Here is a 112,610-nt window from a genome sequence, read left to right on the forward strand (position 1 = left end):
TCCTCGACCTTGTCGACCGCGTGCTCTACCTCGCCGGTGGGAAGTTCCGAATCGGCACTCCGGATCAGGTGCTGCGCAGCGAAGTGCTCAGCGAGCTGTACGGGTCGCCGGTGGACGTCATCCGCACGCGGGGTCGCATCGTGGTCGTCGGCACGGCGGATGCGCCAGGCGGGCATCCCGACGGACCTCACGCCCACCACGACGAGCACCACGACCCGTCGCACGACCTGGAAGCGGCAGCGCCATTTGCGCACAACAGCGCCACTCCGGTTGGCGCGGCAGTGCGCACATGGCGCAGTAGCTCGGACGGGCGGGATGAACGATGAGGCTGGATGCCGCCCCCGACTGGTGGGGACAGATCTTCGACTTCACGGACTACGGGCAGCTGCTCGTGCTGCTGCACAACTCGATCCTCGCCGGGGCGATGCTGGGCATCATCGGCGGACTGATCGGAGTCTTCGTCATGTCGAGGGACATGGCGTTCGCGGTGCACGGCATCAGCGAGTTGTCGTTCGCCGGAGCATCCGCAGGGCTGCTGCTGGGCGTCGGGGTGGTGGAGGGATCGATCGTCGGTTCACTCATCGCCGCGCTCCTGATCGGGCTGCTCGGCTCGAGGGCTCGAGAACGCAACTCGATCACGGCCGTTCTGATGCCGTTCGGACTCGGCCTGGGCATCCTCTGTCTGGCCCTCTACCCTGGACGCTCGGCCAACAAGTTCGGTCTGTTGACGGGACAGATCGTCGCGATCGACAACCCGCAGATCGGCGCGCTCCTGGTCATCTCGATCATCGTGCTGGTCGGTCTCGGCGTGGTGTGGCGCCCGCTGATGTTCGCCAGCACCGACGCGGATGTCGCGGCCGCTCGCGGTGTCCCGACCCGGTCGCTCTCGATCGTGTTCATGCTGCTGCTCGGGCTCGCGGTCGCGGTCTCCGTGCAGATCGTGGGCGCGCTGCTCGTGCTCTCGATCCTCGTGACACCGGCTGCCGCCGCGTTGAAGGTGTCGTCGTCGCCGCTCTGGGTGCCGCTGCTCAGCGTCGTGTTCGGCGTGGTCTCGATGGTGGGCGGCATCATGCTGGCGCTCGGCGGCAGCGTGCCGATCAGCCCGTACGTGACGACCATCTCGTTCCTCATCTATGTGGTGTGCAGGCTGATCGCCTGGGGTCGCAAGCGTCGAGGCATGAGCGGACGGATGCCCGTGGCATCGACCCGCGCACCGCTCACCGCGTCGAGGCGGCCGGTTGTGGTCGGCGCAGTCCCGGTGGCCGGCGCAGTCCCGGTGACGGACAGAGTCCCGGTGACCGAGGCAGTCCCGGTGACCGAGTCCGCGGGAGCGTCATGATCGACGCGCGATCGGGGGTTCAGCGATGAAACGGAACACCTGGCAGCGCGAGGCGGTGCGCGAGGCGTTGACCTCCAACGAGGGATTCGTCAGCGCCCAGAGCCTGCACACCGAGCTGCGCGAGCACGGATCCCCCATCGGCCTCGCCACTGTCTATCGCGCACTGTCGGATCTCGCCACCGAGGGCGAGGCGGACTCGCTCCAGTCGCCGGAGGGCGAGGCCCTCTACCGCGCGTGCTCGACCAGCGGACACCACCATCACCTGATCTGCCGCCGTTGCGGGCTGACCGTCGAGATCGCGGCGGACGACGTGGAGCAGTGGGCGCAGCGAGTGGCATCCGAGCACGGCTTCACGGATGCGCGCCACGTCGTCGACGTCTTCGGTCTCTGTGCGGACTGCGCGGCATCCGCTCCCGATCGCTGATTAGGCGCCCCGCTGCCGGAAGCTGCCCAACTTGATCCGTTCCGAAACCGGAGCGATCGCGCTCTCGCAGCGAAAACCGGAGGATCCCTCCGACCCTGGATGCCAGCTCTGGTAATCGGTACCGAATGATGCGCGGGTCGCCACGCGCACATCCGGAGCTCGCCGCCAACCCGATCAACGCCGCCAACCCGGTCAACGCCGCCAATCCGGTCAGCGGCGCCAACCCGGTCAGCGCCGCCAACCCAGACGGCGGCATGGGCATCGACCGCAATGAGCGCCTCCGCGCGTGTCATGCAGTTCACGGTTACCCGCGTAGATACTGATGTGCCGAACACGGTTTCCTCCCTGAAATCCGCGGGCAACTGATCAGTTGACACGGGTAACTTGAACCTGGCAGGCTGTCGAGCACGCGCTCGCACTCGGCAGCGCAGAAGGCTCGAAGGATTCACGATGACGTTCTCCCTGGGCATCGTCGGAGCAGGCCAGTTCGCCGGCCAGTTCGCGACGCTCTTCCACCACCACCCGGACGTATCGGAGGTGTACCTGACGGATCTCATCCCAGAGCGGGCGACCGAGCTGGTTGCTTCCGGCGGATTCGCGGGGACGTTTGCAGACTTCGACGAGATGTTGAAGTCCCCGGTGGACGCCGTCGCGATCTTCACCCAGCGCTGGACCCACGGTCCGCTCGTTGTCAAGGCGCTCCGCGCCGGCAAGCACGTGTACTCGGCGGTGCCGATGGCCATCTCCGCCGAGGAGATCGAAGAGATCGTCGCGACGGTGCGCGAGACCGGCCTCACCTACATGATGGGCGAGACGAGCTACTACAACCCGGCGACGGTGTTCGCCCGGCAGAAGCTGGCGGCAGGCGAGTTCGGCACCATCTTCTACGGTGAGGGCGACTACGTGCACGACATGGACCTCGGGTTCTATGACGCGTACAAGTACTCCGGCGGCGAGAACTGGAAGTCGACGGCAAGCTATCCTCCTCTCCTCTACCCGACGCACTCCGTCGGCGGTGTGCTCGGGGCTTGGCCGAGCCATGCGACGTCGGTGTCCGCGATCGGCGTGGTCGACGGGCGCGGAGACGGCGTCTTCGACCGTTCGGTGAGCCAGTTCGACAACGACCTCTCGAACGCGACCGCGCTGTTCGAGATCGCGGGTGGCGGATCCATGCGCATCAACGAGTTCCGCCGCGTCGGATTCCCGTCGCACAAGCGCGAGTCCCGGTTCCGCTGGTTCGGCACCGAGGGCAGCTTCGAACAGGTGACGACCGCGTCGTTCTGGCAGACGCGGGAGGAGGCGGTCGACGTTTCGGCACTCATCGACACCCACGCATCCGTCTCGCTCGACGATCCGTCGCTCGCGAACGTGTCGCCCGCCCTCCGCGACGCCTTCGTGTCCGGATACGCCGCCGTGCACGACACGACGCGCATTCCCGCGGAGCTGCTCGGTCTGCACAACGGGCACGAGGGCAGCCATCACTTCCTCGTGGATGACTTCGTTCGTGCGGTCGAGTCGCAGATCCTGCCGCCCGTGAATGCGTGGACGGCCGCTCGCTTCACGCTCCCCGGCGTGATCGCGCACCAATCAGCTCGGCGGGATGGCGAGCGTCTCACCATCCCCGATCTCGGGGACGCTCCGGGGCAGGCCGCCGTGGAGGCGGCATCCGCGACGGTCACGGCAGGCTGACGACGACGCCGACCGGCGAGAATACAGGGATGCCAGCCAGGTCGGGGTCCAGGGTCACGCGTGCTGACGTCGCACGATACAGCGGCGTCAGCACAGCCGTCGTGAGTTATGTGCTCAATGACAGCCCGAAGCGGGTGGCGCCCGGCACCAGGGACCGCGTGCTCGAAGCGGTGCGGATGCTGGGCTATCGTCCGAACGCGGCAGCCAGGGCGCTCTCCAAGGGGTCGGCCGACATGTTCGGCATGGTCGTGATCGACACCCGCAACCCGTTCTTCGCGCAGCTCTGCTACGAGCTCGACCTGGCCAGCGTTCGGCATGGCCGATCCCTGTTGACGATGAACTCGGATCGAACACACGTGGCGACCGCGGACCTCATTCACGACCTGGTTGCACGCCAGATCGGCGGCCTCATCATCGCGGAGACGCTCACGGCCTCAGAGCAGGCGATCGTGGCGGGACTCGCCGTCCCCGTGGTCCTCATCAATCAGTTCAGCGGTGACCAGCCGATCCCCGCCATCGGCGTCGATTTCCGCTCCGGCGCCAGGCAGGCCACGGAACACCTGATCGGCCACGGGCGTCGCTCCATCGCCTTCGTGGGCAGCGACCAGCCACTGGACCAGCGCGAGCGAGGGTGGTCGGATGCTCTGAGCGATGCCGGGCTGCCGCGTGGGCGCATCCTGCACGCCGAGTTCGGCTACCGGAGCGGCTACGAGGCCGGCCTCGCACTCGCCGAAGGCGGCGGCCGATCGGATGCGGTGTTCGCGGCATCCGATCAGATCGCGATGGGTCTGATGGCCGCGCTGCACGCGGCCGATGTCAGGATCCCGGAGGACATCGCCGTCGTGTCGTTCGACGGGATCACGGAGGCGGCGTACATGACCCCGCCGCTGACGACCGTGGCGCAGCCGATCGCAGACATGGCCGAGGACGCCATTCGCCGCCTCGAGTCCGGCGAACCCGAACCGGGTCTGACGACGTTCCCTGTGGAGTTGGTGATTCGCGAATCCTGCGGATGCCCGCCGGCGTCGTGAGCGTCGGGCCGTCGCGGGACTTCAGCGCCTGAGGACCCCTGAGTGCAACCTCGCTGCAGCGACCGTATTGCTGCACTCCGGCGCCATGCTCCTGACGTCCAACCCAGTGAGAGAACGGACGTGGCATCCGTCCAGATGGAATCGGATGCCACGTGAAGAGTCGGTCGAGGTCAGCAGCCCGCCGCGACGCGGGCCTTCTTGGCGGCGGCTGTTCCGACGGAGGTCCAGCCGCACAGGGCCTTCCACGTGGCCGGGCCGACGTAGCCGTCGGTCGCGAGCTTCGGATTGGTCATGTCGCCCTGGAACTGCTTGACCCGGCTCGTGGTCGCGTTCCCGTATGAGTTGTCGACAGCGATGGCCTTGATGCCGTAGTCGTTCGCCCAACTGTTGAGCATGGTCTGGATGTATCCGACGCACACGGAGTATCCGCCGGGACCATACACGTTGGCGGTGCACGTGGTTGAGGCGCTGGCCGACGTTGTGGGGATGATGGCCAGGCCGACGACGAGCGAGGCACCGAGGGCAACAGAGGCTATGCGTTTGCTGAGTTTCACGCCCAAGGAACCTAGCAACGACAGTTGACGGCGGTCAACCATTTCACCCGCATCCGATCACCACTGCCGAGGAGAGTGGACGTTCGCCTGCCTTCTCGATTTGGGTACCCGCGGCGTGTCGCGTAGACTTGACGTTCGTCTGCGCGGACTCCTCTGCGCAGTTCGCACACACAATCCCCTCTTCGCGAATGCGGTGAGTCGTTGTGTGCGCCGACAAGAGATCTTGGGAAGGGCATCCGCCCTTCGGTACTGATGGAGGAAATCATGGCAGCTGTCTGCCAGGTGACGGGAGCTGTGCCCGGTTTCGGACACAACATCTCGCACTCGCACCGACGCACGAAGCGTCGTTTCGACCCGAACATCCAGAAGAAGACGTACTACGTGCCGTCCCTGCGCCGTAACGTCACTCTGAACGTGAGCGCCAAGGGCATCAAGGTGATCGACGTCCGCGGCATCGAGTCCGTGGTCAAGGACATCCTGGCCCGTGGGGAGAAGATCTGATGGCCAAGGCACAAGACATCCGCCCGATCATCAAGCTCCGTTCGACGGCCGGCACCGGTTACACCTACGTGACCAAGAAGAACCGCCGCAACGACCCCGACCGTCTCGTGCTCAAGAAGTACGACCCCATTGTGCGCAAGCACGTCGAATTCCGCGAGGAGCGGTAGAAGCATGGCCAAGAAGAGCAAGATCGCGCGCAACAAGCAGCGCCAGGACGTCGTCGACCGTTACGCCGAGAAGCGTCTCGAGCTGAAGAAGGCCCTCATCAATCCGAACTCCTCCGACGAGGAGCGCGAAGCCGCTCGCGTCGGTCTGCAGAAGCTGCCGCGCAACGCGTCGCCGGTGCGCCTCCGCAGCCGCGACGCCGTCGACGGTCGTCCGCGTGGTGTGCTGACCAAGTTCGGCATCTCCCGTGTGCGCTTCCGCGACATGGCTCACCGCGGTGAGCTGCCGGGCATCACCAAGTCGTCTTGGTGACATCCAGGTAAAGAGGCGCAGTCGTCCTCGGCTTGCCGCCTGAGCGACATGTCGAGACGGCATCCGCCATCCAGCTCCGGTTCGTCCGGCGCAGTGCTTCGAAAGGGGCGTCGTCCTTCGGGACGGCGCCCCTTTTGCATGCCTTCGTCTTTGTGTGCGTGCTTGCCCATTGTCACCGCGGTCACCGCGACATCCGTCATCACATGGCAGCTCCGAGAACAGGACAAGTGATCGAAAACAGGCCAAATCGGCCTGTTTTCGTCGCGAGAGCGCGATCAGTCCTGTTTTCGTGACGGACCGCGCGTCTGAACCTCGGACGGACACCTCGGCCGGGGGCCTGAGGACCGGAGTGTCGGACTGCCACAGCCTGTTGCTGACCCGGTGGCTCGAACTGCTGCCGCATCTGTTGGCCGATCGTTGCTGTGGGCAGGACCGAGGACGAACCCTGTGCATAACTCCGCCGGTTCTGTGTATAACCCTGTGAATAGTCCGTCATGAGGGTCATCAAGCGGTCCAAATGACCTCTGAAACCCCGGAAATCCGCGGAATTCCGCGGAATCTTGGTACTTTGAGGTCGGTTCGCGGACCTGTTCGCCGAACCACTTCAAGCGGCTCATGGCCGTGAAGTTCACCACAAACGCTGCTCCGCAGCAGAACGTCCGAGGAGGACACTCAATGGCTGACAAGTCGCTGAACAAGACCGAGCTCGTCGCGGCAGTGGCTGCGTCGTCGGGGGAGAGCCAGGCTACGGTCTCGAAGGTGGTCGACGCCTTCTTCACGACGATCTCCGAGACCGTCGCAGGCGGTGGCAAGGTCACCATCCCGGGCTGGCTCGCCGCAGAGCGCACGTCGACGGCCGCGCGTACGGGCCGCAACCCGCAGACCGGTGCCGAGATCAAGATCCCGGCCGGCCACCGCGTCAAGCTGACCGCGGGCAGCAAGCTCAAGGCTTCCGTCAAGTAGCCATCAGCGCCTGAGAAGGGGATGCCGGTTCGCCGGCATCCCCTTTCTCATGCCTCCGCAATCGCAGGAGCTCTCCGGTCCCCTCCCCTCACCCCGGTCCCCTCCCCTCACCCCGGTCCCCTCCCCTCACCCCGGTCCCCTCCCCTCCCCTCACCTCGGTCCCTTCCTCCCGAGCCTCACCCGGCCCTTCCTGCCGGGCCGCCTTCACCTGCCGACCCGCTCCGTTCCCGCCGGCCCACCCCGTTCCTGCCGACCCACCCTCTTGTTGGCGCGAACATCGGGGTGGCTCGGCACGAAGCGGGTGGGTCGCGAAAAGTGTCGAGCGGCAACGGTGAGATCGGTACGCGAGCATCGGGGTGGCTCGGCATGAAGCGGGTGGGTCGCGACACGGCATCGTGCGACAACGGCGAGATCGGTACGAGGGCACCGCCGGGGTGACCGGCACCTGGAGGCGGCTCGCGTATGGGGCCGAAAGGCGTCCCGGTGTGACGACTCTCCGTCCACAAAGCTGCAGATTGCGGATGTCTGCGCACCGTCATCCGGACACGTCGGCCGCCCAGGTCCAACCGCCTACGCTTGACTGGTGAGCAGAGTTCAGCGCGTCGCGGGCCCCGTCGCCCTGGTCGTCTTCGCGCTGCTCGCCATCCTCGCGGCGCTCGCGTACGGGGGCGCAGCATCCGCTCCCGCGCTGCTGGATCCGGGTCCCGTCGTGAGGTGGGGACTGCCGGTCGCGAACCTCTTCGTCAATCTGAGCGCGGCGGGCATGATCGGCGCGCTCGTCATGGCGTGCTTCGCGCTCAGCCCCGAGAAGCCCGAGTACGACAGGGCGCTGGATGTTGCGGCCGGCTCAGCCGCGATCATGACGGTCGCGAGCGCGGTCACCGGCGTGCTGACGTACCTCGACGTCACCGGATCGGCTCTCTCCTTCGACCAGCAGTTCAGCGACGGGATCAGCCAGTTCGCAACGCAGATCGCAGTCGGACAGGTCTGGCTGGCGATCACGCTGATCGCCGCTGTCACGACAGTGCTCTGCTTCGCCGTGCGCAACCACACGGCCGTCGTGTTCGTCGCGATCGTGGCGCTGTGCTCCCTCATCCCGATGGCGCTGAGCGGGCACTCCGCAGGCACCGCCGGACACGACCAGGCGATCACGTCCCTCGGCCTGCACCTCGTCTTCGCGGCGATCTGGATCGGCGGGCTGCTCACGATCGTCCTCATCCGGAAGTCGCTGACCGGGGACCGTCTGATCACCGTGCTCGAACGCTTCTCGACCCTGGCGATCGTTTCGTTCGTCGTCGTCGCGTTCTCAGGCGTCATCAACGCGGACCTCCGCATCGGCACGCTGGAGAACCTTCTCACCTCCTACGGTGTGCTCGTGCTGGTGAAGGTGCTCGCGCTCGTCATCCTCGGGCTCTTCGGGCTGCTTCAGCGCCGCTACCTCATCGGTCGTCTCAAGCGCACCGGCAGCAAGGGACCTTTCTGGTGGCTCGTCGCAGCCGAGCTCGCTTTCATGGGCATCGCGTCCGGTGTCGCAGCGGCGCTCGCACGCACGGCGACTCCGGTCGCCGACGTTCCGGTCAGCCAGCCGACGCCTGCCGAGGTACTCACCGGCGAGCCCCTTCCCGCGCCCGTGAGCCTTGCGCACTACCTCTTCGGCATCAACGTCGATCCGCTGTGGCTCATCGGATGCTGCTTCGCGCTCTTCTTCTACGTGGCGGGCGTCGTGCGGCTGCGCCGTCGCGGCGACAGGTGGCCCATCGGACGCACGATCGCCTGGGTGGCCGGCATCATCCTGCTGCTGTGGGTCACGAACGGCGGCATCAACGTCTACGAGAAGTACCTGTTCTCAAGCCACATGCTCGCGCACATGCTCCTCACCATGGCCGTCCCCGTGCTGCTCGTACCCGGTGCTCCCGTCACGCTGGCGCTGCGGGCCATCGCGAAACGCACGGACGGATCCAGGGGGGGCCGCGAGTGGATCCTCCTGGTCGTGCACTCGAAGATCGCTGCGTTCCTCACCCACCCGATCACGGCCGCGGTGCTCTTCGCCGGATCCCTCTGGGTCTTCTACTACTCGTCCTTGTTCAGCTGGGCGACGACGGACCACATCGGCCACGAGTGGATGATCATCCACTTCCTCATCACCGGATACCTGTTCGCGCAGTCCCTGATCGGCATCGACCCGGTTCCGTACCGATTCCCGTATCCGCTGCGGCTCGTCCTCCTGCTCGGCACGATGGCGTTCCACGCGTTCTTCGGTCTGTCGATCATCACCGCGAACGGTCTCTTCCTCGCCGACTGGTACGGGGCGATGGGTCGCACTTGGGGCGTCACTCCCTTGGCGGACCAGCAACTCGCCGGCGGCATCGCGTGGAGCATCGGCGAGCTGCCGACGGTGGCGCTCGCGATCATCGTCGCCGTCCAGTGGAGCCGCAGCGACGCGAAAGAGAGCAAGCGTCGCGACAGGCAGGCGGATCGCACGGGCGACGCGGAGCTCGCGGCCTACAATGCGATGCTGCAACGCATGGCATCCGGCGACGTGAAGAGCGCTGGGGGTGCGGCATCCGCTCCGGAGTCTGAAGTGTCCGACGGCGTCACCGGTCCGGCGGGCACCGCCGCCACGGCCGCGTCCTCGGGCGCTGATGCCACCCGGGAGCCCCAGCGTTGAGCACGGCCGCGACCGCGGTCGCGTCAGCGAATGAGCACGAGGAGCCACGCGGTTGAGCAAGCTGAGGCTGACGGCCGAGCAGACCTCCGTCTACGACGCGATCGAGAACACCAGCGATCACGTGTTCGTCACCGGACGCGCCGGGACCGGCAAGTCCACGCTCCTCAACCACCTGAGCTGGAACACGAAGAAGCAGTTGGTGATCAGCGCGCCGACCGGCGTAGCGGCGCTCAACGTCGGTGGGCAGACGATCCATTCGCTGCTGCGGCTGCCGATCGGCGTCATTGCCGACCACGACCTCGACCAGCCACGCGAGCTGCTCAGCCTGCTGAACTCCATCGACACCCTGGTCATCGACGAGGTGTCCATGGTCAACGCAGACCTGATGGATGCCATCGATCGCGCACTCCGGCAGGCTCGCCAGCGCAAGCTCGAACCCTTCGGCGGCGTGCAGATCGTGCTCTTCGGCGATCCGTATCAGCTCGCGCCAGTGCCTGGGGACGCCGAGGAGCGGGCCTACTTCGCGGACACCTACAGGTCGATGTGGTTCTTCGACGCGAAGGTGTGGGACGAGGCATCGCTGCGCCGCTTCGAACTCACCGAGATCCACCGGCAGCATGAGCTCGACTTCAAGCACATGCTCAACGCCGTGCGGCACGGGCGGGTGACGAAGGAGATCGCCGACCGTCTCAACGGCGTGGGCGCACGTCCCAAGCCCGACGATGGCACCATCACCCTGGCGACCCGCAACGACACGGTCGCGCGCATCAATGCGTCCGCTCTGGCGCGGCTTCCCGGACGGGCGCTGACCGCGAAGGCCGAGGTGTCGGGCGACTTCGGGCAGCGCAACTTTCCGGCGGACGAGACGCTCGAGCTGAAGGTCGGCGCCCAGGTGATGTTCCTGCGCAACGACACTGGACAGGGCGGTGAGCCGCCTCGCTGGGTGAACGGCACGATCGGCACCGTCGTGCGTATCGACGCGAACGTGTTCGTCGAGGTCGACGGCGATGTGCACGAGGTCGAGCCGATGGTCTGGGAGCGGTACAAGTACACCTACAACCCGCTCACCAAGAAGCTGACCAAGGACGTCGCCGCGGAGTTCACCCAGTTCCCGCTGCGCTTGGCCTGGGCCGTGACCATCCACAAATCGCAGGGCAAGACGTACGACAGCGCGATCGTCGATCTCGGCGCCCGCGCGTTCAGCCCGGGGCAGACGTACGTCGCGCTCAGCCGTCTGACCTCCCTGGACGGCCTCTACCTCAGCAGGCCGCTGCGTCCGAGCGACGTCATGGTGGACCGCGACGTCGACCGCTTCATGCACGGCGAGAAGTAGGCCGAACGCTCAGACGGCGCGCGCTCGAACTGCCCAGTGCTTCCGAATACTCGAGTCCGGCTTCGGGACGGGCCGGGGTTCTTGCGCGGCGTCGCGGGTCTGAGTCGTTGCTGCCCGTGTCACGATCCGTCTGGTGTCCGGCCGCCGGTCGTCTGAGCCGTGCAGCGCGTCTGACCAGCGGTCGTCCGAGTCGCGGTGCGCACGGCCGGGCGGAAGTCGGCGCCCAGTGAGCCGAGCTCGGACGGGGTCCGAGAATCAACAGTCGTGGGCCGAACGGCTGGCGTACCCGTGCTGGGCGCGACAGTCGTCCCATGTGGTCTGACCACACAGTTCGCGAGGTCATCACAAGGGATGATTTCTGATTCGATGTTGCTGTCTCGTTACCGCCGCCTACACGAATTCGACAGGTGTCCGTTTAGTCTGAAAGTCAGGACCGGGGGGACCGCGTGGGGCGTTTGATGGCAGGACTTCGGGGGCGAAGACGTCGCTCCGCGCTGATCGCGGCGACCGTGGCCGTCGTGCTCGGGGCATCCGCGGCCCTTTCCGGATGCACCTCGTCGGCCAACACGCCCGTGCCGTCGCAGGCATCCGTGTCGTTGCCGTCCGACGAGGCCGGTGCGCTCAAGAAGGCGGTGACGGATGCCATGGGCCTGACGGCAGCGTCCGGCGCGATCGTCGGTGTCTGGGCGCCGTGGGCCGGCTCGTACACGGCCGGCATCGGGACCACCACGGCGAAGGGCAAGCAGGCGGTCACCGCGAACATGGCGTGGCGCGTGGGATCGGTGACGAAACCGATGACGTGCACGGTCTTGCTCTCGCTCGTGCAGGAGGGCAAGGTCGCGCTCGACGACCCGGTGTCGAAGTACCTTCCGCGGCTCGTCGGCATCGACGGTCTCACACTCGGCCAGCTCTGTCAGAACACGTCGGGCCTCGGCGACTACACGAGCGCGCTTGGCCCGCAGTTCGTCGACAACCCGCAGCGCCCGTACGTGCCGATGGAACTGGTCGCGAGCGGTCTCGGCGAGCCGCGCACAGGTACCCCAGGACAGGCATGGTCCTATTCGAACGCCGGCTTCATCCTGCTCGGGATGGCGCTGCAGGCGGCGACCGGTCAGGACTGGTCGACGCTCTACCGCAACGAGGTGTTCCAGCCGTTGGGTATGGCGTCGACGTCGCTCCCGACCGGGACGGGCATCCCGGGGTCCGCTCTGCACGGATACGCGACCTCGCTAGACGCGGTCAGCGGAAGTCCCACCTGCGGCACGATCGTCGACGACACGCAGGCGGCGCCGAGCGCGACGTGGACGGCGAGCGGCGTCGTCTCGACGCTCAGCGATCTGAAGACCTTCGCCCAGTCGTTCGCGACCTCGTCCCTGCTTCGCGGTGACGCCAAGAAGGCGGCCTGGAAGACCGTGCCGATGGGAACGACGGTCGCCGGATGGCAGACGTACGGCATGGGTGGACTTCAGCTCGGACCGATGCGCGGCCACGACGGGAGCGCGCCGGGCTTCATCACCTCGATGCTCAGCGATCCGGCCTCCGGGCTCACGATCGTGGTCATGCTGAACGATTCGACATCCGGTGCCGCGTTCGCCCAGGCGCTCGCGATGCAGCTCGCGGCGATCGCAACGACCTTCAAGCCCGCCGAAGGGCGCAAGGCGCCGACCATCACGTTGCCGTGGAACGCGGACGCCGCTGCCGCGTCCCTGAACCAGCTCGCGACCTGTCGTCCCGCCGGTGCTCCGGCGGCACCGGCGCCGACGCCGGAGCCCACGCCCGCGCCGGCCGTCTACCGCCCGCTGCCCTCGAACTGAGCGGACGCCCCAGCGGACGGATGCCGATCCGCTGGGCACTATCGTCGATCCCATGCCGATCGTCCCCGAAACCAAGAGCTGGACCTGGGTGCTCGAGCGCCCCTGCCCCGAGTGCGGATTCGACGCCAGTACCGTGCCGTTCCGCGACATCCCGCGGCTCACCAGGGAGAACGTTGCCGCCTGGATGCCCGTGCTCGAGCGTGACGATGTGCGCGTTCGTCCGAACGACGCGACGTGGTCGCCGCTGGAGTATGCAGCGCACGTGCGCGACGTGTTCGGCGTGATGAGCGGGAGGCTCCAGCTCCTCCTGCGCGAGGACGACCCCGAGTTCGAGAACTGGGATCAGGACGCCACCGCAGTCGCCGAGCGCTACGGCGAGCAGGATCCGGCCACCGTCGCAGTACAGCTGCGTGAAGCGGGCCTGGCGATCGCGGATGCCTGGGACGCGGTTCCGGATGCCGTGCTCGGTCGGTCGGGCCGCCGCAGCGACGGATCGGTCTTCACCGTGGAGTCGCTTGCGCGGTACTTCATCCACGACCCGGTGCACCACCTGTGGGATGTGCGCCGGAGCTGAAAGCGGAGACCACTTCCGGCCACCGCAACGACCCTCCGACGCCTGATCCCGTCTCCCGCCGGTCGGACTCATCGAATCCAGTGCCTCGACCAGCGGTTGCGCCGCGGCTCAGCCGCAGAGCGAGACGCCGGGCGAGGTGAGGATGACCGTGCGGTTCTGTTCCGCGAGGGCATCCGAGTAGGCGCCGGTGGCATCCGTCTCTGGCTTGAAGCCGCACCACTCGTGCCCGACACCCGCCGTCGCAAGCAGCGACGCCGGCACACCGAGTGATGTGAGCGCCTGCTTGACGGCATCCGCTCGTTGTCGGGAGAGCGCGAGGTCTGCGGTGTTGCTGGTCGCTTGGTCCTTGGATGCCGTGCCCGTGATCGTGACGACCTGGCCGTTCTGCTCGATCGACGGAACGAGCGCTTCGAGCACCTTGGAGGCGGCGGTCGGATCCGAGAAAGTGGCGGTGTCCTTGACGAACAGCAGGTCGCTGTCGCGCACGACGATGGGCTGCGTCCAGTCGGTCTTCGTGGCGGCGGCCGGGACGGGCACCGCTGTCACGGTCGGCAGGGAGTCTGCGGCGGATCCGGATGCGGGCTCCGGCAGCACGGACAGCGTGCCGCCCGCCGCCTTGATGATCGCCGCCCAGATGGACTCCAGGTTGCTGCGCGCCGTGATCGTCAGTGGCTGCTGCGAGCCGGCGACGTCGCCGAGGCCCGACCAGTAGACCGTCACCCCGTTCAGGTCCGTCGGCAACTCGCCCTTGGACTTCAGATCGGATGCCACCTGCTGCGGGTCAGCGGAGAGCAGCCCCTTCACGGCGAAGTTCAGCGGATCGACGGTCTGCAGCCCGTTGCCGACGACCAGCACGCCCATCGAGTTCGTGCCGAGATTGCGCGCGGCCTGATCGATGGCGTCGAGGAAGTCGACCTCGGGTTTGGACGCCTTGAGCGCGTCGATGTAGTCCGTCACTTGGGCGAGCTTGTTGCGCTGGTCGCTCTTGCACACGATGTCGTCGTTGGCCGTCGACCCCAGAAGCGTGGTCCCGCGCGCCTCCGGCGTGCCGGACGGGATCACGATCGTGACGCTCCCGTTGCTGGCCCCCGTCGCCTTCAGCTGATCCGCCGCGGATGCCGGCAGCTGCATCGCCGGCTCGTTCGCCGTGCTCCCGGCGACGACGCCCAGGTTCCGCTTGTCCGCCTGGCTGCACGGTCCCGAGGTGGGTGACGACGAGCACGCGGCGAGGGCGACGGTGACGAGGCACGCCGCCACAGCGGGAGCGACGAAGCGGATCGGGGATCTCACGTAGCAGGTTCCTTTCGGTGGTGGCGGGTCGTCACTCGGCGGACGCGGGGGATGGCGGATCCCGCCGCAGCTGCAGCTCGTGGATGATCTGGCTGGTGCCCTGCGGATCCCGCAGGCGCTCCGCGAGTGTCGTCGCGAGCTGCGCCCGCAGCTCCTCGAGCTGGGCGCGGAGCATCGCCTGGGCGAGGGTGTATCGCTGCAGGTCCGCGGCGTCTTGCACGGCCTGCTGGGCCACGGCATCCGCTGCCTTGACCTGCTCGGCGACGAGGCGATCGCGGTACTGCCGTGCACGCTGCACGCGGTGCCACCCCCGCTCGACGGCGGTGACCAGCGGACGGGTCGTGAGCCACGCGGCCACGAAGCTCAAGAATCCGGAGGTCACCAGCACGCCGAGCATGAGGAACGCCATGATCGTGTCGGGCGCCGTCCACGAGAAGCCTGAAGTCGTGGACGCCTGACCGGATCCGACCAGCCCGGAGAGCCCGCCGGAGTTCTGGGTGTCGATGCCGGCCTTGATCCTGGCGAGCGTGACGGTGATCAGGATGGCAGCCCAGAGGATGCCTAGTCCGATGACAACGGCGACCCAGCCGCGCGTCGTGATGCCGCTCTCGATGCGGCGGATCAGCACGGCCACCAGGTGCGGGATGGTGACGATCGCGGCCGAGATGCCTGCCGTGATGATGTACATCATGGCGCCGATGGATCCGTACTGGCTGTCGTTGCGCAAGAGCAGGGTCAGCGTCTGAGACAGCAGATAGTAGTCGACGGCGATCATGCCGACGAGGAGCACGTAGACGAGAACGTGCACGAACGGCGAGAGCCGTCCGAGCCGCGGACCACTCCGCGGCGGCTTCATGACGATGTCGCGAGCCATGGCATCCCCCTTGAGTCTTGAGCCAATGAGCGGCGCAGCCGCGCTAGGCGTAGCTGTGGAACTGCGGATCGCGGTCGGCGAGCTTGCGTTCGAGCATCGCGGCGTCCGCCTCGGCCTTGGCCACATCGGCGCTCGCCGTGCGCAGCGCACCGTTCACGAGCTCGATCCGCGCCTTCGCGATGGTCTGCAGCGCTTCGCAGGTCGACTCGTGGCGAGTGCGCTGCCTGGCGAGTTCGGCGAGTCCCGCCCGCTCGAACGCATCGAGCTCGTGCTCGAAGACATCGAGCGTCTCGACGTCGAGCGACTTGCGCATGCGCCAGAGCCGCCATCGCAGTCTGCGCGACAGAGCACTCACCTTCGGCAGACGGTATGCCACGGTTTCCAGGCCGAACGCGTCGTGGGTGTCGACCACGGCGACGACGGCTCCCATTCGGTCACGAGCCGACATGGTTCCTCCTTGCCCCGATCGGATGCCCCGACCGGCCCCCTTCGGCAGCCTGCGTCGGCTGCCCTGCTGTTTGCTGAAACCTGTCCATGCCCTCGCACCAGAGCTCGCTCCGGGAGCTCACGGTGCGTGCTGCTCCAGCGCCGCGAACAGGTCGGTGCCGTGCCACAGCTCGAGCGCCCGGTGACTGTCGTCGACCGTCAGCCACGCAGGACGGGTCAGCACGGGCGGACGATCCGCGATGTTCTCCGCCGCCGGATGTTTGCGCCGCAGCGTGCCCCAGTAGATCGCCACCTTCTCGTCCGAGTAGTCGAAGTATCGGCGGGCGCGCAGCCGCGCCACCGTGAACCGCGTGTGGATCAGCGCCTTGAGGTGGGCCGACCTGCGGTGGTCGCGCTGGATGCGGCGCTCGAGGCGGCGCAGATCCTCGTGAGCCGGCGACGTGGCATCCTGCAGCACCTCAGCGGGTTCGTGCTGCATGGCGGCCGCGCGTTCCGTGTACTCGTGCTGCTCGCGTCCGATCGTCTCCACGAGGGCCTCGTTCTCGGTCCACTGGGCACGCACATCGGTGAAGAACCGCTGTCCCTCGCGCTGAGCGTAGGTGGCGGCGTGCGCCTGCAGGGCCTGGACGGTGGGGGTGGGATCGCTGACCGGCTCGGCTTCGTAGGCGGCGCGGGGCACGCCGGCACGGGCATCCCTCACGGCAAGGCGTCTCAGGCGGCCGCGAGTGAACACCCCGACGCGCAGCGGCGCGCGCGGAGTTCGGGGCGGACGGAGTGCACGGGCATCCGACACGGGATCCTCCTCTTCGTCTCGGTCCGAGCCGCTCCGACGTCTGCCGTTGCGGCTCGCTGCTCGTTCGGAGACCTCGCTGAAGCCAGCCCCCGTCGGCGTCGAGAGGTACACCGTAAGCACCGCCGGTGACAGATCGCCGTGAAGCTCAGCGGACACTGAGCGGATCGATATCCGCCGTTACCTTGCACCGCGTCGACTCCCGATCGTCACCCGGATTGGGGCAGCAGCAAGCCCGAATGCCAGGTTTTCACCCGGAATGGACCCTGGTCACAGCCCGATAACGGGTGCAAGATGGGGGTCATGAGTCACGTGCGCAGAGGGCATGTTGCCGGGGGGCTCGCCTCAGCGCTGGGTTCATGTGGGAATGCCAGGGGCGCGGATGCCGCGGGGGCCGCAACCGCGCCCACTGGCTCTCCTTTTCCGCGGCAGGATCGTGGGTTTCGTCGTCAGGAGCGTGGCGCTGCGAACGACCGTCTGGTCGTCGGTGCCTCCTGGACCCCACCCGACAGTTGAAGGGGTCCGCCCGCCACTCCGATGCGGCGGGGCCTGGCCGGCACGCCGCCCATTCGGCCGAATACACGGTGTGCCGGCCCGAACTCTGTCAGCCCATAAGGTGACACCATGACCAACCGAACGCCGGCCGGCCGGTCCGCGGATGCCTCGGGTGCGGCATCCGGTCGACGTCGCCATCGTCCGCCCGCCGAGCTGATCGCGATCGTGGTGCTCACGTACGTGGCGGGGTTCATCGCGATCGTCGTGGGCATCCTGTTCATCCTGCTGCGGTACGCGGTCGACAACGGGCTGCTCGGGGGATCGTTCGCGGTGACGCTGACGGGGGCGATCGTGATCCTGTTCGGCCTGTTCGTGATCGCGCTTGCATCGGCACTCACGCGGGGCAAGCACTACGCGCGCGTGTTGGTCACCGTTGCGATGGCGGTCGAGTTCCTGCTTGCGGTGCTGTCGCTGATCATCGACGGCACGTCGTACTGGTTCGAGATCGTGCTGATGGTCGTCGCCGTGCTGACCACTGTTGTGCTCTGGGTCGGACGTACGGGCCGCTACTTCGCCCACATCAGCGAGCGGGATGCCGCATCCCGCAGCACCGGCCTGTAACCGGGCCTCGAGCTGGCGCTTCAGTAGTCCCCTGTGCCGCCATGCCTGCGCACGTAGCGGCGGTGGACGAATCGCACCACCTCGATCCCGACGATGGCGACGACGGACATCCCGATCACGAGGACGGTGTCCGTGAGCGACGGATCCACGAGCCCGAGGAACTGGCGGGCGAACGGCACCGCGTAGACGAGGATGAGCCCGATCATCATGGCGCCGACGATCACGATCTTCCAGCCGTCGATCGGACGCGACAGCACGACCAGCACCCAGAGGCCGACGATCGTGAGGATGAGCGTGGATCCCGTCCGCAACTCGTCCTGCTCGATGCCGGCGCCCGTCGCCGCCCACGAATACCACCAGAGCACGAGACCGACGATGACGCCGGCGGGGATCGCGAAGCTCAGCGAGCGGCGCAGGAATCCGGGGATGTAGCGTCGAACGTTCGGCATGAGCGCCAGGAAGAACGCCGGGATGCCGATCGTCAGCCCGTCGATCACCGACAGCTGGCGCGGCAGGAACGGGAACTGCATGATGCTGAGCCCGAACACGATGGCGAGCACCGTCGCGTACGAGGTCTTGGTGAGGAACAGCATCGAGACGCGCTCAATGTTCGCGATCACCTGGCGTCCCTCGGCGACGACGCCCGGGAGGTGCTCGAACTTGCCGTCGAGCAGCACGATGCGGGCGACGGCCTTCGTGGCGGCGGATCCGGATTCCATCGCGATGCCGATGTCCGCCTCCTTGATGGCGAGAGCGTCGTTGACGCCGTCCCCGGTCATGGCGACCGTGTGCCCCTTGGACTTGAGCGCCTGCACGATCGCCTTCTTCTGGTTCGGAGTCACGCGCCCGAACACGGTGTGCTCCTCCAGAGCGGCGGCGAGGGCGTGCTCGTCATCGGGCAGCTCGCGGGCGTCGAAGCCGGTGTCGGCATCCAGCCCGACCTCGCGGGCGATGGCTGCGACGGTCTGCGGGTTGTCGCCGGAGATGATCTTCACGGCCACGCCCTGCGACGCGAAGTAGCCGAGGGTCTCCATGGCGTCGGGACGCACACTCTCGCGGAACGTGAGCAGCGTGACCGGCACGACGTTGGACGGAAGTGTCTCGTCCTCGATCTCGGTCGCGGTCAGCGGCGACGGCGCGTAGCCCAGCACGAGAGTGCGTCGTCCGGATGCCGCCAGCTGCGCCGACTGCGCTCGCAGACCCGCGTGATCCGCATCTTTGAACACCATCTCGGGTCCGCCGAGAACCCAGGTGCCGCTGGCTTCCGACTCGAACGAGACGGCGCTCCACTTGCGCGCGGACGAGAACGGAATCCGACCGGCAGGTTCGAGCGCGACGTCGACTGCGTAGGCCGCGGTCAGGCACCTTGCCGTCGCGTTCGCGTCGGGCTCCGCGCCGTACCAGGCGAGCACGTCGTTCCAGCCTTCCGGCGCTGCCTCTGTCACCGGATGCGCGTCGTCGAACACGATCTCGCCCTCGGTGAGCGTGCCCGTCTTGTCGAGGCAGATCACGTCGACCCGGGCGAGCCCCTCCACCGCCGGCAGCTCCTGCACGAGCACCTGGCGGGCCGCGAGCTTCACGGCGCCGACCGCGAAGGCGATGCTCGTCATGAGCACGAGGCCGAGCGGGATCATCGCGATCACGGCGGCGATGGCGTTCACAGCGGCCTGCCGCCATTCGCCGCTCTGGATCGCCTGCTGCCAGCCGCCGAACACGAACATCTGCGCGTTGAGCACCAGTAGGGCGACCGGTCCGATGATCCACGCCTGGAACTTGAGGACCTTGTCCACGGATCGCCGAAGCTCGCTGGCGACGAGCGAGAACCGCTTCGCCTCACTGGCCAGCTTGTTCGCGAACGAGTCCGCGCCCACCCGGGTGACGCGTGCGACACCCTCACCGCCGACCACGATCGAACCGCTCAGCACCTCGTCTTCGGGCAGCTTGTCGACGGCATCCGATTCGCCGGTCAGCATCGACTCGTCAGCCTGCAGCCGCGACGACTCGAGCACCTCGCCGTCGGCGGCGATCTGATCGCCGGCGCGGAGCACGAGGATGTCGTCGAGCACGACCTCCGCGATCGTCACCTCGCGCAGTTCCCCGCCGCGCATCACACGGGCAGTCGGCGCGTGCAGCAGCGCCAGCTTGTCGAGCGCCGCCTTGGCGCGGAACTCCTGCACGGATCCGATGATCGTGTTGGCGATCGCGCTCAGGCCGAAGAGGGCGTCCTGCCATCGCCCAAGGATGAGCAGCACCGCGAAGCACGCGACGATGATGCCGTTGAACAGCGTGAAGACGTTCGCCCGGATGATGCTCCACGCGGACCGACTGGTGGCGTCCACGTACGCGTTCGTGCGCCCGTCGGCGACGCGCTGCGCGACCTCGGCCGTCGTGAGGCCCGTTGCCTCGCCGGCTGCGTCGATCATCTCTTCCCCCGATCGGCACGTGAACGGCGTCCCGGCCGCCCAGGATGTGAGCCTAATCGAGCACGGATCGCCACGACATCGGCAGGTGAGACGGGTCCGGGAAGCTCAACAGGAGTGGGATGTCCGGACGCTCCGCAGGATCTCGCCGCGACGCGTACGCGTGCAACTGCGCGCGACGATGGAACTGCGGACACGGGGAGTACGGTGGGCACATGTTGATCTTGTTGATCGTGCTCCTTGTGATTTGGGCGATTCTCGCTGTGGTGGGGTTCGCGATCAAAGGCCTCATCTGGTTGGCCATCATCGGGATCATCCTCTTCGTCGCCACCGTGATCATCGGGATCGTCCGTCGCGCAACGCGCAAGAAGTGATCTCGAGGCGTTGCTGCCACACCGGGCGAACCCAGGTTCGGCGCGTACGGTCGGAGGTCTACGAGAGAAGGTCATCATGACCGCCGGCGAGAGCCTGAAGAAGAGTGCCGAAGGCACCAAGAATGTGACGGATCGAGTCGTCGACTCCGTCGAGAAGAAGATCAACGACGTCACCGACACGGTGAGTCACGCAATGGGCTCGGCAGCGGATGGGATCCACCACGCAGCGAGTCAGGACCAGTCGCCGAAGAAGTAGTACGCGACGCGGGACGCGGCTGCCGCCAACATGGCGGGGCCGCGTTCGTCATTCAGTGGAGCCGATGACGGGAATCGAACCCGCGCTGTCTGCTTGGGAAGCAGAAGTTCTGCCATTGAACTACATCGGCATGCCGACGTCGCCGACGGCATCCCCAATCGTAGCGGACCGACGGTGTCGGCAACGCTCTCACCGCACCGCGACTCCCTCGATGTGCGGCTCGACCGTACCCAGGATCCCCGGGGTCTCGAACGCGCGCACCCGCACGGAGGCGAAGCCAGCGGCGCGGATCGCTGATTCCGTGTCGCGGGCGGGGTCGCATCCGTCGTCGATGATCCGGGAGAGCGGTGCGTAAGCACGCTGCAGGAAGCGGGTCCAGCTGCCGCGGGATCCGATGACGTGCTCGTAGAACACGAGCGTTCCGCCCGGGCGCAGCACGCGCAGCACCTCGGCGAGCGTCGCGCGCTGATCGCGGACGGAGCAGAGCACGGTCGAGGCGATCGCGGCATCCACTGATCCGTCGTCGAGCGGGATGGACTCGGCGCGGTCGGGGAGGTACCGGGAGCCGTGGCGCGCGGCGACTCGTGCGGAGAGCTCGGCACGCGCGTAGCGCGCAGGCTCGAGGGCGATCCACGTCACCGACGCGTCGAGCAGGTCTGCGGCGACTCCGGTGCCGGCGCCGACGTCGAGCACCGTGCCGCGCAGCGCGGGCAGGGTGCGGGACCGCCAGCGGTCGCGGGTGTCCACCGCCTCGTCCATCCCTTCACGCTAGGCCGACCCGCCCGCGAGTGTGGATGACGGATGTCACGACTCGGGTCGCGACCCCGCCCGCGTCTCCATTGCTGGCCGTCGCGCGACAACGCGGTCGTACACCCAGGTGGCGGGCGTCGCCAGGATGACGAGGAGCAGTGCGAAGAAGTTGACCGCCGGGATGAAGACACCGACGACGAATGCCAGCAGGAACGACACCGCGTTCGCGCTCACACTGAAGATGCTCCGCCCCGAAATCGGATTGTCCTCACGGGCGATCTCCGGGTGCCGTCTGATCGTGACTGCCAGAAGCAGCAGCGCGATGCTGCTCAGCAGCATCGTTCCGATGTACCACGCGACCGTGGTCGGGGTGGTCCGGAACTGCGACAGCATCTCCGTCGGCAGCGGCAGGAACACGATGGTCAGCGCCCAGAACAGGCTGAGCACGAGGAGCGAGCGGTCGTACGAGGCGACGTGCTCGAACATGGAGTGGTGGGCGGCCCAGAGCCGGGCGATGACGGCGAAGCTCAGAAGGAAGCCAACAGCTGGTCGAGGTTGCCGCCGATGAACTGGGCCGCACTGAGCTTGTGCGTCGCAGCCTCGGCAGCGGAGTCGACGAGCGGCAGGATCAGCAGGGTGATGGCGATCGCGGAAACGGCATCCGTAAAGAAGACCAGCCGGTCCAGGCCCCGCTCCGTGCGCATGCGACAAGAGTACGGGGGCGCGATGCGGCAATGGTCGAGTCCGCGCCACTGGTGGAGTCTGTACAAGCCAGCCGATCGGAGGGCCTCGCGGTGCCGGTTTCGACAGCCTCAACCGGCGACGGCGTCTCCTCCCGAAACCCTCAGCCGGCGACGGCGTCTCCTCCCGAAACCCTCAGCCGGTAGTCTGGCGACGTGCTGCTCTCCGATCGCGACATCACGGCCGAACTCGACGCCGGACGCATCGCGCTGGAGCCATACGAGCCCGCGATGATCCAGCCGTCGAGCATCGACGTGCGCCTCGACCGCTTCTTCCGCCTGTTCGACAACCACAAATACGCGTTCATCGATCCGTCGGAGGATCAGCCGGAACTGACGCACCTGGTGGAGGTGGACGGCGACCAGCCGTTCATCCTGCACCCTGGCGAGTTCGCGCTCGGCTCGACGTTCGAGCGGGTGACGCTGCCCGACGATATCGCGGCTCGGCTCGAGGGCAAGAGCTCGCTCGGGCGGCTCGGCCTGCTCACGCACTCGACCGCCGGCTTCATCGATCCCGGCTTCACAGGGCACGTCACACTCGAACTCAGCAACGTGGCGACGCTCCCGATCAAGCTGTGGCCCGGCATGAAGATCGGGCAGATGTGCTTCTTCCAGCTGTCGTCGCCGGCCGAGAAGCCGTATGGATCGGCCGCGTACAGCTCGCGCTATCAGGGCCAGCGGGGGCCGACGGCATCCCGTTCCTACCTCAACTTCCACCGCACGGATGTCAGCGGCACGACGGTCGGAGAGACCCCCGCTGAGCAGGTGGCCGCCTCGCGCGACGCGCACGAGGTCCCGGTCGGCCAGGCAGCGGCATCCGACACCGTGAACCGGGGGTGACGATCATGGGCGAACAGCCGGATCTCGCGGCAGCACCTGAACCCGCAGCGCCGGACTTCGCCGGTGCGCTGATCAGCAGCGCGGTGGCGCCGGAGCATCCGAACCGGATGACTCGCTTCGGACAGCTCGTGGGTTCGTGGCGGGTCGTCGGACGTCGTCTCGACGAGGACGGCGCCTGGGTCGATCGTGACTTCACCTGGTTGGTGTCGTGGGTCATGGGCGGGCGCGCCATCGAGGACATCGAGGTCATCCGCACCCAGGATGGCCCGCTGACGGTCGCGGTCGCGGTGCGCGTGTACGATCCGGCGGCGGGCATCGTGCGGGTGAGCTACTTCTCCCCCGCGAACAACCAGTACGCGAACCTGGTCGCCCAGGGATGGCGCGACGGGATCCGCCAGGACGGCACGCAGAACGACGAGCGGCCGATCCGCTGGAACTTCAGCGCCATCTCCGACGACCATTACGAGTTCGACGGATGGGTGAGCGACGACGAGGGTGCGACCTGGACGCTCGTCGAGCACCTCGAAGGCACACGCATAGCCTGACGGGCAGCCGATCGTTCCAACGACGAGCCCCACCCCCGACATGCCGCTTCAGGCTCATTGGGCGAGCTCATGGGTTGCTGAGCGCACTGAGCGAGCCCGGTTTCGGCTCCGGCGCGCGTGTCTGGTGGCGGAACGGCCGCGTCCACGGTAGAAACGGCAAGGCATGGCATCTGGGGGGATCGCTTCGCTGACGTGGACTGGAAGGATTCCCCTGTGAAGATCGTCAAGCGTGTCATCGTCATCGTGGTCATCGCCTTCGCCGTCTTCTATGTCGTCGCACGCCCACAGGACGCGGCCAACGCCGTGCAGGTCGCCATCGGCGCCGTGTTCGATGCCGGGCAGGCGGTGGTGAGCTTCTTCACCGCTCTCGCGAGTTGATGGCCGACGTCGATCCGCGCACCGCCAAGCACCTCATCTCGGATCAGGGCGAGGTGGTGATCGACGAGGTGCGCAAACATTGGGCGTCTCAGGTCGGACCGGCTCTGGAGCTGGTGGCCGCGGTCATCGTGCTCATCCTCGCGGCCGTCGCCACGATGATCTGGATCCTTCTGGTGATCGTCGGCATCGTCGGGATCGTGCACGCGTCGTGGCGGATGCTCGACCGCAAACGCGACCACTTCGTCATCACGAACATGCGGGTGTTCCGCATTCACGGCATCCTCTCCGAGCACATCGCGACGATGCCCCTCGCGCGCATCCTCGACATCTCCGTCGACAAGCCACTGATCGGGCGGATCCTGGGGTACGGGCACTTCGTGTTCGAGTCGGCGGCCCAGACACAGGGGTTGCGGCAGATCCGTTACGTCGGCAAGCCGGATCAGCGCGGTCTGACCATCCAGCGTGTGATCCAGCGAGCCGGTCTGCGCGGGCATACCGACTGGTGGGCCGACGAAGCGGGGGCGATGCAGGAGGAAAGCCCGGAGCACCACGCGCAGCGTGCGAACTCGAAACCGTCGCGTCGCACCACCGCGAACTGGGACGACACAGCGGTGTTGCCGCTCTACGATCCAGACGAGACAACGGTGGTTCCGCGGTACGACCCGGATGAGACGCCGACGGACCCGATCGACATCCAGCGCCCGTAGCGCGGGGACCGTCTCCTCGTGGCGTCCGGTGACGAGCGCGAAGACCGCGAAGATCGCGCTCCAGCCTGCATCCGACTCGGCGTCGGCCGGAGCACCTCGGCAGGTGACAGGATGCCGTCATGACAGTCGCGATCATCGGCCCCGGCATGATCGGCGCCGCGCACTCCGGCGCCTGGCGCGCCACCGGCACCGAGGTGTCGTACCTCGTCTCACGGCGAGCGGATGCAACGCTCGAGGCCGCACCGAATGCTCGTGCCGTGACCGATGTCGCCGTCGCGCTCGCCGACCCCGCAGTGGACATCGTGTCCATCTGCACGCCGACGCCCACGCACCGCGAGCTGGCCGTAGCCGCGCTTCGGGCGCGCAAGCACGTGCTGCTCGAGAAGCCGATGGCGATGTCCGTCGAGGATGCCGAGGCCATCGCGCGAGAGGCGGAGGCGAGCGACCGCGTGCTGATGGTGGCGCACGTCGTGCGGTTCTTCCCCGAATACGAGCGGATGCGACGGCGGGTGGACGGGGGCGAGGTGGGGCATCCGCTGCACGTTCGGGCGGAGCGGATGATCGCGCCGCCGCGGACGCCGTGGTGGTACGACGAGAACCAGTCGGGCGGGCTGGTCGTGGACGTCGGCATCCACGACCTCGACCAGGCGAACCTGCTGCTCGGCACGCCGGTCGCCGTGCGGGCGACGGCGTCGGATCCGCTCGGACCCGTCGAGACGACCGTGCGATACGCGGACGGCGGCCTCGCCCAGGTGCTCAGTCACGCCCGAATGCCGGAGAGCGTCCCGTTCGCGACCTCGTTGCAGGTGATCGGAGACGGCGGCCTCCTGGCGATCAGCAGTGCGGATCCGCTCCAGACCGAGGCCCTGGCCGATGCCGTCGAAGCCAACCCCTACGCGCGGCAGGCTGCCCACTTTCTGGAGTGCGTGGCATCCGCACGCCCGTCGACGGTGGCGCCCGTCGGCGACGCCGTGCTGGCGCTGCGCACGGCGCTCGCAGCGCGCGACTCGCTGCGCTCAGGCGGCGAGTGGGTGAGCATCGGCTCAGGGACTGATTCCGACGAGTTCAGCCAGCGGTAGAGCTGGCGCACAGCTGGCTGGACCGTTTCGCTGGTTGAGCTCGTCGCGAGGAGTTGCCGTGAAGCGCGGGAGTCAGTGACTGAGGTCGAGCTTGTCGCCCTGAGGCGCTCGCACGAAGAGCATGAGCACGAGGCCAGCCAGGATGACCAGCATGATGCCGGCGATGCCCCAGATCTGCCTGCCGCCGATCGCGATGAAAGCGGTGAAGAGCAGCGGCGAAAGGAACGTCGCGGCCCGGCCGGTGGTCGCGTAGAGGCCGAACACCTCGCCCTCGTGGCCGGCCGGGATGATGCGCGCGAGGAAGCTCCGCGACGCCGACTGCGCGGGTCCGACGAAGAGGCAGAGGAAGAGGCCGAAGATCCAGAAGATCCACTCCGGTGCGAGGCCGCTCGGCGAGCCGTTCGACTTGATCGGGCCTGCGGCCGGATCGAACATCCCGAGTGCGAGGCCGACGGCGGCGATGCCGGAGATCAGCAGGCCGATCAGCGACGTGATGATGACACGTCGTGGCCCCCACCGGTCGTCCAGCGGCCCGGTCGCGATCGTCGCGATGCCGGCGACCAGGTTCGCGGCGACGGCGAAGTAGATGACCAGGCTCGCCGAGAAGCCGAAGGAGCCGGATGCGACGACACCGCCGAACGTGAAGATGCCGACGAGGCCGTCACGGAACACGGCGCTCGCGATGAGGAACCACACCGTGTTGCGGCTGCGGGTCCACAGCCGAGCGACCGAGCGACCGAGCTCGACATACGCGCCGATGATGCTCGCACGCTTCACGCCGCCCACGACCGGCTGTCTGTTCTCGCCGAGGGCGAAGAACACCGGCAGCGAGAAGACGATGTACCAGAGGGTGGAGACGATCATCGAGAGCTGCACATACCCGAATCCGGCGAGCTGCAGTTCGGGGTTGATGAAGGCGAACAGCAGGATGAGCAGCTGGATGATGCCGCCCACATATCCCATGCCCCAGCCGAATCCGCTGATCCGACCGACGTTCTTCGGCGTGGAGACCTGGGTGAGCATGGCGTAGTAGTTGACGTTGGCGAGCTCGCTTGCGATCGTGCCGATGCTGAGGGCGAGGAATCCGAGCACGGCGAACTGCGGCTGAGGGAAGACGAAGGCCATCGCGAGCAGCGCGACGGCGGTGATGCCCGTCCACACCCCCAGCCAGCGCTTGCGGTGGCCGCCTGCGTCCGACTGCTGGCCGGTGATCGGCGCGGTGACGGCGACCAGCACGCCGGCGAGGCCGAGCCAGAGACCGAGCTGGCTCGAGAGGTCATCCGTGTCGCCGAAGGACGAGCTGGTCAGGTAACGGGTGAAGACGAAGGTCGTGGCCACCGCGTTGAAGGAGGACCCGGCCCAGTCGTACAGCGCCCAGGCGAGCACCTTGCGCCGCGGGACGGGCGCGACGAGCAGGGTCTCGCCGGCGGCGGCATCCGTTGTCGCGCGAGTGGTGGAGGACTGGGTGGCCCCGGCGGCGGCGTCATTGCCGGTGCCGGTCGGGTGGTCGGTCATGCCGGACACACTATGACATGCGCGTCGCACGCCGGTTAACCGAAGCGGACGCCGGCCGGATGGCTCGCTTGTCGCTCTGTCCCGGCAATGGGCGCGCTCTCACTACGATGGGCGGAACAGGCTGTGTGTCGCTGCGGAGACGTGTCGTGATGTTGGCGGCCACGACAGTCAGGTGGACCGGATGCCGTCAACACGCTCGACAACGGTGCGCGACCTCCGCAGGATCAATCGTTCGCGCACCCTGTGGGAGCTGTACCTGCACGGTCCGCTCACCTATCAGGGCATCGCGCGGGCTGCGCACGTGAGCCTTGCGACCGTCTCCAATGTGATGTGCGACCTTCTGCGCACCGGATGCGTCGCCGAGGTCGGATCCGAGGAGTCCAACGGCGGGCGCCCTCGCGGGCTGTTCCACATCGATCCGCGCTTCGGTCACGTGATCGGCGTCGATGTGAGCGAGACCACGGTGCGGGTCGAGCTTTTCGACCTCGGGATGCGCGTGCTCGCCTCGCACCGCTCCCGCACCCGCAACGTGCGGCTGGATCGTGACGAGGTCGTCGACCACGTGATCGCGGGCATCGACGCGGTCGTGGCGGAATCCGGGGTCGACGCGGACGACATCCTCGGGGTGGGTGTCGGGGTGCCGGGCCTCGTCGAGCGTGACGGTGAGGGTGAGGGTGCCGTCGTCTACGACCAGTCGATCGGTTGGGGCGCCCTGCCGATCGAGCGGATGCTTCGCGAGCGCACGGCCCTTCCGCTCGCCGTCGACAACGGCGCGAACACCCTCGGGCAGGCCGAACGCTGGTTCGGTGCGGCGGCGCAGAACGACAACGCGATCATCGTGCTGCTCGGTGCGGGAGTCGGCGCGAGCATCGTGGCCACGCCGGGCACAGACGCCCGCCCGTTCGCCGGCGAGCTCGGCCACACCACCGTCGTGGCAGGTGGACGCGAATGCGTCTGCGGCGCCAGCGGATGCCTCGAGGCGTACGCGGGAGCGGATGCCATCGTCGCGCGCTACGACTACCTCACGGGACGTGAGCGCGCGGCGAATCCGTGGGAGGTCGAGGAACGTATGGTCGGGATCCTGGGCGGGGCGGCATCCGACACGGAGTTGGGCGCGGCATCCGATCCTGCGGCCGCTGAGGTCGTCGGCGAGCTGGTCGAGTACCTCGGCGTTGGCCTCGGAAACCTCGTCAATCTGTTCACGCCGGAGAAGATCGTGATCGGCGGATGGCTGGGACATGCGCTGCCCGAGGGGGTGCTGCCGCGCATCCGGGAGGCCATCGGTCGCAACGCGCTGACGCGTCCGTTCCAGCGGCTCGAGGTGGTGCGTGCCGCCCTCGGACGGGATGCCGTCGCGCTCGGCGCCGCGACGCTTCCGGTCGCGGAGTTCCTGCGCAGCGGCGGCGTCGCGCGGCGGGCGTCGATCGCGGCCTCCGCCTGACGCGCGCCGCTACCCCGCTCCGAGAACAGCAACTGTCGACGAGAACAGCAGGATTCCTGCTGTTCTCGCGCTGAGAGCGCGATCGTTGCTGTTCTCGGAGCGGGGCGATGGGTCAGTTGTCGTTCTCGGCGAGCCAGGCCAGCGACTGGGCGATGCCCTCGACGACGTCACCGCTGTAGGCATCGAACTCGACGACGCGCAGCGCGTTGGGTGCCGCCTGCAGGATGGCCTTCACGTCGACGTCGCCCTGCCCGGCGGGCGTCTGGTTCTCGAACGCGCGCTTCAGCGCCTCCGGAACGATCAGTGCGCTCTCGCTGCTCGGCAGCACGTTGCGGATGTCGTCGTCGATCTTGCCGTCCTTGATGTGCAGGGCGCGCACCCGGTCGCCGAGCGAACGCAGCACGGCAGGAGCGTCGGCGCCGCCGACCGTGGCCCAGAAGGTGTCGACCTCGAGCACCGTGTCGGGGCCGAGAAGCTCGACGAACAGGTCGTAGACCGGACGGCCGTCCACCTTGTTCGTGAACTCCCACTGGTGGTTGTGGTAGCCGAACTCGAGACCGTTGCCCTTGGCCTGCTCGGTGAGCTCGTTCACGCGGTCCGCGATGCGGTGCACGTCGTCCGCTGTCTGCCAGCGGTCCGTCGGGATGAACGGGTCGATGACAGTGGTCATGCCCAGTTCGGCGGCGGCGGCGAAGATCGAGGCCGCGTCATCCGAGTCGATCACGGGCGCGTGGCCGGAGGGCGCCTTGATGCCGTTGGCCGCGAACGCGCGCTTGTAGTCCGCGGTGCGCAGGTGGAAGGCGTACGGCTCGACGTTGCGGAAGCCGATCTCGGCCACGCGCGCGACGGCGGCGTCGAGGTCGGCGTCGATGGCGTCGCGCACCGAGTAGAGCTGAACGGAGGGGGTGGACGCTGTCTCAGCAGCCATGGGGATGCTCCTTCATCGTGATTCCCGTCCTCGGGCGAGGCGGGAGGGGTCGTCGATCGAATCGTTGCAATGACCAGCATGACGCACTTCGGCGGGTCACCGCTCCCCCGGACGACAACAATGATCGCGCTCTCACGGTCGAGATCAGTCACGGCCTCACAAACACGGCGGATCACCCCGAGAAGCGCGCCCCTGTTGCCGACGCCGGAACGTGATTAGTCTGAATAATTCCGAGCGCCGAGGGGTGATTCAGCGTGAGACGACGACGCGGTCGAGGCATCCGTGGGCTCCTGACCGCCACGGCCGGTGCCGCCGCGCTGGTCGCCGGGCTCGGGATGACGCTCGCGGTCGGTGTGCCTGCGGCGCAGGCGTCGACGGCGTCGACCTACACGACGATCGGCACGGGACGGTATCCGATCGACGTCGCCGTCTCGGCCGACGGCGCCACCGCCTACGTCGTCAACCGCGGCGACGGCGGGATCCCGTCGATGCAGGTCATCGACGTGGCGAGCGGTGCCGTGCTCGACGAGTTCGACTATCCGGCGAACACGCAGCCGGGAACCATCGAGCTCAGCCCGAACGGCTCGCAGGTGTGGGTCGGCTTCTACGGCGACGATCCCACTGCGAATCCTCCGGCGCCCATGGGCATCCTCGTCTACCAGACGGGCGATCTGACGGCAGCGCCGACTCAGCTCCGGCTGGGCGGAGGCATCATCGACATCGAGTCCAACGGCGCATACATGTACGCCGCAGGGCTGTTCAATCCGGTGTACAAGATCGACGACGCGACGCTGGCCGTCGTCGCCACGGCCAACACCGGAACGCAGATCCGCGGCATCGCAGTCGACCCGGCAGGCACAACTGTCTACACGTCGGCGCACGACGGAACGGGCGGCGTCATCCCGATCGACGCCGCCACGATGACGGTCGGGACCCGGGTGGTCACCGCACCCGACACGTGGAGCGTCGGCTACAACGCACCGCAGGATCGCGTCTATGCGGGAAATGACGGAAGTCCGGCATCCATCTCCGCGTTCACACCGGGCAGCACGGCGGTCGATACCGGGCCGCTGCCGTGCGGCCCTCGACTGATGGATGTCACTCCCGGAGGGCAGCGACTCTACGTCTCCTGCCTGGCCGGGGGCGTTTTCACCTACGACTACACGACCGGCGCGCAGGCACAGATGCAGTACGGCGGCAACGTCGAGTCGGTCGTGGCATACGGAGGCCCGGACTCGGTGAACGGCGACGCCACCCGGGTCTTCGTCACCAGCGGCGCGGATGACAGGCTGCTCGTCTTCGACAAGCCCACCGTCGCCGGCTTCACGGGCGTCGCCGACCAGAGCGTGCGGACCGGGAACACCGCGACGTTCACCGTCGAGCCGAACAACTTCTGGCAGACCCTGCAATGGCAGTCCAGCACCGACGGCGGAGCCACCTGGACGGATGTCGCGGGTGCCACCGCCACGACGCTCACCGTCGACGCCACCACCGCCGACAACGGCACGAAGTACCGCCTGGTCGCTTCCAGCGGATTCTTCGACGACGTGGTCAGCGATCCGATGACGTTGACGGTCACCGAGCCGCCGTCGCCCACGCCCACCCCCACTCCCTGCCCGACGGATGCCGACGCGTCTCCGACCTGCTTGGCACCCACCGGATCCGACACCGTCGCTCCGATCGCCGTCGCGGCGCTCGCCCTGGCAGCCGGCGCCCTGCTCATCGCTGCCGCATTCGGACGACGTCTCCTGCGCCGTCGCTGAACCGACTTCCGTGACGCCGGCGGGGGCTGAGGCCCCCGTTCGGGGCTGACGAGCTCCAGTCCGGCCGCGCCTAGACTTCGGCACATGATCGGCTGGGGGCGAGCCGTCGGAATCGTCGTCATGGCCGGCATCGCCGTGACGGCGATCCTGACCGCTCCCGCCGCGGGCAGACAGCTCGTCGACGACGGGCTGCAGAAGCTGTGGAGCATGCCACCGAAACAGGCGCAGGAGTATCTGCGCAGGCATCCGGAGACGGCAGTAGATCTCGCCAACTCGGACAGCACGTACGTCGACGAGCTGTGGAACGACGCGACGCCCCAGGAGCGCAAGGACGCCGTACGCAATGCGCCGCAGCTGATCGGCAACCTCGAGGGCGTCGACTACGTCGACCGGGACGCAGCGAACCGGCTCTACCTCGGCCGTGCCCTCGCCGCGACGAAGAAGCGCGTCGCCGCTCGCCCGAAGGACGCCACCGCGCAATTCCGCTTGCGTGCACTCAAGGCGGTGAAAGCCTCGCTCGCAGGCAAGCGCGCGCCCGAGCGATACCTTGTCGAGCTGACACCCGCACCACGGCCGCTCGCCGCGGTGGCCGTGGGGAATCCGGACCAGGCGATGCAGGTCACGTTCGACGTGCCCGGCATGGGAACGTATGCCGACGACATGCAGCTGTGGGCGCAGGCGGCACAGAACGTCTACGACGAGCAGGGCAAGGCGGGAGCACCGGCGCATCGATCCGTCGTCGCGTGGATCGGCTACGTCACCCCGCCGCCCGGCATCGACGCGGCGCTCGGCGGCTACGCGGCACGCGGTGCGCCGAGGCTCGTGACAGCACTCAGAGGATTCCGTGCGAGCCGCGACGGCGGAGTCGGCATCGACCTCAGCGTCATCGCGCACTCCTACGGGACGACGACGGCGGCGAACGCGCTGGCCTCCGCACGCGGGCTCGGCATCTACGCCTTTGTCATGCTCGGGTCCGCGGGAATCGAGGCGGACATCCGGGATGCCCGCGCCCTGCACACGGGACACGTCTACGCCGGGGAGGCGGTCGGCGACACCCAGGCGCAGTGGGGACGCCTCACTCGGCAGGATCCGCGCTCGCCGTCGTTCGGTGCCACGATCCTGCACGTCGAAGGCTCGGGCGGGCGCCTGCCGGTGACCGCCCACGAGCCGATCAAGCACTCGAACTGGAACAACGACCCGACATCCGCCGCCTACGCCGAGGTCACGGACATGACCGCGCTGGCGAAGAAGTTCAGCGAACACGTGACCACCTTCGGCTACCTGGATGCCGGCACCGAGTCGCTCGCGAACGCCGCGACCGCGACGACGCGGTATCCGACGCGGGGGCTGTACTGAGGCGGAAGGCGTGGACGGCGCAAGCGCCGGCGTGCGAACGGTGCGGATTCCGCCCGCCCCGCCGCTTCCGCTGGCCCTTCGTGTCGCCTCCCGGGCATCGCGGCGGCACGAAGGGACAGCGGAGCCGTGCTGGATGACGGGTGAACGGACAACGCCTGCACGGACAACGGGGTGTGCCGGCCTCTGGTTCGGCTGCGACCGCCACGCCGAATCCGGCTGCCAGCGGAATATCGGACGCCGTCTCAAAGTTGATATGAGTACGCTCAAGTTTTGTCGGACCGAGCTTGACAGACATCCGGCACTGACATAAGTTGAGCCTGCGAGACTCAACTATCTTTCGTGCCGCGACGCCCGAAAGAAAGGTCTCGTTCCATGGCTTCGGCCGCGGGTGCAGAAGGCACCGGGCCAGACGGGTGCGCCGATGTGCGCCCGAAGAAAGGGAAACAACACATGTCACGTGCAGTAGGTATCGACCTCGGAACGACCAACTCCGTGGTCGCCGTGCTCGAGGGCGGCGAGCCCGTCGTCATCGCCAACGCGGAGGGATTCCGCACCACCCCGTCGGTGGTCGCGTTCACCAAGGACGGCGAGGTGCTCGTCGGCGAGACCGCGAAGCGTCAGGCCGTCACCAACGTCGACCGCACGATCTCGTCGGTGAAGCGCCACATGGGCACCGACTGGACGCAGGAGATCGACGGCAAGAAGTACACCGCGCAGGAGATCTCCGCGCGCATCCTGCAGAAGCTCAAGCGGGACGCCGAGCAGTATCTGGGCGACACCGTGACGGATGCCGTCATCACCGTCCCCGCCTACTTCAACGACGCAGAGCGCCAGGCCACCAAGGAGGCCGGCGAGATCGCGGGCCTCAACGTACTCCGCATCATCAACGAGCCGACCGCGGCCGCGCTCGCGTACGGTCTGGACAAGGGCAAGGAAGACGAGCTCATCCTGGTCTTCGACCTCGGTGGCGGAACGTTCGACGTCTCGCTGCTCGAGGTGGGCAAGGACGACGACTTCTCCACCATCCAGGTGCGTGCGACCGCCGGTGACAACCGGCTCGGCGGCGACGACTGGGACCAGCGGGTCGTCGAGTGGCTGATCAAGAAGTTCAAGGAGACCACCGGTGTGGACGTCTCCGGCGACAAGATCGCGCTGCAGCGTCTGAAGGAAGCAGCCGAGCAGGCGAAGAAGGAGCTCTCGTCGAGCATGTCGACGAGCATCCAGCTCCCCTACCTGTCGCTGACCGAGAACGGCCCCGCGAACCTCGACGAGACGCTCACGCGCGCTCAGTTCGAGCAGATGACGAGCGACCTGCTCGACCGCACCAAGAAGCCGTTCCAGGACGTCATCAAGGAGGCCGGCATCAAGGTGGGCGACATCGCCCACGTCGTGCTGGTCGGCGGTTCGACCCGTATGCCTGCCGTCTCCGAGCTCGTGAAGCAGGAGACCGGCGGCAAGGACCCCAACAAGGGCGTCAACCCCGATGAGGTCGTGGCAGTCGGTGCCGCCCTGCAGGCCGGTGTGCTGAAGGGCGAGCGCAAGGACGTTCTGCTCATCGACGTCACCCCGCTGAGCCTCGGCATCGAGACCAAGGGCGGCATCATGACCAAGCTCATCGAGCGCAACACGGCCATCCCGACCAAGCGCAGCGAGACCTTCACCACCGCGGATGACAACCAGCCGTCCGTGGCGATCCAGGTGTTCCAGGGCGAGCGCGAGTTCACCCGCGACAACAAGCCGCTCGGCACGTTCGAGCTCACCGGCATCGCGCCGGCGCCGCGAGGGATCCCGCAGGTCGAGGTCACCTTCGACATCGACGCGAACGGCATCGTGCACGTGTCCGCCAAGGACAAGGGCACCGGCAAGGAGCAGTCGATGACCATCACCGGCGGCTCGTCGCTGCCCAAGGACGACATCGAGCGCATGGTCCGCGAGGCCGAGGAGCACGCCGCAGAGGACAAGAAGCGTCGTGAGTCCGCCGAGGTGCGCAACAGCGCCGAGCAGATGGTCTACTCCATCGAGAAGCTCATCAAGGACAACGAGGACAAGCTGCCGTCCGACGTGAAGGATGACGTGCAGGGCGACGTCGACGCGCTCAAGTCCGCACTCGCCGGTGACGACGACGAGGCCGTGAAGTCCGCATACGACAAGCTGAGTGCGAGCCAGCAGAAGCTGGGCGAGGCGATCTACGCGTCGGCGCAGGCAGACGCATCCGCTCCGCAGGGCGAACAGCCCGCCGGGGAGTCGGAGTCGTCGTCTGATGACGACGTCGTTGACGCCGAGGTCGTGGACGACGAGGACGAGAAGAAGTAGTCATGGCGAAGAACGACGAATCGAACGAACACGAGGAGCCGGTGGTCCGCGACAAGCGGCGCATCGACCCCGAAACGGGAAAGGTTCGTCAGCCGGACGGGTCGGAGCAGAGCGACGCGGCGGAGTCGAAGGGCTCCGCCGCCGACCCCTCGACGGGCTCGGGGCAGCGCCTCGATCACGAGCAGGTGGTCGACACCGGCGAGGGCTATGAGGGACCGGATGTCGAGACCTCCCTTTCCGACGCCGACCTCGCTTTCCTCTCCGGCCAGTCGAGCGCCGACGAGCTCGCTGCCGAGCGGCTCGCCGACCTCCAGCGGGTGACCGCGGAGTACGCGAACTACCGCAAGCGCACCGAGGCGAACCGCGAGGTCGAGCGGGAGCGTGCCGTGGCCGACACGGCGAAGGCGATCCTGCCCGTTCTCGACGACCTCGACCGTGCCGAGAAGCACGGCGACCTCGACGGGGACAGCCCGTTCGCGACGATCGCCGGCAAGCTGCGCGGTGCGGCCGAGAAGCTCGGGCTCGCACCCTTCGGTGCGGCCGGTGAGGTCTTCGACCACAACGTGCACGAGGCGATCTTCCAGCAGCCGTCGCCCGACGTGACCGAGCCCACGATCATCGACGTGGTGGAGGTGGGCTACACGCTCGGCTCCACGCTCGTGCGCGCGGCCAAGGTGGTCGTCGCGGTTCCCGCGTAGCGCGCTTGGAGCTTGGAGCAAGGGCCATTTCTGGCCCTTGCCGCGACGCCAGCGCCGACCGTCGTCTCGACGGTCGGTCACCAGATGGCTTCGGCGCTGGTGTCGCGCCCCAGTAGTGCGAGGGCACACGACTCTCGGATAAGTCAACATAGGCAACAGAAGCAGAAAGGGGGTGCCGGGTGGCCAGTCAGGACTGGTTCGACAAGGACTTCTACAAGGTCCTCGGCGTCTCCAAGGACGTCTCGCAATCCGAACTGAAGAAGACGTATCGCAAGCTCGCGCGCCAGTATCATCCGGATTCCAATCCCGGGGACGCGAAGGCCGAGGCGAAGTTCAAGGAGATCAGCGAGGCGTATTCGGTGCTCTCCGATGAGGAGGAGCGCAAGGAGTACGACCAGATCCGGGCCATGGGATCCGGCGCCCGCTTCACCGCCCCCGGTGGCGCTCAGGGGTCAGGCGGCTTCGAGGATGTCTTCGGCGGCATGTTCGGACAGGGCGGCCGTGGCCAGTCGTACACGTTCCAGCAGGGCGACGGTCAGTACGACGACCTGCTCGGCGGCCTCTTCGGCAATGGTCGTTTCGGCCAGTCGACCGGTGGTTACCGCGGCTACGGCGGGCCGACGCAGGGGCAGGATGTCACGGCATCCACGACGATCGACTTCCAGACCGCCGTCAGCGGCGAGACCGTTCACCTCACTGTGGACGGCGAGACGGTGAAGGTGCGGATCCCGGCCGGCGTCTCGGACAAGCAGCGCATCCGCGTGCCACGCAAGGGACGACCGTCGCCGGATGGCGGCGAGCGCGGCGACCTCTACCTGACCGTGTCGGTGCGCAAGCATCCGGTGTTCGAAAGGGACGGCCTCAACCTGCGCGTGACGGTGCCTGTGACGTTCGCCGAGGCGACGCTGGGCGCCACCATCGAGGTGCCGATGCTGAGCGGCGACACCGTGCGGCTCAAGGTTGCGCCCGGAACGCCGAGCGGACGCGTGCTGCGCGTCAAGGGACGCGGCGTTTCGACCAAGAGCGGCACCGGCGACCTGCTGGCCGTTGTGCAGGTCGTCGTCCCATCGCACCTGACGAAGGCGGGCGAGGAAGCGCTGCACGCCTTCGAGGAGACGCTGCCCGAAGAGAATCCGCGCGAGGAGCTGCTCTCGAAGGCGAGGGCGGCAGCGCGCTGACCGGCGCGCCGACCGCGCCGCGGCGGCGCGATCACGTACGCAGGCAGTATGCGGACGGCCGCGGAACGGCACGGACCGTGTGGTAGGAGCGGTACCGAACAGAGAGCGAGGTGAACGGCGATGGTCGAATTGGATGAGACGACCCCCGTCTTCGCGATCACGGCGGCTGCCGAGCTGGCCGGCATGCATCCGCAGACGCTGCGTCAGTACGACCGCCTCGGACTGGTGAGCCCGAAGCGCACGGCGGGACGCTCGCGCCGGTACTCGATGCGCGACGTCATTCAGCTGCGCGAGGTCTCGCGGCTGGGCTCCGAAGGGGTGAGTCTGGAGGGTATCCGCCGCATCCTGGAGCTCGAGAACCACGTGAGCCGACTCAGCGATCGGGTGCGGGAGCTCGAGAGCGCGCTCGCCGACGAGATGCTCAACCGGCCTGGCCGCCGCGTGTTCGCGGCGGGATCCGAGGGCGAGGTGGTCTCGCTGCGTGCTGGCACTCGCGTGCGGCGCAGCAACCAGGTCGTCGTGTGGCGGCCTCTGGAGAAGTGAGCACTGCACGTTCCAGCGAGCGGAGAAGGTGCGCGAACGAGAGCGAGCCGCCGACTCGACGAGATCGACGACGACGTGCAGGTGGCCACGATGCAGGAGCGGGTCGCGACGGGGCGGGCCGCATCACTCGCGCGATGTGACCCGCCCACAGTGAGCGCGATGCGGCCCGCGATCGATCAGCGTCTGAGAACGATCTGCTTCGCGTGTCCGTGACCGTCGAGCGCGAACCGCAGTGCGAGCGGGCGGGTGCCGGTCACGGTGACCCCGTCATCCGCCTGCTGCACCCGGAAGGGTCCGGAGTCGGGGAGCACGAGCGTCGCGGTCGACTGCGTGCGGCTCGGATCCGCGAGCGCCACCGTGACGACATCGCCGTCTCTGTGCACCGCCACCGAGCACGGACCGCTCACCTGCATCCCGTGCACCGGATTCGCGGGGGCGGTGAAGAAGTTGCCGAGCGTGACGCCGGTTCTGGTGTCGAGGACCGCCTGGCTCGCCGCCGTGTTCGCCAGCACCCGCACCCGCTTCTGCGCCTGCGACGAGAACGTCGTGCTGTGGGAAGCGGTCGGGAGCAGGAGGAACGCGTATCCGCCCGACGTCGGGTCGGTGCCGTGCGGGTGGGTCACCGTCACATAGTCGCGCTGACGAACGTCGGTGGATCCCGCCGTGTCCGCTCCCGAGTTGATCGCGTTCCACGTGCCCTCACGATGCACCACCTGCACCTGAGGTGTGCCGGAGACGCCTTCGGCGGCGAGCAGCACGATTCCGCCGTACCCCTCGATGTGGAGGCTGCGGGTGAAGGCGAGTGGCGCATCCCCTGCCTTCGGCCTCTTCATGGCGTGGTCGACCCGCAGCACGGGCGCAGAACCCGCCGCATAGGAGCGGTTCTCGACGGTGGTGAAGACGTCGTGGCCCCCGGAACCCGCGATCGCCGCGCCCAGGCATACAACGCCGTCGTCGAGGAAGAACCACGACTTCTTGCCTGCGAGGGTCTTGTCGAAGTTGAGGTGATCCATGCCCTGCACGCCCCACCGGTTCTCGAGGGCGAGCCCTCCCGCGAACTTTTGGAACGCGCGCGGGATTCCGGTGCCTGCTCCCCCTGCGCCTGACCCGCGGGTCTCGTCGTTCACCGTGGTGCCCGGAAGTCGATAGGGGTCGACCGTCGGCCAGAAGTCCGCGCTGAACTGCGCGGGATCCGACCGCGGCGTGTAGACGAAGAGCATGCCGTCGCCCTGATACCAGCCGAGATTGTTCTCGTCGTTGCCCCACTCGTAACGGCCGATCCGCGTGGACGAGATGCTCGCGACCGCCGACCACGACGGCCTGTGGTGCACGAGACGATCCTGGTCGCCGAACGACTGCGTGGTGACCGGTGCCGGCGCCGCCTGCACGGAGTCATCGGCCAGCACACCGGCGACGAGCAGCGCCTGGGCGATGGTCAGCGTCGGCACGCCGACCAGGTTCACGTCGGTGCACTGTTTCAACCAGCCTTTGGCGAGCGAGAGGAACCGGCCCTGGTACGCCGCCGGTGCGCCGGTCGCGAGCAGGAGCGTGCACGCGATGAGCGTCGCGCCGTCGACGTAGTCCGGCTCGTTCTCCCGCGAAACGGCTCGGCCGCGGACCGTGTCCATCACGCGGCCGCCCACCACGAAGGGCTGGAACGTCTTCTGGATCGAGTCCAGGAAGACGGTCTGGTTCGGGTCGGTGATCGCCCACTCGCTCCCGCCGAGCAGCGCCAGGATCGAGGCGACTCCGGAGAGGGTGACCGTGCCATACGTCCCGGCGTACGGCAGGTAGGTGTGCTGCACGAAGGATCCGTCGCGGTAGAAGCCGTCGCCGGACGTCACATAGGTGAAGAGGCTGTTGCGTGCCCCGCCCACGACGTCGCTCAGGGCGTCCCGTGCGGTGGTGATCTCGTCGGTGCGGTTGTCCAGGATGCCGCGCAGCGCCGTGTTCAGCGCCTTGTCGCTGCGGTTGGCGCCGGTCTCGGCGAGACTCGTGCCCCTGCCGCGATAGTTGGGGTCCGGCGCGAAATAGCGTGCGGCGGCCAGAAGGCTGGTGCGCACGGATGCCGGGACCTGGTCGTACAGCAGCACGAGGACGTCGGCGGCGTCCCTCGGCACGCCGATCTCCCAGAACCACCAGTTGCCCGCGGCGGTCTTGCCCGCTACGTACGAGTTCGTGCTCAGCCAGGTGAGCGACGTGACCAGATCCGCGGCGAGCTGCTGGTCGCCGAACTGTGTCGTGCCTTTCGTCGCCCAGGCCTTGGCGAGGCTGAGCACGCGATCGAAAGTCACGCCCATGTTGCCCGTCGCCGTCGCTGCGGCGATGCCGAGGAGCGGCAGATCGGCCCACACCCCCGGCGAGCCGGCGTCCAGGGTCATGCCCTTCCAGGAGGTGTCGGCGTCTGACGAGATGCGTGCGAGCGTGTCGGACAGTGCCGCGACGTCGCCTGCCGTGCCCGAGCCGACGAGCATGGTGGCCCGCCTGGCGATCAGGTCGGCGAGCGTCGGAGCCGCGGTGTCCGCCGACGCTCGCAGAGCTCCGGTGGTCGTGCCGAAGAGCGTGGTGGCCAGTGCGCCCGCGCCTGCGAGCATGAGCAGGCTGCGCCGCGAGACCGTGAGCCCTCCCGTGTTCGCATCGGATCCGGCTGTTTCGCTGTCGTGCATGGTTCTCTCTTTCTCTCGTCCTCGAGATCGGATGTCGAGGTCTGGCTACGACAAGGAGAGTTCGGGTCTCTGATCGCCTCAGCGTTCGGCGCCTGTGACTGTGCGACGGGCCGGTCATGCCTCCTTCGGCGGCGCCACGGACTCGCGCACCACGACGTGCGTGCCCACGATGACCTCATTGGCGGACTGGCGGTCGAACGCGTCCTCGCGGTGGAGCGCGATGCGAACGGACTCGCGTCCCATCTCCTCGAGCGGCACGTGCACGGTGGTCAGCTTGGGCCGCAGCTCGAAAGACTGCGGGATGTCGTCGTAGCCCACGAGTGAGATGTCGTCGGGAACGCGGACGCCGGCATCCGTGAGCGCTTCGAGGGCGCCGGCTGCGACGAGGTCGTTCGCTGCGAACACCGCGGTGTACGAGAGATCGGTCTGCAGCAGCTCGCGCATGCGGGTGTATCCGAAGTGGCGTCCGAAAGCGCCCTCGTGCACGAGATCGTCGGTCGGCTCGATGCCGCGGGCGAGCAGCGCTCGACGGTATCCCTGCAGCCGTGCGCTGGTCGTGGAGAGCCCGGGCGGCCCGCCCAGATACAGGATGCGGCGGTGCCCCTGCGCGATGAGGTGCTCGGTGAGCGCGAAGGCGCCGCCCTCGTTGTCGTAGCCGACCATCTTCGTCGGCACTGAGTCCCCGAGTGAAGGGCGTCCGCACAGCACGAGAACGGATCCGACGTCGGCGAGGGCACGTGCCCGATCCGCCATCTTGCGTCGCAGACCTTCGTCGTCGTAGGCGCCGCCGACCACGATCACCGCGTCCGCGCGTTGCTCGCGCATGCGGTCGATCAGCTCGAGTTCCTCGTCGCGGCTGCTCCTGCCACCGCCGCCGCGCGCGGCCGCGACGAGGCAGAGCCTGTCGCTGAGGGTCGCCTCCTGCTCCACTCCGCGCACGATGTAGGAGAAGAACGGGTCGACGACGTCGTTGACGATGATGCCCACCGTGCGCGTGGCCGCGGCCGCCAAGGCCCTGGCGTGCGCGTTCGCCGTGTACCGCAACTCGGCGACGGCCTCGAGCACCTTGTCGCGCGTGTGCTTGGCGACGGGATAGTTGCCGTTCAACACCCGCGACACGGTCGCGGTAGAGACTCCCGCGTGGGCGGCGACATCGTCGATGGTGGGCATGCGCGTGGTGCCTGCTTTGCCGCGTGGTGCCTCAGAGTTCATCGTTGCGCCTCTCCCAAGGTCGTGTGCACCTGCATTCTTTCGCGGTCGCGTCATCGGTCCGGGCTTCCGTCTCAGGCGATCCGGGCGAGATCGCCGTGGCGGATCTCGTGCTTCAGCGGTGCACCGAAGACGAGTCGCTCGATCTCGTCGACGGCGAGGTCGCCGAGCCGCAGAACCTCGTTGCCGAGCGCACCGGCGATGTGGGGGGTGAGGGTCACGTTGGGCAGGTCGTAGAGGGGTGAGCCCTCGGGGAGCGGCTCGGGGTCCGTGACATCGAGATAGGCGTCGAGCCGACCGGAGACGAGCTCGGCGGTGAGTGCCGTCGTGTCGATGAGCGGTCCGCGCGCCGTGTTGATCACCACTGCGCCGTCGCGGAGCAGAGCGAGTTCGTGCGCCCCGATGATCCGCCTCGTCTCCGGCGTCAGCGGCGCATGCAGGCTGAGCACGTCGGATCGCCGGCACAGGTCGTGCAGATCAGTGAGCTCGATGCCCAGAAGTGCGGCATCCGCTTCCGGAAGATAAGGGTCGCTGACCAGCACGCGCACGTCGAGCCCGCTGAGGAGACGGATCACCTCGCGGCCGACCCGGGAGGCACCGATCAACCCGATCGTGACGCCGCTCGCCCCGATCGGAGGCAGCCCGGCGACGTCACGTGGTGCATGAGTGGATCGCAGGCGAGCCGAGAACCGTCCGACTCGTTTCAGGCCGAACACGATCGAGGCGAACGTGAACTCGGCGACGGGGATGGCGTTCGCCGCTGCGCAGCTGGAGACGCGGATCCCGCTCCGGAAGACGTCCTCGGACAGGAAGGTCTTCACGGTTCCGGCCGCATGCACTATCGCACGGAGATTCGGCGCCGCCGCGACCACCGCGGCGTCCACGCGGGGTGCGTTCCAGCCGGTCACCATGAGTCGCGCCGAGGCCAAGGCGGCTCGGGCCTCCGCTGATCGGAATTCCGTGATGGGACGAGGCCCGACGATCTCGACCGCACGCTCGAGTCGCGCCAGAGCGCGCGGCGAGAACACCTCGGCGAGCGATGGTCCACTCATCGCCAAGATCGCTGGCATTCGGGCACCTTCGTCCATGCTTCGACGTGTCCTCTCGATGTGTCGTAGTAATCGCTTACTGTAGCCGAACCTGCGGGTTGGGACGCAAGCACCGGTCCAACATGCCTCTGTTTCCGTAGGATTGCAGAACAATTTCACCGGGGCAGTGTGCGTTGACATCGCGACGGGGCTGCTGTTACGGTCGTCCGAAAGAAACCGCTTACTACTCGTCAGCGGTCAAGCGAATCAATGATGCTTCCCTTGCGGAGCTGCAGACCTAGGGACCACATGAGCAGCTACAGCCAGACGCTGGCGGACGACTCGACGTCGTCGGAGGCGGTCGGAACGTCCGGCATGGGCAGCGCCACCCGCGGTGGCAGGGATGCCTCGCGCGGCGCCGGCGGACTGCATGCGACGCGCACGGCGAAGCGCGTCTCGGGCACCACGGCGACCAGGACGGTGCGCAAGAAGACCCTCTGGCAGCGGATCAAGCGCGACAAGGTGATGCTGCTGCTGATCGCGCCCGGCTTCCTCTACTTCGTGCTGTTCCACTACCTGCCTCTGCCCGGCAACATCATCGCGTTCGAGGACTATCAGCCCTACCTCGGCTTCATCAACAGCGCGTGGGCCGGCCTGGAGAACTTCGTCACGATCTTCGGCGATCCGACGTTCTGGCAGTCGCTGCGCAACACGCTGGTGATCACCTCGCTGCAACTCGTGCTGTTCTTCCCGGTGCCGATCGCGCTCGCCTTGCTGCTCAACAGCATCCTGTCGAGCAAGGTGCGCAAGTTCGTGCAGAGCGTCGTCTACCTGCCGCACTTCCTCGGCTGGGTGATCATCGTCTCGATCTTCAGCCAGGTGCTCGGCGCGTCGGGCGTGGTGCCGAATCTCATGCACATGCTCGGGCTGCCGCAGTGGAACGCCATGACGACGCCGGCGTTCTTCCCGTTCCTCGTCACCATCCAGGAGATCTGGAAGGACGCGGGTTGGGGAACGATCATCTTCCTCGCGGCGCTGATGAACATCGATCAGGAACTGTATGAGGCGGCAGCCGTCGACGGCGCCGGTCCGTGGACGCGACTCTGGAAGATCACGCTGCCGGGGATCATGCCCGTCATCATCCTGCTGTTCATCCTCAACCTGGGCAGCATCCTCTCCGTCGGCTTCGAGCAGATCGTGCTGCAGCGCAACAACGTCGGCCCCGGCGCAGGCGAGGTTCTCGACACGTGGGTCTACTACCACGGCATCCAGGACGGCCAATGGGGTCCGGCCGCCGCGGTCGGGCTCGTGAAGGGCGTCGTCGGCCTGGCGCTCGTGCTCGGCGCGAACAAGGTGGCACACCTGTTCGGTCAGGAAGGGGTCTACTCCAGTGGCAAGTGAAACAGTTCTCGTTCAGCCGAAGCCGGCTCAGCGTCGGCGGCGCAAGAGCACAGCGGATGCACGCCCGGCCTGGATGGAGAAGCCTTCCGTCCTCGGCCGCGTCGGCAAGGTGATCGCCGTCGTGGTGATCAGCATCCTGACGATCTATCCGTTCCTCACCGTCATCTCGACGAGCCTGTCGGACAGCACCGACATCGCGAACGCGAACGGACTCGTGCTCTTCCCGCTGCATCCGACCTTCGCCGCATACCAGACGATCTTCGCGGGCGGGGTGGTCACGGCGGCACTCGTGCGCAGCATCCTCATCACCGTGATCGGCACGATCTTCTCCCTGGCGGCCACGGTCGGCATGGCGTACGGACTCTCGCGGCGCGACCTCGCGTTCGGCAAGTTCATTCTGCTCATCGCGCTGTTCACAATGCTCTTCAGCCCCGGCATCATTCCGAGCTTCCTCATGGTGAAGCAGCTGGGCCTGCTTGGCAGCTACGCGGCGCTCATCCTCCCGGTGCTGGTCTCCGCGTTCAACCTCGTCGTGGTGCGGTCGTTCTTCATGGGGCTGCCCCAGGAACTGTTCGAGGCGGCGCGAATCGACGGCGCCGGTGACTTCCGCATCCTCACCACGATCGTGCTGCCGCTGTCGAAGGGCGTGCTCGCCGTCGTCGGACTGTTCTACGCGGTCGCGTACTGGAACGCGTTCTTCAACGCGATGCTCTACCTCGACAGCGACAAGTGGCCGCTGGCCATGATCCTCAGGCAGTACGTGCTGCTCGGATCCCCTCTCGACACGGCGACCGTCGGCGAGATCTCGGCGCCGTCCCAAGCCATCGAGATGGCCGTCGTCGTGATCAGTCTCGTGCCGATCCTGCTCGTCTACCCGTTCCTGCAGAAGTACTTCACCAAGGGCGTCCTCACCGGCGCCGTCAAGGGCTGACCGTCCGTCTGTCCCCCTTCAATCACCCACCAACAACCCACGAAAGGAGCCGTCGATGTCCACCCAGACGACCCGGCGCACCTTCCTCTCCTACACGGCACTCGGTGCGCTGGCTGTCGTGACCGGCGGCTCGCTCGCCGGCTGCGGTTCGCAGACCTCGCTCAAGGCGTCCAGCGTCTCGACCTCCGTGCTGCCGGACTACCTCCCCGTCAAGGGCATCGCTCCCGATCTGGCGGCCACCGCCCAGGGCGTTCCCGCTGCGTTCTTCAACTACCCCAAGAACCCGTTCCGTTCGGTGGCGAGCCCGTTCATGAAGGGCAAGACCGTCACCGGCATCACCAACATCTTCGGTCCGCCGCCCACCGACCGATCCAGCAACCCGGCCTGGCAGGCGATCGAGAAGCGGCTCGGCGGCACGGTCGACATCACGTCGGTGTCGAGTAGCGACTACGACACGAAGCTCAACACCGTCATCGCAGGCGGCAATCTGCCCGACCTCATCCTCAACGACGGCGCAGCCATCCCGAACATCATCGGGTTCCTCGAGTCGTCGTGCGAAGACCTCACGCCGTTCCTCGCCGGCGACAAGGTGAAGGCGTATCCGAACCTGGCGAACATCCCCCAGTCGTTCTGGGAGCCGACGGTGCAGAACGGAAAGCTGTACGGAGTGCCCATTCCGCGCAGCATGACCGGCGGATCCGGTTTCATCAATCAGACGTACTTCAGCAAGGCCGGCGTTCCCGACACCAGCAAGATCGCCAGCGCGGATGACTACCTCTCGCTCGCGAAGCAGCTCACCGGCGCCAACCAGTGGGCGTTCGGGAGCACGAACTTCGGCCTCGTGCCGTTCATGCACATCTTCCACGTGCCATACAACTGGACGGAGAAGAACGGCAAGCTCGTCAAGAACTACGAGACCGCTGAGTGGCTGGACGCGATCTCGTACGTGCAGAAGCTCTACGCGGCCGGCGTGATCGCCCCCGGAAGCGAGGGCTGGACCAAGTCGCAGATGTCGAACGCGTTCATCTCGGGCAAGGTCGCCCAGATCTACGACGGGCTGCCCGCCTACGGCAAGCCGGGCGGCTACCAGCAGACCCTTCCGGCGGCGAACCCGGACAACCAGGCGGCGCCGTTCATCCCGTTCGGCGCCAACGGCGGCAAGGCCATGGTCTGGCTCGACAACATCGACTTCGCCTGGACCATGGTGAAGAAGGGCAGCTCCGACCACATCAAGCTCGTGCTCCAGGTGGCGAACTTCCTGGCAGCCCCGTTCGGCAGCCAGGAGTATCTGCTGATGAACTACGGCGTCGAGGGCGCCGACTACACGCTGGACGGCAACGGCAACCCGATCGCGACGGATCAGGCGGCCCTGGACACCGCCGTGCCGTGGAAGTACCTGGCCGCCGGCCCGAACGCGCTGTACTCGCCGCAGTTCCCCGACGCGATCAAGACGCTGCACAGCGCCTACTCGAAGCTGATCCCGATCGGCGTCGCCGACCCGACCGCGAACCTGTTCAGCCCGACGAACGCGCAGAAGGGCCTCACGCTGTCGCAGGCGATGACGGACGCCACCAACAACTACATCGCCGGCCGCAGCTCGCTCGCCCAGCTCAAGAGCGCCATCTCGGACTGGAAGTCGGGCGGTGGGGACCAGATCCGTTCCGAGTACCAGAAGGCCATGAAGGGCTCGAAGGGCGGCTCGACGGCCACGCCGTCGTCCTGAGCCCTCGTCCCATCGGCCGGTCCATCGAGATTCCAGGAGTGAAAGTGATACGTGGCCTGCGTCTGCCGGAGGACGACCACGAAGGCTCGCCGCGCACAGGCTGGCGGCGCGAGCATTGGACCGCGGTGGCCGACCACTGGCTGGGGCAGGTGCGGAGCTTCTCCAGCCAGGAGGGCGCGATGACTCGGCTTCCCGGCCGGGTGACGGAGGACGGTGTTCGGCGCGAATGCATGGAGACGGTGGGCAGGTCGTTCCTGCTCGCCGCTCCGCGCATCGCCGGAGCCTCGGATGCCGCGACAGAGTCACACCTGGAGTGGTACTCAAGGGCGCTGCTCGCCGGCACTCGTCCCGGTGGAGTCGAGGAGTGGCCGACCGGTGTCACGTGTCGCACACCGTTGCCAGGGGTGACGAACTCCATCGTGGAGGCGGCGAACATCGCGTTCGGTCTGCACGTCACCCGCGAGAAGCTCTGGGACCGTCTCGGACGGAACGATCAGCGTCAGCTCGCCACCTGGCTGCTGCACCACGCGAGGGCCGAGGTGTGGCAGAACAACTGGCAGCTGTTCCCCGCCATGGCCGAGGGGTTCCTCCGCTCTGTGGGCGAGGACGTCAGCGGCACCATCGGACGCCGGAACGTGGCGAGGGTGGAGTCGTGGTACCTCGGCGACGGCTGGTACACGGACGGGCCAGAGCACTCGATCGACTACTACAACGCATGGGCCATCCATCCTTATCTGTGGGCGTGGTACCGCATGACGGACGCAGTGGACACCCTGGAGGGGCAACGCCACCTGGAGCGCCTCGCATCCTTCGTGGGGTCGTACTCGCGCATGTTCGCGCCGGACGGATCCGTGTTGCACTTCGGTCGGTCGCTCACGTACCGCACGGCCGTGCTCGCCTCGCTGTGGTGCGCGGAGATCTCGGGAGTCAATCCGCTCTCGCCGGGAGCGACGCGCCGCCTGGCATCCGGAGTGCTCTCCCGGTTCACCGAGAAGGGCGTCGGTGTCGACGGTCCGCTCAGTCTCGGCTGGTACGAACCGTTCGAACCGATGTGCCAGGACTACAGCGGCTTCGGATCCCCATATCTGGCCGGCATCGGATTCCTCGGCCTCGCGCTGCCCGCCGACGCACCCGTCTGGGTCGAGCCGGAGGAGGACCAGCCGACCGATGGCAGCCCCTTCCACGCGGACATGCCCGACACGGGCTTCATCCTCGCGGCGCCGGGCGACGGCATCGTGCGGCTCGTCAATCACGGAACGGACCACGTCGGCATTCCTGTGGGCCGTGACGTGGACTCCGACGATCCGCACTACGCGAAGTTCGCATACTCGTCGCACACCGCACCGGGCACCGGCCAGGCGTGGAACGACAACGTCGACTCCCATTTCGCCCTGCTCGATGATGACGGCAACGCCAGTCGGCGCAGCGCCATTCGGGGATCCCGCGTCGAGGGCACCGTCGCGGGATCCGTCCACCTGCCGCAGCTGTACCGCAAGCTGTTCGACGGATGCTCCGTGACGACCGTGTCGTTCGTCGACGGGATCAACGAGGTGCGCGCCCACCTCGTGGAGTCGCCCGTGGTGCGCAGGGTGCGCGAGGGCGGATTCGCGGTGGCGGACGCTCAACCGGTCGTCGGCGACGCCTCGGAGTCGACCGCATGGGTGCGCGGCGCCGAATCCGTGACAGCAGCCGTCGTCGGGCTGCACGGCTGGGATGAGGCAGCGATCTTCCGCCACCAGGGCAGCAACGCCATGGGAACGCACTCCGCGACGCCCGCACTGTTCGGCGACGCCGTGCAGGGCCAGAGCGTCTTCGTGACGCTCCACGTGCTCACCACGACCGAGAGTGCGCGGCTGGACGAGTGGGCATCCGCGGTCGACGTCGAAGTGGCCGGAACCACCGTGCGCGTCCACTGGGCGAGCGGATCCGACTCCGAATGCGATCTCGCGACCTTCGTGCCGTGGGACCACCACACCGGCCCGAAGTCCGCCAACCTCTGAGGTGAACATCCGCATGGAACTGCAGTACGGCGCTCAGACCCGTCAGCGCCGCGACGATCCGACCATCAAAGCCTTCCGGCGCGACCGTTTCGGCCAGTTCATCCACTGGGGGCTCTACGCGTTGCCCGCCGGCACGTGGAACGGCACGACACACGATTTCGCGGCGGAATTCCTGCCCAGGTCCGCTCACATCGACGACGCCGACTGGCAGGCGCTCGCCGCCGAGTTCACCGTCGAGGGCTTCGACGCACGGGCATGGGCGCGCACGGCGAAGGCCATGGGCGCGCGGTACGTGACCGTCACGACGAAGCATCACGACGGGTTCTGCCTGTGGCCGAGCGCGTTCAGCGACACGACAGTGGCCGTCACCCCGCACGGCCGCGATCTGCTCGGCGAGATCGTCGAGGCGTATGAAGCCGAAGGTCTGGCGGTCCATCTCTATTACTCGGTTCTCGACTGGCACCATCCCGACTGGCGTTACCGCATCGAGGGCCCCGACGACGAGATCGCGTTCGCCCGGTTCCTCGAGTTCGCGCAGAACCAGTTGCGCGAACTCGCCACCAGGTATCCGACGGTCCGCGGCTTCTGGTTCGACGGCACGTGGGACGAATCCGTGAAGGCGAACGGCTGGTGGACGCTCGAGGTGGAGCGGATGCTGAAGCAGCTCATCCCCGGCGTCCTGGTGAACAGCAGGCTGCGGGCCGACGAGCACGGCGCCCGCCACTACGACTCCAACGGCGAGATGATGGGCGACTTCTTCAGCGGATTCGAGCGCCGGCTCCCGGATGCGTGGGACCGTTCCGTCGCCGAGCATGACTGGGAGGCGTGCATGACCATCCCCCAGGGATCATGGGGCTACCACGCAGGCGCGGCCGCCGCAGCGTCACGGAAGAAGCCCGCCGAACTCATCGAGCAGCTCGCGCACATCGTCAGCCTGGACGGCAATCTTCTGTTGAACTTCGGCCCCAAGGGTGACGGCTCTCTCCCCGGCTTCGAGCTCGAGACGGCCGCGGCCATCGGAGAGTGGATGGACGTCAACGGATCCGCCATCCACGGCTGCGGCATGGCGGAAGGCTGGGACTATCCCGGCTGGGGTCACTACACGCGCAACGCCGAGACCGACGTCACGTACGCGATCGTCACCCGGATCCCCGTCACCGGCGTGATCAAACCCGTTCTCCCGGTCGGCACCAGGCTGCGGTCGGTCACCGCGCTCGCGACGGGCGCACCGGTCGAGACCCAGCTGCTCGATGAGCGCACCGTCTCCTTCGACGTGCCGCGCGACGCATCCGCTCCGCTCGTCTACGCCATCGAGGTGGAGCGTGACACGGCGGCGCAGCCGACAGCCGAAGTCAATCCCGACGTCGCCGCCGCGCCCACTCCGACGACCGGTGCGCCGGCAGCGGCCCCGGTCGGCTGAGGCCTCCTCTTCCGCGGAGGTATCCGCCCGAAGTCCCGAGCACCATCCATGCACAGCTCGACGAAAGGAAGGCACCATGCACCACAAATCCGGCCCGCGACGACGCGCGTCGGCACGCATCCGCGTGCTCGCTCCATTGGCAGTCGTCACCACCGCGGCGCTCGCCGCGATTCCCGCATCGGGGTTCGCGGACACCGCGACCACCCCGCCCACGTACACCGCCGCGCAGACCGGCAAGCTCAACGGCGGGCTCCTCTCCGACATCGCCGGTTCGGCGTTCGTCGACAAGGACGGCCAGTTCCACTGGTCGAACGGTTACACCGGCTATGCCGATGACCAGACGCAGGGTTGGGCGAACACGTTCACGAACACCGACCTGGGCGCCGTGACCTCCGGCATGGGAACGACGACTCAGAAGACGGTGGCGGATGCCTTCTACACGACACCAGGAAGCATCTGTTACCAGCTCGACAAGGACGCGACCCACCCGATCCCCTCGCCGCAGCAGGATGACCACTGCGATGTCATCGGCGTGTGGGTGGATCCGGCCGGCACCTGGCACGCGCTGCTGAACGACGAGTACCAGTTCGATCCGTGGCAGACCAAGGGCGCTGACGCGACCATCGCGCAGAAGATCTCCACCGGTCACCACAACAACCGGATCCTGCTCGCGACATCGAAAGACAAGGGCGCGTCCTGGCGGTACGCCGGGCCCGCGCTCACCTCGGGCTGGGATGACGACCAGGTCATCGACAGCGCGGCGTCGCCTGGCACGTCCTATCCGTTCGGCGACTCCGGATGCCGGCTCTTCGTCGACTACTCGTCCGGGTATTTCTACATCACGTACAACGTCAAGATCTATCAGAAGCCGGCCTCGTCGACCCTGGCCAGCTGGACGGAGATGGCGCGCGCTCCGATCAGCGGCGGCATGGCATCCGGCACCTGGCAGAAGTGGCACGACGGCTCCTGGTCGCAGCCCGGCATCGGCGGCATCGACGGCAACGTCAATTCGATCGGCGGTATCGACGTCACGTACGACCCGGCGACGGACGCGATCGCGTGGGCGGGATCCGGCGCCAACTCCTCGGCGTCCTATCAGGCGGCCAAGGTGCAGAGCGACCACCTCATCGCCTTCTCCGATGACGCGGGCAACTCGTACACCGCGAACACGCTGGCGCACACGATCGTGAACAACGCGACGGGAGCATCCGCTCCGGATCGCACCGTCGCCTACACCGATCCCGTGACGGGTCAGAACGTGACCGTCAAGGCGATCGACGACGTGTACGTGAACGGCGTCAAGACGGTGACGGGTGGCATCTACGTCACACAAGCAGATCCGGATTCCGGCGTCTCGCAGACCGTCGACCTCATCACAGGCAGCGCGTACTACAAGGATCCGAACTCCGGGCACCTCTACCTGCCGTCCGCGAACAACGAATCGGCGATCAGCTACAACGCCTACTCGGGTCAGTACCGCATCGTCGGATACGACGGCAATGTGTACGAGACCGCCGACCTCGGCGATCCGAACTCCTGGAAGGTCGTCGGACTCATGCCTGCCGGATCCGACGGCGGCTACCTGACATCGCTCGACGACGGCAGCCTCACCAACCAGAACGTCACGGGCCGCTCCTTCCTCACGGTCTCGGACCTCTCGGGCACGGTCGTCGACATCGACCAGGTCGAGGCGCCGAACCAGAAGGTGGTCAGCAGGGAGTACGTTCCGACCGACACGCATGGCCATGCCGTCACGGCGAAGGGCTCGTACATCCTTCGTGTCGGCGGCAAGGCGGTGAACGCCAACGGCGGACCCTCGCTGGTGGGAGGAAACGGGGCAGCGAAGAGCTCGTCGTCGTGGCGGCTCGTGCCCGTGGCCGATCCGAACTCGACGGGCCAGAACAGCGGATTCTTCCGCCTCGTGAACCCGGCGACCGGCCAGGACCTGCAGATCGCAGGTGACGGGGTCGCGTCCCAGCGGGCCGCGGGCGCCGTCGCCACGCTCGGTGAGCAGCAGCCGAACGGCACGGCGATGTCGTCGACCAGCCTCGGATCCAGCGGAGGAAGCGACCAGTGGTACCTGCAGCGCGTCGCAACGCACGGCACCTCGTTGACCCACTCCACGACCTATCGGCTCGTGAACCGCAACAGCGGTCTCGCGCTGCAGTTCGTCCACGGGCGGATGCGGCTCGCGCAGCAGACCCCGGGTGACGCCGGCCAGTACGTCACGCTGGCCGCCCGGTAGCGGCCAACTTCCCTCCGTGAGCGGGGCAGGTGCGAGGCATCCCTTCGACCTGCCCCGTTCAGGCGGGAAGCTTCCTGATGAGCACGAACAAGGGGAACCCCATTGAGTGAGAACAGAAACGACCTGAGGATCGGCGTCGTGGGCTACGGCCTGCGAGGAAGCCTGGCCCGTGAGGCGCATCGGCCAGGGGCGGGATCCACCGTGACCGTCGTCTGCGACACGGGCGAGCGTGGCAGAGCTGACGCCGCTGCCGCGTTCCCGGATGCCGTCGTGACGAACTCGCTCGACGTGCTGCTGGCATCCGAAGTAGACGCGGTGCTCGTGCTGACACCCGACCATCTGCATGCGACGGCGGCGATCCCGGTGCTCGAGGCCGGCATCCCCGTGCTGTGCGAGAAGCCGCTCGCCACGTCGATCGAGGACTGCGACGCCATCCTCGAGACGGCTCGGCGAACAGGGAGCAGGCTCTACGTCGGGCACAACATGCGACACCTGCCCGTCATCACCCTCATGCGCCGGCTCATTCAGGAGGGGCGCATCGGCGAGGTCAAGGCGGTGTGGTGCAGGCACTTCGTCGGCAACGGCGGCGACTTCTACTTCAAGGACTGGCACGCTGACCGGTCGAAGTCGGTCGGACTCCTCCTGCAGAAGGGGGCGCATGACATCGACGTCATCCACTGGCTCGCCGGTGCGTACACCGAGCGGGTGCAGGCGGTTGGCTCGCTCAGCGTGTACGGAGACATCACCGACCGACGCGAGCACGTCGGCGAGCGGATGTGGGACTGGTACAGCCTGGACAACTGGCCGCCCACCGCGCAGACCGGGCTCAACCCGATCGTCGACGTCGAGGACATCTCGCAGCTCAATCTGGTGCTCGGCGGCGGCGTGCTCGCCTCGTACCAGCAGTGCCACTTCACCCCCGACTACTGGCGCAACTACACCGTCATCGGCACGGAGGGACGCCTGGAGAACATGGGTGACGGATCCGGTGACGAGGTCCGACTGTGGAACACGCGCCGCAACGGCTCCGGACCCGCCGACGAGACGTTCATCGTCCCTCAGGCGGAGGGCGGGCACGGCGGCGCGGACAGCCTGCTGATCGACGAGTTCGTGGCGTTCGTCCGGGATGGCGGACGCACGGCCACCTCGCCCGTTGCGGCCCGAAATGCTGTAGCCACGGGCATCCTGGCCACGCAGTCTCTGCGCGGATCCGGATGCCTGCTCGACGTCCCGCGGCTCGAGCCGGACCTCGCCGACTACTTCGAGTCGGGGCAGCCCGCGGCAGCGATCCGCTGAGCGGCGGGCCGGTTCGCGTCCCGATCTGCGGACCTCGAGCCGAGTCGCGGGAACGGGTTCGGTGGTCATCGGATCCGTCGCCCTCGTCACACGCGCCGTCGATCGGACTGCCATGGTGCCGACCACGCGTCGGGAGTGCAGAATCACTGCTGACGGGTCGTGGCCGAACATGCCGCGCACGTCACGACGACGACCGAAACGACACGATCGGAAAGTCAACGACATGAAGGCATTGTTCAAACCCGGACGCGGCCGAGGGCTGGAGCTCGTCGACCGTCCGGATCCGGTGGCCGGCCCCGACGAGGTGACCATCCGGGTGCTGCGCACGGGCATCTGCGGCACCGACCTGCACATCCTGCGCTGGGATGACTGGGCGGCCTCCTCCGTGACAGCGCCGCTCATCCCCGGCCACGAGTTCTTCGGCGAGGTGATCGAGGTCGGACCGCTCGTGCACGACGTGCAGGTGGGCGATCTCGTCTCAGGCGAGGGTCACATCGTGTGCGGCATGTGCCGCAACTGCCGCGCGGGGCGTCGGCAGATGTGCATCCGCACGCAGGGACTCGGTGTGCAGCGTGACGGCGCGTTCGCTGAATACCTCACGCTGCCCGGCACCAATGTCTGGGTCCATCACTCCTCCATCGATCCGGATGTCGGCGCGATCTTCGATCCGCTCGGCAACGCCGTTCACACGGCGCTGGCGTTCCCGGTGGTGGGAGAGGACGTGCTGGTGACCGGATGCGGGCCGATCGGTCTCATGGCCATCGCGGTCGCCAGGCACGTCGGCGCGCGGTTCATCGTCGGCACGGATGTGAGCCTGCCGCGCCTCGACCTGGCGCGGAGCATGGGTGCCGACTACACCGTGGACGTCTCGAGCGATCCGATCGCCGACGCGCAGACGGCGCTCGGGATGCGAGAGGGATTCGACGTCGGATTCGAGATGAGCGGAGCACCCACCGCGCTCCCGCAGATGATCGAGAACATGAACCACGGCGGCCGCATCGCCATGCTGGGCCTGGCCTCGGGACCTTTCTCGATCGACTGGGGCAAGGTCGTGACGCACATGCTCACGCTCAAGGGCATCTATGGCCGCGAGATGTTCGAGACGTGGAACGCGATGGGCGCCATGCTCCAGACGAGCGCTGTGCTGCGGGATGCCATCGCCTCCGTCATCTCCGAGCGTCTCCCCGCCCGGGAGTGGGAGCGTGGTTTCGAGGCCGCCGCGGCCGGCGGAACGGGCAAGGTCATCCTGGATTGGACACAGCTGTGACGTACGGGACTTATCGGCAGCACGCATCGGGCGAACTGGCCGAGATCGACGCGGCGAGGCTCACGAAGCGGGAGCGCGGCATCCGCGGTCCGCAGCAGACGACCATCGTCGCCGACGGCACAGAGGTGCTCAACTTCTGCGCGAACAACTACCTCGGCCTCGCCGACGACCCGCGACTCGTCGCCGCCGCGAAGGGCGCGCTCGACGAGTGGGGCTACGGGATGGCCAGCGTGCGGTTCATCTGCGGAACGCAGGAGCAGCACCTCGAACTCGAGCGGCGGGTCTCGCGGTTCCTCGGCACCGAGGCCACGATCCTCTTCTCCTCGTGCTTCGACGCCAACGGCGGAGTGTTCGAGACCCTCTTCGGAGCCGAGGATGCCATCATCTCCGACGAGCTGAACCACGCGTCGATCATCGACGGCATCCGTCTCTCCAAGGCCCGACGCTTGCGCTACACGAATCGCGACATGGCCGATCTCGAGGCCCGCCTCATCGAGGCGGCCGACGCCCGGTTCCGGGTGATCGTCACCGACGGCGTGTTCTCGATGGACGGCTACATCGCCCCTCTGCGCGAGATCTGCGACCTCGCCGACCGGTACGGCGCGCTCGTGTTCGTCGACGACTCGCACGCCGTCGGATTCGTCGGCGAGCACGGCCGCGGCACGCCCGAGCTGTGCGGCGTCGAGGGCCGCGTCGACATCCACACGGGGACATTCGGCAAGGCCCTGGGCGGGGCGTCCGGCGGCTACGTGTCGTCGCACCGCGAGATCGTCGACCTTCTGCGGCAGCGGGCGCGTCCGTACCTCTTCTCCAACACGCTGGCGCCGTCCATCGTCGCCGGAACGCTGACGGCGCTCGATCTGCTCGAAGGCTCCGGCGAGCTGCGCGAACGGTTGCGCGACAACGCGTCGTTGTTCCGCCGGCTGATGTCGGAGGCGGGATTCGAGCTGCTGCCTGGCGAGCATCCGATCGTTCCCGTCATGTTCGGCGACGCGGCGCTGACGGCGCGCATGGCGGACGAGATGCAGCGACGCGGCATCTACGTGACGGCGTTCAGCTTTCCGGTCGTGCCGCGCGGGAGGGCGCGCATCCGAGTGCAGCTGTCCGCAGCTCACACGACCGAGCAGATCGAGCGCTGCGTGCGTGCGTTCGCGGAGTCGCGGGACGCGGTCGCCACTTAGGACCCCGGCACCGCTCAGACTTCCCGCCTACCCTTGACGCATGCCCGAGAATCTCACCGAAGCCTCCGTAGACCGAGTCACCATGTACGGTGCAGCCTGGTGCGGCGACTGCCGCCGCTCCAAGGCGCTGCTCGACCGGGTCGGCGCCGACTACGAGTACATCGACCTCGAGGCGGATCCGACCCAGGCGGATCGGGCGCACGCGATCAGCGGTCGCACGCAGATTCCCGTGGTCGTCTTTCCGGATGGCACGCACTTCGTGGAACCCACCGATCCGGAGCTCCAGGCGAAGCTCGACGCACTGACCGCGTAGAGCAGCTCTCGCTCGCGCCGCGCCCGCCGCAACCCTTGACCCGGATCGCCGGGGCGTACAGAGTTGCGGCATGTGGGCGCGTGGATACCTCGAGCCAGACCGACCGGCACCACCGTCGATCGACGAGTGGGCCGCGCTGATGCCCGTGCCGGTGCTGGGTTTCGTGTCGCAGCCGCACCTGGATGAGCTCGGCGGCAGCAACGCGTCGGGCACGTCGAACGGCGTCGTCTACGAGCGCACCGTGCGTGTGTCGTACACGCTGTGGCGCATCCCGGAGGATCGCGACGATCCGCGCAACCTCGCCGAGTTGCCCGACGACCTCCAGCGCGCCCTCGACACGCCACCGTCCGTCGAGCTGCCCGACTGGGTGATGGAGGCGCGGCGGCGTGCGCACTATCCGTCGCTCTGGGATGCCGTCAGCACCGCCTGGTACTCCCCCGACCGTCCGGATGCGCGGCCCACGCTCGAACACGAGCTGGTGCGGCACGTGAACTACATCCTGATCAACCGGCATCCGGAGCCGACGGATGTGGATGCTGACGGGATCCCGCGGCCAGAGGCATGGGACCGCGTCGCCGACTCGCACGTCGAGCACGGGGTCGAGGTGGAGGTGAACGGGCGCGCGGTGGACGGCATCCGCATCGATACGGATCCGTACGTCTACGGCGTCGGTGCGGACCTCGGCGACCGGATGCTCACCGCCGTCGTCGACCGCGACGACCTGCAGTACCTGCGCCTCGCGTTCGCCGACCGCTGAGGACCGACCACGGCGTCGCCGTCCGGCGGGCGTTCAGGCGCGGGTGAATGCGGCGACGTTGCGGGCGGCCCAGTCGGCGAAGGATGTGGCGGGCCGGCCGAGCAGATCGCTCACGTCGGCGCTCGGTCGGCGTTCGCTCTCGGACGGGTGTCCGAGGATGCCGAGGGTCGCCTCGGCCACCGTCTGCGGCATCATCTGGCTCATGGCGTGCAGGGCGGCGGCGGGATCGAGCTCGACGAAGTCGATGGCGTGGCCGACCACATCCGCAATCGCGCGCGCCTGCTCACGCGGGGAGACGGCTGCCGGCCCCGTAAGCTCGTACACCCTCCCCGCGTGCCGGTGCGGATCCGAGAGCACGACCGCCGCCGACTCGACGATGTCCTGCGGATCGATCACCGGCAGGGCGATGTCGCCGAACGGGGCGAACACGGCGTCGCGTTCGCGTACGGACTCGGCCCAGCCGAATGCGTTCGACGCGAAACCCGACGGCCGCAGAATGGTCCACTCGTGGGCGAAGGTTCGCGCGGCCGATTCGTGCGCGGCCGTCATGGCGTAGTCGAGGGGCCGCGTTCCTGCACCCTGGGAAGAGAGCAGCACGATGCTGCGTACGTCGGTATCGGCGAGACTCCGCACCAATTCGACCGGGTGAGCGCTGACGGAGAGGAGGAAGAGCGCGTCGGCACCCTGCACTGCAGCGGCGACGTGTGACGGGTCGTCGAGGTCCACGCTCCGGGGTCGGTAGCCGACGGCGGGTGCCGAGTCGCGCCCCGCGCCACGAGCGAGGCCGACCACATCGTGACCAGCGGCGGAGAGTTCGGCGGCAAGTGCGGAGCCGACCTGGCCGGCGACACCGGTGACAGCGATGGTGTTCATGGAGTGCGTCCTTTCGATCTGGTGATCGTGAAGCTAGCATCCTGAGTACACTAGGTACCTAGAAGATAGTGACTATCTCTGTGACCAGATGACGGAGTTCTGTGGAAGGAGGGGCCGTGACACGTGCAGCGCAGTATCCCGAGCCGGCACCGTGCCCGATCGCACCGGTCGTGGACATCGTGTTCAGCAAGTGGACGACACCGATCCTCTGGACGCTCAACGAGTTCGGCGTGCAACGGTTCGTCGAACTGGAGCGTCTGCTCGGCGGGATCACGTCGAAGGTTCTCGCGCAGCGGCTGAGGCAGCTGGAACGCGACGGGCTCGTCGTGCGCACCCTTCACCCGGAGGTGCCGCCACGCGTCGAGTACGAGATCACCGCGCTGGGTCGCAGCCTCGCACCGGTGTTCTCCGCACTCACCGTCTGGTCGGAGCAGAACCTCCGCAACGTCGCCGACGCCCGAGACGCCTACGACTCGGCCGGCAAGCCGCGACCGTGATCGAGTGGGAGCGACTGCGCAGGTGGCCCGACCGTGAGGCCGACAACCTGTATGCGTCGGATGCCGCGGACCGGCTCATCCTCGCCACTGCGGCCCCCGGGCTGGCCGGTCTTGATCAGCGCACCGTGGTCGTCATCGGAGACGCGTACGGCGCGCTGACCCTCGCCGCGGCTGACGCCATCGCGAGCGCGGATGCATCGACTGAGGCGCACCCGGCGGGCGGCGCCGACACAGCCGGCACCATCCGTGTGCACCAGGATCCGATCGTCGGTGAGCGTGCTCTCGCCGCCAACGCCGAGCGTCTCGGGCTCACGGGCGCCTACCGCTCCTGCGCCCTCGACCCGGATCTCGCCCGCGGAGCGCGCCTCGTGCTGCTGCGGCTGCCGAAGAGCCTGGACGCGCTCGACGAGATCGCGGCGCTGCTCGCCTGCCACGCGGATCCGGAGGTGGTGATCGTCGCCGGCGGCATGCAGAAGCACATGACGCCCGCGATGAACGAGGTCCTCCTGCGGCACTTCGAGCGCGTGGACATCGGCCACGGACATCAGAAGGCGCGCACGCTCACCGTGCGTGGCCCGCGGCCCGCGTCACGCGTCGATGCCTGGCCGGCGCGAGCCTTTCACGGCGACATCCGTCCCGGACTGCAGGTGTGCGCGCACGGTGGAGCGTTCGCAGGCACGCGCATCGACATCGGCACGCGTTTCCTGCTCCGCCACCTCGACACCGCTGTGCCGACGGCGCGGACCGCGGTGGACCTCGCCTGCGGCACAGGCGTGCTCGCCTGCACGCTCGCACTGCGCCGACCCGAGGCGAGTGTGATCGCGAGCGATCAGTCCGCGGCGGCGGCGGCATCCGCTCGCGCGACGGCTGTCGCCAACGAGGTGGCCGATCGCGTCGAGGTGCGGCGCGAGGATGCCGGCGAGGGCATCGCGGACGGATGGGCCGATCTCGTGCTGCTCAACCCGCCGTTCCACAACGGTGCGGCGATCGATCTGCGGATCGGACGGATGCTCGTGGCAGCCGCCGCGCGCATCCTCGCCCCTGGCGGCGAACTCTGGACCGTGTACAACTCGCACCTCGACTACCGGCCGTCACTGCGCCAGCTCGTCGGACCGACCCGTCAGGTCGACCGCAACGCGAAGTTCACGATCACGGCGTCGGTCAAGCGCTGATCAGCCGTGTCGCGTCGTCGCCCGCACGTGCGTCGCCACGTCGGCTTGAGATCCACACGCCGAAAATCGGAACTCCACTCGGACACGCCGGCCCTCAAGCCAGGCACGCCGCGTGCGATCGCCGAACTCCGAGGTGCCGCACGTGACGTGCTGCACCCCTGGTGAGTACTGCACCCCAGATGAGTGTGCGAAAGACGCGCTTCCATGCCGATTGAAGCGCGTCTTCCGCACACTCGAAAGGGTTGGGGCCACGTGACGCGGTCGACGTGCCGTCGCACGTCGCGGGTGCCCCGTCTGGGGTCGGGACACGGCCGGGGTGCGCGCGTAGTGTCGCAATCGTGATCCGGGGGTATTCGGCGGAGCAGATCCGTGCGGCGGAGGCGCCGCATCTCGCAGCGGGCGAACCGCTGATGGCGCGCGCGGCGGCGGGGCTGGCCGATGCCATCCGCGAGGAGATCGCCGAGCTGGAGGATCCGGTGCAGACGGCACGCGTCGTGCTGCTCGTGGGGTCGGGCAACAACGGCGGCGACGCTTTGTATGCCGGCGCGGAGCTCGCGGCATCCGGATGCTCGGTGCACGTCATCGAGCTCGGCTCGCGCATCCACGAGGCCGGCTTGGCCGCAGCGCTCGCCGCCGGCGCCGCCGTTGTCGATCCCGGTGCGGATGCCGTCGCCTCCATCGTCGACGCGGTGACGGAGGCGGACGTGATCGTCGACGGAATCCTGGGGACGGGAGCGTATCGGAGTCCGGCGCTGCGGGGCGCGGCGCGTGATGCCGTTGCGGCGATCCGGCCGTTGGCGGCGTCCCCGCGCAGACGAGTCGTGGCCGTCGATCTGCCGAGCGGTATCGATCCCGACACGGGCGAGGTGTCCGACGAGACCGTGCTTCCCGCTGACGTGACAGTGACGTTCGGCGCCTACAAGGCAGGCCTGTTGCGCGAGCCGGCGGCCACGTATGCAGGGCGGGTCGTGCTCGTCGACATCGGACTGACGCCCGACCTGGACGGGCTCGAACCGCTCGTCGTCGTCGACTGACACGTCGAACGCTCCGGGAAGCGATCAGGTCCGTTCCGAGGCGAGAGCCGAATCACGTCGGCTCGGACGGTCGCGGTTCAGGCCCGGTCGTGGAGGGTGACGTGGTAGCCGTCCAGATCGGCGAAGGTGAACGTGCGTCCGAACGGGCCGTCGATCGGAGCCGCGACCACGGTGTGCCCGTCGGCGGCGAGGGCGTCGTGGATGGACTGCACATCGGTGGCGTGGAGCCAGAGCGCGACGCCGATGCCCGGCTGGGCGACGGATGCGAGGTCGGTGCCGGGCAGGATGTCTCGCAGTGCGAACGCGATCGGCTTCGTGTCGAAGACGACGGCGTGCGGCGGGCCGGCCGGTGATCGAACGAGGCCGAGATACGTCTCGTAGAACGCCTGGGACGCATCAAGGTCGCGCACCTGGAGGGAAATGAAGTCGGGGCCGGTGGCGGGCATGAGGACATCCTTTCTTGCACATATGTCAGTTTTCTGACATAGGCCAGTGTATGTCAGAATACTGACATGAGTCAAGGTGGAACGGGAATCGACCTGGAGACCTCATTGGGCTACCTGCTCAAGGAGGCGTCCAGCGCGCTGCGAGCGGCCATGGAGGCGGCACTGCGGCCGCTCGGGCTGACCGTGACGCAGTACTCCTGTCTCGAACTCCTCGCCCAGCGACCGGGCCTGTCGAATTCGGAGCTGGCGAGAGGGACCTTCGTCACGCGCCAGTCGATGAATGTCCTGCTGCAGGCGTTCGAACGGGACGGCTATGTGACCAGGCCATCGGAGGCTCCCGTCGGCAAGGCTCTTCCTGCTCGGCTCACGCCACGCGGTCGACGCAGCCTCGAGAAGGCGACAGTCGCGGTCCGATCAGTTGAGCTGCGCATGCTGGACGGCCTGACCCAGGACGATCAGTCCGACGCCTTCCGTCTTCTGCAGAGCATGGTCCGCTCTCTGCGCGCCGAGGAGGCATAGGCCGTTTTCCGGCCGGGAGCGCAGCATTCCTGGCCCGCAGCTCAGCCGTCCTCATGCTTTGGCGCGAGCTGGCTTCGCAGGGTCTGGGTGTCGAGATAGTGCCGGTCCTCGACGACTTCGCCGTCGTCGTCAAACACAAGAACCTTCGCGTACCGGATTTCGAAGCGGCGGCCGGGCGCCTGCGGTATCACGGTGCGTCCGAACAGCAGCAGATCGGCCGAGGATGTGCCGTTGCCCACGAGCTCGTATGCGACGGCCGAGTCCGACGTGTACAGTCCCGTGACCTGCTCGCGATAATCCGGGAACGCAGCGAACCATGCCCGGCTCCAGATCACCGTCTGCTCGAGATCGAGTCGGATCCCGGGTGACAGCTGAAACCGGTATGCATCGGCACACGTGAGACGCCAGTCATCCCAGCGCTGCTGTGTCCAGGCCTTCTGCACACGCTCCTGGAGCGCGATCACGTCCATGAGTTCCTCCCTCACCTTTTCTCGCCGCTTCGGATCAGACGGCAATCTGCATGAACGGCGCCGCGGCATCCGGATCGTGGCTGGGCACGATCACGACGGACGCGTCGAGTCCCGACACGGTGCGGATGACCTCGAGCGCTGCACGCCGATCGCTGTCGAAGACTCGTGCGAGGCCCTTTCCCCTCACTCGCGGAAGTTGCACCGTGTGCCAGATCGCGTCGCCGACGAGCAATGCCCAGCGCGGGCCGGTCCCCGTGTCGCCCAGATGCAGGAGGAAGCCGACGCTCCCCGGCGTGTGGCCCGACATGTCGACGGCGGTGATGGACCCGTCGCCGAACAGATCCTGACTCCGTGCGAATCCCAGCACCGGCGGTCCGTCGAGCTCGTAGAAGTCCACGCTGCGATCGACAAGGCCTCGACGCGCGACACCCGCCGGAGCCCGCACGCCGTCCATGGCCCAGCACCACTCACGTTCGAGAACGCGGATGGGCACCTCCGGGGCGTCGACGAGACCGGAAACGTGATCCCAGTGCAGGTGCGTGGGCAGAGCGAAATCGATGTCCCCAAAGCTCAGACCGCGCTCCAGAAGCGACGAGCGCACGCTGGCCACAGACGGCGGCGGAGTCACCAGCCCGCGCATCGGTGCCGGAAGCTGCGGCAGCACCCGCTCTCGGATGCCGTCGCAGATCGCCGGATCCACCAGGATGTTCGCCTCGGGATGCTGCACCAAGAAGCTCGTCATCGAGTTGGCGACTCTGGATGGCGTCCGCACGCCGTCCGCGACCATCGGCGTCGGCAGCTCGCGCCGCGCCTGGCGAAAGGCAGTGAGCGTGACGCTTCGGGATGCCGCGGGCAGCTCGATGCCGGACCTCGCGATCCGCGCATCACGGCGGTGGGGCCGTACTGGCCCGCTCATCGCATCCGCGATCGCCGCAGAGACCGCCAACAGGTTCGGAAGGAACGGGCCCCGGGCGGAGAGGTCGGGCAGATCGAGAATCTGCGAACCCGAGCGAGCTGATGTCATACCTGGCACGCTATTTCTTCAGGTCGACCTGAAGTCAAGGGCGGATTGCGGATCGGACGAAGGAGCACGATGACCACGTATCGGATCGGAGAGGTCGCCGCGCAGGTCGGTGTCGAGACGCACGTGCTACGGCACTGGGAAGACGTCGGCGTGCTCGTTCCCAGACGCACCGGTACCGGGCAGCGCGTGTACGACCACGAATCGATCACCCGTGCCCGGATCATCCGGCGATGCCAGCGCGCGGGGCTTTCGCTCGCCCAGATCCGCGCTCTCGCGCCGGCGGAATCCGCCGATCGCGCTGCGCTGATCAACGAACAGCGTTGCGTGGTTCAGGAGACGATCTCGAGGCTGCTGATGGCCGACGCGTACCTCGACCACCTGACGCAGTGCAGGCATCCGCTCGCCGACGAATGCCCGGAGTGCTCGGCATTCGCGCGCAGCACGTGAGCCGGGCTCGACCGCCCCGCTCGGATCAGGCCGTGCCCGTTGCGCCCGTGATGACGACTCGGAGGCAGTCACCGAAGAGATCGTCCGGCGTTCGGCCGTCGCGGAAGTAGTCCGTGATGCCCGCGATCAGCGTGGGATGGGTGGCGGTGAATGCATCCAGATCCCAGCCCTTCAGCGCGGCCTCGTCGGGCTTCGGCGCCTGCTCTTCGAGCACATAGCCAACGGTGAAGCGCTCGACGGTGAGGGTGATGATCCGTGCCAGGTGGAGAGGAACTCCCTTGGCGACGAGAGCGCTCATGGCGATCTCCGAGATGGCGTTCATCTGCGTGGAGAGCTGTGCGGCGGAGATCACGCGCGCGCCGTCCGGATGAGCCAGGAGCGCTCGCCGAAGTCCCTGGGCGACATCCGCCAGCCACTCCTGCCAAGCGTCATCGGGACCCGGCGGCGTCACGTCTTCGACGAGGTCGGTGAGGATCGCGTCCGCGATGGCCGTGATCAGCGCCGGCTTGTTCGGCACGTGCCAGTAGAGCGTCGGCGACTGCACGCCGAGGCGTCCGGCGAGCTTGCGCGTCGTCACGCCATCGAGCCCGTCGGCGTCGAGGAGCGCGACGGCTTCGGAGACGACCTGCTTTCGGTCCAGTGTCATTCGCTGCGCCCCTCGCTCGGATTCGCCCTTGCCGTACACTCTATCAGTGATAGAGTCCCTATCAGTGGTAGAGAGCCGAGGTTCGGCTGCCACACGACGACAGATTCTTACGACGAATATCGAGAGAGAGGCAGACGTCATGTCCAAGGAACAGGCGGTGCTGGACGCACTGCACGACGCGACCCATCGCGTCCCGGGAGTCCCTCAGCACCAAGACCGTCCCGCGGGGCATCAGGGCGCGCACCGGCACGGGCGGCCCCCGCAGAGCCGCCCTTCTCGTGATGATCGGGGCCGGAGCGAGCGGGTCGCCCGTCCAACCGGCGGATCGCACCAGGGTTCGGCTCCGGCGCACGCTCGTCCTCCGCGCGTGCTTGTTGCGTGGCAGAACCGGATCGCCGACCTCTTCTCGCGGAAGACGGACTGAGATGGCCCTGGCCGCAGCGATCGCCGTGCGCGACCTGACGAAGGCCTACACGGAGACGACCGGACTCTTCGAGGTCAGCCTGGACGTGCGAGCGGGTTCTGTCATGGCGCTGCTCGGTCCGAACGGTGCAGGCAAGACGACCATGGTGCGCATCCTGTCCACGCTGCTGCGTCCGGATTCCGGCTCCGTGAGCATCGGAGGAGTGGATGCGCTGGACCGGCCGGAGGCGGTGCAGGCGATGATCGGGGTGGCGAGTCAGTCGGCGGCCGTCGACGAGAAGCTGACCGGACGCGCGAATCTGGCGATGTTCGCGCGTCTGCACCGGTTGTCCTTGGCGGCAGCGCGGCAGCGCTCCGCCGAGCTCCTCGAGCTGTTCGACCTCGCCGAGGCCGCCAGCAAACCGGTGAAGAGCTACTCGGGCGGCATGCGACGCAAGCTCGATCTCGCGGTCAGCCTGATCGGGCATCCGTCCATCCTGTTCCTCGACGAACCGACGACCGGACTCGATCCGGCGAGCCGTCTGGCGCTCTGGGAGGTCATCGGCACCCTGGTGCGTGAGGGCACGACTGTGCTGTTGACCACGCAGTACCTCGATGAGGCGGATGCCCTGGCCCACGACGTGACGTTCATCGACAGCGGACGCGTGATCGCCAGAGGCACGCCGGCCGAGCTGAAGTCGCGGATAGGGGGCCGGCAGGTCGATCTGAGGCCGTCCTCGCTCGAGGGCGTCGCATCGTTGGTCGAGCAGCTTTCCGGGCTCGAGGTCACGGTCGGGGATGGGGCGCTGCACGTCTCCATCGGGGACACCGTCGGTGATCTCCGTCGGATCCTGGAGTTGGTCGACGCCTCGCGCATCCCGATCCAGGACTTCGGTGTGCGCATGCCGACCCTCGATGACGTCTATTTCCACGTCACAGGACACGGACGCCCCTCGGCAGCGGATCCGAGCGACGCCCAGGCCGTCGTGACCGAGCCGGCGACGAAGGAGGAAGCGGCATGACTCGTGCAGTGAGCAGCTCGCGACCGTCGCGGTGGTGGGTGTTCAGCGACTACTACGAGATGGTGAAGCGCTGCCTGCGCCACATCGCCGGCGATCCGGATCAGCTCGTGACCGTGACGTTGCAGCCCGTGCTGACGCTTGCCCTGATGTACTTCTTTCTCGGTGGCGCCATTCAGGCGGGAACCAGCCAGAACTATCTCGACTTTCTGATCCCCGGTGTCTTCATCGTGATGGCCGGCTTCGCCGCGATCACGACCGCCACCGGTGTCGCCTCCGACATGCTGCAGGGCGTGGTCGACAGGTTCCGAACGCTTCCCATGGCGAAATCCGCGGTGGTTGCCGGACACGTCATCTCCGACCTGCCGCGCAGTCTCATCGGGCTGACCGTGACAATCGTCGTCGGCCTGTTCATGGGCTTCAGAAGTCCGGCAGGGGTCGGCGCGTGGGTAGCGGTGATCGGCATCGTCCTCCTTGTGACCTTCACGCTCTCCTGGGTCGCGGCCGTGATCGGACTGCTCGGCAGGAGCATCGAGGTGGTGCAGCAGGTGTCCGCCGTGATCATCATCCCGGTCTTCCTCAGCAACGCGCTCGTTCCCACCGACACGATGCCGGCGTGGCTGCGCGTGGTCGCGGCGAACCAGCCGCTCAGCCAGGCCGTCGATTGCATCCGGGCATTGCTTGCCGGGCAACCGCTCGGCAATCACCTCTGGCTGGCCCTCGTCGAGCTCGTCGGCATCACCGTCGTCGCGTTCGTGGTCGCCGCGTTGCTGTTCAGGCGGCGCACCCGGCGCTGAGCGGTGAGCATGATCGATTCGAAGCGGGTCCTTGTGATTTGATCTGTGTACGGATAATCTGTACACAGATCAAATCACATCACCGACGAGAGGCACGATCATGTGGAGCACCGAATACACGGCGGAGACAGAGCTCGCACAGGCACGCGTGTGGGCCGCACTGCGAGCGCTGCACGAAGGTCGGTTCACGTACGAGGGCGGCGACGAGTACGTGCTGCACGGTCCGTTCGCCGTCGGCACCCGGCTGTCGGTCACCCCGGACGGACAGGACACCTTCGACTCGACCATCGTGGAGCTGGTAGAGGGATCGTCGTACGCCGACGAGACGATCTACGGCGACCTCACCCTGCGGTTCCGGCATCTCCTCGAGCCCGTCGGCGCCGGGACGCGAGTCACGCACCGTCTCGAGATCGACGGCGAGCCGGCGGATGAGGTGGGTCCGGAACTCGGGCCGCAGATCGCCGGCGACTTCCCCGAGCTGATGCAGCAACTGTTCGCGGCGGCGTCGTCGGACGACGCATGGGATCCGGAGGATGCGGATGCCTGAGGCCGCGGCATCCGACAGCGCCCGGGTGCCCACGTCCGGCACGCGATTCGCGGGCGGACCGGCCGAGAGTCCGGGGTTCCTCCTTTGGAGGGTGACGGGCGCGTGGCAGCGGGCGATGGCATCCGCTCTGGCGCCGCTCGGCCTCACGCACGTGCAGTTCGTGCTGCTCGCCTGTGCCTGGTGGCTCGGCCGGGACGGTGTCGCTCCGAACCAGGCACAGGTGGCGGCGCAGGCCGGGGCCGACGTGAAGATGGCGTCGGAGGTCTTCGGGCGGCTGGAGGCGAAGGGTCTGGTGACTCGGCGGGTCGATCCGCACGACAGCAGAGCCAAGGCCGTCGAGGTCACGGCAGAGGGACGTGAACTGGCCGGCCGTGCGGTGTCGGTCGTCGAAGACGCGGACGCACGGTTCTTCGCGAGCGTCGACAGCGCCGCTGCCGTCACGCTGCTGCAGAGGCTCGCAGCCGGCGTCGGGGGCGCGTGAGAGCATGAGCGGGTGTCCGGCCGCTCGCTCTCCCCTGGTGCATCGGCGGGCGACGAGGCCGACGACTGGCGGGATCTGCTCCTCCCGCTGACCCTTCGGAACGGTGGGGGTCGCGTCGCGGAGACGCTTCGCCTGGCGCTTCTCGTCGAGGTACGCGAGCGCACGCGACGGGGTGGCACGAGCCGCTGGGAGCACACCGGTGACACGACGAAGGCGGCGACCGCGTCATCCGCCGGGCCGCTCGTGGTCGCTGTACGGCCGGGCGTACCCGGCAAGCGCGGCGGATGGGTGAACGCGCCCTTCGCGTGGGGCGGCCTGCAGTACCGCACGCACGAGCTCGGACTGGATCCGGATCAAGTGCGCTGGTTCGTCGAATTCGACGTGCTCTCCCGCGCCGAGCCGGGACGGTATTCGAGCAGTGACGGCTCACGGCTGGTGCTCGACGAGTACGCCAGCCCCCTGCTCTGGCGCATGCTCGCGGATGCCGGTGCCCGCGGCATCCGCATCGCCCCCGCGAGCAAGAGCGGTCGTGTCGACCTCGGCAGCCGTGCCGAGCTCGACATCGTGGCGACGGACACCGACGACGGTGGGATGATGCTGCGCCCGCGGGTGCGCATCGACGGAATCGAGACTCCGCCGGCCGTGACGGTGCGGGCGATCGGCGACCACGGGCTGGCGATCGTCGACTGGACGACCGCGGCGCCACTCGTGACGCTCGCGCCGGTCGACCGACCCGTGACGTCACGCGAAGTCGGGATGTTGAGCGAGGATCCGATCGTCGTTCCGCCCGAAGACCTCGCTGAGTTCACGCGCGAGGTGTATCCCGTGCTGGCGCGGTCGTTCCCGGTGGAACGAGCGCGAACGGTTCGACTCCCCGCGCTGGAGCCGCCGGTGTTCGTGCTGACCGTCATGTTCCTGTCTCGGCAGCGCGTCTCGCTGACGTTCTCGTGGGAGTACCGCACGGGAGAGCGCGTCGACGTCGTGGCGATGGCGCCGGCGCGCACGGATCCGGTGCAGCGCGACGCGGACGCCGAGGCGGCGATCGTCCGTCGTGTGCGGCAGGCGATCGCGGAGGCGACGGATGCGTCCGGCACGGCTCCGAACGGCGATGACTCGCTCCAGGATGCAGCGCCGGCGGCCGGGAGATCCCAGCAGAGTTCAGCAGCGAGTCTCGCGGACCGCACACTGACGGGCATCGCAGCAGCCGAGTGGGTGTCGACCGTGCTGCCGGCGCTCGAGGAGCATGCCGGGGACGGCATCCGCATCGAGATCGTCGGCGATCGAGTCGACTATCGCGAGCTCACCGAGACGCCCGAGCTCACGGTGACGACGGTGCCGACCGATCAGCGCGACTGGTTCGACCTGGGCGTGATGGTCACGGTGGCGGGCCGCACGATCCCGTTCCAGCCGCTCTTCACCGCGCTGGCCAGCGGGCGCAAGAAGCTGCTGCTCGTCGACCATTCCTATCTGTCGCTGAGTCAGCCGGTGTTCGACCGGCTGAAGGAACTGCTGGCGGAGGCGGAGGCGCTCGCCGAGTGGGAGACGGGTCCGCGGATCAGCCGCTACCAGGCAACGCTCTGGGCGGACTTCGAGGACCTCGCCGACGAGGCGCTGCCCGCCGTCGAGTGGCGCGAGACCGTGGCGGGGCTGCTTGCGATGACCTCGACGTCGGAGTCGCGTGCTGTAGACACGACCGCACTCGTGGAGCACGAACCTTTGCCCGAGGGGCTCACCGCCGAGCTGCGTCCGTACCAGCGCGACGGCTACGACTGGCTCGTCTTCCTCTGGCGACACGGGCTCGGCGGCGTGCTCGCCGACGACATGGGGCTGGGCAAGACGGTGCAGACGCTGGCGCTCATCGCCCGAGCGCACGAGCTGGGGCGAGGCGAGCATCCCGTCCTCGTCGTCGCCCCCGCGTCGGTCGTGGCCAACTGGGAGAGCGAAGCCGCGAGGTTCACGCCCGGGCTGCGGGTGGTATCCGTCACGGCAACGCGCCGCAAGGAGCGCACGAGCCTCGCGGATGCCATCGCCGGCGCCGACATCGTGCTCACGACCTACACGGTGTTCCGGCTCGACCACGAGCAGTTCCAGGCATCGACGTGGTCGGGACTCGTGCTCGACGAGGCGCAGTTCGTGAAGAACCACGCGTCGCAGACGCACCGCTACGCCCGCGAGCTGGATGCCGCGTTCCGCCTTGCCGTCACCGGCACGCCGCTGGAGAACAACCTGCTCGAGCTGTGGGCGATGTTCTCCATCGTGGCGCCGGGGCTGTTCCCGTCCAGACGGCGTTTCATCGAGGAGTACGTCAAGCCGATCGCGGATGCCGCCAGCCCCGCACACGGAACGGATGCCACCCACGGCGCCGCGCGTCTCGCCCGCCTGCGCCGGCGCATCCGTCCCCTCATGCTGCGGCGCACGAAGGACGTGGTGGCGCCTGACCTGCCGGACAAGCAGGAGCAGGTGCTCAGCATCCCGCTGGATCCCGCCCACCGGCGCATTTACGACACCTGGCTGCAGCGGGAGCGCACCAAGCTGCTCGGCCTGCTGGCCGACATGGATCGCCAGCGATTCATCGTGTACCGGTCGATCACCCTGCTGCGAATGCTCGCCGTCGACGCTTCGCTCATCGATCCCGAGTATGCGGATGTCCCGTCGGCCAAGCTCGACGCCCTGGTCGACCAGCTCGGAGACGTGGTCGCCGAGGGGCACCGTGCGCTGGCATTCAGCCAGTTCACGTCGTACCTGCGCAAGGTCGCGGCTCGACTGGATCGCGAGGGGATCCCGTACGTCTACCTCGACGGATCCACGCGGCGGCGACCCGAGGTCATCCGGCGGTTCCGCGAAGGCGACGCGCCGGTGTTCCTGATCAGCCTCAAGGCCGGCGGATTCGGGCTCACCCTCACGGAGGCGGACTACGTGTTCCTGCTCGACCCGTGGTGGAACCCCGCGGCCGAGGCCCAAGCGGTGGACCGCACGCACCGCATCGGACAGACGAAGCAGGTCATGGTGTACCGGATGGTGGCATCCGACACCATCGAAGAGAAGGTGATGAAGCTCGGCCGCGCCAAGGCCGAGCTCTTCGACGCCGTCCTGAACGACGGCGACGAGTTCTCGTCGGCCCTGTCGGCGGACGACATCCGAGCACTGCTGGAGTGACTCCTCCCGCTGGTCGGGCGGGTCGCCCAGCACCACCGGTATCGGCGGGCATCGCGATTCAGTTAGAACGTTGACAGTTAGAGTTCTAACAGTTAGAGTATTGACTATGGAACGACGAGACGCCGAGAACACGAGCGGTCTGCAGCTGCTGCGCTGGATCGGCTGGGCTCAGCGCAAGGCGGCCGAGGACTGGATCCGCGAGCGTGACATCACGTTCGAGCAGGGATTCGTGCTCGGCTACCTCGAGCAGGACCCGGGCGCCATTCAGCGCGACATCGCCAGGATGACCCGCACGACACCTGCCAGCGTGTCCAGCATGCTGCAGGGGCTCGAACGTCGAGGTCTCATCGAGCGTCGAACGGAGGAGGGGAATGAACGCAGCAAACGCGTGTACGCCACCCCCGCCGGCCTCGAGCTCATCGCCGGATTCGACCAAGCCATGGTCGAGGCCGACGAGTCGATCCTCGCCCCGCTGTCCAAGGCCGAGCGCGAGCAGCTCGAGAAGATCCTGAAGAAGATCACGGCGGCACTGCCGCAGCCCGAGCGCCCGTAGGCGCACGCCGGACAGCCTCCACACACCACACAGACCACAACGCTTCGTCGCGTCGGCCTCCCCGGCGCCATCTCGCCATGCAGGCACGCAGGCGCCCGTCACCCGGCGCCATCGCGTCATGCCCTGAACCGATTCGTCATGCCCTGAAGGGAGCAATCATGAGCACCGCAACCGTTGAAATCCCAGCCAAGTCGGATGCCGTCGGCTCGAACCGCTGGTATCTCTCTGCCGCGCCGATCGTGCGCGCACTCATCCATCTCTGTGTGCCGATGGCCGCAGGAATGGTCGTCGGCGCCGTCTACAACGTCATCAACGCCGGCTTCATCGGCTCGCTGCACGACTCCGTGCTGCTGGCCGCCATCACCTTCGGCACCCCGCTGCTGGGGCTCGTCATGGCCGTCGGCGGCGTGTTCGGCGTCGGTGGCGGTGCCCTGATCTCGAGGCTGCTCGGGGCATCCGAGAACGACAGCTCCAAGGCGGGCGAGATCAAGCACGTCTCGTCCTTCGCGGTCTGGGGCTCGGTCATCGTCGGCGTCATCCTGGGCATCCTCGGCCTGATCTTCCTGAACCCGCTGGTGTCCCTGCTCGGAGCGGATGCCGCCGCCGCGTCCGCCACGAGCGCCTACGTCGCGGTCTTCCTCTGCTTCGTTCCGGTGCTCGCCGTCGCGTTCTGTCTCGAACAGCTCGTGCGCGCAGAGGGTGCTGCCAGGCAGTCGATGATCGGACTGATCGCCTCCACGATCGCCAACCTCGTCTTCGATGTTCTCTTCATCCTGGTGCTGCCATGGGGCGTCGCCGGTGCCGCGCTCGCGCTCGGGCTGTCGAACCTCGTCGCCGTCGTCTACTACGCCGCATGGCTCACGAAGCACAGCGAGCACGTCAGCCTGGCGCCGCGGTGGTTCACGCTGCGGGGGTCCGTGCTCGGTCCCGTCTTCAGCGTCGGCGTTGGCGAGCTGCTGCAGTCCGCGTTCCTCATCGTCACGAGCCTCGTGCTGAACAACCTCGCCGTGCAGTACGGCGACGGCCCGCTCGCGGCCATGGGCGTCGCGGTACGGATCGCGCAGGTGCCCGAGTTCCTCATCATGGGCATCACGATCGGCGTACTGCCGCTGCTCGCCTACTCGTTCGGCAAGGGCGACGCGAAGCGACTCTGGTCGTCAGTGCGTGCGGCAGCCGTTGCGGTCGGTGGCATCGGGGCGTTCTTCTTCGTCGTCGTCTTCCTGTTCCGCGACCAGCTGTTCTCGCTCTTCTCGTCGGATCACTCGCTGCTCGCCGTCGGCGTCACGATCATGACCGCGCAGCTCGTGGCGATGATCGGCAACGGATTCACCGGCCTCATCACCTCGCTCATGCAGGGCACCGGGCGCGGCACGGCGGCGATCGTGCTGTCGATGACCCAGGGTGTGCTGTTCATCCCGATCGTCATCCTGGGGAACCTCTGGTTCGGCCTGACCGGCATCATCTGGGCGCTCACAGTGACCGAGATCATCGTGCTGCTCGTCGCACTCCTGCTCTGGGCGCTGAACTCGCGCGGCATCGCCAAGGGCCTCGCCGAGGGCAGCCCGGAGCGTGCGGAGGAGGCGCTGGCCATGGCCGAGGGGTGAGGCCCCTTCAACCGCCGAGCCACCCCCTTGTCGCCAAGCCACCCTGCAATTCAAGGGTGGCTCGGCGACAAGGGGGTTGTTGGCGAACAAGGGGTGGTTCGTCGCGGGGCTGTCGATTTCGCGCGGGGATCCGCGTCGGTAGAAATGAGCCCAGGTCCGGGCTCATCACCACTGCAAGAGACAAGGATGATCCCATGGCCGAATACCTGATGCTCGTGCATCCCGATCCCGCGTTCGTCGCTCCTGCGCCCGGCACGGAGGTCAGCTCTCCGTACCGGTCGTTCATGGAGACGTACGCGGACCACCTCCTCGGCGGCGCCGCGCTGACCGGGCCGGAGACTGCGACATCCGTTCGAACCGATGCCGACGGCAACATCACAGTGACCGATGGCGTCTTCGTGGAGAGCAAGGAGGTCCTCGGCGGCTACTGGGTGCTGCAAGCCGCCGACCTCGACGAGGCGATCTCGATCGCCAAGCAGGTTCCGGTGCGGAACGGCGGCATCGAGCTGCGTCCCATCGCGATCCGGAGCTGACATGGCCCCGAGCGGCTCAGCCACGGCGACCGCCGTCGCCGCGGCCGTGGCCGACGCGCACCGCCGGGAGTGGGCGTTCGTGCTCGCCGCGACGGTGCGCGTCACCGGGGATCTCGATGACGCAGAGGAAGCCGCGCAGGATGCCTACGCGCGCGCCCTCGAGACGTGGCCAGTCCGCGGCATCCCGGTGAGTCCCGGCGCCTGGCTCACCACGGCGGCCCGGCATCGCGCGCTCGACCTGCTGCGCCGGGCGGATGTCTCACGGAGGGCCCTGCCGAAGCTGGTGGATCCGGAGGCGCGCGCCGCGGCATCCGGATCCCCGCTCCTCTCCGAAGACGACGACGAGTCCGTCGTGTCGGACGACCGCCTGCGCCTCGTCTTCACGTGCTGTCACCCCGCGCTCGCGTTGGAGGCGCGCGTCGCACTCACGTTGCGCATGGTCTGCGGGCTGAGCACGGCGGAGGTCGCGAGGGCCTTTCTCGTGTCCGAGCCGACGATGGCGGCCCGCATCACTCGGGCGAAGCGCAAGGTCGCGCAGGCGCGCATCCCGTATGTCGTGCCGGCCGCGGCGGATCTCGCCGAACGCGTCGGCGGTGTGCTCGACGTCGTGCACCTCGTCTACACGACCGGCCACACAGCCCCAGCCGGTGCCTCGCTCTCCCGACGTGAGCTCACCGAACGCGGCCGCGAGCTCGCCGAGCTGCTCCGGATGCTGCTCCCTCGCGATCCCGACGTCGCCGGCCTCCTCTCACTCATCTACCTCTCCGAGGCGCGACGGGCGGCCAGAACGAATGCCGCAGGCGACGAGATCCTGCTCGAGCAGCAGGACCGTTCCCGGTGGGATCGGCGGTTCATCGAGCTCGGACTCGAGCAGCTCGCGGTCGCCGTCGAGGGCGTGCCGCCGTCGAAGTACACGCTGCTCGCTGCGATCGGAGCGGTGCACGACAGCAGCCCGGACTGGGCGTCGACGGACTGGCGCCGCATCGCCGGCCTCTACGACACGCTGCGCGCGGTGTGGCCGTCACCGGTCGTCGAGCTGAACCGGGCGATAGCCATCGGCTTCGCGGACGGGCCGGCCGCCGGGCTCGCGCTGCTGGACGAACTCGCTGCGGAGCCGCAGCTCGTGAGGTATCCGTACCTGCAAGCCGCGCGGGCCGACTTCCTGCAGCGACTCGGGCGCACGGATGCCGCCGAGCTCGCCTACGACGAGGCGATCGCGCTCTGCGACAACGATCCGGAGCGCGAGCGGCTGCGCCGCAAGAGGGCTTCCGCGCGGATGCTGTGAACCGTCTGATGGGCCGTGGCCATGCCGCGTCCCGTGCCTGAGTGTTCTCGCAGAGAGGGGCGACCAGGTGACATCCAGATAACGGGTGGATAACATGGGGACACTGTGCCGGGGACCTCCCGGCTGACCCGACAGCCCCCCGAAGCCCCCTCGTGACAGACCCCTTACTCAGCTCTGGCCCCGTAGCAGGGGTCGGTGCGCCCGATTTCACGGGCTCCGAGCCGGTCTTCGCCAGCCGCAAGGAGCGGCGGGCGTACGAGGATGCGTTGGCACAGGCATCCGAAACCTCGCCGGATGCGAATCCCCCGGCCACGTCCGGAATCGCTCCTGGTTCTGCCACGGCGCCCGCGACATCCCCCGCAGCCTGGGCATCCGCGCCGGCGTACGGCACGGAGTATCCGACCGCCGCGCCCGCGGCAGGTCCGTTCGGGCACTCGCCTGCTTCGCCGTCCGCTCCGTACGCGTCGAGTAGTCCGGCTGCGGTTTCGGCTCCTGCGCCCACTCCGTATACGCCGGCCCGGGCATCCGCTCCCTCTTCGCCCGCCTCAGCACCCGCGCCGTACACCCCGGCTGATGCATCGCCTCCGTATATCCCCGCTGCTGCGCCGCAGGCACGGACGGTTGCGACTCCCCACGCTCCGGCGCAGACTGCGGATCCGTTCACGCAGCTCCTCGGGCTCGCCGCCGAACCCGCGCGCGAGACACAGCAGCGTGGCGCCGTCGACGTCCGCGGCACGGATGTCCGCCTCGACGATCCCCGTCGTTCACCCGACGCGGGTCGTGCGCATCGGGTCGACGAGGTACCGGTCACAACGCACACCGGGCGCGTGCGGCTACGTCCGGAAGAGCTTGCTCGGTCGACGGATTCCGCTCCCGTTCCGCTCGCGCTGCCCGGCGCTCCGAGCGCTCAGCCCGTGCAGCAGCGCCGGACCGGCGCCCGTCCGGGTTCCTTCGATGCCGATTCCTTCGCCTCCGATTCCTTCGCCTCCGATTCCGTCGCCTCCGACCCCTTCGTCTCGGACGACGTCGGTGGCGGGATCTTCGGCAGCGCGCTGTTCGGCGAGGAGGAGCTCGGTGGCGCCGCCGCGTCGGTAGGCGTCACGGGCAAGGTGCAGAAGGCACAGAAGGCCGAGAAGCGGGCGGCCGCGAAGGCGGCGAAGCTCGCGGCGGCCGAGGCGAGGCGCGCGAACACGAAGCGATCCGGTGCGACGTCGTCGACGAAGCCGGGCGTGGACGACGCTGGCAGTTACGCCGAGGTTGCCGGTGCCGCGTCGGCAGCGGGTCAGGCGGGGCGCGGTGCAGCGCGTGGTGCGGCATCCGCTGCGACCCAGGTCAGGCCGAAGAAGGCCAGGACCGTCAGGGTGCACGGTGCGAGGCTTCGCACGGTGACGTCGCGCTCGACGTCGGGCAAGCGCCGGTCGCCGCTGACGAAATTCTTCGCCAAGGCCGGCATCATGCTCGCAGCGGCCGGCATGGTGGCGACCACCGCCGTGCCCGCGTACGCACAGTTCGATACGCCGACGTGGATCGATCCGAGCACCGGCCGCACCCAGACTCTCGCCGTCGGCGCCATCCAGGACGGCGCGCTCGCCAAGGACGACTTTGGCGCACACACCCTGCCCGCCACGCTCGATTCGACGACGGGAACCGTCGTCGCTCCCGAGGTGCAGGCGCTCGCCCAGCAGCTCATGACGGCGGTCACGCAGGGCAGGCTCACCGGAAGCACCCCTGACCACATCTTCGAGATCCGCTACCTCGCGGCCGGTGAAGCCGTGCAGGGCTGCGGCATCGACTACCGCGTGCTGCAGACCATCGCCGTGGCGCTCAACACGTTCAACACCGTCGGCGTCAGCGACATCAACCGGCACTGCACGGGGCAGATCGAGGGCGCGGGCACGGCATCCGCTCACTACACGGACGGCGGCGGGCACGCCGTCGACTTCTTCAGGCTGAACGGGCACGCGCTCACCGGCGGAGACTCGGACTCCATCAAGCTCCTCGAGACGCTCGACCGGGTCGTGCCGTCCGACTCCACGGTCGGCCAGGTGGGCTGTCGTTCGAGTCTCTCGCTGAGCCATTTCCAGCAGATCGACGACACCTGCAACCACCTGCACATCGACTTCCTCGACGCCAGCGGGACATCCCTGCTCGGTTAGCCGATCACGGCGCGACGGATGCAGCGATCTTCGTCTCGTTCGGCGTCTCGCCCAGCACCGAGCGGTAGCGGCGCGAGAAGTGGGCGTAGTCCGCGTAGCGGAGGTCGGCGGCCAGGGTGCTGAGATCCGTCTCCGGATGCGCGTACAACGTGGTCGCGGCTTCCTGCAGCCTTCGGCACTCGATCAGCCACTTCGGGCCGAGGCCCAGATAGTCGCGCATCAGCCGCTCGAGCGTGCGCGGTGTGACCCCGAGCCGGGATGCCAGGTCGGATGCCCGCTGCACCGATGCGTCCTCCTCGGCGAGCCGGCAGGCCTCGTTGACGAGGCGGTCGCGGTCGTCGACACGTCGCGCGTGCGGTGACAGCCAGCCGTCCAAGACGCGGGAAAGCTGCTTGCGATGATCGGGCCCGAGCTCGTCCGGTGATCGACCTGCGCGCCGCAGCACGTCGCCGACCTCGGCGACCGGGGCGTCGGTCAACCGCAGGCCGTCGAGAGGAACGTCGCGCAGGTCGATCGGTGAAGGGTTGCCGGTCTGGGACGGGATGCCGGTCTGGGACGGGTTGCCGGTCTGGGACGGGTTGCCGGTAGGCGAGGGCTCGACGGTCGTGGAGGGCTCGGCAGCCGGGGAGCGTTTGTCCGTCGCGGCCGTCAGCAGCAGGCGTCCCGCGCACGGCCGCAACAGGATTCCGACTCCCCATCCCGTCCCCGACAGTCGTCGCACGTCCACTCGGCCGGTCGGCGGATACAGCCGAGCCTCGGCACCGCTGGCCGACGTTTCGTTCACCTCGAACACCGCGTTGAACGCCGGATACGTCAGCACCCGTTGTGCGAGTTCCGTTCCCTCCGGCACATCCCAGCGCACGACCCAGACGTGGCGCACCAGATCCCGCAGCTCCGCGCCGAGCACGAAACGGTCGAAGACCGCGTGGGGATCGCCGGGGTTGAGGTGTCCGCGGGAGTGCGGTGCGGCATCCGTCATGTGCTCCTGCTCTGCGTGTTCGGTTCGGTTCGGTTGAGTGCTCGGTGGGGCCGGCGTCGATTCGACTCTTAGCAGTCGACAGTCAGCACGGTTCGACGGACAGCACGCTCGACTGCGAGCGCGGTCCAACCGGGTACTCGATCGGTCTGTCGCAAAAGTACAAGAGGCCGCCGACGCGCCGCCCTAGCGTGGAATGCATGACCACGACCCCATCGATCGCCCCGGCCGACGGACAGCACACCACGAACGGAATGCCGCACGGCTCCACCTCGATCACGCCTCACATCGTTGTGCGGAACGCCGCAGCCGCGCTCGACTTCTACCGCGACGTCTTCGGTGCGCGCGTCCTGGATGTGACGAGATTCCCCGGCGGAGACGGCGTCGCCCACGCGATCCTCGATTTCGGGACCGGGATGCTCACGCTCAGCGACCCGATGGAGTCGTACGGGCTCGTCGCTCCCGAGGGCGCAGAGCGTCGCGACTACTCGCTCGCGTTGTACGTTCCGAACTGCGACGAGGTGACGGATGCCGCTGTCACCGCAGGCGCGACCGTGCGCGAGCCCATTGCCACCTTCGTGACGGGCGATCGGTACTCGTCGCTGTTGGATCCGTTCGGCGTGCGCTGGTCGGTGATGACCAGGGTGGAGGACCTCTCATACGAGGAGAGCGCCGACCGTGTCGCGCAGTGGGCGGCGTCGCAGAGTGCCGAGGTCTCGCAGGGTGCAACGTCGCAGTCCGCCGATGCCGCGGCCGACTGAGTCCCCGGCGCATCCGTCCCGACCGGCGAAGCACCGAGGCTGCTTCGCTTGTGCCTCGTCCCGGCTCCGTCGGCGCAGAACGTGGGTGGGCGTTCGCTCAGAGACGAACGTTCGGCATTGTCATCCGAATGTGAACGATATATCGTTGACGTGTCTTAGATAGTCAACGATAGGAGTACGTCATGAGAGACGACTACATTTCGGGCGACGAGCATCGTCGCCATCACGCGCATGGCGGCCACCCCGGCCGCGACAACGCGCAGTGGGGCTGCGGCCCGCGGCGCTTCCACCACGACGACGACCATGGTGCGCAGCACCACGGCGCCGGCAGCGAGGGCCACGGCGAAGAGCCGCGCGGCCCGCACGGACACGGCCCGCACGAGCACGGTGAGGGTGGCCCCGGCTTCGAGGGTTACGGTCCTCGCGGCTTCGGCGGCTACGGTCGCCGCGGCTTCGGCCCGAGCTTCGATCCTCGTGGATTCGACCCGGCGGCACTCGCCGCTTTCGGGATGCGCGGGCGCAAGCGGGCGTCGCGTGGCGACATCCGTGCCGCCATCCTCAGCCTGCTGGCCGACGGTCCGAAGAACGGCTACGCGCTCATCAAGGCCATCGCCGAGAAGACGGACGGCCTGTGGAAGCCGAGCCCCGGCTCGGTGTATCCGACGCTGCAGCAGCTGGTCGACGAGGAACTCGTCGAGGCGACCGGAGACGGCCGCCGCACCGACTACGAGCTGACGGATGCCGGCAAGGCCTACATCGCGGAGCACCAGTCGGAGCTCGACGCCGCATGGCAGGCGACCCCCGGCCGCAGCGCTCAGGATGCCGCCCTGCACGAATCCATCGGCAAGCTGATGGGCGTCGTGCACCAGTTCCGGTTCGCCGCGACGGATGAGCAGCGCAAGCAGGCCGCCGAGAAGATCGACGAGCTGCGCAAGGCGCTGTACCTGATCCTCGCGGAGTAGACCCAAGGGGCGGCGCGTATCCGCGCCGCCCCTCCCGTCCTCCCGAGGGTGCCTGTTTCTCCTCCCGAACGTGCTCGTTCCTCCTTCCGAACGTGCCGGTCTCTCCTCCCGAAGGTGCCCGTTCCTCCTCCCGAAGGTGCCCCTTTCTCCTCTCGAGGGTGCCCCTTTCTCCTCCCGAGGGTGCCCCTTTCGGTCGCCGGTCGCATGCTCGATGCCGTCAGCCGTCAGCCGTCAGCCGTCAGCCGTCAGCCGTCAGCCGTCAGCCGTCAGCCGTCAGCCGACGTCGCCGTCCACGTAATACCAGCGTCCACGCTCGTGTGTGAAGCGGCTGCGCTCGTGCAGCACGCCGCCGTCGCGCGGTCGGCCGGGCGCCGGGAGCGTGCGCCAGAACGCACGGAACTCGACTTCGCCCCAGTCATCCGCCTCTGTGCCCGCCACTGTGTCGAGGATGTCCAGCCGTCGCCACTCGACATCGGGGTCCAGCACAAGCTCGCGCGGCCTCGTCGACGGATGCCACGTCGCGCGCAGATACGCCGCGTCACCCACCGCGAACGCCGAGTATCGCGACCGCATGAGGCGTTCCGCCGTGCCGGCCGTCGCGACGCCGCGGTGCAGCGGGGCGCAGCATGCGTCGTAGGCGGATCCGCTCCCGCACGGGCACGGATCCGAGTTGTTCATGTTCCTACTGTGACAGCTCCGGGTATCGAGGTGCCGAGCCGCGGAGCCGCTCGTCCGGTGGACTGTATGCAGTTCGCGGAGGAACGGGCACCTTCGGAACGAGGAACGGGCACCCTCAAGTGAAGAATGGGGCACCTTCGGGGGGAGGAACGGGCACGTTCGGGAGGAGAGACGGGCACGTTCGGGAGGGGAAACGGGCACGTTCGGGAGGAGAGACGGGCACGTTCGGGAGGGGAAACGGGCACGTTCGGGAGGGGAAACAGGCACTTTCGGGAGGAAGGGACCGCACGCTCGACGGGTCAGGAGGTGAGCATCCGCTCGTTCAGCTCGTGCACCTGCTGCGTGAAGACCGTCGCGCCGCCCTGCGCAGGATGCCGCAGCGCCGGCGCCTCGACGCCCGCACTCGCCATGGCGCCCTGAGCCTTGCGGCCCACCGCCGCGATGACCTCGATGCCGAATGCCCTGGCGAGGGCCAGCGCGACGGGCGCGCCGGCGCGTACTTCTGCGGGGCGCGGCGCCCGATTGGTGAGACGGTCGCCCGCCACGAACGGGTGGTTCGGGTAGACCCCCCAGAGCAGGGGCAGCGGTCCGCGCCACGACGCCAACGCCCGCCACACGATGCCGGACGAGGACTCCCAGGCGGCATCCGGATGCTCAGGCACCTCGAATCCGTCCCCCTCCGGCCGGCCGGTGATGAGTCCGGGGCGAGCCGTCAGCTGGCGCACGCTGGTGAATGGCACGCCGCTGACCGTCATCCCGCGGTATCCGGGTGCTTCGGCGAGCAGCAGCACAATCGGACGGATCTCCGCCATCAGCCCGAGGTAGTGCAGCAGGTTGCGGCGCCGCAGCGCGCCCCGCGGCGTCGCCGGGTCGTACAGGAACTCGGCATCGCCGGGCACGTCGACGGCCAGGGCGTCGAGCGCCTCGAGGAACGGCGCGAAGTCCGCGCGCGGAGTTGCGGGCACCATGCTCTCGCTCACCGCCTCGTCAGCGCGAGTTCTTCAGCGCGAGCCATCGAGCACTCGGCATCACCGGTGCAGCAGTTCCCGCCAGTCCGCGGGAACACGTCCCTGGGGACCGGGAGCCGGCTGCGATTCGGGCCGGCTCGACGGCGGGGCGAGCTCCGGACCGGATGCCATCGCCTCGGTCACGTAATCCCAGTACCAGTCCTCGCCCGGCTCGAAGCTCTGCATGAAGCGGTGCCCGGTCTCCCGGAAGTGCGCGGTCGCGTGCTGCGCAGGCGAGGAGTCACAGCATCCGATGTGGCCGCACTCCGCACAACGTCGGAGGTGGAACCACCAACCGCCTTCGGCTTCGCAGTCAGCGCATCCGGTGCCGCTCGGCGGCACTGCCGGCTCGATGCCCGGGATCTCGGCCACGGATTCAGTCCTTCTCGCGCAGCCAGTGGGACCTGCGGAACGTGCGACCCCACCACGCGGTGAGGCCCTCGCCTTCGTACTGCTCGGGGTCGGCATCCAGCACGGCGTCGCCGTCAGGCGCGGGCAACCCGGCGACGTCGGATTCGTCGATCGACGTGGCGACGCCGTCGGTCGTGATCGCTGTCACCTGGTTCGCGTCCACGAACCGCAGGCCGTGGTGCGTGCGCACGGCCAGGCCGTCGAAGAGGTCGAGCGAGGGATCCTGCAGCACGTGCTCCACGGTCCCCACGTGCTCGCCGCCGGCGGTCGTGACGACGGCGCCCTTCTGCAGCGCGGTGTAGGCGATGGGTTCGGACACGGTGCCTCCTCGATCGGGTCGCAGCTGCCGATGCGGGCGCACGAGCGGGTGCTGTCGAGCGCGGCCGCGGGCACCCGTGACCACACACTACGCCGCAACACCGTGTAACACGGATTCACACGGTTACCGCCGGATGCGGCGATCGCGCCCCTCCCGCGCACCATGGTCGGGTGACAGCAACACCCATTCCGACACTCCACCCGACTCACGATCGGGACGCAGGTCGACCCGCGGCAGGCGGGCGTGACACGGGCACGCACGACGTCCCCCAGCGTGGCACCGCCCTCGACACGGACGTGGCGTCCGACCCCGACGAGCCGTTCGGGTTCACGACCGCCCAGGTGCACGCGGGGGCCGAACCGGATTCCGCGTTCGGCTCGCGTATCCCGCCGATCTACCTCTCTGCCGGGTTCGTCTTCGACGATTTCGACCAGGCGCGCGATCGCTTCGCCGGTGAGGTGGACGGGTACACGTACTCGCGGTCCGGCAACCCGACGACCGCGGCGGTGGAGCGACGGCTCGCGGTGCTCGAGGGCGGCTTCGCCGCACCGGATGCCGAGGCCATCGTCGTCGGCAGCGGCCAGGCGGCTCTCACCGTGGCGTTCCTCGGCGTTCTGCAGGCAGGCGACCACATCGTGTCGGCGAACAGCATCTACGAGGGCACCCGTGGCCTGCTGCGGGAGAACCTTGCCAGGCTCGGCATCGCCAGCGACTTCGTCGGTGAGGCGAGCGGCCGATCGAGTGGAGTGGGGCCGAGCGGCGCCGCGGCGAACGATCCGGATGCGTGGCGACGCGCCATCCGTCCGGAGACAAGGGCTCTGTTCATCGAGCCGATCCCCAACCCGAAGAACGACCTCGTCGATGTGGAGGCGATCGCTCGAGTCGCGCGCGAGGCCGGCATCCCGCTCATCGTCGACAACACGCTCGCCACCCCCTACCTGCTGCGTCCCTTCGAGTTCGGCGCCGACATCGTCGTGCACTCGGCGAGCAAGTTCCTCGCCGGCCACGGCGCCGCGCTCGGCGGTGTCGTCGTGGACTCCGCGCGCTTCGACTGGGGTGCCCGACCGGATGCCTTCCCTCACCTGAACACCCCGCAGCGCGCTCTCGGCGGTCGGTCGTACGTCGAGGCCCATGGCGGTTCGGCCTACGTCGCGTACACGCGCCAGGTGGTGGCATCGCGGCTCGGACCCACGCTGTCGCCGTTCAACGCCTTCCTGCTGCAACAGGGACTGGAGACGTTGTCGTTACGCGTTGCGCAGCACTCCCGCAACGCGCTCGCCGTTGCCGCCTGGCTGGAAGGGCAGCCCGAGGTGGAGTCCGTCGACTACTCGGGGCTGGCATCCAGTCCGTACCACGGCCTGGCGCAGAAGTATCTGCCGGACGGGCAGGGCAGCGTGTTCGCGTTCACGTTGCGTGGCGGGGAACCGGCGGCCCGTGCGTTCCATGACGCGCTGCGACTGTTCAGCCGGATGACGCACCTGGGCGACGTGCGGTCGCTGGTGCTGCATCCGGCGACCACGACACACACGTTGCGCACGGCAGAGGAGCGTCTCGCTGCGGGAATCGGGCCTGGCACGCTGCGACTGTCGATCGGGATCGAGGATGCCGACGACCTCATCCGTGATCTGGCGAGGGGGCTCGCCGCGGTGCGCGCGCTTCGGTCCGAGGCGCTCGCCGGATGACCGTACCGCCCGCCTGTCGCGCTCTGCGCAGCATCCAAGCCCGTCGTCGCACAACGTCGCCGCCGCGCTCACGTGTGGCGCCGCGGTCTCGTGTTCATAACTCAGGAGCACTCGGCGGGCACGGAACCATGAGCCGCGCAGTCCTGCGGAATTCCGGGCCCAGGCAGCGAGTCGCACCCTGTTGCTCCTGAGTTATGAACCGGCCGGGCTCGGCAAGCACAGAAACACAGACGCAGAAACACCGACGAGGAACACCCCATGACACACAGGCAGCACTTCGGATGGTTCTTCTCGAGCGGCTTCCGGCCGCAAGGCTGGGGTCGCCCAGACTGGCGTTGGGGCTACGACTGGACGAAACCGGATCTCTACCAGCACTCGGTGCGCGAGCTCGAGCAGGCGGGCCTCGACCTGGTGATCATGGAGGATGCGATCTCGATCGGCTCGCCGGAGACGCTCGATCTGCGGGTGCGCTCCGCGTACGGCGGTCCCAAGCACGACCCGCTGCTGCTCGCGCCGTATCTGTTCCAGGCGACGCAGCACATCGGCATCGTCCCGACGATCAATGCAGGCGCGACCCCGCCGTACCTCGCCGCTCGGCAGGCGGCGACCCTGCAGCACCTGAGCGACGGGCGCTTCGGCATCAACGTCGTCACCGATGTGGGCAGCGCCAGGCATTTCGGGCTGGAGAAGCTCGAGCACGACGCCGCATACGACCGCGCCCAGGAATGGCTCGATGTGGTGCGCGAGCTCTGGCACAGCTGGGACGAGGGCGCGTATATCGCCGACGCCGACACGGGGCGCTTCGCCGACGGATCCCGCATCCGCGCCACCCAGCACGACGGCGAGTACTTCCGCGTGGCCGGTCCGCTCAACGCCATCCCCTTCTCGGGTTCGGCGTCCGGAGCCGACTATCCGGATGCGTTCGGCACCAGGAACGGGGACCCGGCGATCGTCTCTCCCGGCGGCTCCGGCCGCGGGCTGGGGTTCGCGGGCGCGAACTCCGACGTGCAGCTCGCGCTCGCCCCGCTGAACGTCGACGCCGTGCGGGCGTACCGAGCGAAGGTGGTCGAGGCGGCCGAGGCTGCGGGACGACGGGCATCCGACGTCAAGACGCTGTTCGTGTTCAAGCCAGAAGTCGTCCCGAGCGAAGACGAGGCGAAGCGCGTGGTGGATGCCTCGCGTCATCCCTCGGACGACGAGTTGCGCGCCGAGCTCCTCGGCCAGTCCAGCGACGCGGAGACCGACCTCACCGGACTCGACCTGGATGCCCCGCTCGATCCCTCGATCTTCGGACCGCACGTCTCGCGCGGCACCATCAAGGGACTGCTCGGATCCGCGCCGAGCTTCGACGCGCAGCCGCTGCGCGACCTGCTCGTCGCCAAGGCGCGCAAGGGACTCGTCGCCGACCGGTCCGGGTTCGTGGGTACGGCGGGTCAGCTGGCGGACGTCATCGAGGAGTTCGGCGAGGATGCCGGCAACGACGGCTTCATCTTCTCCGGTGACCTGCATCCGGTGACCGTCCACCGCATGCTCGACGACCTCGTGCCCGAGCTGCGGCGGCGAGGCATTCTGCGCACGTCGTACGCGCCGGGCGGTCTGCGTGCGAACCTCAGCGACTTCTGAGGCCGGTCGGGCGCTCGAACTGCAGAAATGGCTCCAATGTGGTGACCTTGGAACCATTTCTGCAGTTCAGACGTCGGTGCGGGTGGCGGCAAGGGCCACGAGCGCCTCGCGGTTCGTGTCGTAGAACTTCTCGTCGTCGACGATGCCGATCTCACGCATCCGCTTGACGAGAGGAAGCCGGGCGCGGCTGTATCCGAGCGTGATGTCGTGGTCCGTCAGCCATGTCTTCAGGGCGTCCATGGTCTCGGCCGCTGTGACGTCCACATCGGTCACGGACTCCAGGTCGATGACCACGTCGTGCACAGGTGGGGTGGAGGATGCGCGCACCGCGCGCTTGACGGCATCCGCGAAGACCGTGCTGTTGGCGAAGAACAGCGGTGCGGCGAGCCGGATCACGATGACACCCGGCGCGGTCTCGTGCCCGCTCGGAGCGCTGTCGAGGAGCGAGTGGTCGGGGTTGTCATCCGCTTCCAGAACGTCGATCGCCGGCCGCGACGCCCTGCTCGCCAGGTTGACCAGCGCCAGCACGAACGACACGGCGATGCCCGCGATCGCGCCGACGAAGAGCGTCACGAGAAAGCAGACGGCGCCGATGATGAACTCGAACCTGTCCTGCTTCCACATGGTGACGAAGTCGCGGATGCCGAGCAGCGGCAGCACCGCGACGCCCACGATCGCGCCGATCGCCGGGGACGGGATGTCTGCCAGCAGCGCCGTGCCGAAGATCACCAGCAGCAGCGTGCCAACGGCGGCGACGAGGCTGGGGAGCTGGGTGCGGGATCCCGACGAATCCATGGCGGCAGTGCGGGAGGTGGAGGAGCCGACGGTGAAGCCACCCGTTGCACCCGCGGCGACGTTCGCCAGACCGAAGGCGAACAGATCCTGGTTCGGATTCGTGGAGTAGCCCCGCTTCTCGCCGTAGCTGCGGGCGACGAGCAGGCCCTCCGCCATCGTGACGAACAGCAGAGCGATCGCGGACGGGAAGAGGTTGAGCCATTGCGTCCAGGAGAGAATCGGCCAGGTGAAGTGCGGCGGTCCGGCATCGACCTTGCCGAGCACGGAGACTCCCGCGTGCTCCAGGCCCGTGGTCACGACGACGATGGTGGCCAGCACCAGCACGATCAGCGCCCACGGCACGACCTTCGCGATGCGCGCGCCGACCATGAGGACCACGACGGCGACGACCGAGATGAGCACGGACCACCAGTTGAGGGATCCGATATTGCCGAACAGGTCGCCGACCTTCTCGACGAATTCGCCCCCTGAGTTGATTTTCACGCCGAGCATCTTGGCGATCTGGCTGACCAGGATGTCCAGCGCAAGACCGCCGACGAATCCCACCAGGATCGGCTTCGACAGGAAGTTCGCGAGGAAGCCGAGCCGGAAGACGGCCGTGATGAGGAACAGCGCGCCGCAGATGATCGCCTGCGCGAGCGCCATCGTGAGGTAGTCGGCGCTGCCTGCGGCCGCCAGTCCGCCGATCGACGAGGCCACGAGTGCGGCTGCCGCGGCATCCGGAGACGCGACCAGCTGTCGCGAGGAGACGACCAGCGCGTAGATGGCCGCCGGCACGATGAGGGCGTAGAGGCCCGCGGTGGCGGGGAGGCCGGCGATCTGGGCGTAGCCGATGTTGAGGGGCACGGCGATGGCGAGGAGCGTGACGCCGGCGAGCAGTTCCCGCAGCAGGTTGTGCCCGGTGAGACCCATGAGCGGTCGCATGATCTTCACGTTGAGCCTCCTGATGCTCGACGCTATTCCGGCGCATCACCGGCGCATCACGCCGATCGGGTACTTCGCCCGGAGTGGGCGACGCACGCGCGGTCCCGCCCCCCCTCTTCCCCCGAAGGTGCGCGTCTCTCCGCGCGAGGGTGCGCGTTTCTCCGCGCGAGGGTGCGCGTTTCTCCACGTGAGGGTGCGCGTTTCTCCACGTGAGGGTGCGCGTTTCTCCACGTGAGAGTGCGCGTCTCTCCGCGCGAGAGTGCCCTCGCGAGACCGAGGATGTGCACCTTCGGCGCTAGAGCGTCGTGCCGAAGCGGGCACCCAGCTCCCGGATGCGCTGCTCACGGTGCTCGGGACGCATCCGGCCGGCGAGTTCCAGCTGTCCGATTCCGTGCAGGGCTCCCCAGAACACCTCCGTCTTCGCTCCGCCGCTGTCGTCTCCGATGGTCTGCGCGAGGATGTCGAACGCGTCGCGCAGCTCGGAGACGGTGTCGTCGCTGGCGAACCGGGTGTCGATCGGCAGCTGGAACATCGCCTCGTACACCGCGGGATGCGCCGTCGCGAACTCGAGATACGCGGTGGCGATGGCCTCGACGGCACGACGCCCGGTCTTGCGTCCCACCGCGGCGCGGCAGTGATCCGTGAACTCGACGAATCCCTCGAGCGCGACGGTCAGCATGATCTCGTTCTTGCCGCCGGGGAAGTGGCCGTACAGAACGGGTTGCGTGTAGCCGATGGCATCGGCGAGATGCCTCGTGGTGACGGCGGACCAGCCGTCGGCATCCGCTCGCGCTCGCGCGGCATCAAGGATGCTCCGCCGTCGTTCGTCGCTGCGCTGCTGGCGAGCCGTGGTGTCGGCCATTGCACTCCCTCACTCGTCGTCTCTGGCACTGATCGCTCGGCCGGAAACGGCTCTTGCGATCCGAACGCCTACGGTCTACATTAGCACTGCTAGAAAATATAGCGATGCTAGATTCTGGAAAGGAACCATCATGATCCCCGCCCTCGCCGTCATCACCGGAACCGTCGTCGGCCTCATGGCCGGCGTGGAGTTCGCCGTCGCCTTCGTCTTCAACCCGATCATGACCGCGCTGCCCATCGGGCCGTCGATCGAGGCCCGCGCCCACGGCGGCAGGATGCTCGGCCGCGCGATGCCGTTCTGGTACTTCGGATCGCTCATCCTCGCGGTGCTCCTCGCCGTCTTCACCTGGGGCACGGCCGCGGCGGCGTCGGCGCTCATCGGTGCGGCGCTGCTCGCCGTGAGCGTCATCATGTCCATCACGCTGCTCGTGCCCATCAACAATCGCTCCAAGACGTGGACCGCGGACGAGCATCCGGCCGACTGGCGCGAGCAGTACCGCCGCTGGGACGGCCTGCACTATGCCAGGGTCGCGGTCGTCGTGGCCGGGTTCGTGCTCGTCCTGGTCGCGGGCGTTGTGCTCTGAGCGTCGTGCACTTTCGGGGCCAGAGTCGTGCACTTTCGGCGAGGCGCGGGATGTCGGCCGGCACAAGGTAGCGTGCTGCTGTGCCCGTCCCGCCCTCGTCACGTCCAGCATCCGCATCCGACGCCATCGTGCTGCGGCCGCTTCCGGTGACCCGTCGCGGCTACCTCGTCGGCGGCCTGTTCGTCGCGGCGATCGGGGTGTTCCTCGTCGTGGTGGGATTCGTCGTCGGATTCACCTCCGGCACGGTCTGGCTGCTCGCGATCCTCGGTGTTCTGCTGGCCGCCTACGGGGTGGTCGTCGCGGTGCGCGGTCAGACGGTGTCCGTCACGCTGAGCTCGGATGCGGCCACCGTTCGCGGACTCATGCTCACGACGACGGTGCCTCGGGCGAGCATCCGGAAGGCGACGAACAAGCCGTCGCTGGAATGGACGGATGCCGCCGGCCGCGAGCACAGCACCCGCATCACGGCTCTCAATCTCGGCAACCGGTCCGGAATGGCGCCCGCTGTCGTGAAGCACGTTGATGCGGAGTACGAACGCCTCAAGGCCTGGATCCGGACGTCGCAGCGCTGACGGGAACCTCAGCTCAGGACCCCAGCCGGCAACAGCGCCACTTGCGCACTATTGCGCCCTCCGGGGTGGCGCAGTAGAGCGCAAGTGGCGCTGTTGCCGATTGTGTTGCCCGGTCGTAGATAGCCCCGCATGTTTGCAGGGCCGGCTTGGGCACCCGCGGCCCGCCGCGCTCAGCCCACCTCGTCCGGCGCCTCGGGCGCCGGCTCATGGGCGCGGGCCGACCACACTGCGCCGATGCTCGCCGAGACCACGAGCACGACGGCGATCACGCCGACCCACGTGAACGTCTGATGCAGCAGCGCGAGCCCGGCGAGCGCCGCGATGGCCGGCGCGAGGCTGAGCAGAATGGCGAACGCCGACGGATGCAGCCGCCGCAGCGCCAGAAGCTCCAGCCCGTACGGGATGGTCGACGACAGCAGCGCGACGGCGGCACCGAGAAGCAGCACCTCGGGGCGCAGCAGGGCGGATCCCGCCGACACGATCCCGAATGGCGCGGATGCGATGGCACCCACCAGCATCGCCAGCGCCAGCCCGTCGAGCTTCGCGAACCGTCGGCCCGTCTGCCGCGACAGCAGGATGTAGCCGGCCCACGACGCACCTGCGCCCGCCGCGAGCAGCACGCCGATGATGTCGAGGTCGCCGAAGCTGCCCTCGCCGAGCAGCGCGACACCGATCGCCGCGAGCCCGGCCCACAGCCAGGCGATCGCCCGGCGTGCGGCCACCACGGACAGCACGAGCGGTCCGAGCACCTCGATCGTCACCGCGGCACCCAGCGGGATGCGGTCCAGCGACAGATAGAACAGTCCGTTCATGAGCGCGAGCACGAGACCGAATCCGACGACCGTCAGCCACGACGTGCCGCGGATGCCCCGCAGCGACGGCCGCGCGATCGGCAGCAGGATCACCGCTGAGAACAGCACGCGAAGGAACACCATGCCGAGCGCACCCACCCGCGGGAACAGCAGCACCGCGACGGATGCCCCGACCTCCTGGCACACGAGCCCGACGACGACGAGCGCTGCGTAGCGCGAGTGGGTGGCGGTGCCACCTGCCCCTGTCGCTGCGCCATCCGTCACCACTCGACGCTACCGCCCGGCCGAACCCCCGAGCACCGCTGGAGAGCGGTCAGCTCACGCCATCGGATCCGCGCCGGCATCCGTGCGCCACACGTGCGTGCTGGCGGGCGGCTCGGCGCGCAGCCGCCGCAGTGCGTCGACGAGCGGCGTGACCTGGGCGGCCTCCGCCCGGTAGCGGTGCGCCGTGCGCGACACCGTGATCGTGACGATCGCGGTCCCGGCTCCCTCGGCGACGTCCGCGTCCACCTCGCCCTCGAGCAGCACGAAGTCGGGGGCGTCGTGCGGATTCCCCGACGCGAACACCAGCCACTCCTCGGTCAGCCCGAGCTCGCCGTCCACCCAGCGTCCGTCACGCAGAGCGGATGCCGCCACCGCCTCCGTCACCAGGTACTGGTTCCGAGGCAGCAACTGTTCCACATGCACGCGTCGCACCGGCTCGCTCACTGCGCCTCCCTCCTGCTCAGCACTGCTCCGTCGCGCTCCGTCATGCTCGGTCTCGCTCACTGCGCCTCTCGCGTGCTCACGTCAGCTCCGCCCAGTCGGCAGGCAGCGGCTCTGCGCGCCACATGGCATCCGGAAGCCACTCCGACCAGTCGGCGCCGAACGGCCACCCGCCGCGTGCGGCGACCTCGGTCATCTCGGCGGCGGATCGCCGCGCCAGCTCCGCCACCTCGACGGACATCGTGCCGGCCCTGACGCACCACTCGAGTTCGTCGGCATCCTTCACGGTCACATCGTGTTCCTGACCCGTGACGACGAGGTCGAGCACCCAGTCCTCGGTGTCGAAGCCGAGCCGTGTGCGGGTCCACGGACGCTCGAAGTTGACGTAGAAGTGGGACGACCAGACGCCGTCGGCATCCACCCATCTCCACACCGACCACGGCTCCGACGGACGATGCACGTAGACCACGCCGTCGCCGCGCCACTCGCGCTCGGTGTGGGTGCCGTCCCATCCGCCGCGCACCATGTTGCGTCCGCGCGGGCCGCTGCGTTCGCCGCCGCGCTCCCTGTGCAAGGTCTTCGGCGGCTGGTACAGCACGACGAGGTCGTCGTCGGTGATGACGCGTGCCGTGTGCGCGTAGCCGACGTGCTGTTCGTGGTGGCCGGGATCCGCATCCGTCACGTTGCGCAGCACGATCACGTCGCCGCGGGTCCAGTGCTCGACGGAGGGCTGTCGATCATCGGATGCCGGATGTTCGCGCCACGTCATGCGCGTCAGCCTAGGGCTTGTCCGCGGCCACGGCGGCGGTGCCGTATCCGGCTTGGCCACGTACGGCACTGGCTGGGCTGCGCCGCGAATCGGATGCGGTACCTTGACTGAACCTCCGCGCTTTTGTAGTGTGCTGAAACAAATAGCGGAAGGGCGTGGCGTGGCAGAAGCCGAATGGCCACCGGAGTTCCTGCCGGGTGACCGAACCGTGCGTCGAAGGCGGCGGCTTTCCGGAGGATTCGCCATGCCGTCTGGCTCTGCGAGCTCGACGATGGACGGAACGTCGTGGTCAAGGCGTCGTCCCACGACTGTGCTGAGCTGTTCGCCGCGGAGGCGGAGGGCCTGGAGGTGCTGCGGGGACGCGGCGGTCTCACGACGCCCCGAGTGATCGCGTCCGGCTCCCGATCGATCGTGCTGCAGGCCTTCGACCCTGAGATTCCCGACACCGACCGATTCTGGGAGCACGCCGGTCGTGAAGCCGCGCGCCTGCACAACTCCACGGCATGCGACCGCTTCGGATGGGACCACGACGGCTGGCTCGGCCTCCTGCCGCAGCACAACTTGTGGGACGTTGAGGGACATCGCTTCTTCGCCGAGAACCGGGTGCTTCGCTTCCTCGGTGAGCCACGAGTGGAGGCGGCCCTCGAGGCGGCCGACCGTCGCGGCATCGAAAGGATGTGCGCACGGCTGCCCGACTTGGTCCCGGACACCGGCGCCTGCCTGACCCACGGAGACATGTGGCGCAACAACGTGATCGCCGACAGCGGCAGGAAACCGGTCTTCCTCGATCCGGCCGTGAGTTACACCCGGGCCGAGGTCGACGTCGCGCACATGCTCTGCTCCGGTGGCGTCCCCGAATCCTTCTTCGCCGCCTACGCGGAGGTTCGGCCGCTGCACCCCGACTGGCGCGAGCACGCACGCATCCTGAACCTCCGGCAGCTTCTTGCGATGTTGGCCGCCGGCATCCCCATTCCGACGATCGTCTCGTCCATCCGCGAACTCATCACAGCGTACGCATGAGACCGGTTCCCGCGGCCTCGGGGCGCGCCTACCGCGCCGCAGGACTCGGGCCACACGGCGTCTGGCGCACGCTGGATCGCGGGTTGTTCGAGGTCTCGCCACATCATGAGCAGATCCACACGGCCCTGCACCGGGTGTCGAAAGGCTCCAAGGGTCGACCCGATGATGCGGAACCCTTCGGAGGCGTAGAGCCGGACACTACTTCGCTGATCGCGCGTAAGCGAATCCGCTTACGCACCGTGGGCGCGACTGTCGGCGCTAATCCCCGCCGACAAGGATGGCGTATGCCTCCGTGTCGGAGGCGGGGGTGCCGGTCAGCACGAGACGGACCAGACGGCTAGCGTTCCTCGTTGGGGTCAGCGGGTTGACGGCTTCTTTGCGGGGCTTGCTGTCGCACGATGAGACCGAGCCGCTGGTGTTCAGCACCCCATCGACGAAGACTTGGTAACCCATTCCCTGAGGCTGATTGGCGCACGCAAACGTGACGCGCAACGTGTCGATGCCGACAGGAACGCCGGCTGTGGTTTCGATCGTGCCGGAATCGCCGAGCAGAGTCACCCGCGTCAGCTCATGTGCGGCACGGGCGGGAAGCCTGAGTGGCTTGTCCCCGCCCGTGAAGACCATGATCTTCGCGGAGCCCAACGGCGTCGGCGTCCGGGTGCTGTCCGCGGATGGTGCGCTCGACGTGCATCCCGCAAGTGCAGCCACCGCGGCAAGAGCAACGGAGGTAAGGACCACGCGTGTGCGACTCATCCGCTGCCCTCCTCCTCGCCCTGAACGGATTCCACTTCTAGCAGACGACGACCCTGTTCTGCATGCCATGAGATCCATTCGCGGGCGCCCAAGGAGTTGATGCCGTGATCTGGGTAGGCGGACGCGTTTCTCGGAGGCGTGGGTGCAGCAGCGTGTGCGCCCGCCAGGGCCGTGTCCGTCCAGGCGTTGTGCGCGCTATGTTTTCGACCGTGACTGGTACACAACGCGATCAGAGCCGACGCGGTCGTCTCAGCGCCAAGCGTGTTGCGGAAATCGTCGCCCTCGCCCTTGTCGTCGTAGCTGTCGCTCTCGCCCTAGTCGTTCTTCCCTCTGAATCGGTCGCGAGCAACTCCGGCGGACCGGCGACCGTGACGGTGATCGCGCTTTGGGAAGGTGGACCCCCCATCGGCGTAGTTCTGGTGGTGCCGCTCCTGATTGCTCTTGCTCCGTTGCTGGCTCGCGGTCGGGCCAGTCAACCAGTCACGGTCATCGCTTCAGTGCTCCTGGTCATCTTCTCGGGTGCCGCCATGTTCGGAGTGGGAAGGTTCTTCCTCCCAGCCGCGATCGTCGAAGTTGTCGCCGCCTGCCTTCCCGCGCCACGAGCCACGCGACGCCCAATACCGGAACGCGCCGCATAGCCATCACGCGGTACCTTGCGGGATCCATCTGCGGTTACCAGTTTGGCTTCTTGAATTCCGGAGGATGCGGCGGCGTGGTGTGCTGATCGATGCAAGAGTGTGCGCATGTACCCATGTCCGTGTTGCGGCTATCTCGTTTTCAAGGAGGCCCCTGGCAGCTACGCGAATTGCCCTATCTGCTCGTGGGAGGACGACTCCTCCCAGTTGAAGTTCCCCGATCATGGGGGTGGCGCGAATAGAGAGTCCCTGGTCGAAGCTCAGGCGAACTACGAGCTGTTTGGAGCGTCAAACCAGCAGCGCATGCCTGGCGTGCGGCCGCCGGCTCCCCGCGAGCGACGTGATCAGGGGTGGCGAAGGATCGACCTACCACGTGACTACCCGGTGGAGATCCCCCGAAAGGTTTGGCCTGCAGACGACACCGCGTTGTATTGGTGGCGACCAACCTTTTGGCTTCGGGAGCCGGTCCTCGTTATCCGCTACAGCTGACGTGCCCGCAAGCGGGTCCCCGAGCGCGCAGGACCCGACGAACTTGCCCGCCAACTGCGCGTGACCGGATCCGCCCACGCGCCTGCCGGGCCCCGGCCGCTGCGCTGATGCGGTCGGCACTCCCGCACCAACCGGGACCAGAGTGGTCCCGGCGTCGTGGGGCATACTCGGCCTACGGGGCGAGGTACTTCCGCGCCGTAGAGACCTTCATGTACAAGCGCAGGTTGTCGATGCCAGTGCTGAGGAATCCTTGAGCCCCGTACCAATCGAAGACTTGCTGGTTTTCAGCGTCAACGACGATCACCTGCCCGCCTCCACGGTCGGCGGACCCGATGATCTCCTCCAAAGCGGCTCGGAGCAGTTCTCTGCCCCACGTGCCTCCTCGAAGCGAACGGTCAAGCGCAAGTTTGGCGAGAAGCCAGCCTGGCGCCTGTCGCATGATGGCGCGCCCGATCTGGTGTGGCGCCATGTCGCTTCGCACCGTTGTGGGGCAGATGGCGAAGTAGCCGCAGACATGCGGCGCCATGCCATCCCCGCGACGAACGAGGAGGTAGACGGCGGAGGTTCCGCGCGCGTCTGCTTCCAAGGCGTGGAGCACAAGCCAGGTGTTGTAGTACTCCTCGCCGCAATCAAATGCCCCGAGGTCGTGGTCGGGGGTCAGTCGTTCGATTCTGTATTCGGGTGTGCTCACCGGGAGATCCGACGAGGCAACGTCGCAAGATCTGCCAACTCTTCGGAGGCGTCGGGTACGTCGAGGGTGGCCATCATGGCGTCGAAAAGTTCAGCGGACATCACGGTTACGTCCGAGCGCGCGATCACCTTCAGGGCCGCCTGTCGAACGACGTCCGTGACGAACGCTGATTTGGATTGCTTGAGCAGATCCGCTGCTTCCTCGATCAGCTCGTAAGTCTCGGCATCCGTCCGTACTTCGAGCCTATGAGCTTTAGTTGCCGCCATGGCTTGCACCTCCTCGAACCGAATTGTACGGCAAGTGTACGGCAACACCAACCAGGGGAGCTGTGGATGCGCGCTGGCGGGATCCCTCAGAGCGCCTCTGCTTCCCGTGTTGGTCTGTCGACAACCTGACAGGCACCGCTGCGTGCCTCGGGTCCTTACGTTTCGGGCTGGCGGTCGATGAAGGCGGCCATCCCGGGGACAGTGAAGGCGATAACACCGTGTTCGGGCGCATAAATGAGACCCTTCGCAATGAGGGAAGCGCGGGCGGGTCCAAGGCTGGCGGGCTTACGGTGAAGGCGACTCGCGATTTCGCCCGAGGAACTCCCGCCGTCTCCATCCAGGGCCATTGCGCGTAGATAGGCCTGCTCGGCCCGGGTCGCACGATCCCAGCGAGCACGGAAGAACCCCGTGTCGAGCTGGTTCGTACCGTTCGCAACACCGAGGCGGGCATCAGTCATGACGATTCGCGGACCGGTCGCCACGTTCCATGTCTCCTGACCAAACTGCTGCAGGAAATACGGATAGCGGTCAGACGCCTCGACGACGACCGCGACGGCGTCGGTATCCCATTCCGCGTCTTCATACGCGGCGGGGATAGTGAGCGCCTCGGCGACTACCTGTGCACCCAGTTGCTCAATCCGTAGATACCGAAACCGTTCAGCGTAGGAGCGTGCCTCGGCGAGGATGCGCGGCAGGCTGGGCAAGCCGGCGAAGGCGAACATCGCGGGCCATTCATCCTGTGCGGCCGCATGGGCGATCGTGCACAGTGTGGCAAGTTCGTTCTCTTCGAGGTCCTGCGCTTCATCGACCAGAATCGCGACGCCGGTGCCGTCCTCTCGGGCGGCGTCCGCGAGGTCATGTATCAGTTTCTTCAGGTCGGTGTCGAGGGTGCCGGTGTCGGCACCCCCGCCATTGGAACCGGTGAGGTCCAGTCCAAACGTCCAGGTGCCGGTGGTGTCGTAGGACGTCTTGAAACTGATCGCCGTCTTGAGTGCTTTGAGCAGTCTGCGTCCGGCGCTGGGGCGGGCCAGGTCAGACAGAGGTTCGTACAGCGCCTCGCCAAGGATCTCGCGCAACGGTTTCCCGGACCCGGCCTCGATCTGGGCGACAATCCACCCTTTGCCCGTTGCATTGCGACGGAATTCGGATAGCAGCACCGTCTTGCCAACGCCGCGGAGCCCGTACAGGACGACGGGCTGATCGGTGCGCCCGCGCACCGCGCGCTGCAGGGAGGTCTCCCACGCGCTGAGGGCGTCATCCCGGCCGACGAGAGCGGCAGGCTTGCGGCCCGCACCGGGAGAGTAGGGGTTCCGAACAGGGTCCATGGATACGAATGTACCGAAATCTAGCGGGATGTAGCGTTTCTCTAGATAACAGCAGAATTGAGTAAACATGGCAGACCAAGCGCCTGATGGCGGGTGCAGCGTCTCAACCGCACGCAGCCGGATCCCCGTGTGCAACACCGAGTTGGTCGCGTTGTGGGAATTCAGTCAGTCTCGGGGAGGCATGTCGAAACTCGCGCCCCGAGGGCGACGAAAAGCTGAGAGCGACGACAAGCTGACAACAACGAGGAGAGCGCGCATGGAAATCGGTCAGGTCCTGCTTCGCGTCGACGACCTGGCGAGGGCGAGGGCGTTCTACGAATCGTTCACGGGCACCACCCCGGTGTATTGCGTGGCCGCCGAAGGTCCCGTCTACTTCCAGCTCGAGGGCGTGCGCCTCGTGCTCGATCGGAATGCGCCATCCACATCGTTGTTCTACGTGAAGGCTCGCGACATCCACGCCGCGACCGAGCGGCTAAGGGCGCAGGGTGTCGAGGTCGTCACCGAGCCTCACATCTACTTCGAGAATGTGGATGCCGCGGCCGGCCCGGCAGGCACGGTCGAGTGGCATGCGCTCCTCCGTGATTCGGAGGGGAATCTTGTCGGCCTCATCGAGCATCAACCGCAGCCGGAATCGTCGAGCCGCGCCCCGGGCTCATCTCACTGAGCGCCGGCGCTACTCGCTCTCGTCTGCGTGCCCGTGCGTCTGCTTCGTGAGCAGCATCCGTCGCTCGCCGATCCAGTCCATCGCGGCGAAGAGCAGTCCGGACACCACGAACGTCAGGTGCAGCACGACCCGCCACATCAGCTCGTTCGTTTCGATGTGGTTCTCTTTGCTGAGGCCTGTGAAGTCGGCCAGCAGGCCGATCGCGGAGATCGCCACGATCGACCCGATGAGCTTCATCTTCAGGCCGGAGAAGTCCACGTGGCCCATCCAGTGCGGTCGGTCCTCCGACTTCCGGGCGGCGGCGATCTTCGACACGAAGTTCTCGTATCCGGCGAAGATCACGATCAGCACGAGGTTCGCGAGCAGGCCGAGGTCGAGGAGCGCGAGCACGCTCAGCACGATGTCGTCGCCGGTCCAGACGATGAGATGCGTCGCGAGATGCCACAACTCCTGGAAGAACTTGATGGCGATGGCCACGAGCGCGACGACGAGCCCTATGTACATCGGTGCGAGCAACCAGCGGCTTGCGAAGAGGAATCGTTCCCCCGCGTGCTCGACCTTCTCGTACCAGGGCGTTCGGGCGGGCGGGGGTTCGAGACTCATCGATGCCTCCGTGGTCGGGTGCGGCCGGGGTGTCGAGAGCCTATGGGAGCCTGCCTGAGAGAACGCTCAGGTGGGCCTGGGCGCTGACGGCTCCGCAGCGGCCGGTCGCGTCAGGTGCATCGCGGATCGGCGCGGAATCCGTTCTGCCGCTACCCCCGCCTCCCGCCCACGACCGCAACCCCGAGCGGCGCGAGCGTGAGCGCATACTCCACGTCTGTGCCGGTCAGCAGATCCCGTCCGGCGAACGGCAGCGCGACGGTCGCGGCATCCGTCTCCGAGTGGTTCACCAGGAAGAGGAACCGTTCGTCTGCGGACTCGCGCAGCGTCGCCTCGACGTGAGCCGGAGCATCCGCTATCAGCGAGCGGATGCCCACCCGTTCCGCTTCGCCCGTCAGCAGCCGTGCGAGAGCGGCAGACTCGAGCCGAGTCCCGAGGTACACCACGCGCCCCTCACCGACGACGTTCTCGATGACGGCCGGACGTCCATCCAGCAGACCGGACGTGTACACGGCGCGCACGGCAGCGGACTCCGCCTGCAGGCTGTCCTGCCACCAGTCGGCGGTGGACTCCTGCGCATCGTCGTCAGCGAACCGCACTCCGAACGTCTCGCCCTCGCGCGCCGGCCAGTACTCGTCGATGTACCCGCCGATCAGGGTGCGAAGACCGCCCGGATACGCCGGCTGCCGCACCTGGTTCGACTCGTCGACGACGCCGGAGAAGAACGAGCACACGACCACGCCGCCGCCCTGGACGAAGCGGGTCAGCTCGTCGATGAAGCGATCCGTGATGAGGTACGCGTTCGGGATGACGAGCATGCGGTAGCCGGAGAGATCCGAGTCGAACGACACGAGGTCGACGGCGTGGTGCGCCTCGAGCAGCGGCCGGTAATGATCCGTGACGAGCTGCGGATAGTCGAACTCGTTGCGCGGCAGCCCGTGCGTCTCGGTGAGCGCCCACCAGGCATCCCAATCGAACAGCACGGCGATGTCGGAGCGGGATGTCGCACCCAGCGCATCCTTGATCAGAGGCAGCTCGTTGCCGAGTGCCTCCACCTCGCCCCAGGTGCGGGATGCCGTGCCGGAGTGCGGCAGCATCGCGGAGTGGAAGCGCTCGTGGCCGCCGCGGCTGGCACGCCACTGGAAGTACAGAACGGTGTCCGAGCCGTGCGCGATCGCCTGGTACGAGCCTGCGCGCATCATCCCTGGCCGCTTGACGTTGTTCACCTTCCACTGCGACACGGCGCTCGCCGCCTGCTCCATGAGCACCCAGGGTGCGCCCTTGAGCGAGCGCATCAGGTCGAAGTTCAGCGCGGCGGCGACCCAGGAGTCCGCCTCGCCGGGGTTCGGGTAGATGTCGAGTGCGACGGCATCCTCGTGCCGCGCCCACTCCCAGTAGTCCGCGTTGCGGTAGAAGCGCATGAAGTTCGTGACGATCGGGATGTCGTCGCGATACTCCCGCACGATATCGCGCTCCGCGACGAAGCACTCCAGCAGCGCGTCGGAGACGAAGCGCTTGAAGTCGAGCTGCCTGGCCGGATTCATCCACGACCGCGGAACCGCCGGCACGTCCACCTGCGCCCAGTCCGTGTACGCCTGGCTCCAGAACCGCGTGTACCACGCGTCGTTCAAGGCATCCAGCGAGCCGTACCGACGCTGCAGCCAGGCGCGGAACGCGACCGAGCTCTCCTCGTTGTAGGCGGTCGGCCCGTATTCGTTGCTGATGTGCCACATCGCGAGCGCCGGATGCCGTGAGTAGCGTTCGGCAAGCGCGTGCGTGATGATCGCGGCCCGCTCCCGGTACACCGGCGACGACGGATCGTAGTGAAGCCGGTTGCCGAATCCGAACGTCTCGCCGTCCGCCATCACGGGAAGCGTCTCCGGCCACTGCTGAGACAGCCAGGCAGGCGGCGCCATGGTCGGCGTCGCGAGGTCGACGGCGATGCCGGCGGAGTGGAGGAGATCCATGACCTCGTCCATCCACTCGAACGTGAACACGCCCGGTCCCGGCTCGAGCGAGGCCCACGCGAAGACGCCGAGCGTCACGAGGTTCACGCCCGCGCGGCGCATGAGCTCGACATCCTCGCGCCAGACGGCGCGGTCCCATTGCTCCGGGTTGTAGTCGCCGCCGAACGCGAACCCGCCGAGGCGGGCGCGCAGGCCGTCCATGCGCTCCGTGCTCGATTCCAGCGGGATGCCGGCGGGGCGAGGGCGATCGGTGCGGGGCATGTCCTGTCTTTCCGTTGTCTGGCGGGGCGGGCTCAACCAGCAGCGGTGGGCTCGGTCGTCGGTGGTGTGGTGAACCGCGCGTCGACGAGATCGAACAGGCCGCGGGCGCCGATCACCGCGAAGAGGGCGAACACCCCGGCGAGGAGACCGAGCACGAACTCGGAGGCGAAGTAGGTGACGGCCGCGGCCACCACGAGCAGCGCGGCGTTGGTGAGAGTGCTTCGTGCGGCAGCGAAGAGCAGGTAGAGGCCCAGCCGCAGCACATCGCGGAGGCGGAAGGCGTAGCGGCTGATGAGGAGGAGCACGGCGCTGATCCAGAGGAGAGAGACGGCGGCGACGATGCCCACGATCCAGCGCAGCGCGAGCGGCGTCGCGGTGGACGTGACGTCCGTGGCCGCGATGACGAGCAGAATCCAATACGGCGTCCAGACCGCGAGCGTCTGGCGCCAGTTCAGGCGGTAGCCCCGCCAGTAGGCGGCAATCGGGCCGCGTTCGCGGTCCGTGCTGACGATCCGTGCGGCGTACAGCAACGCTGTCCACGCCGGACCGATCAGGATGCCCGCCACCGCGATGGCGACCGCGCTCGGAACGAGCACGGTCACCACCGCGAACGGCAGGCAGGCGACGAGGAAGCAGACGGTCGGACCGAGCACGCCATAGATCCCGGCGGATGCCCGGTACAGCGGACCGTTCGTGATCTCCCTCGTCGCCTGCTTCGCCATGGTCAGTCCTTCGTCGACTTCTTCTTCGTGTTCGCGTCGTGGTAGGCCTTGTTCGCGCCGTCGATGTACGACTGCAGACCCTTGCCCTTCAGCTCGTTCACGTAATCGTTCCAGTCGGACGAGATCGACTTCTTGCCCAGCATGAAGTTGAGCGTCCAGGTGTTCGTCGAGTCGATGATGGCGGTCTGCTTGAGCGCTGCCTGCTGGGCCTCGACCGTCGTGTACGGGACTGCGGGCGACGGCTTGGCGATCTTGTAGTCCGCCAGCGTCTTCTGCCAGGCGAGCTCCTCGGCGGGCATGGTGGACTGCACGATCGCGGTCGTGCCGCCGTACATGAAGTTACCGCCGCTGAAACCGTCGTCGATGCGGATGTCCTTCGGTGCGTTGGGGTCGCCGAATCCGTAGGCGGCGAGCTTCCAGCCCTCTGCGGGCTCGTACTTGCCGTCCTTGTACGTGTAGGTCTCGTTCTTGATGCCCCACTTGACCATCACCTGGGCGGCATCCGAGTACCACTGCCAGTCGACGAACTGCAGGAACGCCTCGAAGTCGTTGCGCTTTGCTGCCGCGCTCGAGATCATGATGCCGTTCTCGAGGCGGCTGCCGGCGAGCATCTTGCCCTTCGGACCGGCGGGGATCGGCGCCTTGGAGATCTTGTAGTTGCCGGCGCCGAGGTTCTTGTCCATGGCGGTGCGGTCCAGCTGAACGTACTGGGCGTTGGTCGTGATCATCCAGGTCTTGCCGGTGGTGAACTTGGCGGTGCCCTGGTCGTCGGTCTGGGTGAACGTCTCCGGATCCATCAGGCCGTCCTTGACGAGCCCGGCGAAGTAGGCGACCAGCGCCTTGTAGTTGTCGTCGATCGGCGTGTAGGAGTACGTGCCTTTGTTCCAGTCGAAGATGAGACCGTTGTTCAGGCCCCAGTTGGAGCTGGTCACCGCGTCGTAGCCGGCCATCGTGCCATAGGTCGCTGCAGCGAAGTTCATCGCGCTGGCACCACCCCAGCGGTCGCTGTAGGGGTAGCCATCCGGATGCGCCTTCTTCAGCTCCTTGAGCACCGACTTGACCTCGGACCACGTGCTCGGCTTCTTCAGGCCGAGCTTCTCGAGCTCGTCGTCGCGGAACTGCAGCGTGTAGTCCGGGCTGAGGGACTGGTGCAGACCGGGCAGCACGTAGTACTTGCCATCGGACTGCTTGATGGTCGACAGGTCGGCGTCGAGGTTCCAGTCCTTCACCTTCTTGGTGAAGTTGGGCATGTACTTCACGTAGTCGCTGACGGCGAGGATCGCGCCACCGCCCACGAACGGCGCCTCCTGGCCCGGGTAGGTCTTCGCGATGATGTCGGGTGCCTTGCCGGAGTTGATCAGCACTGATCGCTTGTCGGTGAAGTTCGCGAACGGCACGACGGTCGGCTTGAGGGTGACGTTGGTGAGGTGCTTGATCTCCTTGAAGATCTCCCACGACGACTTGTACGGGTAGGCCGGGTTGTCCTGGAACAGCATGGTGATGTCGAGCGGCTTCGTCGCCTTGAATTGCTTGCCGGCGGTGTAGTTCTTCATCATGCCGGTCACCTTGCCGGTGACGATCGGTGTGGCGTTGGTCGCCGTCGTGCTGCAGCCGGCGAGCAGGCCGACGGCGATGCTCGCCAGGCCCATTCCGAGCACTTCGCGGCGGGTGACTTTCAGTGTCATTTGTTCTCAGCCTCCATGTGATGAGGGTTCTTGGTGGTTGGGGTGGTGCTGGTGGGGGTGGTTGGCAGCGGGTGCCGGTCGATGGGAGTGCGGATGACGGATGCCCGGCGTACTCAGCCCTTGACGGAGCCGAGCATGACGCCGGACACGAAGTACTTCTGGATGAACGGGTAGATGAAGAGGATCGGCAGCACGGTGAGCACCATGGTCACGGCCTTGATGTTCGCCGTGATCTGGGTGAGGTTCGCGTCCGCGGAGGCACCGGCATCCTGGGCCCCCGTCGCACCGGCGATGAGGTTCCGCAGGTAGACGGTGACCGGATACAGGTTCGAGTTGTCCATGTACAGGAAGGCCGGGAACCACGAGTTCCAGCTCGCCACCGCGTAGAAGAGCACCATCGTCGCGAGCACAGGCTTGGACAGAGGGAGCACGATCCGCAGCAGCGTTCCGTACGTGCTGAGGCCGTCGATGGCCGCGGCCTCTTCGAGCTCCTTCGGCAGGTTCTCGAAGAAGGACTTCATCACCAGCACGTTGAAGACGCTGATCGCGTTCGGAAGTGCGATGGCCCAGATGGTGTTGGTGAGGCCGAGCCCGTTGACGAGCACGTACGTCGGGATGAGGCCGCCGCTGTAGAGCATCGTCACCAGCGCCATGCCGATGAAGAATCCGCGGCCCTTCAGGTCTTTGCGCGAGATGGCGTAGGCGAACATCGTCGACAGCACCATCGAGACGGCGGTCGAGACCACCGTGTAGACGACGGTGTTGCGGTAGTTGATCCAGAACAGCGGATCGGATGCCACCAGCTTGTACGTGTCGAAGTTGAACCCGAGCGGCCAGACGGTCACCTGCCCGAAGTCGATGTACTTCTCGCTCGAGAGCGACTGGGCAACCACGTTCAGGAACGGATACAGCGTCACTGCCACGGCGAGCAGCAGGATGACGACGTTGAACCAGCCGAAGACCTTCTCGCCGCGGCTGCGGGCGAGGGCGCCGTGATGTTTCGCGGCCTTCGGGGCCTTCTTCTGGGCGGCGACGAGATTCGTGGCCGACTGGGTGTTGATCACCACAGGCTTGCTCCCACCAGACGCTTGGAGACGAAGTTGGCCGACAGCACGAGCGCGAGTCCGATGACGGCCTCGAACATGCCGATCGCCGCCGCGTAGCTGAAGCTGCCGGACTGGATGCCGACGCGGTAGAGGTACGTCGAGATGACATCCGCCGTGGCGTACGTCGCCGGGTTGTAGATGAGCAGGATCTTCTCGAACCCGACGCCCATGAACGTGCCGATGTTGAGGATGAGGAGAGTCACGATCGTGGGGGCGATACCCGGCAGCGTCACGTGCCAGGTCTGCTGCCAGCGGTTCGCGCCGTCGAGTCGTGCCGCCTCGTAGAGGTTCTCGTCGATCTGCGTCAGCGCCGCGAGGTAGAGGATCGTGCCCCACCCCATGGTCTGCCAGATCTCGCTGCCCACGTAGATGGCGGGGAACCAGGCTGGATCCTGGATGAACGAGACGGCCTGCAGACCCATCGCCTTGAGCACGAAGTTGATGGAGCCAGTCAGCGACGTGATCTGCAGGATCATGCCCGCCACGATCACCACGGAGAGGAAGTGCGGCAGGTACGTGGTGGTCTGCACGAAACGCTTGAAGCCGCGGTTGCGCACCTCGTTCAGCAGCAGCGCCAGGATGATCGGCACAGGGAAGCCGAACACCAGCGCGAGTCCGCCGAGGATGGCTGTGTTCCAGAAGACCTGCCAGAACGAGGGGTCGGCCAGGAACAGCTCGAAGTTCTGGAATCCGATCCAGCTGTCGCCGAAGATGTTGCCGCCCGGCACGTACTGACGGAAGGCGATGACATTGCCCGCCATCGGGATGTACCGGAACAGCACGAAGTAGGCAACGGGCAGTACGAGCAGCGAGTACAGCTGCCAGTTGCGCCACCAGGGCCGCCGTCGGCGCGCGGGCCGTGCCCGGTCTTCGCGGCCGGGCGTCGTGCGCTCCGGCCTGACCAGGGTCGAGGTCATCGGCGAGGTCCTTTCTCGGAACTCGCGCGGGGGGTTGACGCTCGGTCGACCACCGCGCTGTGGTTTCGGGTTCGATCGATTACGAAACTCGTTTCGATCAACTATCGAAAAGTGAACGTAATCCACTCTCGTGATCGTGTCAACCGGGAAGCGCTTACCGTCTCCTCAGGCGGAGCCGGAGGCCCCGCGCAGGGGCGTCGTCCCCCTGAACTGGGGCGAGGTGGACGGGCCGAGGTGGACGGGTCCCGTCTCCCGCCACCGTGATCGCGCCAGGTATTGGGGGTTACGCCAGGTATTGGGGATTGCGCCGGGAATGCTGGCGCAGACGCAGGGGTACGCGGGGTGTGCGAACGCCGAGTGCTGGCCCGAATGCCAAATGCCGGCGCGAACGAGGAGGTGCGGCGCGGGCGGCCGCACTGTGCCACGACGCAGCGTCACGTGCCGGCGTACCGGGACGTACCCCTCCGCTAGTCCTTCTCGAGCGCGATGGCGCTGCGGCGCTCGACCAGATACGTCGTGAGCTCGATGCGTTTGGCGCCGCGACGCTTCGGATCCGCTCCCAGCTCGCTGACCAGCCGAACGGCCTCAGCGGCCATCTCGTTGAGCGGCTGGTGGATCGTGGTGAGCGTCGGCGAGAGGTGCTTGCTCAGCACCGTGTCGTCGAATCCGATCACGCTCAGCTCGCTCGGGATGCGGATATCCCGCTCCCGCGCCGCCTCGTACAGGCCTGAGGCCTGCTGGTCGGAGCTGGCGAAGATCGCGGTGGGCCGCACCTGGAGGTCGAGCAGCTTGCCGCCGGCCGCGTATCCGCCCGTCTGTCGGAACTCGCCCTCCGTGACGAGTTCCGGGCGATACGGGATGCCCGCCCTGCGCAGTGCGGCCGCGTAGCCCTCCTGGCGTTCGATGGCGTTCGCCAGGCGACTCGGGCCCGCTATGAGGCCGATGTCGCGGTGGCCGAGTTCGATGAGGCGGTTCGTGGCGTCGAATCCGCCCGACCAGTTCGTCGCGCCCACCATGGGGTAGTCGCCGGCATCGCGTCCGGCGGTGTCCACCAGCACGATGGGGATCTGCAGGGAGCGCAGCGCCTTCACGAGTTCGGGCCCGGCGCTCGGCAGCGCGATCACGGCACCGGCCGAGCGACGACTGCGCAGCGCCTCGATCCAGCGGTCGAGCGAGAAGGACTCGTGCACCGAACTCGTGATGACGAGCGCGGCCTCGCGGGAGGCCGACGCACCCTCGGCGCCGCGGATGATCTCGAGGGCCCACGGCGAATCCGCGCCCTCGATGAGGAGTTCCAGCACGCCGCTGGTGTCGCGTAGCGTCCCGCGCCTGCTCAGGTATCCGGTGGTCTCGATCGCCTCGTAGACCTTGGCGCGGGTTGCGGCCGCGACGTCGGACTTGCCGTTGAGCACTTTCGAAACCGTCGGCACCGAAACGCCCGCTTCTGCGGCGACGTCGGCCAACGTGCCCCTCGACTCTGTCACTGACGACGCTCCTTCTGACGCCATGCGCCACCCCTCGCACAGCGTAACTGCCGGGGGTGTCGCGAAATCCTCTGAGCCATGGCGCGAAAGCGGTGTTGTTGACGACGTCCGCGACCGCACCTAGGCTGCGTTTCCGATAATCTATCGAAAAAGTTGCGGCTTCACCGTCGCTTCCTGCACCGATCAACGACGATTCCGCAAAGGACCACCGCACCATGAGCCCATCAGCCCCTCCGACTCTCCGCCTCGAGCACGATGTGGATCGCGCCGTTCGCGCGACCTCTGCGGCGGGGACCGAACTGCTCGAGTATGTCTACTCTCCGTCTGAGGCGCAGTTCGAATCGCCCCGTCCGTACGTGCATCCGGTGCGGACTCCGAGCGGCCGTCTCGCGACGGTCTTCCGGCCGTGGGACCACGTGTGGCACAAGGGGATCACGATGGCGCTGCCGAACGTGGGTCGCGACAACTTCTGGGGAGGCGCCACCTACACGCGTGCCGTCGGCGGCTACTCCGACCTCAAGAACAACGGATCGCAGGACCACGACCGGGTCACGGCCATCGCCGTCGGCTCCGGTCAGGATGCGGGACTCGCCGCCTTCTCGCACGAGCTCACCTGGCATCGTGAGCCGTCGGCGGCAGGCGGCGTCGGCGAGACGGTGTTCAACGAGCAGCGGACCCTCACGGTGTCGCTGCTGCCGGAGCTCGACGCGTGGGTGCTCGGCTGGAGCACGCAGCTCACCAACGTGTCGGGAGCGCCCATCGAGATGGGCTCGCCGACCACCGAAGGCAGGGACAACGCGGGATACGGCGGCCTGTTCTGGCGCGGACCGCGCTCGTTCACGGGCGGGGACCTCATCGGCTCCGATGGAACGACCGGCGAAGAAGTGCGCGGTACCCGGGGCCCGTGGGCCGGATTCAGCGGACGCCACGACGCCGTCGACGACTCGTCCACTGTCGTGTTCGTCGACCAGACCCCTCGGCAGGACTTCGACACGAAATGGTTCGTGCGTTCCGAGCCGTTCGCCTGCATCAACCCGGCGCCGTTCTTCGATCGGGTGCGCGTCGTCGACGCCGCCGAGACGATCGAGCTGCGTCACGCCGTCGTGATCGCCGACGGAGCGTCCGACTGCGACCGGATGGCTGCGCTGGCGGATGCCGCTGCCACGGCCACCGAGACCGCTCGCGGCTTCGCGCGGCGGGCGGCGGCGCAGGACGCCATCGCCGACGTCATCGAGCTGGCCCCGGCAGCACTGGAGGAGGTGCGCTGATGTCGAAGCCAACGACCCGTCGCTTCACCCCGGAGAATCCGTTCCGCATCGGCATCGTCGGCACGGGCGGGATCGCCCGCGTTCACGCCGACAACGTTCGCCGCCTCGAAGGCCGCGCCTGCATCGTCGGCGCGTGCGACATCGACGCCGAGCGCGTGCAGGACTTCCAGTCCGCGTGGGACGTGCCCGTCGGAACGACCGACCTTGAAGAGCTGCTGGACACCGTCGAGCTCGACATCGTGCACCTCTGCTCCCCTCCCGGTCTGCACAAGGAGCAGGCGATCGCGGTGCTGCGGCGTGGCATCCACGTGCTCAGCGAGAAGCCGCCGGCGCTCTCGCTCGCCGAGCTCGACGAGATCGCCGACGCAGAGCGTGCGGGCGGCGCCCAGTTCGCGACGGTGTCGCAGCACCGGTTCGGATCCCGCGCCCTCTGGCTGCGCGACCGCGTGGCCGACGGGACCCTCGGGCGTCCGATGACCGCCGTGTGCAACACGCTCTGGTACCGCCCCGACTCGTACTTCGACGTGCCGTGGCGCGGCAAGTGGGACATCGAGGGCGGCGGTCCGACCATGGGACACGGCATCCACCAGATGGACACCATGCTCTCCGTGCTCGGGCCCTGGTCACAGGTGGTCGCCGTCGCGGCGCACCAGGCGCGACCTGTGGTCACGGAAGACCTCACGCACGCGATCGTCACGCTCGCGGGCGGTGCCGTGGTGAGTGTCGTGAACAGCCTTCTCTCGCCGAAGGAGACCAGCTACCTGCGGTTCGACTTCGAGTACGCCACGGTCGAGCTGGAGCACCTCTACGGCTACTCGGATTCCTCGTGGACGATCACCGCTGCCCCCGGGTACGAGGACGAGGTGGCGGATGCCTGGGCCAAGGGTCCGTCCGGATCCGGAAGCGGGCACTTCGCCCAGTTCGCGGCGATCCTGGATGCCATCGAGCAGGGCGCGCCGCTCCCGGTCACGCTGGATCAGGCGCGTGGCACGCTCGAGCTGATCGCGGGCATCTACGCGTCCGCATTCACCGGAGCCCGCATCGATGCAGGATCGATCGACGCGTCCTCGCCGTTCTACCGGAGCATGGAAGGGTCGGGTGCGCCGTGGGGCGGCGCACCCACCCGGCGCGACGCGGAGGCCGAGCCGGCGGGAACGGCGGAGGTGGTGGCATGAGCGACACGCTCCGCATCGGCTGCGCGGTGGATGCGTTCGCCCTTGACGATCCCGCCTATCGTGACGCCGTCGCCCGGCTCTTCACCGTGGTCACGGCCGAGAACGCGATGAAGTTCCTGCTGCTCCGCCCGGACCGCGACACCTACGACTTCGCGAACGCGGATCGGATCATGGAGTTCGCCGAGGCCGAGGGCAAGGCCGTGCGCGGTCACACCCTGGCCTGGCACAGCCAGCTCTCCGAGTGGGTCGCCGAGGCGCCGGCCGAGGAGCGCGCCGGCATCCTGCGCGACCACATCGACACCGTCGTCGGGCGTTACCGCGGGCGCATCGAGCAGTGGGACGTGGTCAACGAGGCGTTCGACGACGACGCGCAGCCGCGCGAGTCACCGTGGTTCGAGGCGATGGGCATCGGCTACATCGCTGACGCGTTCCGCTGGGCGCATGAGGCCGACCCTTCGGCGCGGCTGTTCCTCAACGACTACAACGTCGAGGACCTCTGCCCGAAGAGCGACGCGTACTTTCAGCTGGCGAAGCAGCTGCTGGCCGACGCTGTGCCGCTGCACGGGTTCGGCATCCAGGGCCACCGCATCGTCGGTGATCCGCCGACATCGATGCGCGAGAACCTGCAGCGCTTCGCCGACCTCGGGCTCGAGGTGGCGCTCACCGAGGTGGACGTGCGGATGCCCGTTGCCGAGGCGGAGCATCCGTCCGACGAACAGCTGACGGCGCAGGCCGCCGACTACCGAGTGATGGTCGAGGCCGCGCGGGCGGTCCCCGCCTGCACCTCGTTCGTGCTCTGGGGCCTGAGCGACGCGCACTCGTGGATCCCGGAGACGTTCGCCGGCTTCGGCGCCGCGCACGTCTTCGACGAGGGGCTGCGTCCGAAGCCCGCCTTCGACGCGGTCTTCTCGGACGGGATCGGTGCTGCACCGACGGCGAAGGAGCCGGTGCTGCGATGACGGATGCGCAGGGCGCGGCATCCGGAAATCCTGCGGATGCGCATGGACGGCAGGCCGCCGATGCCGTAGCCGCTCTGTCCAGGGGCCTGCCAGGAGGGATCGGGATCTCGCGCCTGCGCGTCTACGACTGGGAGGCATCCGACGGGCTGCGCGGCGGATCGCCGCACCTGCACACGGCCTCCACCGAGGGATACATCGTGCTCGCGGGCAGCGGGCTCGTCGAGACCCTCAGCTCGCAGGGTCTGCAGCGCACCCCGCTCGAGCCGGGTGCTGTCGTCTGGTTCACGCCGGGCACCGTGCATCGGCTCGTCAATGCGGACGGAGCACTCGACATCCTCACGTTGATGTCGAACGCCGGCCTACCCGAGGCCGGGGATGCCGTGCTCGCGTTCCCGCTCGAGGTGCTGCGCGACCCGGCGCGGTACCGAGAGCACGCGACGCTGCCCGCGCTCGGCGACCAGGAGACGATGGCCGCTGCAGCGCGGGTGCGCCGCGACCTCGCGCTCGAGGGATTCGCGCAACTGCGCGACCGCGCTGTGGACGACCTCGACGGTGTGCTCCGTGACCTCTACTCCGCGGCCGCCGCCCTCGTTTCGCCCCGGGTCTCGTCCTGGGAGGAGATCGTCGCTGCGGGACCAGGCGCCGGACTGGATGCCACGGCACGCCAGCTCGCCTCCCTCGCCGCCGGCGACCCCGGGCAGCTGGGGCTCAGCGGCATCCGCTCGGTGCATCCCGACGGAGTGGAGCGCTGGGGGATGTGCGGGCGTCTCACCGTGTGGGGTGTAGGGGCGCACTGAGGTGTCCCGTCGCGACCTGAACTCGGGTCGATGCAACACGCGGCGTGTCAAGTGTCCTTGACATTCGGATCAAGCGGCCTTATCGTCGCACCATGACAAGGAAACTTGACACCGAGGGCGAGTCGCCGACCGAACTGCGGCGCCGCCGTGTCTTCCGCGTCCGCATATGGATCGGTGTCGGATGCTACGTGCTCGCCAGCCTCGTGCTCAGCCTCTGGGGTCAGGGGACGAGCCCATGGCGCGTCCTCTGGATCGTGCTCCCGCTGATCGCCCTCGCCTGGATGGTGTTCGCGATCATGCTCCGCATGCGGCAGCTGGACGAATACCAGCTCAAGCTCTTCTTCCCCGGACTCGCCGTTGGATTCACCGTGTCGATCGTCACAGCCCTCACCTTGGCGACACTGGGATCGGCCGGCATCGCGGTGCCGAGCGGGGGATGGATCGTGGCCATCCTCGGCGTCCTCTCGTGGGAGCTCACCAACGTCGTCGTCGGGGCGCCGAAGGCCTGATGGAGAACAGCATCCGCTCCGAGCGCGAGGGGCGCGGCTGGACGCAGGCCGCCCTCGCCGAGCGACTCCAGGTGTCGCGGCAGACCGTCGTCGCGATCGAGACCGGCAAGTACGACCCGTCGCTCCCGTTGGCCTTCGGCCTGTCGCGGCTGTTCGGCAAGCCGATCGAGGAGCTCTTCACTCCGAAGGCGCCCTAGCGGCTGCCAGCATCCAGCGCGCCCGCCTTCATCGGCTCAGGTCGCACTTTCGGCCATTTTGCGGGCTGGTAAGGGCCGAATGTACGACCCGAACCTGGTTGGCGGACCCGCCTGGCGGACCCGTCTGGTTGGCGGACTCGCCTGGCAGCGGACCGGCCCGTGGCGGGAAACGGCATGTGCATAGGATTGCTGCCAAGGGGGTCATCATGCTCGATCCGCATCGCGTCGCCATCCTCGTGCTCCCGGGAGCCGTGCCGATGGACGTCGCCATCCCGATCCAGGTGTTCAAGCCGCGGGACGGCGTGCCGTACGACAGGGTCGTCTGCGGGCCGGAGGCGGGAGACGTGGAGACGGATGCCGGCATCCGCATCGGCGTCGACCACGGTCTGGAGGCGCTCACCACGGCGGGCACCGTGGTGGTGCCCGGATTCAACGACCAGCTGAGGGAGTGGGATCCGCGCATCCTGACGGCGCTTCGGGATGCCCACTCCCGCGGCTCCCGCATCGTCTCCATCTGCACGGGGGCCTTCGCGCTCGCCGCCGCCGGCCTCCTCGACGGACGCGCCGCCACGACGCACTGGCACCGGGCCGCCATGTTCGAGCACGCCTATCCGCTGGTGCGACTGAACCGCAACGTGCTCTTCGTGGATGACGGCGACATCCTGACCTCGGCGGGGGTGGCATCCGGGATCGACCTGTGCCTGCACATCGTGCGCCGTGACTTCGGGGTGCACGCGTCGAACCGGGTCGCGCGGGCGATCGTCGCTGCCCCGTATCGCAGCGGTGGGCAGGCGCAGTTCGTGCCGCGAACGCTGCCCGAGCCGCGCGGCGAGGTGTTCGCCCGCACGAGGGAGTGGGCGCTGCAGCGCCTCACCGAGCCGATCACCGTGACGGATCTCGCACGTCACGCGAACGTGTCATCCCGCACGTTCTCCAGGCGGTTCATCGACGACACCGGATACACGCCGTTGCAGTGGCTGCTTCGCGCGCGGGTGGATCTGGCCAGGGAACTGCTCGAGGCGACGGATCTCGGTGTCGACCAGATCGCCGCGCAGACCGGTCTCGGCACCGCGACGAACCTGCGCGATCACTTCAAGCGGATCCTCGGCACCTCGCCGAGCGCCTACCGCAAGACGTTCGCAGACCGCGCGCCGTCGCCGGCGCCGGCGCCCGAGGAGCTCTCCCTCGCGGGCTGAGCCCGTCCTACCGCTGGTTGAGCTTGTCGAAACCCGTAGCTGCTCCTGTTGGCTGATTTCGACAGGCTCAACCAGCGGTAAGGTCCGTGGCCGAAAAGCTTCGGTCTGCGTCTTTCCTGCCGATCGTCGGTGCCCGTCGTTCCACGGAGGCTGGATGGCGTCCCGCACGAATCCCTCCGCTCGCACGAAGCGGCAGCAGGAACGCGGGGAGCAGGAGAGGAACATCACCATGTCCACAGCACGCGTCGCCATCAACGGATTCGGACGTATCGGCCGCAACGTTTTCCGGGCCTCCTTCGAGCGGCATCCGGAGTTCGAGATCGTCGCCGTCAACGACCTGACCGACCCTGCGTCTCTCGCGCAGCTGCTCAGGTTCGACAGCACACTGGGACGCTTTCCCGGCCGTGTCGAGGTGGGCGAGGGCAGCATCATCGTTGACGGCAAGCCGATCGCCGTCTCCGCGGAACGCGATCCGTCAAAGCTCCCGTGGCGTGAGCTCGGGGTGTCGGTCGTGCTCGAGGCGACGGGAAGACTCACGTCCGGCGGAGCATCCGCTGCGCACCTGGATGCCGGTGCCCGCCGTGTGCTGATCAGCGCCCCTTCGCCCGACGCCGATGTGACCATCGCGTACGGCGTCAATGAGCAGGCGTACGACCCCGCCGCGCACAGCATTGTGT

111 protein-coding genes and 1 tRNA gene (2 of these 112 only partly in view) are annotated in these 112,610 nt (G+C 67.7%); 71 read left to right on the plus strand and 41 right to left on the minus strand.

Going from position 1 to position 112,610, the window contains the following annotated elements; translation table 11 throughout:
- From ACX9R5_RS03615 to ACX9R5_RS03635, 5 genes are all read left to right on the plus strand, one after another.
- Positions 1-326 carry the final stretch of a metal ABC transporter ATP-binding protein gene (locus tag ACX9R5_RS03615; protein ID WP_459409032.1) on the plus strand. It extends 652 nt beyond the left edge of the window, so 326 of the gene's 978 nt are visible here — the last part of the coding sequence; the start codon falls outside the window, past its left edge; it ends in the stop codon at positions 324-326.
- A complete protein-coding gene (locus tag ACX9R5_RS03620) occupies positions 323-1,339 on the plus strand; it encodes a metal ABC transporter permease (RefSeq protein ID WP_459407628.1) in 1,017 nt (338 codons plus the stop codon). The genes ACX9R5_RS03615 and ACX9R5_RS03620 overlap by 4 nt, the downstream gene beginning before the upstream one ends.
- A 25-nt stretch (positions 1,340-1,364) precedes the next feature.
- On the plus strand, positions 1,365-1,763 hold the full coding sequence (locus ACX9R5_RS03625) for a Fur family transcriptional regulator (RefSeq protein WP_459407629.1): 399 nt from the start codon (positions 1,365-1,367) through the stop codon (positions 1,761-1,763).
- 450 nt (positions 1,764-2,213) lie between these two features.
- Positions 2,214-3,452: a Gfo/Idh/MocA family protein gene (locus ACX9R5_RS03630; protein WP_459407630.1), complete on the plus strand. Its 1,239-nt coding sequence runs from the start codon at positions 2,214-2,216 to the stop codon at positions 3,450-3,452.
- A gap of 29 nt (positions 3,453-3,481) precedes the next feature.
- Positions 3,482-4,483, plus strand: a complete 1,002-nt coding sequence (locus tag ACX9R5_RS03635) for a LacI family DNA-binding transcriptional regulator (RefSeq protein WP_459407631.1) — start codon at positions 3,482-3,484, stop codon at positions 4,481-4,483.
- Positions 4,484-4,653: 170 nt separating this feature from the next.
- On the opposite strand, the gene ACX9R5_RS03640 is transcribed toward ACX9R5_RS03635, so the two are convergent.
- A complete protein-coding gene (locus tag ACX9R5_RS03640) occupies positions 4,654-5,037 on the minus strand; it encodes a peptidoglycan-binding domain-containing protein (protein ID WP_459407632.1) in 384 nt (127 codons plus the stop codon).
- 264 nt (positions 5,038-5,301) lie between these two features.
- On the opposite strand from ACX9R5_RS03640, the gene rpmB reads away from it, so the two are divergent.
- From rpmB to ACX9R5_RS03680, 8 genes are all read left to right on the plus strand, one after another.
- On the plus strand, positions 5,302-5,538 hold the full coding sequence (rpmB, locus tag ACX9R5_RS03645; protein ID WP_459407633.1) for a 50S ribosomal protein L28: 237 nt from the start codon (positions 5,302-5,304) through the stop codon (positions 5,536-5,538).
- Positions 5,538-5,705 (plus strand): 50S ribosomal protein L33, encoded by a 168-nt coding sequence (gene rpmG / locus ACX9R5_RS03650; RefSeq protein WP_459407634.1) that lies wholly within the window; start codon positions 5,538-5,540, stop codon positions 5,703-5,705. The genes rpmB and rpmG overlap by 1 nt, the downstream gene beginning before the upstream one ends.
- Before the next feature lie 4 nt (positions 5,706-5,709).
- Positions 5,710-6,015 carry a 30S ribosomal protein S14 gene (rpsN, locus tag ACX9R5_RS03655; RefSeq protein ID WP_459407635.1) on the plus strand — a complete coding sequence of 102 codons (306 nt, stop codon included), beginning with the start codon at positions 5,710-5,712 and terminating at the stop codon, positions 6,013-6,015.
- Positions 6,016-6,690: 675 nt separating this feature from the next.
- Complete coding sequence (locus tag ACX9R5_RS03660; protein WP_459407636.1) at positions 6,691-6,978, plus strand: HU family DNA-binding protein; 288 nt, start codon at positions 6,691-6,693, stop codon at positions 6,976-6,978.
- Between the two features lie 583 nt (positions 6,979-7,561).
- A complete protein-coding gene (locus ACX9R5_RS03665) occupies positions 7,562-9,646 on the plus strand; it encodes a cytochrome c oxidase assembly protein (RefSeq protein ID WP_459407637.1) in 2,085 nt (694 codons plus the stop codon).
- A gap of 52 nt (positions 9,647-9,698) precedes the next feature.
- Positions 9,699-10,979, plus strand: coding sequence for an ATP-dependent DNA helicase (locus ACX9R5_RS03670; RefSeq protein WP_459407638.1), 1,281 nt, complete (start codon positions 9,699-9,701; stop codon positions 10,977-10,979).
- Positions 10,980-11,437: 458 nt separating this feature from the next.
- Positions 11,438-12,793, plus strand: a complete 1,356-nt coding sequence (locus tag ACX9R5_RS03675) for a serine hydrolase domain-containing protein (RefSeq protein ID WP_459407639.1) — start codon at positions 11,438-11,440, stop codon at positions 12,791-12,793.
- Positions 12,794-12,845: 52 nt separating this feature from the next.
- On the plus strand, positions 12,846-13,367 hold the full coding sequence (locus tag ACX9R5_RS03680) for a DinB family protein (protein WP_459407640.1): 522 nt from the start codon (positions 12,846-12,848) through the stop codon (positions 13,365-13,367).
- A gap of 108 nt (positions 13,368-13,475) precedes the next feature.
- Here ACX9R5_RS03680 and ACX9R5_RS03685 read toward each other — a convergent pair whose 3' ends face one another.
- The 4 genes from ACX9R5_RS03685 to ACX9R5_RS03700 all read right to left on the minus strand — a co-directional run bounded on the left by ACX9R5_RS03685 (position 13,476) and on the right by ACX9R5_RS03700 (position 16,771).
- The gene (locus tag ACX9R5_RS03685) at positions 13,476-14,657 is read right to left on the minus strand and encodes an OmpA family protein (RefSeq protein WP_459407641.1); all 1,182 of its coding nucleotides are present in this window, start codon (positions 14,655-14,657) and stop codon (positions 13,476-13,478) included.
- A gap of 31 nt (positions 14,658-14,688) precedes the next feature.
- Positions 14,689-15,531 carry a hypothetical protein gene (locus ACX9R5_RS03690; RefSeq protein ID WP_459407642.1) on the minus strand — a complete coding sequence of 281 codons (843 nt, stop codon included), beginning with the start codon at positions 15,529-15,531 and terminating at the stop codon, positions 14,689-14,691.
- Positions 15,532-15,574: 43 nt separating this feature from the next.
- Positions 15,575-15,979, minus strand: a complete 405-nt coding sequence (locus tag ACX9R5_RS03695) for a hypothetical protein (RefSeq protein WP_459407643.1) — start codon at positions 15,977-15,979, stop codon at positions 15,575-15,577.
- A 117-nt stretch (positions 15,980-16,096) separates the two neighbouring features.
- Positions 16,097-16,771 carry a hypothetical protein gene (locus tag ACX9R5_RS03700; RefSeq protein WP_459407644.1) on the minus strand — a complete coding sequence of 225 codons (675 nt, stop codon included), beginning with the start codon at positions 16,769-16,771 and terminating at the stop codon, positions 16,097-16,099.
- Between the two features lie 621 nt (positions 16,772-17,392).
- Between ACX9R5_RS03700 and ACX9R5_RS03705 the strand changes: the two genes are divergently transcribed.
- Positions 17,393-17,884, plus strand: coding sequence for a hypothetical protein (locus tag ACX9R5_RS03705; protein ID WP_459407645.1), 492 nt, complete (start codon positions 17,393-17,395; stop codon positions 17,882-17,884).
- Between the two features lie 20 nt (positions 17,885-17,904).
- Here the strand turns inward: ACX9R5_RS03705 and ACX9R5_RS03710 are convergent, their stop codons facing one another.
- Positions 17,905-20,307: a cation-translocating P-type ATPase gene (locus ACX9R5_RS03710; RefSeq protein ID WP_459407646.1), complete on the minus strand. Its 2,403-nt coding sequence runs from the start codon at positions 20,305-20,307 to the stop codon at positions 17,905-17,907.
- A gap of 212 nt (positions 20,308-20,519) precedes the next feature.
- On the opposite strand from ACX9R5_RS03710, the gene ACX9R5_RS03715 reads away from it, so the two are divergent.
- Positions 20,520-20,678 carry a hypothetical protein gene (locus tag ACX9R5_RS03715; protein WP_459407647.1) on the plus strand — a complete coding sequence of 53 codons (159 nt, stop codon included), beginning with the start codon at positions 20,520-20,522 and terminating at the stop codon, positions 20,676-20,678.
- A 76-nt stretch (positions 20,679-20,754) separates the two neighbouring features.
- Positions 20,755-20,934, plus strand: coding sequence for a hypothetical protein (locus tag ACX9R5_RS03720; RefSeq protein ID WP_459407648.1), 180 nt, complete (start codon positions 20,755-20,757; stop codon positions 20,932-20,934).
- Between the two features lie 56 nt (positions 20,935-20,990).
- On the opposite strand, the gene ACX9R5_RS03725 is transcribed toward ACX9R5_RS03720, so the two are convergent.
- The 4 genes from ACX9R5_RS03725 to ACX9R5_RS03740 form a co-directional block, all read right to left on the minus strand.
- A tRNA-Gly gene (locus ACX9R5_RS03725) sits at positions 20,991-21,064 on the minus strand.
- A gap of 59 nt (positions 21,065-21,123) precedes the next feature.
- The gene (locus ACX9R5_RS03730) at positions 21,124-21,693 is read right to left on the minus strand and encodes a class I SAM-dependent methyltransferase (protein ID WP_459407649.1); all 570 of its coding nucleotides are present in this window, start codon (positions 21,691-21,693) and stop codon (positions 21,124-21,126) included.
- A gap of 45 nt (positions 21,694-21,738) precedes the next feature.
- Positions 21,739-22,170 carry a hypothetical protein gene (locus ACX9R5_RS03735; RefSeq protein WP_459407650.1) on the minus strand — a complete coding sequence of 144 codons (432 nt, stop codon included), beginning with the start codon at positions 22,168-22,170 and terminating at the stop codon, positions 21,739-21,741.
- 41 nt (positions 22,171-22,211) lie between these two features.
- Positions 22,212-22,388 (minus strand): TMEM175 family protein, encoded by a 177-nt coding sequence (locus ACX9R5_RS03740; RefSeq protein WP_459407651.1) that lies wholly within the window; start codon positions 22,386-22,388, stop codon positions 22,212-22,214.
- Between the two features lie 192 nt (positions 22,389-22,580).
- Here ACX9R5_RS03740 and dcd point away from each other — a divergent pair, with 192 nt between their 5' ends.
- From dcd to ACX9R5_RS03765, 5 genes are all read left to right on the plus strand, one after another.
- A complete protein-coding gene (dcd, locus tag ACX9R5_RS03745) occupies positions 22,581-23,264 on the plus strand; it encodes a dCTP deaminase (protein WP_459407652.1) in 684 nt (227 codons plus the stop codon).
- A gap of 5 nt (positions 23,265-23,269) precedes the next feature.
- Entirely contained in the window at positions 23,270-23,809 is a 540-nt protein-coding gene (locus tag ACX9R5_RS03750) for a hypothetical protein (protein ID WP_459407653.1), read from the plus strand.
- A gap of 213 nt (positions 23,810-24,022) precedes the next feature.
- Positions 24,023-24,187, plus strand: coding sequence for a hypothetical protein (locus tag ACX9R5_RS03755; protein ID WP_459407654.1), 165 nt, complete (start codon positions 24,023-24,025; stop codon positions 24,185-24,187).
- Positions 24,187-24,894 carry a PH domain-containing protein gene (locus ACX9R5_RS03760; protein WP_459407655.1) on the plus strand — a complete coding sequence of 236 codons (708 nt, stop codon included), beginning with the start codon at positions 24,187-24,189 and terminating at the stop codon, positions 24,892-24,894. The genes ACX9R5_RS03755 and ACX9R5_RS03760 overlap by 1 nt, the downstream gene beginning before the upstream one ends.
- A 119-nt stretch (positions 24,895-25,013) precedes the next feature.
- Positions 25,014-25,973: a Gfo/Idh/MocA family protein gene (locus ACX9R5_RS03765; protein ID WP_459407656.1), complete on the plus strand. Its 960-nt coding sequence runs from the start codon at positions 25,014-25,016 to the stop codon at positions 25,971-25,973.
- A 72-nt stretch (positions 25,974-26,045) separates the two neighbouring features.
- Here the strand turns inward: ACX9R5_RS03765 and ACX9R5_RS03770 are convergent, their stop codons facing one another.
- Positions 26,046-27,488 carry an MFS transporter gene (locus ACX9R5_RS03770; RefSeq protein ID WP_459407657.1) on the minus strand — a complete coding sequence of 481 codons (1,443 nt, stop codon included), beginning with the start codon at positions 27,486-27,488 and terminating at the stop codon, positions 26,046-26,048.
- Between the two features lie 181 nt (positions 27,489-27,669).
- Between ACX9R5_RS03770 and ACX9R5_RS03775 the strand changes: the two genes are divergently transcribed.
- The gene (locus ACX9R5_RS03775) at positions 27,670-28,929 is read left to right on the plus strand and encodes an ROK family protein (RefSeq protein WP_459407658.1); all 1,260 of its coding nucleotides are present in this window, start codon (positions 27,670-27,672) and stop codon (positions 28,927-28,929) included.
- 112 nt (positions 28,930-29,041) lie between these two features.
- Here ACX9R5_RS03775 and ACX9R5_RS03780 read toward each other — a convergent pair whose 3' ends face one another.
- Positions 29,042-29,857 (minus strand): sugar phosphate isomerase/epimerase family protein, encoded by an 816-nt coding sequence (locus tag ACX9R5_RS03780; protein WP_459407659.1) that lies wholly within the window; start codon positions 29,855-29,857, stop codon positions 29,042-29,044.
- Between the two features lie 254 nt (positions 29,858-30,111).
- Here ACX9R5_RS03780 and ACX9R5_RS03785 point away from each other — a divergent pair, with 254 nt between their 5' ends.
- From ACX9R5_RS03785 to ACX9R5_RS03810, 6 genes are all read left to right on the plus strand, one after another.
- Positions 30,112-31,620 (plus strand): hypothetical protein, encoded by a 1,509-nt coding sequence (locus tag ACX9R5_RS03785; RefSeq protein WP_459407660.1) that lies wholly within the window; start codon positions 30,112-30,114, stop codon positions 31,618-31,620.
- 84 nt (positions 31,621-31,704) lie between these two features.
- Entirely contained in the window at positions 31,705-32,976 is a 1,272-nt protein-coding gene (locus ACX9R5_RS03790; protein ID WP_459407661.1) for an alpha/beta hydrolase, read from the plus strand.
- Positions 32,977-33,426: 450 nt separating this feature from the next.
- Positions 33,427-35,289, plus strand: coding sequence for a molecular chaperone DnaK (gene dnaK, locus ACX9R5_RS03795; RefSeq protein ID WP_459407662.1), 1,863 nt, complete (start codon positions 33,427-33,429; stop codon positions 35,287-35,289).
- 2 nt (positions 35,290-35,291) lie between these two features.
- Complete coding sequence (locus ACX9R5_RS03800) at positions 35,292-35,987, plus strand: nucleotide exchange factor GrpE (protein ID WP_459407663.1); 696 nt, start codon at positions 35,292-35,294, stop codon at positions 35,985-35,987.
- Positions 35,988-36,166: 179 nt separating this feature from the next.
- Positions 36,167-37,165 (plus strand): DnaJ C-terminal domain-containing protein, encoded by a 999-nt coding sequence (locus tag ACX9R5_RS03805; RefSeq protein WP_459407664.1) that lies wholly within the window; start codon positions 36,167-36,169, stop codon positions 37,163-37,165.
- Between the two features lie 120 nt (positions 37,166-37,285).
- The gene (locus ACX9R5_RS03810) at positions 37,286-37,708 is read left to right on the plus strand and encodes a heat shock protein transcriptional repressor HspR (RefSeq protein WP_459407665.1); all 423 of its coding nucleotides are present in this window, start codon (positions 37,286-37,288) and stop codon (positions 37,706-37,708) included.
- A 176-nt stretch (positions 37,709-37,884) separates the two neighbouring features.
- Here the strand turns inward: ACX9R5_RS03810 and ACX9R5_RS03815 are convergent, their stop codons facing one another.
- The 3 genes from ACX9R5_RS03815 to ACX9R5_RS03825 form a co-directional block, all read right to left on the minus strand.
- Positions 37,885-40,374: a polysaccharide lyase 8 family protein gene (locus ACX9R5_RS03815; protein ID WP_459407666.1), complete on the minus strand. Its 2,490-nt coding sequence runs from the start codon at positions 40,372-40,374 to the stop codon at positions 37,885-37,887.
- 114 nt (positions 40,375-40,488) lie between these two features.
- On the minus strand, positions 40,489-41,586 hold the full coding sequence (locus ACX9R5_RS03820; protein ID WP_459407667.1) for a LacI family DNA-binding transcriptional regulator: 1,098 nt from the start codon (positions 41,584-41,586) through the stop codon (positions 40,489-40,491).
- A gap of 71 nt (positions 41,587-41,657) precedes the next feature.
- A complete protein-coding gene (locus tag ACX9R5_RS03825; RefSeq protein WP_459407668.1) occupies positions 41,658-42,653 on the minus strand; it encodes a hydroxyacid dehydrogenase in 996 nt (331 codons plus the stop codon).
- A 267-nt stretch (positions 42,654-42,920) separates the two neighbouring features.
- Between ACX9R5_RS03825 and ACX9R5_RS03830 the strand changes: the two genes are divergently transcribed.
- The 11 genes from ACX9R5_RS03830 (at position 42,921) to ACX9R5_RS03880 (ending at position 57,145) form a co-directional block, all read left to right on the plus strand.
- A complete protein-coding gene (locus tag ACX9R5_RS03830; RefSeq protein WP_459407669.1) occupies positions 42,921-44,012 on the plus strand; it encodes an ABC transporter permease in 1,092 nt (363 codons plus the stop codon).
- On the plus strand, positions 44,002-44,943 hold the full coding sequence (locus ACX9R5_RS03835; protein WP_459407670.1) for a carbohydrate ABC transporter permease: 942 nt from the start codon (positions 44,002-44,004) through the stop codon (positions 44,941-44,943). Before ACX9R5_RS03830 ends, ACX9R5_RS03835 begins: the two co-directional genes overlap by 11 nt.
- A gap of 55 nt (positions 44,944-44,998) precedes the next feature.
- Positions 44,999-46,666 carry an extracellular solute-binding protein gene (locus ACX9R5_RS03840; RefSeq protein WP_459407671.1) on the plus strand — a complete coding sequence of 556 codons (1,668 nt, stop codon included), beginning with the start codon at positions 44,999-45,001 and terminating at the stop codon, positions 46,664-46,666.
- A 44-nt stretch (positions 46,667-46,710) separates the two neighbouring features.
- Positions 46,711-48,666 carry a DUF2264 domain-containing protein gene (locus tag ACX9R5_RS03845; protein ID WP_459407672.1) on the plus strand — a complete coding sequence of 652 codons (1,956 nt, stop codon included), beginning with the start codon at positions 46,711-46,713 and terminating at the stop codon, positions 48,664-48,666.
- Positions 48,667-48,679: 13 nt separating this feature from the next.
- Positions 48,680-50,086, plus strand: a complete 1,407-nt coding sequence (locus ACX9R5_RS03850) for an alpha-L-fucosidase (RefSeq protein ID WP_459407673.1) — start codon at positions 48,680-48,682, stop codon at positions 50,084-50,086.
- A 76-nt stretch (positions 50,087-50,162) separates the two neighbouring features.
- Positions 50,163-52,331 carry a hypothetical protein gene (locus ACX9R5_RS03855; protein ID WP_459407674.1) on the plus strand — a complete coding sequence of 723 codons (2,169 nt, stop codon included), beginning with the start codon at positions 50,163-50,165 and terminating at the stop codon, positions 52,329-52,331.
- 102 nt (positions 52,332-52,433) lie between these two features.
- Complete coding sequence (locus ACX9R5_RS03860) at positions 52,434-53,627, plus strand: Gfo/Idh/MocA family protein (protein ID WP_459407675.1); 1,194 nt, start codon at positions 52,434-52,436, stop codon at positions 53,625-53,627.
- A gap of 223 nt (positions 53,628-53,850) precedes the next feature.
- Entirely contained in the window at positions 53,851-54,894 is a 1,044-nt protein-coding gene (tdh, locus tag ACX9R5_RS03865) for an L-threonine 3-dehydrogenase (protein ID WP_459407676.1), read from the plus strand.
- The gene (locus ACX9R5_RS03870) at positions 54,891-56,075 is read left to right on the plus strand and encodes a glycine C-acetyltransferase (RefSeq protein WP_459407677.1); all 1,185 of its coding nucleotides are present in this window, start codon (positions 54,891-54,893) and stop codon (positions 56,073-56,075) included. The genes tdh and ACX9R5_RS03870 overlap by 4 nt, the downstream gene beginning before the upstream one ends.
- 40 nt (positions 56,076-56,115) lie before the next feature.
- Positions 56,116-56,388 carry a glutaredoxin family protein gene (locus tag ACX9R5_RS03875; RefSeq protein ID WP_459407678.1) on the plus strand — a complete coding sequence of 91 codons (273 nt, stop codon included), beginning with the start codon at positions 56,116-56,118 and terminating at the stop codon, positions 56,386-56,388.
- A 70-nt stretch (positions 56,389-56,458) separates the two neighbouring features.
- Entirely contained in the window at positions 56,459-57,145 is a 687-nt protein-coding gene (locus ACX9R5_RS03880; RefSeq protein WP_459407679.1) for a hypothetical protein, read from the plus strand.
- 33 nt (positions 57,146-57,178) lie between these two features.
- Here ACX9R5_RS03880 and ACX9R5_RS03885 read toward each other — a convergent pair whose 3' ends face one another.
- Entirely contained in the window at positions 57,179-58,018 is an 840-nt protein-coding gene (locus tag ACX9R5_RS03885; RefSeq protein WP_459407680.1) for an NAD(P)H-binding protein, read from the minus strand.
- Between the two features lie 116 nt (positions 58,019-58,134).
- On the opposite strand from ACX9R5_RS03885, the gene ACX9R5_RS03890 reads away from it, so the two are divergent.
- The 3 genes from ACX9R5_RS03890 (at position 58,135) to ACX9R5_RS03900 (ending at position 60,721) form a co-directional block, all read left to right on the plus strand.
- The gene (locus tag ACX9R5_RS03890) at positions 58,135-58,515 is read left to right on the plus strand and encodes a winged helix-turn-helix transcriptional regulator (RefSeq protein ID WP_459407681.1); all 381 of its coding nucleotides are present in this window, start codon (positions 58,135-58,137) and stop codon (positions 58,513-58,515) included.
- Positions 58,512-59,687, plus strand: a complete 1,176-nt coding sequence (locus ACX9R5_RS03895) for a class I SAM-dependent methyltransferase (RefSeq protein ID WP_459407682.1) — start codon at positions 58,512-58,514, stop codon at positions 59,685-59,687. Before ACX9R5_RS03890 ends, ACX9R5_RS03895 begins: the two co-directional genes overlap by 4 nt.
- 338 nt (positions 59,688-60,025) lie before the next feature.
- A complete protein-coding gene (locus tag ACX9R5_RS03900) occupies positions 60,026-60,721 on the plus strand; it encodes an NAD(P)H-hydrate epimerase (protein ID WP_459407683.1) in 696 nt (231 codons plus the stop codon).
- Between the two features lie 77 nt (positions 60,722-60,798).
- Here the strand turns inward: ACX9R5_RS03900 and ACX9R5_RS03905 are convergent, their stop codons facing one another.
- On the minus strand, positions 60,799-61,167 hold the full coding sequence (locus ACX9R5_RS03905; protein WP_459407684.1) for a VOC family protein: 369 nt from the start codon (positions 61,165-61,167) through the stop codon (positions 60,799-60,801).
- A 66-nt stretch (positions 61,168-61,233) separates the two neighbouring features.
- Between ACX9R5_RS03905 and ACX9R5_RS03910 the strand changes: the two genes are divergently transcribed.
- Positions 61,234-61,686: a MarR family winged helix-turn-helix transcriptional regulator gene (locus ACX9R5_RS03910; protein ID WP_459407685.1), complete on the plus strand. Its 453-nt coding sequence runs from the start codon at positions 61,234-61,236 to the stop codon at positions 61,684-61,686.
- A gap of 41 nt (positions 61,687-61,727) precedes the next feature.
- Here the strand turns inward: ACX9R5_RS03910 and ACX9R5_RS03915 are convergent, their stop codons facing one another.
- Together ACX9R5_RS03915 and ACX9R5_RS03920 are read right to left on the minus strand one after the other, a co-directional pair.
- Positions 61,728-62,156 carry an ester cyclase gene (locus ACX9R5_RS03915; protein ID WP_459407686.1) on the minus strand — a complete coding sequence of 143 codons (429 nt, stop codon included), beginning with the start codon at positions 62,154-62,156 and terminating at the stop codon, positions 61,728-61,730.
- A 34-nt stretch (positions 62,157-62,190) separates the two neighbouring features.
- Entirely contained in the window at positions 62,191-63,180 is a 990-nt protein-coding gene (locus ACX9R5_RS03920) for an MBL fold metallo-hydrolase (RefSeq protein ID WP_459407687.1), read from the minus strand.
- 69 nt (positions 63,181-63,249) lie between these two features.
- On the opposite strand from ACX9R5_RS03920, the gene ACX9R5_RS03925 reads away from it, so the two are divergent.
- Positions 63,250-63,627, plus strand: a complete 378-nt coding sequence (locus ACX9R5_RS03925) for a MerR family transcriptional regulator (protein ID WP_459407688.1) — start codon at positions 63,250-63,252, stop codon at positions 63,625-63,627.
- 25 nt (positions 63,628-63,652) lie between these two features.
- On the opposite strand, the gene ACX9R5_RS03930 is transcribed toward ACX9R5_RS03925, so the two are convergent.
- Positions 63,653-64,273 (minus strand): TetR/AcrR family transcriptional regulator C-terminal domain-containing protein, encoded by a 621-nt coding sequence (locus ACX9R5_RS03930; protein WP_459407689.1) that lies wholly within the window; start codon positions 64,271-64,273, stop codon positions 63,653-63,655.
- A gap of 425 nt (positions 64,274-64,698) precedes the next feature.
- On the opposite strand from ACX9R5_RS03930, the gene ACX9R5_RS03935 reads away from it, so the two are divergent.
- From ACX9R5_RS03935 to ACX9R5_RS03980, 10 genes are all read left to right on the plus strand, one after another.
- Positions 64,699-65,697 carry an ATP-binding cassette domain-containing protein gene (locus ACX9R5_RS03935; RefSeq protein ID WP_459407690.1) on the plus strand — a complete coding sequence of 333 codons (999 nt, stop codon included), beginning with the start codon at positions 64,699-64,701 and terminating at the stop codon, positions 65,695-65,697.
- Positions 65,694-66,491 carry an ABC transporter permease gene (locus ACX9R5_RS03940; RefSeq protein ID WP_459407691.1) on the plus strand — a complete coding sequence of 266 codons (798 nt, stop codon included), beginning with the start codon at positions 65,694-65,696 and terminating at the stop codon, positions 66,489-66,491. The genes ACX9R5_RS03935 and ACX9R5_RS03940 overlap by 4 nt, the downstream gene beginning before the upstream one ends.
- A 100-nt stretch (positions 66,492-66,591) precedes the next feature.
- Positions 66,592-67,038, plus strand: coding sequence for an SRPBCC family protein (locus ACX9R5_RS03945; protein ID WP_459407692.1), 447 nt, complete (start codon positions 66,592-66,594; stop codon positions 67,036-67,038).
- Positions 67,031-67,519: a MarR family winged helix-turn-helix transcriptional regulator gene (locus ACX9R5_RS03950; protein ID WP_459407693.1), complete on the plus strand. Its 489-nt coding sequence runs from the start codon at positions 67,031-67,033 to the stop codon at positions 67,517-67,519. Before ACX9R5_RS03945 ends, ACX9R5_RS03950 begins: the two co-directional genes overlap by 8 nt.
- 12 nt (positions 67,520-67,531) lie before the next feature.
- Positions 67,532-70,675 (plus strand): DEAD/DEAH box helicase, encoded by a 3,144-nt coding sequence (locus ACX9R5_RS03955; protein WP_459407694.1) that lies wholly within the window; start codon positions 67,532-67,534, stop codon positions 70,673-70,675.
- 106 nt (positions 70,676-70,781) lie between these two features.
- Positions 70,782-71,228 (plus strand): MarR family winged helix-turn-helix transcriptional regulator, encoded by a 447-nt coding sequence (locus tag ACX9R5_RS03960; RefSeq protein WP_459407695.1) that lies wholly within the window; start codon positions 70,782-70,784, stop codon positions 71,226-71,228.
- A 158-nt stretch (positions 71,229-71,386) separates the two neighbouring features.
- Positions 71,387-72,832: an MATE family efflux transporter gene (locus ACX9R5_RS03965; protein WP_459407696.1), complete on the plus strand. Its 1,446-nt coding sequence runs from the start codon at positions 71,387-71,389 to the stop codon at positions 72,830-72,832.
- A 194-nt stretch (positions 72,833-73,026) separates the two neighbouring features.
- On the plus strand, positions 73,027-73,365 hold the full coding sequence (locus tag ACX9R5_RS03970) for a YciI family protein (RefSeq protein ID WP_459407697.1): 339 nt from the start codon (positions 73,027-73,029) through the stop codon (positions 73,363-73,365).
- A gap of 1 nt (position 73,366) precedes the next feature.
- Positions 73,367-74,650: an RNA polymerase sigma factor gene (locus ACX9R5_RS03975; RefSeq protein ID WP_459407698.1), complete on the plus strand. Its 1,284-nt coding sequence runs from the start codon at positions 73,367-73,369 to the stop codon at positions 74,648-74,650.
- A gap of 152 nt (positions 74,651-74,802) precedes the next feature.
- A complete protein-coding gene (locus ACX9R5_RS03980; protein WP_459407699.1) occupies positions 74,803-76,806 on the plus strand; it encodes a hypothetical protein in 2,004 nt (667 codons plus the stop codon).
- 4 nt (positions 76,807-76,810) lie between these two features.
- Here ACX9R5_RS03980 and ACX9R5_RS03985 read toward each other — a convergent pair whose 3' ends face one another.
- A complete protein-coding gene (locus ACX9R5_RS03985; protein WP_459407700.1) occupies positions 76,811-77,785 on the minus strand; it encodes a helix-turn-helix domain-containing protein in 975 nt (324 codons plus the stop codon).
- Between the two features lie 197 nt (positions 77,786-77,982).
- On the opposite strand from ACX9R5_RS03985, the gene ACX9R5_RS03990 reads away from it, so the two are divergent.
- Positions 77,983-78,543, plus strand: coding sequence for a VOC family protein (locus ACX9R5_RS03990; RefSeq protein ID WP_459407701.1), 561 nt, complete (start codon positions 77,983-77,985; stop codon positions 78,541-78,543).
- Between the two features lie 182 nt (positions 78,544-78,725).
- Complete coding sequence (locus ACX9R5_RS03995; protein WP_459407702.1) at positions 78,726-79,505, plus strand: PadR family transcriptional regulator; 780 nt, start codon at positions 78,726-78,728, stop codon at positions 79,503-79,505.
- A gap of 273 nt (positions 79,506-79,778) precedes the next feature.
- Here ACX9R5_RS03995 and ACX9R5_RS04000 read toward each other — a convergent pair whose 3' ends face one another.
- The 4 genes from ACX9R5_RS04000 to ACX9R5_RS04015 form a co-directional block, all read right to left on the minus strand.
- Complete coding sequence (locus ACX9R5_RS04000; protein ID WP_459407703.1) at positions 79,779-80,183, minus strand: YchJ family protein; 405 nt, start codon at positions 80,181-80,183, stop codon at positions 79,779-79,781.
- 299 nt (positions 80,184-80,482) lie between these two features.
- The gene (locus tag ACX9R5_RS04005) at positions 80,483-81,163 is read right to left on the minus strand and encodes a uracil-DNA glycosylase (protein ID WP_459407704.1); all 681 of its coding nucleotides are present in this window, start codon (positions 81,161-81,163) and stop codon (positions 80,483-80,485) included.
- Positions 81,164-81,211: 48 nt separating this feature from the next.
- Positions 81,212-81,562 carry a UBP-type zinc finger domain-containing protein gene (locus ACX9R5_RS04010; RefSeq protein WP_459407705.1) on the minus strand — a complete coding sequence of 117 codons (351 nt, stop codon included), beginning with the start codon at positions 81,560-81,562 and terminating at the stop codon, positions 81,212-81,214.
- A 4-nt stretch (positions 81,563-81,566) separates the two neighbouring features.
- Positions 81,567-81,920: a hypothetical protein gene (locus ACX9R5_RS04015; protein WP_459407706.1), complete on the minus strand. Its 354-nt coding sequence runs from the start codon at positions 81,918-81,920 to the stop codon at positions 81,567-81,569.
- Positions 81,921-82,216: 296 nt separating this feature from the next.
- On the opposite strand from ACX9R5_RS04015, the gene ACX9R5_RS04020 reads away from it, so the two are divergent.
- Entirely contained in the window at positions 82,217-83,602 is a 1,386-nt protein-coding gene (locus tag ACX9R5_RS04020; RefSeq protein WP_459409033.1) for an O-acetylhomoserine aminocarboxypropyltransferase/cysteine synthase family protein, read from the plus strand.
- Positions 83,603-83,860: 258 nt separating this feature from the next.
- Complete coding sequence (locus tag ACX9R5_RS04025) at positions 83,861-85,225, plus strand: LLM class flavin-dependent oxidoreductase (RefSeq protein WP_459407707.1); 1,365 nt, start codon at positions 83,861-83,863, stop codon at positions 85,223-85,225.
- Between the two features lie 66 nt (positions 85,226-85,291).
- Here ACX9R5_RS04025 and ACX9R5_RS04030 read toward each other — a convergent pair whose 3' ends face one another.
- Entirely contained in the window at positions 85,292-86,944 is a 1,653-nt protein-coding gene (locus ACX9R5_RS04030; RefSeq protein WP_459409034.1) for a SulP family inorganic anion transporter, read from the minus strand.
- 295 nt (positions 86,945-87,239) lie between these two features.
- Complete coding sequence (locus tag ACX9R5_RS04035; protein WP_459407708.1) at positions 87,240-87,806, minus strand: TetR/AcrR family transcriptional regulator; 567 nt, start codon at positions 87,804-87,806, stop codon at positions 87,240-87,242.
- A gap of 130 nt (positions 87,807-87,936) precedes the next feature.
- Between ACX9R5_RS04035 and ACX9R5_RS04040 the strand changes: the two genes are divergently transcribed.
- Entirely contained in the window at positions 87,937-88,389 is a 453-nt protein-coding gene (locus ACX9R5_RS04040) for an anthrone oxygenase family protein (protein WP_459407709.1), read from the plus strand.
- Between the two features lie 80 nt (positions 88,390-88,469).
- On the plus strand, positions 88,470-88,961 hold the full coding sequence (locus ACX9R5_RS04045) for a hypothetical protein (protein ID WP_459407710.1): 492 nt from the start codon (positions 88,470-88,472) through the stop codon (positions 88,959-88,961).
- Positions 88,962-89,131: 170 nt separating this feature from the next.
- Here ACX9R5_RS04045 and ACX9R5_RS04050 read toward each other — a convergent pair whose 3' ends face one another.
- The 3 genes from ACX9R5_RS04050 to ACX9R5_RS04060 all read right to left on the minus strand — a co-directional run bounded on the left by ACX9R5_RS04050 (position 89,132) and on the right by ACX9R5_RS04060 (position 91,247).
- Positions 89,132-90,037, minus strand: coding sequence for an EamA family transporter (locus ACX9R5_RS04050; RefSeq protein WP_459407711.1), 906 nt, complete (start codon positions 90,035-90,037; stop codon positions 89,132-89,134).
- Between the two features lie 54 nt (positions 90,038-90,091).
- Positions 90,092-90,481, minus strand: coding sequence for a hypothetical protein (locus ACX9R5_RS04055; protein ID WP_459407712.1), 390 nt, complete (start codon positions 90,479-90,481; stop codon positions 90,092-90,094).
- A 76-nt stretch (positions 90,482-90,557) separates the two neighbouring features.
- On the minus strand, positions 90,558-91,247 hold the full coding sequence (locus ACX9R5_RS04060; protein ID WP_459407713.1) for a DUF402 domain-containing protein: 690 nt from the start codon (positions 91,245-91,247) through the stop codon (positions 90,558-90,560).
- Between the two features lie 237 nt (positions 91,248-91,484).
- On the opposite strand from ACX9R5_RS04060, the gene ACX9R5_RS04065 reads away from it, so the two are divergent.
- Positions 91,485-92,267 (plus strand): fructosamine kinase family protein, encoded by a 783-nt coding sequence (locus tag ACX9R5_RS04065; RefSeq protein WP_459409035.1) that lies wholly within the window; start codon positions 91,485-91,487, stop codon positions 92,265-92,267.
- A gap of 258 nt (positions 92,268-92,525) precedes the next feature.
- Here ACX9R5_RS04065 and ACX9R5_RS04070 read toward each other — a convergent pair whose 3' ends face one another.
- Positions 92,526-93,020, minus strand: a complete 495-nt coding sequence (locus ACX9R5_RS04070) for a hypothetical protein (RefSeq protein WP_459407714.1) — start codon at positions 93,018-93,020, stop codon at positions 92,526-92,528.
- Between the two features lie 743 nt (positions 93,021-93,763).
- On the opposite strand from ACX9R5_RS04070, the gene ACX9R5_RS04075 reads away from it, so the two are divergent.
- Positions 93,764-94,144, plus strand: coding sequence for a CPCC family cysteine-rich protein (locus ACX9R5_RS04075; RefSeq protein ID WP_459407715.1), 381 nt, complete (start codon positions 93,764-93,766; stop codon positions 94,142-94,144).
- A 172-nt stretch (positions 94,145-94,316) separates the two neighbouring features.
- Here the strand turns inward: ACX9R5_RS04075 and ACX9R5_RS04080 are convergent, their stop codons facing one another.
- The 3 genes from ACX9R5_RS04080 to ACX9R5_RS04090 all read right to left on the minus strand — a co-directional run bounded on the left by ACX9R5_RS04080 (position 94,317) and on the right by ACX9R5_RS04090 (position 96,426).
- Entirely contained in the window at positions 94,317-94,835 is a 519-nt protein-coding gene (locus tag ACX9R5_RS04080; protein ID WP_459407716.1) for a hypothetical protein, read from the minus strand.
- Positions 94,832-95,101 (minus strand): type II toxin-antitoxin system TacA family antitoxin, encoded by a 270-nt coding sequence (locus ACX9R5_RS04085; RefSeq protein ID WP_459407717.1) that lies wholly within the window; start codon positions 95,099-95,101, stop codon positions 94,832-94,834. The genes ACX9R5_RS04080 and ACX9R5_RS04085 overlap by 4 nt, the downstream gene beginning before the upstream one ends.
- 155 nt (positions 95,102-95,256) lie before the next feature.
- Positions 95,257-96,426, minus strand: coding sequence for an ATP-binding protein (locus tag ACX9R5_RS04090; protein ID WP_459407718.1), 1,170 nt, complete (start codon positions 96,424-96,426; stop codon positions 95,257-95,259).
- A 256-nt stretch (positions 96,427-96,682) separates the two neighbouring features.
- Here ACX9R5_RS04090 and ACX9R5_RS04095 point away from each other — a divergent pair, with 256 nt between their 5' ends.
- Positions 96,683-97,090, plus strand: a complete 408-nt coding sequence (locus ACX9R5_RS04095) for a VOC family protein (protein WP_459407719.1) — start codon at positions 96,683-96,685, stop codon at positions 97,088-97,090.
- Between the two features lie 9 nt (positions 97,091-97,099).
- Here ACX9R5_RS04095 and ACX9R5_RS04100 read toward each other — a convergent pair whose 3' ends face one another.
- The 7 genes from ACX9R5_RS04100 to ACX9R5_RS04130 form a co-directional block, all read right to left on the minus strand.
- A complete protein-coding gene (locus tag ACX9R5_RS04100; protein WP_459407720.1) occupies positions 97,100-97,693 on the minus strand; it encodes a TIGR00645 family protein in 594 nt (197 codons plus the stop codon).
- 149 nt (positions 97,694-97,842) lie between these two features.
- Positions 97,843-99,918, minus strand: coding sequence for a beta-galactosidase (locus tag ACX9R5_RS04105; RefSeq protein ID WP_459407721.1), 2,076 nt, complete (start codon positions 99,916-99,918; stop codon positions 97,843-97,845).
- Positions 99,919-99,950: 32 nt separating this feature from the next.
- Positions 99,951-100,640: a DUF624 domain-containing protein gene (locus ACX9R5_RS04110; protein WP_459407722.1), complete on the minus strand. Its 690-nt coding sequence runs from the start codon at positions 100,638-100,640 to the stop codon at positions 99,951-99,953.
- A gap of 2 nt (positions 100,641-100,642) precedes the next feature.
- Positions 100,643-102,325: a type 2 periplasmic-binding domain-containing protein gene (locus tag ACX9R5_RS04115; RefSeq protein WP_459407723.1), complete on the minus strand. Its 1,683-nt coding sequence runs from the start codon at positions 102,323-102,325 to the stop codon at positions 100,643-100,645.
- A gap of 113 nt (positions 102,326-102,438) precedes the next feature.
- Positions 102,439-103,389 (minus strand): carbohydrate ABC transporter permease, encoded by a 951-nt coding sequence (locus tag ACX9R5_RS04120; RefSeq protein WP_459409036.1) that lies wholly within the window; start codon positions 103,387-103,389, stop codon positions 102,439-102,441.
- Positions 103,386-104,348, minus strand: a complete 963-nt coding sequence (locus ACX9R5_RS04125; RefSeq protein ID WP_459407724.1) for an ABC transporter permease — start codon at positions 104,346-104,348, stop codon at positions 103,386-103,388. Before ACX9R5_RS04125 ends, ACX9R5_RS04120 begins: the two co-directional genes overlap by 4 nt.
- Positions 104,349-104,815: 467 nt before the next feature.
- Positions 104,816-105,832: a LacI family DNA-binding transcriptional regulator gene (locus ACX9R5_RS04130; protein ID WP_459407725.1), complete on the minus strand. Its 1,017-nt coding sequence runs from the start codon at positions 105,830-105,832 to the stop codon at positions 104,816-104,818.
- A gap of 215 nt (positions 105,833-106,047) precedes the next feature.
- Here ACX9R5_RS04130 and ACX9R5_RS04135 point away from each other — a divergent pair, with 215 nt between their 5' ends.
- From ACX9R5_RS04135 to gap, 8 genes are all read left to right on the plus strand, one after another.
- Entirely contained in the window at positions 106,048-107,100 is a 1,053-nt protein-coding gene (locus ACX9R5_RS04135; protein WP_459407726.1) for a DUF6807 domain-containing protein, read from the plus strand.
- Positions 107,100-108,275: a Gfo/Idh/MocA family protein gene (locus ACX9R5_RS04140; RefSeq protein WP_459407727.1), complete on the plus strand. Its 1,176-nt coding sequence runs from the start codon at positions 107,100-107,102 to the stop codon at positions 108,273-108,275. The genes ACX9R5_RS04135 and ACX9R5_RS04140 overlap by 1 nt, the downstream gene beginning before the upstream one ends.
- Positions 108,272-109,234 carry an endo-1,4-beta-xylanase gene (locus tag ACX9R5_RS04145; protein ID WP_459407728.1) on the plus strand — a complete coding sequence of 321 codons (963 nt, stop codon included), beginning with the start codon at positions 108,272-108,274 and terminating at the stop codon, positions 109,232-109,234. The genes ACX9R5_RS04140 and ACX9R5_RS04145 overlap by 4 nt, the downstream gene beginning before the upstream one ends.
- Positions 109,231-110,031 (plus strand): cupin domain-containing protein, encoded by an 801-nt coding sequence (locus tag ACX9R5_RS04150; RefSeq protein ID WP_459407729.1) that lies wholly within the window; start codon positions 109,231-109,233, stop codon positions 110,029-110,031. The genes ACX9R5_RS04145 and ACX9R5_RS04150 overlap by 4 nt, the downstream gene beginning before the upstream one ends.
- Before the next feature lie 92 nt (positions 110,032-110,123).
- The gene (locus ACX9R5_RS04155) at positions 110,124-110,540 is read left to right on the plus strand and encodes a hypothetical protein (protein WP_459407730.1); all 417 of its coding nucleotides are present in this window, start codon (positions 110,124-110,126) and stop codon (positions 110,538-110,540) included.
- Positions 110,540-110,737, plus strand: a complete 198-nt coding sequence (locus ACX9R5_RS04160; protein WP_459407731.1) for a helix-turn-helix transcriptional regulator — start codon at positions 110,540-110,542, stop codon at positions 110,735-110,737. The genes ACX9R5_RS04155 and ACX9R5_RS04160 overlap by 1 nt, the downstream gene beginning before the upstream one ends.
- Positions 110,738-110,943: 206 nt before the next feature.
- Entirely contained in the window at positions 110,944-111,933 is a 990-nt protein-coding gene (locus ACX9R5_RS04165; RefSeq protein ID WP_459407732.1) for a GlxA family transcriptional regulator, read from the plus strand.
- Positions 111,934-112,162: 229 nt separating this feature from the next.
- A protein-coding gene (gap, locus tag ACX9R5_RS04170; protein WP_459407733.1) for a type I glyceraldehyde-3-phosphate dehydrogenase crosses the window boundary here: on the plus strand, positions 112,163-112,610 show its 5' end (the start). Its footprint extends 554 nt past the window's final position; only the first 448 of its 1,002 coding nucleotides appear in the window; the start codon lies at positions 112,163-112,165; its stop codon lies beyond the right edge, outside the window.

This window comes from Rathayibacter sp. CAU 1779, from assembly GCF_054551755.1.

Excerpts from the sequence above, each read along its gene's own strand:
- ACX9R5_RS03620 (WP_459407628.1), top strand. The coding sequence starts at position 323 with ATGAGGCTGGATGCCGCCCCCGACTGGTGGGGACAGATCTTCGACTTC.
- ACX9R5_RS03625 (WP_459407629.1), top strand. The coding sequence starts at position 1,365 with ATGAAACGGAACACCTGGCAGCGCGAGGCGGTGCGCGAGGCGTTGACC.
- ACX9R5_RS03630 (WP_459407630.1), top strand. The coding sequence starts at position 2,214 with ATGACGTTCTCCCTGGGCATCGTCGGAGCAGGCCAGTTCGCCGGCCAG.
- ACX9R5_RS03635 (WP_459407631.1), top strand. The coding sequence starts at position 3,482 with ATGCCAGCCAGGTCGGGGTCCAGGGTCACGCGTGCTGACGTCGCACGA.
- rpmB (WP_459407633.1), top strand. The coding sequence starts at position 5,302 with ATGGCAGCTGTCTGCCAGGTGACGGGAGCTGTGCCCGGTTTCGGACAC.
- rpmG (WP_459407634.1), top strand. The coding sequence starts at position 5,538 with ATGGCCAAGGCACAAGACATCCGCCCGATCATCAAGCTCCGTTCGACG.
- rpsN (WP_459407635.1), top strand. The coding sequence starts at position 5,710 with ATGGCCAAGAAGAGCAAGATCGCGCGCAACAAGCAGCGCCAGGACGTC.
- ACX9R5_RS03660 (WP_459407636.1), top strand. The coding sequence starts at position 6,691 with ATGGCTGACAAGTCGCTGAACAAGACCGAGCTCGTCGCGGCAGTGGCT.
- ACX9R5_RS03675 (WP_459407639.1), top strand. The coding sequence starts at position 11,438 with ATGGCAGGACTTCGGGGGCGAAGACGTCGCTCCGCGCTGATCGCGGCG.
- ACX9R5_RS03680 (WP_459407640.1), top strand. The coding sequence starts at position 12,846 with ATGCCGATCGTCCCCGAAACCAAGAGCTGGACCTGGGTGCTCGAGCGC.
- ACX9R5_RS03690 (WP_459407642.1), bottom strand. The coding sequence starts at position 15,531 with ATGGCTCGCGACATCGTCATGAAGCCGCCGCGGAGTGGTCCGCGGCTC.
- ACX9R5_RS03695 (WP_459407643.1), bottom strand. The coding sequence starts at position 15,979 with ATGTCGGCTCGTGACCGAATGGGAGCCGTCGTCGCCGTGGTCGACACC.
- ACX9R5_RS03705 (WP_459407645.1), top strand. The coding sequence starts at position 17,393 with ATGACCAACCGAACGCCGGCCGGCCGGTCCGCGGATGCCTCGGGTGCG.
- ACX9R5_RS03710 (WP_459407646.1), bottom strand. The coding sequence starts at position 20,307 with ATGATCGACGCAGCCGGCGAGGCAACGGGCCTCACGACGGCCGAGGTC.
- ACX9R5_RS03715 (WP_459407647.1), top strand. The coding sequence starts at position 20,520 with ATGTTGATCTTGTTGATCGTGCTCCTTGTGATTTGGGCGATTCTCGCT.
- ACX9R5_RS03720 (WP_459407648.1), top strand. The coding sequence starts at position 20,755 with ATGACCGCCGGCGAGAGCCTGAAGAAGAGTGCCGAAGGCACCAAGAAT.
- ACX9R5_RS03730 (WP_459407649.1), bottom strand. The coding sequence starts at position 21,693 with ATGGACGAGGCGGTGGACACCCGCGACCGCTGGCGGTCCCGCACCCTG.
- ACX9R5_RS03735 (WP_459407650.1), bottom strand. The coding sequence starts at position 22,170 with ATGTTCGAGCACGTCGCCTCGTACGACCGCTCGCTCCTCGTGCTCAGC.
- ACX9R5_RS03740 (WP_459407651.1), bottom strand. The coding sequence starts at position 22,388 with ATGCGCACGGAGCGGGGCCTGGACCGGCTGGTCTTCTTTACGGATGCC.
- ACX9R5_RS03750 (WP_459407653.1), top strand. The coding sequence starts at position 23,270 with ATGGGCGAACAGCCGGATCTCGCGGCAGCACCTGAACCCGCAGCGCCG.
- ACX9R5_RS03760 (WP_459407655.1), top strand. The coding sequence starts at position 24,187 with ATGGCCGACGTCGATCCGCGCACCGCCAAGCACCTCATCTCGGATCAG.
- ACX9R5_RS03765 (WP_459407656.1), top strand. The coding sequence starts at position 25,014 with ATGACAGTCGCGATCATCGGCCCCGGCATGATCGGCGCCGCGCACTCC.
- ACX9R5_RS03770 (WP_459407657.1), bottom strand. The coding sequence starts at position 27,488 with ATGACCGACCACCCGACCGGCACCGGCAATGACGCCGCCGCCGGGGCC.
- ACX9R5_RS03775 (WP_459407658.1), top strand. The coding sequence starts at position 27,670 with ATGCCGTCAACACGCTCGACAACGGTGCGCGACCTCCGCAGGATCAAT.
- ACX9R5_RS03780 (WP_459407659.1), bottom strand. The coding sequence starts at position 29,857 with ATGGCTGCTGAGACAGCGTCCACCCCCTCCGTTCAGCTCTACTCGGTG.
- ACX9R5_RS03790 (WP_459407661.1), top strand. The coding sequence starts at position 31,705 with ATGATCGGCTGGGGGCGAGCCGTCGGAATCGTCGTCATGGCCGGCATC.
- dnaK (WP_459407662.1), top strand. The coding sequence starts at position 33,427 with ATGTCACGTGCAGTAGGTATCGACCTCGGAACGACCAACTCCGTGGTC.
- ACX9R5_RS03800 (WP_459407663.1), top strand. The coding sequence starts at position 35,292 with ATGGCGAAGAACGACGAATCGAACGAACACGAGGAGCCGGTGGTCCGC.
- ACX9R5_RS03810 (WP_459407665.1), top strand. The coding sequence starts at position 37,286 with ATGGTCGAATTGGATGAGACGACCCCCGTCTTCGCGATCACGGCGGCT.
- ACX9R5_RS03815 (WP_459407666.1), bottom strand. The coding sequence starts at position 40,374 with ATGCACGACAGCGAAACAGCCGGATCCGATGCGAACACGGGAGGGCTC.
- ACX9R5_RS03820 (WP_459407667.1), bottom strand. The coding sequence starts at position 41,586 with ATGAACTCTGAGGCACCACGCGGCAAAGCAGGCACCACGCGCATGCCC.
- ACX9R5_RS03825 (WP_459407668.1), bottom strand. The coding sequence starts at position 42,653 with ATGCCAGCGATCTTGGCGATGAGTGGACCATCGCTCGCCGAGGTGTTC.
- ACX9R5_RS03830 (WP_459407669.1), top strand. The coding sequence starts at position 42,921 with ATGAGCAGCTACAGCCAGACGCTGGCGGACGACTCGACGTCGTCGGAG.
- ACX9R5_RS03840 (WP_459407671.1), top strand. The coding sequence starts at position 44,999 with ATGTCCACCCAGACGACCCGGCGCACCTTCCTCTCCTACACGGCACTC.
- ACX9R5_RS03850 (WP_459407673.1), top strand. The coding sequence starts at position 48,680 with ATGGAACTGCAGTACGGCGCTCAGACCCGTCAGCGCCGCGACGATCCG.
- ACX9R5_RS03855 (WP_459407674.1), top strand. The coding sequence starts at position 50,163 with ATGCACCACAAATCCGGCCCGCGACGACGCGCGTCGGCACGCATCCGC.
- tdh (WP_459407676.1), top strand. The coding sequence starts at position 53,851 with ATGAAGGCATTGTTCAAACCCGGACGCGGCCGAGGGCTGGAGCTCGTC.
- ACX9R5_RS03875 (WP_459407678.1), top strand. The coding sequence starts at position 56,116 with ATGCCCGAGAATCTCACCGAAGCCTCCGTAGACCGAGTCACCATGTAC.
- ACX9R5_RS03880 (WP_459407679.1), top strand. The coding sequence starts at position 56,459 with ATGTGGGCGCGTGGATACCTCGAGCCAGACCGACCGGCACCACCGTCG.
- ACX9R5_RS03885 (WP_459407680.1), bottom strand. The coding sequence starts at position 58,018 with ATGAACACCATCGCTGTCACCGGTGTCGCCGGCCAGGTCGGCTCCGCA.
- ACX9R5_RS03905 (WP_459407684.1), bottom strand. The coding sequence starts at position 61,167 with ATGCCCGCCACCGGCCCCGACTTCATTTCCCTCCAGGTGCGCGACCTT.
- ACX9R5_RS03910 (WP_459407685.1), top strand. The coding sequence starts at position 61,234 with ATGAGTCAAGGTGGAACGGGAATCGACCTGGAGACCTCATTGGGCTAC.
- ACX9R5_RS03915 (WP_459407686.1), bottom strand. The coding sequence starts at position 62,156 with ATGGACGTGATCGCGCTCCAGGAGCGTGTGCAGAAGGCCTGGACACAG.
- ACX9R5_RS03920 (WP_459407687.1), bottom strand. The coding sequence starts at position 63,180 with ATGACATCAGCTCGCTCGGGTTCGCAGATTCTCGATCTGCCCGACCTC.
- ACX9R5_RS03925 (WP_459407688.1), top strand. The coding sequence starts at position 63,250 with ATGACCACGTATCGGATCGGAGAGGTCGCCGCGCAGGTCGGTGTCGAG.
- ACX9R5_RS03930 (WP_459407689.1), bottom strand. The coding sequence starts at position 64,273 with ATGACACTGGACCGAAAGCAGGTCGTCTCCGAAGCCGTCGCGCTCCTC.
- ACX9R5_RS03935 (WP_459407690.1), top strand. The coding sequence starts at position 64,699 with ATGGCCCTGGCCGCAGCGATCGCCGTGCGCGACCTGACGAAGGCCTAC.
- ACX9R5_RS03940 (WP_459407691.1), top strand. The coding sequence starts at position 65,694 with ATGACTCGTGCAGTGAGCAGCTCGCGACCGTCGCGGTGGTGGGTGTTC.
- ACX9R5_RS03945 (WP_459407692.1), top strand. The coding sequence starts at position 66,592 with ATGTGGAGCACCGAATACACGGCGGAGACAGAGCTCGCACAGGCACGC.
- ACX9R5_RS03950 (WP_459407693.1), top strand. The coding sequence starts at position 67,031 with ATGCCTGAGGCCGCGGCATCCGACAGCGCCCGGGTGCCCACGTCCGGC.
- ACX9R5_RS03960 (WP_459407695.1), top strand. The coding sequence starts at position 70,782 with ATGGAACGACGAGACGCCGAGAACACGAGCGGTCTGCAGCTGCTGCGC.
- ACX9R5_RS03965 (WP_459407696.1), top strand. The coding sequence starts at position 71,387 with ATGAGCACCGCAACCGTTGAAATCCCAGCCAAGTCGGATGCCGTCGGC.
- ACX9R5_RS03970 (WP_459407697.1), top strand. The coding sequence starts at position 73,027 with ATGGCCGAATACCTGATGCTCGTGCATCCCGATCCCGCGTTCGTCGCT.
- ACX9R5_RS03975 (WP_459407698.1), top strand. The coding sequence starts at position 73,367 with ATGGCCCCGAGCGGCTCAGCCACGGCGACCGCCGTCGCCGCGGCCGTG.
- ACX9R5_RS03985 (WP_459407700.1), bottom strand. The coding sequence starts at position 77,785 with ATGACGGATGCCGCACCGCACTCCCGCGGACACCTCAACCCCGGCGAT.
- ACX9R5_RS03990 (WP_459407701.1), top strand. The coding sequence starts at position 77,983 with ATGACCACGACCCCATCGATCGCCCCGGCCGACGGACAGCACACCACG.
- ACX9R5_RS03995 (WP_459407702.1), top strand. The coding sequence starts at position 78,726 with ATGAGAGACGACTACATTTCGGGCGACGAGCATCGTCGCCATCACGCG.
- ACX9R5_RS04000 (WP_459407703.1), bottom strand. The coding sequence starts at position 80,183 with ATGAACAACTCGGATCCGTGCCCGTGCGGGAGCGGATCCGCCTACGAC.
- ACX9R5_RS04025 (WP_459407707.1), top strand. The coding sequence starts at position 83,861 with ATGACACACAGGCAGCACTTCGGATGGTTCTTCTCGAGCGGCTTCCGG.
- ACX9R5_RS04030 (WP_459409034.1), bottom strand. The coding sequence starts at position 86,944 with ATGCGACCGCTCATGGGTCTCACCGGGCACAACCTGCTGCGGGAACTG.
- ACX9R5_RS04035 (WP_459407708.1), bottom strand. The coding sequence starts at position 87,806 with ATGGCCGACACCACGGCTCGCCAGCAGCGCAGCGACGAACGACGGCGG.
- ACX9R5_RS04040 (WP_459407709.1), top strand. The coding sequence starts at position 87,937 with ATGATCCCCGCCCTCGCCGTCATCACCGGAACCGTCGTCGGCCTCATG.
- ACX9R5_RS04060 (WP_459407713.1), bottom strand. The coding sequence starts at position 91,247 with ATGACGTGGCGCGAACATCCGGCATCCGATGATCGACAGCCCTCCGTC.
- ACX9R5_RS04070 (WP_459407714.1), bottom strand. The coding sequence starts at position 93,020 with ATGAGTCGCACACGCGTGGTCCTTACCTCCGTTGCTCTTGCCGCGGTG.
- ACX9R5_RS04075 (WP_459407715.1), top strand. The coding sequence starts at position 93,764 with ATGTACCCATGTCCGTGTTGCGGCTATCTCGTTTTCAAGGAGGCCCCT.
- ACX9R5_RS04085 (WP_459407717.1), bottom strand. The coding sequence starts at position 95,101 with ATGGCGGCAACTAAAGCTCATAGGCTCGAAGTACGGACGGATGCCGAG.
- ACX9R5_RS04090 (WP_459407718.1), bottom strand. The coding sequence starts at position 96,426 with ATGGACCCTGTTCGGAACCCCTACTCTCCCGGTGCGGGCCGCAAGCCT.
- ACX9R5_RS04095 (WP_459407719.1), top strand. The coding sequence starts at position 96,683 with ATGGAAATCGGTCAGGTCCTGCTTCGCGTCGACGACCTGGCGAGGGCG.
- ACX9R5_RS04100 (WP_459407720.1), bottom strand. The coding sequence starts at position 97,693 with ATGAGTCTCGAACCCCCGCCCGCCCGAACGCCCTGGTACGAGAAGGTC.
- ACX9R5_RS04105 (WP_459407721.1), bottom strand. The coding sequence starts at position 99,918 with ATGCCCCGCACCGATCGCCCTCGCCCCGCCGGCATCCCGCTGGAATCG.
- ACX9R5_RS04110 (WP_459407722.1), bottom strand. The coding sequence starts at position 100,640 with ATGGCGAAGCAGGCGACGAGGGAGATCACGAACGGTCCGCTGTACCGG.
- ACX9R5_RS04115 (WP_459407723.1), bottom strand. The coding sequence starts at position 102,325 with ATGACACTGAAAGTCACCCGCCGCGAAGTGCTCGGAATGGGCCTGGCG.
- ACX9R5_RS04125 (WP_459407724.1), bottom strand. The coding sequence starts at position 104,348 with ATGACCTCGACCCTGGTCAGGCCGGAGCGCACGACGCCCGGCCGCGAA.
- ACX9R5_RS04135 (WP_459407726.1), top strand. The coding sequence starts at position 106,048 with ATGAGCCCATCAGCCCCTCCGACTCTCCGCCTCGAGCACGATGTGGAT.
- ACX9R5_RS04140 (WP_459407727.1), top strand. The coding sequence starts at position 107,100 with ATGTCGAAGCCAACGACCCGTCGCTTCACCCCGGAGAATCCGTTCCGC.
- ACX9R5_RS04145 (WP_459407728.1), top strand. The coding sequence starts at position 108,272 with ATGAGCGACACGCTCCGCATCGGCTGCGCGGTGGATGCGTTCGCCCTT.
- ACX9R5_RS04150 (WP_459407729.1), top strand. The coding sequence starts at position 109,231 with ATGACGGATGCGCAGGGCGCGGCATCCGGAAATCCTGCGGATGCGCAT.
- ACX9R5_RS04155 (WP_459407730.1), top strand. The coding sequence starts at position 110,124 with ATGACAAGGAAACTTGACACCGAGGGCGAGTCGCCGACCGAACTGCGG.
- ACX9R5_RS04160 (WP_459407731.1), top strand. The coding sequence starts at position 110,540 with ATGGAGAACAGCATCCGCTCCGAGCGCGAGGGGCGCGGCTGGACGCAG.
- ACX9R5_RS04165 (WP_459407732.1), top strand. The coding sequence starts at position 110,944 with ATGCTCGATCCGCATCGCGTCGCCATCCTCGTGCTCCCGGGAGCCGTG.